The organism is Haloactinomyces albus, from assembly GCF_031458135.1.
Lineage (GTDB): Bacteria > Actinomycetota > Actinomycetes > Mycobacteriales > Pseudonocardiaceae > Haloactinomyces > Haloactinomyces albus.
Map to the genome: position 1 here is coordinate 4,178,309 of NZ_JAVDXW010000001.1, position 112,619 is coordinate 4,290,927.

General features: G+C 67.5%; 105 protein-coding genes and 5 pseudogenes (2 of these 110 running past the window's edge). 74 read left to right on the forward strand and 36 right to left on the reverse strand.

Features of this window, described 5'->3' with window-relative positions:
• The 4 genes from JOF55_RS19685 to JOF55_RS19700 form a co-directional block, all read left to right on the forward strand.
• Positions 1–51 carry the 3' end of a hypothetical protein gene (locus JOF55_RS19685; protein ID WP_310276417.1) on the forward strand. 294 nt of this gene lie to the left of the window's left edge, so the window shows 51 of its 345 coding nt (coding positions 295–345); its start codon lies beyond the left edge, outside the window; its stop codon occupies positions 49–51.
• Positions 44–910 (forward strand): class III extradiol dioxygenase subunit beta, encoded by an 867-nt coding sequence (locus JOF55_RS19690; protein WP_310276420.1) that lies wholly within the window; start codon positions 44–46, stop codon positions 908–910. The genes JOF55_RS19685 and JOF55_RS19690 overlap by 8 nt, the downstream gene beginning before the upstream one ends.
• A complete protein-coding gene (locus JOF55_RS19695) occupies positions 907–1,614 on the forward strand; it encodes an alpha/beta fold hydrolase (RefSeq protein ID WP_310276422.1) in 708 nt (235 codons plus the stop codon). The genes JOF55_RS19690 and JOF55_RS19695 overlap by 4 nt, the downstream gene beginning before the upstream one ends.
• Positions 1,615–1,706: 92 nt before the next feature.
• Positions 1,707–1,982 carry a muconolactone Delta-isomerase family protein gene (locus JOF55_RS19700; RefSeq protein ID WP_310276425.1) on the forward strand — a complete coding sequence of 92 codons (276 nt, stop codon included), beginning with the start codon at positions 1,707–1,709 and terminating at the stop codon, positions 1,980–1,982.
• A 72-nt stretch (positions 1,983–2,054) separates the two neighbouring features.
• Here the strand turns inward: JOF55_RS19700 and JOF55_RS19705 are convergent, their stop codons facing one another.
• Positions 2,055–3,521, reverse strand: a complete 1,467-nt coding sequence (locus JOF55_RS19705) for an aldehyde dehydrogenase family protein (protein WP_374727319.1) — start codon at positions 3,519–3,521, stop codon at positions 2,055–2,057.
• Between the two features lie 468 nt (positions 3,522–3,989).
• On the opposite strand from JOF55_RS19705, the gene JOF55_RS19710 reads away from it, so the two are divergent.
• The 3 genes from JOF55_RS19710 to JOF55_RS19720 all read left to right on the forward strand — a co-directional run bounded on the left by JOF55_RS19710 (position 3,990) and on the right by JOF55_RS19720 (position 7,675).
• A complete protein-coding gene (locus JOF55_RS19710; protein WP_310276430.1) occupies positions 3,990–5,261 on the forward strand; it encodes an MFS transporter in 1,272 nt (423 codons plus the stop codon).
• Positions 5,262–5,427: 166 nt separating this feature from the next.
• Complete coding sequence (locus JOF55_RS19715) at positions 5,428–7,005, forward strand: PAS domain-containing sensor histidine kinase (protein ID WP_310276432.1); 1,578 nt, start codon at positions 5,428–5,430, stop codon at positions 7,003–7,005.
• A complete protein-coding gene (locus JOF55_RS19720; RefSeq protein WP_310276435.1) occupies positions 6,995–7,675 on the forward strand; it encodes a response regulator in 681 nt (226 codons plus the stop codon). The genes JOF55_RS19715 and JOF55_RS19720 overlap by 11 nt, the downstream gene beginning before the upstream one ends.
• A 248-nt stretch (positions 7,676–7,923) precedes the next feature.
• Here JOF55_RS19720 and JOF55_RS19725 read toward each other — a convergent pair whose 3' ends face one another.
• Complete coding sequence (locus JOF55_RS19725) at positions 7,924–8,847, reverse strand: endo-1,4-beta-xylanase (protein ID WP_310278472.1); 924 nt, start codon at positions 8,845–8,847, stop codon at positions 7,924–7,926.
• Positions 8,848–8,879: 32 nt separating this feature from the next.
• Here JOF55_RS19725 and JOF55_RS19730 point away from each other — a divergent pair, with 32 nt between their 5' ends.
• The gene (locus JOF55_RS19730; RefSeq protein WP_310276437.1) at positions 8,880–9,695 is read left to right on the forward strand and encodes an ROK family protein; all 816 of its coding nucleotides are present in this window, start codon (positions 8,880–8,882) and stop codon (positions 9,693–9,695) included.
• 73 nt (positions 9,696–9,768) lie between these two features.
• Here JOF55_RS19730 and JOF55_RS19735 read toward each other — a convergent pair whose 3' ends face one another.
• Positions 9,769–10,668 carry a LysR family transcriptional regulator gene (locus tag JOF55_RS19735; RefSeq protein ID WP_310276439.1) on the reverse strand — a complete coding sequence of 300 codons (900 nt, stop codon included), beginning with the start codon at positions 10,666–10,668 and terminating at the stop codon, positions 9,769–9,771.
• Between the two features lie 97 nt (positions 10,669–10,765).
• On the opposite strand from JOF55_RS19735, the gene mdlC reads away from it, so the two are divergent.
• Positions 10,766–12,343 carry a benzoylformate decarboxylase gene (mdlC, locus tag JOF55_RS19740; RefSeq protein WP_310276441.1) on the forward strand — a complete coding sequence of 526 codons (1,578 nt, stop codon included), beginning with the start codon at positions 10,766–10,768 and terminating at the stop codon, positions 12,341–12,343.
• A gap of 55 nt (positions 12,344–12,398) precedes the next feature.
• Positions 12,399–13,652 carry an MFS transporter gene (locus tag JOF55_RS19745; RefSeq protein ID WP_310276445.1) on the forward strand — a complete coding sequence of 418 codons (1,254 nt, stop codon included), beginning with the start codon at positions 12,399–12,401 and terminating at the stop codon, positions 13,650–13,652.
• Positions 13,653–13,761: 109 nt separating this feature from the next.
• On the opposite strand, the pseudogene JOF55_RS24560 reads toward JOF55_RS19745, so the two are convergent.
• Both JOF55_RS24560 and JOF55_RS19750 read right to left on the reverse strand, forming a co-directional pair.
• Positions 13,762–13,985: pseudogene (locus tag JOF55_RS24560) on the reverse strand (hydroxyquinol 1,2-dioxygenase); the annotation flags it as partial.
• Positions 13,877–14,164 (reverse strand): hypothetical protein, encoded by a 288-nt coding sequence (locus JOF55_RS19750; protein WP_310276448.1) that lies wholly within the window; start codon positions 14,162–14,164, stop codon positions 13,877–13,879. The gene JOF55_RS19750 and the pseudogene JOF55_RS24560, both read right to left, overlap by 109 nt.
• Before the next feature lie 325 nt (positions 14,165–14,489).
• Between JOF55_RS19750 and nhaA the strand changes: the two genes are divergently transcribed.
• Positions 14,490–16,343 (forward strand): Na+/H+ antiporter NhaA, encoded by a 1,854-nt coding sequence (gene nhaA, locus JOF55_RS19755; protein ID WP_310276450.1) that lies wholly within the window; start codon positions 14,490–14,492, stop codon positions 16,341–16,343.
• Positions 16,344–16,402: 59 nt separating this feature from the next.
• Positions 16,403–16,664 (forward strand): annotated as a pseudogene (locus JOF55_RS24565) (radical SAM protein); the annotation flags it as partial.
• On the opposite strand, the gene JOF55_RS19760 reads toward JOF55_RS24565, so the two are convergent.
• Both JOF55_RS19760 and JOF55_RS19765 read right to left on the reverse strand, forming a co-directional pair.
• Complete coding sequence (locus JOF55_RS19760; RefSeq protein WP_310276453.1) at positions 16,628–17,257, reverse strand: helix-turn-helix domain-containing protein; 630 nt, start codon at positions 17,255–17,257, stop codon at positions 16,628–16,630. The pseudogene JOF55_RS24565 and the gene JOF55_RS19760 overlap by 37 nt on opposite strands.
• A gap of 328 nt (positions 17,258–17,585) precedes the next feature.
• Positions 17,586–18,314 (reverse strand): mycothiol-dependent nitroreductase Rv2466c family protein, encoded by a 729-nt coding sequence (locus tag JOF55_RS19765; RefSeq protein ID WP_310276458.1) that lies wholly within the window; start codon positions 18,312–18,314, stop codon positions 17,586–17,588.
• Between the two features lie 244 nt (positions 18,315–18,558).
• Between JOF55_RS19765 and JOF55_RS19770 the strand changes: the two genes are divergently transcribed.
• The 4 genes from JOF55_RS19770 (at position 18,559) to JOF55_RS19785 (ending at position 21,078) form a co-directional block, all read left to right on the forward strand.
• Positions 18,559–19,383 carry an SAM-dependent methyltransferase gene (locus JOF55_RS19770; protein ID WP_310276460.1) on the forward strand — a complete coding sequence of 275 codons (825 nt, stop codon included), beginning with the start codon at positions 18,559–18,561 and terminating at the stop codon, positions 19,381–19,383.
• On the forward strand, positions 19,383–19,625 hold the full coding sequence (locus JOF55_RS19775; RefSeq protein ID WP_310276463.1) for a hypothetical protein: 243 nt from the start codon (positions 19,383–19,385) through the stop codon (positions 19,623–19,625). Before JOF55_RS19770 ends, JOF55_RS19775 begins: the two co-directional genes overlap by 1 nt.
• A gap of 585 nt (positions 19,626–20,210) precedes the next feature.
• Complete coding sequence (locus JOF55_RS19780) at positions 20,211–20,597, forward strand: hypothetical protein (protein ID WP_310276466.1); 387 nt, start codon at positions 20,211–20,213, stop codon at positions 20,595–20,597.
• Between the two features lie 271 nt (positions 20,598–20,868).
• Positions 20,869–21,078 (forward strand): ATP-binding cassette domain-containing protein, encoded by a 210-nt coding sequence (locus JOF55_RS19785; protein ID WP_310276469.1) that lies wholly within the window; start codon positions 20,869–20,871, stop codon positions 21,076–21,078.
• 43 nt (positions 21,079–21,121) lie between these two features.
• Here JOF55_RS19785 and JOF55_RS19790 read toward each other — a convergent pair whose 3' ends face one another.
• A complete protein-coding gene (locus JOF55_RS19790) occupies positions 21,122–21,826 on the reverse strand; it encodes a sensor histidine kinase (RefSeq protein ID WP_310276472.1) in 705 nt (234 codons plus the stop codon).
• A 1-nt stretch (position 21,827) separates the two neighbouring features.
• Here JOF55_RS19790 and JOF55_RS19795 point away from each other — a divergent pair, with 1 nt between their 5' ends.
• Positions 21,828–22,157 carry an MBL fold metallo-hydrolase gene (locus tag JOF55_RS19795; RefSeq protein ID WP_310276476.1) on the forward strand — a complete coding sequence of 110 codons (330 nt, stop codon included), beginning with the start codon at positions 21,828–21,830 and terminating at the stop codon, positions 22,155–22,157.
• Positions 22,158–22,327: 170 nt separating this feature from the next.
• On the opposite strand, the gene JOF55_RS19800 is transcribed toward JOF55_RS19795, so the two are convergent.
• From JOF55_RS19800 to JOF55_RS19815, 4 genes are all read right to left on the reverse strand, one after another.
• Positions 22,328–23,767, reverse strand: a complete 1,440-nt coding sequence (locus tag JOF55_RS19800; protein WP_310276478.1) for an alpha-amylase — start codon at positions 23,765–23,767, stop codon at positions 22,328–22,330.
• A gap of 113 nt (positions 23,768–23,880) precedes the next feature.
• On the reverse strand, positions 23,881–24,786 hold the full coding sequence (locus tag JOF55_RS19805) for a sugar ABC transporter permease (protein ID WP_310276481.1): 906 nt from the start codon (positions 24,784–24,786) through the stop codon (positions 23,881–23,883).
• A 2-nt stretch (positions 24,787–24,788) separates the two neighbouring features.
• Positions 24,789–25,763, reverse strand: coding sequence for a carbohydrate ABC transporter permease (locus JOF55_RS19810; RefSeq protein ID WP_310276484.1), 975 nt, complete (start codon positions 25,761–25,763; stop codon positions 24,789–24,791).
• 20 nt (positions 25,764–25,783) lie between these two features.
• On the reverse strand, positions 25,784–27,037 hold the full coding sequence (locus tag JOF55_RS19815; protein WP_310276487.1) for an extracellular solute-binding protein: 1,254 nt from the start codon (positions 27,035–27,037) through the stop codon (positions 25,784–25,786).
• A 214-nt stretch (positions 27,038–27,251) separates the two neighbouring features.
• Here JOF55_RS19815 and JOF55_RS19820 point away from each other — a divergent pair, with 214 nt between their 5' ends.
• Positions 27,252–28,289 (forward strand): LacI family DNA-binding transcriptional regulator, encoded by a 1,038-nt coding sequence (locus JOF55_RS19820; RefSeq protein ID WP_310276490.1) that lies wholly within the window; start codon positions 27,252–27,254, stop codon positions 28,287–28,289.
• 94 nt (positions 28,290–28,383) lie between these two features.
• Positions 28,384–29,976, forward strand: a complete 1,593-nt coding sequence (locus tag JOF55_RS19825; RefSeq protein ID WP_310276494.1) for a glycoside hydrolase family 13 protein — start codon at positions 28,384–28,386, stop codon at positions 29,974–29,976.
• A 54-nt stretch (positions 29,977–30,030) separates the two neighbouring features.
• On the opposite strand, the gene JOF55_RS19830 is transcribed toward JOF55_RS19825, so the two are convergent.
• Together JOF55_RS19830 and JOF55_RS19835 are read right to left on the reverse strand one after the other, a co-directional pair.
• On the reverse strand, positions 30,031–31,125 hold the full coding sequence (locus tag JOF55_RS19830; protein WP_310276498.1) for an ABC transporter ATP-binding protein: 1,095 nt from the start codon (positions 31,123–31,125) through the stop codon (positions 30,031–30,033).
• Between the two features lie 404 nt (positions 31,126–31,529).
• A complete protein-coding gene (locus tag JOF55_RS19835) occupies positions 31,530–32,276 on the reverse strand; it encodes a lipoate--protein ligase family protein (RefSeq protein ID WP_310276501.1) in 747 nt (248 codons plus the stop codon).
• A 224-nt stretch (positions 32,277–32,500) separates the two neighbouring features.
• On the opposite strand from JOF55_RS19835, the gene JOF55_RS19840 reads away from it, so the two are divergent.
• Both JOF55_RS19840 and JOF55_RS19845 read left to right on the forward strand, forming a co-directional pair.
• On the forward strand, positions 32,501–33,694 hold the full coding sequence (locus tag JOF55_RS19840) for a TetR/AcrR family transcriptional regulator (RefSeq protein ID WP_310278475.1): 1,194 nt from the start codon (positions 32,501–32,503) through the stop codon (positions 33,692–33,694).
• Positions 33,695–34,434: 740 nt separating this feature from the next.
• The gene (locus tag JOF55_RS19845; RefSeq protein WP_310276505.1) at positions 34,435–36,243 is read left to right on the forward strand and encodes an acetyl/propionyl/methylcrotonyl-CoA carboxylase subunit alpha; all 1,809 of its coding nucleotides are present in this window, start codon (positions 34,435–34,437) and stop codon (positions 36,241–36,243) included.
• Between the two features lie 132 nt (positions 36,244–36,375).
• Here the strand turns inward: JOF55_RS19845 and JOF55_RS19850 are convergent, their stop codons facing one another.
• From JOF55_RS19850 to JOF55_RS19870, 5 genes are read right to left on the reverse strand one after another with little or no spacing between them, the layout of a single operon-like run.
• Positions 36,376–37,500 carry an acyl-CoA dehydrogenase family protein gene (locus tag JOF55_RS19850; protein ID WP_310276509.1) on the reverse strand — a complete coding sequence of 375 codons (1,125 nt, stop codon included), beginning with the start codon at positions 37,498–37,500 and terminating at the stop codon, positions 36,376–36,378.
• Between the two features lies 1 nt (position 37,501).
• Entirely contained in the window at positions 37,502–38,494 is a 993-nt protein-coding gene (locus JOF55_RS19855) for an acyl-CoA dehydrogenase family protein (RefSeq protein ID WP_310276512.1), read from the reverse strand.
• A complete protein-coding gene (locus JOF55_RS19860; protein ID WP_310276514.1) occupies positions 38,491–39,678 on the reverse strand; it encodes an acyl-CoA dehydrogenase family protein in 1,188 nt (395 codons plus the stop codon). Before JOF55_RS19860 ends, JOF55_RS19855 begins: the two co-directional genes overlap by 4 nt.
• The gene (locus JOF55_RS19865; RefSeq protein WP_310276517.1) at positions 39,678–40,571 is read right to left on the reverse strand and encodes an enoyl-CoA hydratase; all 894 of its coding nucleotides are present in this window, start codon (positions 40,569–40,571) and stop codon (positions 39,678–39,680) included. Before JOF55_RS19865 ends, JOF55_RS19860 begins: the two co-directional genes overlap by 1 nt.
• Positions 40,571–42,151 carry a FadD3 family acyl-CoA ligase gene (locus JOF55_RS19870; RefSeq protein WP_310276520.1) on the reverse strand — a complete coding sequence of 527 codons (1,581 nt, stop codon included), beginning with the start codon at positions 42,149–42,151 and terminating at the stop codon, positions 40,571–40,573. The genes JOF55_RS19865 and JOF55_RS19870 overlap by 1 nt, the downstream gene beginning before the upstream one ends.
• 78 nt (positions 42,152–42,229) lie before the next feature.
• Here JOF55_RS19870 and JOF55_RS19875 point away from each other — a divergent pair, with 78 nt between their 5' ends.
• Genes JOF55_RS19875 through JOF55_RS19890 form a run of 4 tightly spaced genes read left to right on the forward strand, consistent with a single transcriptional unit; the run spans position 42,230 to position 46,040 of the window.
• Positions 42,230–43,414, forward strand: a complete 1,185-nt coding sequence (locus tag JOF55_RS19875; protein ID WP_310276523.1) for an acyl-CoA dehydrogenase family protein — start codon at positions 42,230–42,232, stop codon at positions 43,412–43,414.
• Complete coding sequence (locus JOF55_RS19880; RefSeq protein ID WP_310276526.1) at positions 43,411–44,214, forward strand: SDR family oxidoreductase; 804 nt, start codon at positions 43,411–43,413, stop codon at positions 44,212–44,214. Before JOF55_RS19875 ends, JOF55_RS19880 begins: the two co-directional genes overlap by 4 nt.
• 30 nt (positions 44,215–44,244) lie before the next feature.
• Complete coding sequence (locus JOF55_RS19885) at positions 44,245–44,868, forward strand: TetR/AcrR family transcriptional regulator (protein WP_310276529.1); 624 nt, start codon at positions 44,245–44,247, stop codon at positions 44,866–44,868.
• A gap of 20 nt (positions 44,869–44,888) precedes the next feature.
• Complete coding sequence (locus JOF55_RS19890; RefSeq protein ID WP_310276532.1) at positions 44,889–46,040, forward strand: acetyl-CoA C-acetyltransferase; 1,152 nt, start codon at positions 44,889–44,891, stop codon at positions 46,038–46,040.
• Between the two features lie 101 nt (positions 46,041–46,141).
• Here JOF55_RS19890 and JOF55_RS19895 read toward each other — a convergent pair whose 3' ends face one another.
• From JOF55_RS19895 to JOF55_RS19910, 4 genes are read right to left on the reverse strand one after another with little or no spacing between them, the layout of a single operon-like run.
• Positions 46,142–47,239 (reverse strand): NAD(P)H-dependent flavin oxidoreductase, encoded by a 1,098-nt coding sequence (locus tag JOF55_RS19895; protein WP_310276535.1) that lies wholly within the window; start codon positions 47,237–47,239, stop codon positions 46,142–46,144.
• Positions 47,236–47,994 carry a CoA-transferase subunit beta gene (locus tag JOF55_RS19900; protein WP_310276537.1) on the reverse strand — a complete coding sequence of 253 codons (759 nt, stop codon included), beginning with the start codon at positions 47,992–47,994 and terminating at the stop codon, positions 47,236–47,238. Before JOF55_RS19900 ends, JOF55_RS19895 begins: the two co-directional genes overlap by 4 nt.
• Positions 47,995–48,882, reverse strand: coding sequence for a CoA transferase subunit A (locus JOF55_RS19905; RefSeq protein WP_310276542.1), 888 nt, complete (start codon positions 48,880–48,882; stop codon positions 47,995–47,997). It abuts the gene before it with no gap.
• Complete coding sequence (locus tag JOF55_RS19910) at positions 48,882–49,676, reverse strand: enoyl-CoA hydratase family protein (protein ID WP_310276544.1); 795 nt, start codon at positions 49,674–49,676, stop codon at positions 48,882–48,884. The genes JOF55_RS19905 and JOF55_RS19910 overlap by 1 nt, the downstream gene beginning before the upstream one ends.
• A 74-nt stretch (positions 49,677–49,750) precedes the next feature.
• Between JOF55_RS19910 and JOF55_RS19915 the strand changes: the two genes are divergently transcribed.
• Both JOF55_RS19915 and JOF55_RS19920 read left to right on the forward strand, forming a co-directional pair.
• Positions 49,751–50,743 carry an SDR family oxidoreductase gene (locus tag JOF55_RS19915; RefSeq protein ID WP_310276547.1) on the forward strand — a complete coding sequence of 331 codons (993 nt, stop codon included), beginning with the start codon at positions 49,751–49,753 and terminating at the stop codon, positions 50,741–50,743.
• Positions 50,744–50,762: 19 nt separating this feature from the next.
• Positions 50,763–51,563 (forward strand): MaoC/PaaZ C-terminal domain-containing protein, encoded by an 801-nt coding sequence (locus tag JOF55_RS19920; RefSeq protein WP_310276549.1) that lies wholly within the window; start codon positions 50,763–50,765, stop codon positions 51,561–51,563.
• An 86-nt stretch (positions 51,564–51,649) separates the two neighbouring features.
• Here the strand turns inward: JOF55_RS19920 and JOF55_RS19925 are convergent, their stop codons facing one another.
• Positions 51,650–52,432, reverse strand: a complete 783-nt coding sequence (locus JOF55_RS19925) for an SDR family oxidoreductase (protein ID WP_310276553.1) — start codon at positions 52,430–52,432, stop codon at positions 51,650–51,652.
• Between the two features lie 197 nt (positions 52,433–52,629).
• Between JOF55_RS19925 and JOF55_RS19930 the strand changes: the two genes are divergently transcribed.
• From JOF55_RS19930 to JOF55_RS19970, 9 genes are all read left to right on the forward strand, one after another.
• The gene (locus JOF55_RS19930) at positions 52,630–53,376 is read left to right on the forward strand and encodes an SDR family NAD(P)-dependent oxidoreductase (RefSeq protein ID WP_310276554.1); all 747 of its coding nucleotides are present in this window, start codon (positions 52,630–52,632) and stop codon (positions 53,374–53,376) included.
• A 59-nt stretch (positions 53,377–53,435) separates the two neighbouring features.
• Entirely contained in the window at positions 53,436–55,049 is a 1,614-nt protein-coding gene (locus tag JOF55_RS19935; protein ID WP_310276556.1) for an ABC transporter substrate-binding protein, read from the forward strand.
• Complete coding sequence (locus JOF55_RS19940; RefSeq protein ID WP_310276560.1) at positions 55,034–55,456, forward strand: nuclear transport factor 2 family protein; 423 nt, start codon at positions 55,034–55,036, stop codon at positions 55,454–55,456. The genes JOF55_RS19935 and JOF55_RS19940 overlap by 16 nt, the downstream gene beginning before the upstream one ends.
• Before the next feature lie 190 nt (positions 55,457–55,646).
• On the forward strand, positions 55,647–56,966 hold the full coding sequence (locus JOF55_RS19945; protein WP_310276563.1) for an alkyl sulfatase dimerization domain-containing protein: 1,320 nt from the start codon (positions 55,647–55,649) through the stop codon (positions 56,964–56,966).
• Positions 56,967–57,141: 175 nt separating this feature from the next.
• On the forward strand, positions 57,142–58,752 hold the full coding sequence (locus tag JOF55_RS19950; RefSeq protein ID WP_310276566.1) for an ABC transporter substrate-binding protein: 1,611 nt from the start codon (positions 57,142–57,144) through the stop codon (positions 58,750–58,752).
• The gene (locus JOF55_RS19955) at positions 58,737–59,702 is read left to right on the forward strand and encodes an ABC transporter permease (protein WP_310276569.1); all 966 of its coding nucleotides are present in this window, start codon (positions 58,737–58,739) and stop codon (positions 59,700–59,702) included. Before JOF55_RS19950 ends, JOF55_RS19955 begins: the two co-directional genes overlap by 16 nt.
• A complete protein-coding gene (locus JOF55_RS19960) occupies positions 59,689–60,759 on the forward strand; it encodes an ABC transporter permease (RefSeq protein ID WP_310276572.1) in 1,071 nt (356 codons plus the stop codon). The genes JOF55_RS19955 and JOF55_RS19960 overlap by 14 nt, the downstream gene beginning before the upstream one ends.
• Positions 60,756–61,805 carry an ABC transporter ATP-binding protein gene (locus JOF55_RS19965; protein ID WP_310276575.1) on the forward strand — a complete coding sequence of 350 codons (1,050 nt, stop codon included), beginning with the start codon at positions 60,756–60,758 and terminating at the stop codon, positions 61,803–61,805. Before JOF55_RS19960 ends, JOF55_RS19965 begins: the two co-directional genes overlap by 4 nt.
• Before the next feature lie 2 nt (positions 61,806–61,807).
• Positions 61,808–62,791: an oligopeptide/dipeptide ABC transporter ATP-binding protein gene (locus tag JOF55_RS19970; protein ID WP_310276577.1), complete on the forward strand. Its 984-nt coding sequence runs from the start codon at positions 61,808–61,810 to the stop codon at positions 62,789–62,791.
• Positions 62,792–62,958: 167 nt separating this feature from the next.
• On the opposite strand, the gene JOF55_RS19975 is transcribed toward JOF55_RS19970, so the two are convergent.
• Complete coding sequence (locus tag JOF55_RS19975) at positions 62,959–64,173, reverse strand: aminopeptidase P family protein (RefSeq protein WP_310276580.1); 1,215 nt, start codon at positions 64,171–64,173, stop codon at positions 62,959–62,961.
• 491 nt (positions 64,174–64,664) lie between these two features.
• Between JOF55_RS19975 and JOF55_RS19980 the strand changes: the two genes are divergently transcribed.
• The 8 genes and pseudogenes from JOF55_RS19980 to JOF55_RS20020 all read left to right on the forward strand — a co-directional run bounded on the left by JOF55_RS19980 (position 64,665) and on the right by JOF55_RS20020 (position 72,892).
• Entirely contained in the window at positions 64,665–64,835 is a 171-nt protein-coding gene (locus JOF55_RS19980; protein ID WP_310276583.1) for a hypothetical protein, read from the forward strand.
• Positions 64,835–66,067 carry a sarcosine oxidase subunit beta family protein gene (locus JOF55_RS19985; RefSeq protein WP_310276586.1) on the forward strand — a complete coding sequence of 411 codons (1,233 nt, stop codon included), beginning with the start codon at positions 64,835–64,837 and terminating at the stop codon, positions 66,065–66,067. The genes JOF55_RS19980 and JOF55_RS19985 overlap by 1 nt, the downstream gene beginning before the upstream one ends.
• 16 nt (positions 66,068–66,083) lie before the next feature.
• Entirely contained in the window at positions 66,084–66,362 is a 279-nt protein-coding gene (locus JOF55_RS19990) for a sarcosine oxidase subunit delta (RefSeq protein ID WP_310276589.1), read from the forward strand.
• Entirely contained in the window at positions 66,359–69,202 is a 2,844-nt protein-coding gene (locus JOF55_RS19995; protein ID WP_310276591.1) for a sarcosine oxidase subunit alpha family protein, read from the forward strand. Before JOF55_RS19990 ends, JOF55_RS19995 begins: the two co-directional genes overlap by 4 nt.
• Positions 69,195–69,797 (forward strand): sarcosine oxidase subunit gamma, encoded by a 603-nt coding sequence (locus JOF55_RS20000; protein WP_310276594.1) that lies wholly within the window; start codon positions 69,195–69,197, stop codon positions 69,795–69,797. The genes JOF55_RS19995 and JOF55_RS20000 overlap by 8 nt, the downstream gene beginning before the upstream one ends.
• A pseudogene (locus JOF55_RS24570) lies at positions 69,794–71,149 on the forward strand (L-serine ammonia-lyase). The gene JOF55_RS20000 and the pseudogene JOF55_RS24570 overlap by 4 nt, the downstream one beginning before the upstream one ends.
• 31 nt (positions 71,150–71,180) lie before the next feature.
• Positions 71,181–72,263, forward strand: a complete 1,083-nt coding sequence (locus JOF55_RS20015) for an S-(hydroxymethyl)mycothiol dehydrogenase (RefSeq protein ID WP_310276605.1) — start codon at positions 71,181–71,183, stop codon at positions 72,261–72,263.
• Positions 72,263–72,892, forward strand: coding sequence for an MBL fold metallo-hydrolase (locus tag JOF55_RS20020; protein WP_310276607.1), 630 nt, complete (start codon positions 72,263–72,265; stop codon positions 72,890–72,892). The genes JOF55_RS20015 and JOF55_RS20020 overlap by 1 nt, the downstream gene beginning before the upstream one ends.
• A gap of 70 nt (positions 72,893–72,962) precedes the next feature.
• On the opposite strand, the gene JOF55_RS20025 is transcribed toward JOF55_RS20020, so the two are convergent.
• On the reverse strand, positions 72,963–74,249 hold the full coding sequence (locus tag JOF55_RS20025; protein WP_310276610.1) for an alpha/beta hydrolase family protein: 1,287 nt from the start codon (positions 74,247–74,249) through the stop codon (positions 72,963–72,965).
• A gap of 331 nt (positions 74,250–74,580) precedes the next feature.
• On the opposite strand from JOF55_RS20025, the gene JOF55_RS20030 reads away from it, so the two are divergent.
• Entirely contained in the window at positions 74,581–76,068 is a 1,488-nt protein-coding gene (locus JOF55_RS20030) for an FAD-binding protein (protein WP_310276614.1), read from the forward strand.
• Positions 76,065–77,621: an FAD-binding protein gene (locus tag JOF55_RS20035; RefSeq protein ID WP_310276617.1), complete on the forward strand. Its 1,557-nt coding sequence runs from the start codon at positions 76,065–76,067 to the stop codon at positions 77,619–77,621. Before JOF55_RS20030 ends, JOF55_RS20035 begins: the two co-directional genes overlap by 4 nt.
• A gap of 53 nt (positions 77,622–77,674) precedes the next feature.
• On the opposite strand, the gene JOF55_RS20040 is transcribed toward JOF55_RS20035, so the two are convergent.
• The gene (locus JOF55_RS20040) at positions 77,675–77,944 is read right to left on the reverse strand and encodes a ferredoxin (RefSeq protein ID WP_310276620.1); all 270 of its coding nucleotides are present in this window, start codon (positions 77,942–77,944) and stop codon (positions 77,675–77,677) included.
• Entirely contained in the window at positions 77,944–79,098 is a 1,155-nt protein-coding gene (locus JOF55_RS20045; RefSeq protein ID WP_310276623.1) for a 3-ketosteroid-9-alpha-monooxygenase, oxygenase component, read from the reverse strand. The genes JOF55_RS20040 and JOF55_RS20045 overlap by 1 nt, the downstream gene beginning before the upstream one ends.
• A 173-nt stretch (positions 79,099–79,271) precedes the next feature.
• On the opposite strand from JOF55_RS20045, the gene JOF55_RS20050 reads away from it, so the two are divergent.
• The 4 genes from JOF55_RS20050 to JOF55_RS20065 all read left to right on the forward strand — a co-directional run bounded on the left by JOF55_RS20050 (position 79,272) and on the right by JOF55_RS20065 (position 83,388).
• Positions 79,272–80,084, forward strand: a complete 813-nt coding sequence (locus JOF55_RS20050) for an SDR family oxidoreductase (RefSeq protein ID WP_310276626.1) — start codon at positions 79,272–79,274, stop codon at positions 80,082–80,084.
• Positions 80,085–80,300: 216 nt separating this feature from the next.
• Positions 80,301–80,774 (forward strand): hypothetical protein, encoded by a 474-nt coding sequence (locus JOF55_RS20055; RefSeq protein WP_310276629.1) that lies wholly within the window; start codon positions 80,301–80,303, stop codon positions 80,772–80,774.
• Positions 80,771–82,294 (forward strand): competence protein CoiA family protein, encoded by a 1,524-nt coding sequence (locus JOF55_RS20060; RefSeq protein WP_310276632.1) that lies wholly within the window; start codon positions 80,771–80,773, stop codon positions 82,292–82,294. The genes JOF55_RS20055 and JOF55_RS20060 overlap by 4 nt, the downstream gene beginning before the upstream one ends.
• A gap of 620 nt (positions 82,295–82,914) precedes the next feature.
• Positions 82,915–83,388, forward strand: a complete 474-nt coding sequence (locus tag JOF55_RS20065) for a 3'-5' exonuclease (RefSeq protein ID WP_310276634.1) — start codon at positions 82,915–82,917, stop codon at positions 83,386–83,388.
• Between the two features lie 57 nt (positions 83,389–83,445).
• On the opposite strand, the gene JOF55_RS20070 is transcribed toward JOF55_RS20065, so the two are convergent.
• The 3 genes from JOF55_RS20070 to JOF55_RS20080 all read right to left on the reverse strand — a co-directional run bounded on the left by JOF55_RS20070 (position 83,446) and on the right by JOF55_RS20080 (position 85,204).
• Entirely contained in the window at positions 83,446–83,757 is a 312-nt protein-coding gene (locus JOF55_RS20070) for a helix-turn-helix domain-containing protein (RefSeq protein WP_310276637.1), read from the reverse strand.
• 383 nt (positions 83,758–84,140) lie between these two features.
• Positions 84,141–84,344: a DUF397 domain-containing protein gene (locus tag JOF55_RS20075; protein ID WP_310276640.1), complete on the reverse strand. Its 204-nt coding sequence runs from the start codon at positions 84,342–84,344 to the stop codon at positions 84,141–84,143.
• On the reverse strand, positions 84,341–85,204 hold the full coding sequence (locus JOF55_RS20080; protein ID WP_310276644.1) for a helix-turn-helix domain-containing protein: 864 nt from the start codon (positions 85,202–85,204) through the stop codon (positions 84,341–84,343). Before JOF55_RS20080 ends, JOF55_RS20075 begins: the two co-directional genes overlap by 4 nt.
• Positions 85,205–85,495: 291 nt before the next feature.
• On the opposite strand from JOF55_RS20080, the gene JOF55_RS20085 reads away from it, so the two are divergent.
• From JOF55_RS20085 to JOF55_RS20150, 14 genes and pseudogenes are all read left to right on the forward strand, one after another.
• Positions 85,496–85,915 carry a hypothetical protein gene (locus tag JOF55_RS20085; RefSeq protein ID WP_310276647.1) on the forward strand — a complete coding sequence of 140 codons (420 nt, stop codon included), beginning with the start codon at positions 85,496–85,498 and terminating at the stop codon, positions 85,913–85,915.
• Positions 85,912–86,241 (forward strand): hypothetical protein, encoded by a 330-nt coding sequence (locus JOF55_RS20090; RefSeq protein WP_310276650.1) that lies wholly within the window; start codon positions 85,912–85,914, stop codon positions 86,239–86,241. The genes JOF55_RS20085 and JOF55_RS20090 overlap by 4 nt, the downstream gene beginning before the upstream one ends.
• Positions 86,242–86,272: 31 nt before the next feature.
• Entirely contained in the window at positions 86,273–86,617 is a 345-nt protein-coding gene (locus JOF55_RS20095) for a hypothetical protein (protein ID WP_310276653.1), read from the forward strand.
• The gene (locus JOF55_RS20100; protein WP_310276656.1) at positions 86,614–86,964 is read left to right on the forward strand and encodes a hypothetical protein; all 351 of its coding nucleotides are present in this window, start codon (positions 86,614–86,616) and stop codon (positions 86,962–86,964) included. Before JOF55_RS20095 ends, JOF55_RS20100 begins: the two co-directional genes overlap by 4 nt.
• 300 nt (positions 86,965–87,264) lie before the next feature.
• Positions 87,265–88,245 (forward strand): NAD-dependent epimerase/dehydratase family protein, encoded by a 981-nt coding sequence (locus tag JOF55_RS20105; RefSeq protein ID WP_310276659.1) that lies wholly within the window; start codon positions 87,265–87,267, stop codon positions 88,243–88,245.
• 122 nt (positions 88,246–88,367) lie between these two features.
• Positions 88,368–88,898, forward strand: a pseudogene (locus JOF55_RS20110) (thymidylate synthase); the annotation flags it as partial.
• A gap of 358 nt (positions 88,899–89,256) precedes the next feature.
• Positions 89,257–90,978 (forward strand): carbamoyltransferase family protein, encoded by a 1,722-nt coding sequence (locus JOF55_RS20115; RefSeq protein WP_310276663.1) that lies wholly within the window; start codon positions 89,257–89,259, stop codon positions 90,976–90,978.
• Positions 90,975–92,000: a glycosyltransferase family protein gene (locus JOF55_RS20120; RefSeq protein ID WP_310276665.1), complete on the forward strand. Its 1,026-nt coding sequence runs from the start codon at positions 90,975–90,977 to the stop codon at positions 91,998–92,000. Before JOF55_RS20115 ends, JOF55_RS20120 begins: the two co-directional genes overlap by 4 nt.
• A 56-nt stretch (positions 92,001–92,056) precedes the next feature.
• Complete coding sequence (locus JOF55_RS20125) at positions 92,057–92,587, forward strand: P-loop NTPase family protein (RefSeq protein ID WP_374727565.1); 531 nt, start codon at positions 92,057–92,059, stop codon at positions 92,585–92,587.
• Positions 92,584–93,393 carry a class I SAM-dependent methyltransferase gene (locus JOF55_RS20130; RefSeq protein WP_310276672.1) on the forward strand — a complete coding sequence of 270 codons (810 nt, stop codon included), beginning with the start codon at positions 92,584–92,586 and terminating at the stop codon, positions 93,391–93,393. Before JOF55_RS20125 ends, JOF55_RS20130 begins: the two co-directional genes overlap by 4 nt.
• A complete protein-coding gene (locus JOF55_RS20135) occupies positions 93,390–94,175 on the forward strand; it encodes a phosphotransferase (protein WP_310276674.1) in 786 nt (261 codons plus the stop codon). The genes JOF55_RS20130 and JOF55_RS20135 overlap by 4 nt, the downstream gene beginning before the upstream one ends.
• Positions 94,175–94,828, forward strand: coding sequence for a histidine phosphatase family protein (locus JOF55_RS20140; RefSeq protein ID WP_310276677.1), 654 nt, complete (start codon positions 94,175–94,177; stop codon positions 94,826–94,828). Before JOF55_RS20135 ends, JOF55_RS20140 begins: the two co-directional genes overlap by 1 nt.
• Complete coding sequence (locus tag JOF55_RS20145; protein WP_310276680.1) at positions 94,825–95,673, forward strand: phosphotransferase family protein; 849 nt, start codon at positions 94,825–94,827, stop codon at positions 95,671–95,673. The genes JOF55_RS20140 and JOF55_RS20145 overlap by 4 nt, the downstream gene beginning before the upstream one ends.
• 52 nt (positions 95,674–95,725) lie before the next feature.
• The gene (locus JOF55_RS20150; protein ID WP_310276683.1) at positions 95,726–97,039 is read left to right on the forward strand and encodes a UDP-glucose dehydrogenase family protein; all 1,314 of its coding nucleotides are present in this window, start codon (positions 95,726–95,728) and stop codon (positions 97,037–97,039) included.
• A gap of 31 nt (positions 97,040–97,070) precedes the next feature.
• On the opposite strand, the pseudogene JOF55_RS24575 reads toward JOF55_RS20150, so the two are convergent.
• From JOF55_RS24575 to JOF55_RS20170, 3 genes and pseudogenes are all read right to left on the reverse strand, one after another.
• Positions 97,071–98,197 (reverse strand): annotated as a pseudogene (locus JOF55_RS24575) (IS630 family transposase).
• A 397-nt stretch (positions 98,198–98,594) separates the two neighbouring features.
• On the reverse strand, positions 98,595–99,089 hold the full coding sequence (locus JOF55_RS20165; RefSeq protein ID WP_310276691.1) for a nuclear transport factor 2 family protein: 495 nt from the start codon (positions 99,087–99,089) through the stop codon (positions 98,595–98,597).
• Positions 99,082–99,963, reverse strand: a complete 882-nt coding sequence (locus JOF55_RS20170; protein ID WP_310276694.1) for an LLM class F420-dependent oxidoreductase — start codon at positions 99,961–99,963, stop codon at positions 99,082–99,084. The genes JOF55_RS20165 and JOF55_RS20170 overlap by 8 nt, the downstream gene beginning before the upstream one ends.
• A gap of 227 nt (positions 99,964–100,190) precedes the next feature.
• On the opposite strand from JOF55_RS20170, the gene JOF55_RS20175 reads away from it, so the two are divergent.
• Positions 100,191–101,081, forward strand: a complete 891-nt coding sequence (locus JOF55_RS20175) for an IclR family transcriptional regulator (RefSeq protein ID WP_310276697.1) — start codon at positions 100,191–100,193, stop codon at positions 101,079–101,081.
• Between the two features lie 7 nt (positions 101,082–101,088).
• Here the strand turns inward: JOF55_RS20175 and JOF55_RS20180 are convergent, their stop codons facing one another.
• Positions 101,089–101,643 carry a flavin reductase family protein gene (locus tag JOF55_RS20180; protein ID WP_310276700.1) on the reverse strand — a complete coding sequence of 185 codons (555 nt, stop codon included), beginning with the start codon at positions 101,641–101,643 and terminating at the stop codon, positions 101,089–101,091.
• 269 nt (positions 101,644–101,912) lie between these two features.
• Here JOF55_RS20180 and JOF55_RS20185 point away from each other — a divergent pair, with 269 nt between their 5' ends.
• From JOF55_RS20185 to JOF55_RS20220, 8 genes are all read left to right on the forward strand, one after another.
• The gene (locus JOF55_RS20185) at positions 101,913–102,779 is read left to right on the forward strand and encodes an alpha/beta fold hydrolase (protein ID WP_310276702.1); all 867 of its coding nucleotides are present in this window, start codon (positions 101,913–101,915) and stop codon (positions 102,777–102,779) included.
• Positions 102,776–104,458: an FAD-binding protein gene (locus tag JOF55_RS20190; RefSeq protein ID WP_310276705.1), complete on the forward strand. Its 1,683-nt coding sequence runs from the start codon at positions 102,776–102,778 to the stop codon at positions 104,456–104,458. The genes JOF55_RS20185 and JOF55_RS20190 overlap by 4 nt, the downstream gene beginning before the upstream one ends.
• A gap of 45 nt (positions 104,459–104,503) precedes the next feature.
• Positions 104,504–105,535: a 2Fe-2S iron-sulfur cluster-binding protein gene (locus JOF55_RS20195; RefSeq protein WP_310276708.1), complete on the forward strand. Its 1,032-nt coding sequence runs from the start codon at positions 104,504–104,506 to the stop codon at positions 105,533–105,535.
• A gap of 136 nt (positions 105,536–105,671) precedes the next feature.
• Positions 105,672–106,457: a 2-keto-4-pentenoate hydratase gene (locus JOF55_RS20200; protein WP_310276710.1), complete on the forward strand. Its 786-nt coding sequence runs from the start codon at positions 105,672–105,674 to the stop codon at positions 106,455–106,457.
• Positions 106,458–106,468: 11 nt separating this feature from the next.
• Positions 106,469–107,383 carry an acetaldehyde dehydrogenase (acetylating) gene (locus JOF55_RS20205; RefSeq protein WP_310276713.1) on the forward strand — a complete coding sequence of 305 codons (915 nt, stop codon included), beginning with the start codon at positions 106,469–106,471 and terminating at the stop codon, positions 107,381–107,383.
• 12 nt (positions 107,384–107,395) lie between these two features.
• The gene (dmpG, locus tag JOF55_RS20210; RefSeq protein ID WP_310276716.1) at positions 107,396–108,415 is read left to right on the forward strand and encodes a 4-hydroxy-2-oxovalerate aldolase; all 1,020 of its coding nucleotides are present in this window, start codon (positions 107,396–107,398) and stop codon (positions 108,413–108,415) included.
• An 8-nt stretch (positions 108,416–108,423) separates the two neighbouring features.
• A complete protein-coding gene (locus JOF55_RS20215) occupies positions 108,424–109,608 on the forward strand; it encodes an acyl-CoA dehydrogenase family protein (RefSeq protein ID WP_310276718.1) in 1,185 nt (394 codons plus the stop codon).
• A 44-nt stretch (positions 109,609–109,652) separates the two neighbouring features.
• On the forward strand, positions 109,653–110,573 hold the full coding sequence (locus JOF55_RS20220; protein WP_310276721.1) for a VOC family protein: 921 nt from the start codon (positions 109,653–109,655) through the stop codon (positions 110,571–110,573).
• A gap of 62 nt (positions 110,574–110,635) precedes the next feature.
• On the opposite strand, the gene JOF55_RS20225 is transcribed toward JOF55_RS20220, so the two are convergent.
• Positions 110,636–111,427, reverse strand: coding sequence for an SDR family NAD(P)-dependent oxidoreductase (locus JOF55_RS20225; protein ID WP_310276724.1), 792 nt, complete (start codon positions 111,425–111,427; stop codon positions 110,636–110,638).
• A 203-nt stretch (positions 111,428–111,630) separates the two neighbouring features.
• On the opposite strand from JOF55_RS20225, the gene hsaA reads away from it, so the two are divergent.
• Positions 111,631–112,619, forward strand: the 5' portion of a protein-coding gene (hsaA, locus tag JOF55_RS20230) for a 3-hydroxy-9,10-secoandrosta-1,3,5(10)-triene-9,17-dione monooxygenase oxygenase subunit (RefSeq protein ID WP_310276726.1). It continues 175 nt past the right edge of the window; the window shows 989 of its 1,164 coding nt (coding positions 1–989); the start codon lies at positions 111,631–111,633; its stop codon lies off the right edge, out of view.

Sequence of the window (112,619 nt, forward strand, 5' to 3'; positions counted from 1 at the left end):
GCCGAGGAATTCGCTTCGACCATGCGCTCGGGAGGGCGGAAATTTGGCTAGGATCACCTGGGGTCTTGCTACCTCGCACGTGCCGTCCATCGGCGCGGCGATGGACAACCACAAGACCGAGGACCCCTACTGGAAACCCCTGTTCGACGGCTACGAGACGGCTCGGAAGTGGATGGCCGAGCACCAGCCGGACGTGGCGGTGATCGTGTACAACGACCACGCCAACGCCATCGACATGGACCTGGTGCCGTCGTTTGCGATCGGCACGGCCGACTCCTACGACGTCGCCGATGAGGGATGGGGTCCTCGCCCGGTGCCGCCGGTGATCGGCGCACCGCAACTGAGCGAGCACATGGTGCGCGAGCTCGTCGACGACTCCTTCGACATCACCACGTGCAACCGGCTCGACGTCGATCACGGGCTCACCGTGCCATTGTCGGTGTATTGTCCCGATCCGGGCGATGCCTGGCCGTGCGCCGTGATTCCGGTGCTGGTCAACGTGATCCAGTACCCGCAACCCACAGCCGCCCGCTGCTATGCGCTGGGGCAGGCGATCGGGCGGGCGATCCGGTCGTTTCCCCAGGACCTGAAGGTCGCGGTGTTCGGCACGGGAGGCATGTCGCACCAGCTGGCCGGAGCCCGCGCCGGATTGATCAACGAGCGCTTCGACCGCATGTTCCTGGACGCGATCGAGCACCGTCCCGAGACGCTCACGGCGCTGTCCCGCGAGGACTACATCGCCGAAGCCGGTTCGGAGGGAATCGAGCTGATCATGTGGTTGGTGATGCGCGGGGCGATGAGCGACAGCATCGCTCGCGTCCACGACACCTACCACGTGCCCGCGTCCAACACCGCGGCGGCGTTGGCGCTGTTCGAGGACCTGGGCGACCGGGAAGGGGCGATGGCATGAGTACCTTCGTCCTCCTCCACGGGGCTTGGCACGGTGGATGGGCGTGGCAGCGGGTGGTTCCGTTGCTGCGCGAAGCAGGACACGAGGTATACGCCCCGACCTTGACCGGGGTCAGCGACCGCGCACACCTGCTCACCCCGTCGGTCGGGCTGAGCACGCACGTCCAGGACGTCGTGGCGCTCGTCGAGGCGTATGACCTCCACGATGTCGTGCTGGTCGGACACAGCTATGCGGGGCAGGTCGTCACCGGTGTTGCCGACCGGATTCCCGAGCGAGTCAGCAAGCGCGTCCACCTCGATGCGTTCGTCGGCGACGACGGAGATGCCGCGATCGATCTGCTGCCCTCCACGGTCGCCGGGCATTACCGGGACTCGGTGTCCGGGCCCGGGTTCGGTTGGCTCATTCCCGTGCGCTCTTTGACCAAGCTCGGCGTGTCCGAGCAAGCCGACCTGGAATGGCTCACCCCGCGCCTGACCCCGCACCCGTGGCTGACCTACACCGAACCCCTGCGGCTTGCCGGAAACCTCGGGGCTGTCCCGGCGGCCTTCGTCGAGTGCACCGACTGGATGCGGGTGTTCCAGCCGCACGCCGAGAAGGCCGCAGCCCGCGGTTGGCCGGTCCAGCACATCCCGACCGGACACGAAGCCATGGTCACCGCACCCAAGGAGCTGGCGGACGTGCTGTTGGAGGTACAGGCATCGTGAGCGCGGTGACCGGACCGCCCCGCGGGCCGGTCACCGTCGTGCCCACACTGTGATCACCACCGCGCCGAACCGGCCGAGAACTCGGAGAAACGATGGAATTCCTGGTACGCACCGAAAACCTGCTGCCGCCCGACGTGCCGGACGAGACCCGCGAACAGCTCCGCAGCGGTGAACGAGAACGCGCCCGGCAACTGCGCGAGGCCGGAATGCTCAAGCGGCTGTGGCGGGTTCCCGGGCGTAACGCCACCGTCGGGCTTTACGAGGCCGAGGACCCGGCCGCGCTGCACGAGGCCCTGGCGTCGCTGCCCATGTGGAAGTGGATGGACGTCTCCGTCGAGGTGCTCGCCACGCACCCGCAGGAGAAGTAAAGGCGGAGAAGTCGGTGGGTTGTGGCTCCGGAAGGGATACACAACCCACCGACTTCGGTGGTGCGAAGCGGGTCAGGCCGGGAACCCGACCGCTTGGGTGTCCATGAACTCGCGGACACCCTCGATGCCCATCTCGCGGCCCATGCCGCTGTGGTCGAAGCCACCGAACGGGGCGCGCTCGTCGAGGTGAGCGGCGCCGTGGGCGTTGACGAAGGTGTAGCCGGTCCGCAGCCGTGCGCCCAGCAGGGCAGCCCGGTCGAGGTCCGGGGTCCAGACCGAGGAGCACAGTCCCGACCAGGTGTCGTTGGCGCGGGCAACGGCGTCGTCCTCGTCCTCGAAGGGCAGGATCGGCAGGCTCGGGCCGAACTGCTCCTCGACCACGACGCGGGCATCATCGGCCGGGTCGAGCACCAGGGACGGCAGGAGAAAATTGCCGCGCGCGGCTTCGGCGCTTTCGGCGGCCTGTCCGAACTCGCGGACCTCGGCACCGGACTCGCGCGCCTGCGCGGTGAGCTCCCGCACGTACTCCAGCTGCTGCCGACTGTGCAGCGGCCCCATGGTCACGTTCTCGTCCAGCCCGTGGCCCAGCCGGGTGGCGGCCAGGTGCTCGGAGAGTCCCTCGACCACCTCGTCGTAGCGTGACCGGTGCACGTAGAGCCGCTTGATCGCCATGCAGATCTGGCCGGTGGAGTCGAAGGTTCCGGCGAACAGGCGCTGCATCGCCTCGGGGCCGAGGTCGGCATCGGCCGACACGATCGCCGGATCGTTGCCGCCCAGCTCCAGGGCCACGCGGGTCAGCGACTCGGCGGCCATCGACATGATCCGTTTGCCACCGTTGGTGCTGCCGGTGAAGCAGACCTTCTTGACCCGGTCGTCCTGGATCAACGCAGCACCGATCTCCGCGTCGGTGCCGGTGACGACGTTGAGCACGCCGGGAGGCAGGGATCGAGCCACGAGCTGCACCGTACGCACGGTGGCCAGCGGGGCGGTGGGCGGCGGCTTCACCACGACGGTGTTGCCTGCCAGCAGCGCTTGCGGCAGCGAGGCGGCCAGAATCGCCAATGGCCAGTTGAACGGCACGATGATCGTCACGACTCCCAGTGACCGGTAGGAGACCTCGGTCCGGTAGGGCGGTGCCGGTAGGGACGTCACGTGCTCGAGCTCATCGGCCAGACCTGCGGCCAGGTCGAAGCGGTGCGCGAACACCATGGAGTCGACGTGGGATTCCTGCAGGATCTTGCCGTTCTCGCGGGTGAGTACCTCCGCCGTGGCCGGGCGGTCGGCCTCCAGCGCGGCCAGGGACTCGGTCAGCAGTGCGGCTCGTTCCCGCGGGGTGCGGGTGGCCCACGCCGGGAACGCCCGATGGGCCGCGGCAACCGCGGATTCGGCTTGCTCGGCGTTCGCGGCTGCGGCGTAGCCGACGGTCGATACCCCGTCGGCCGGGTCGAGCACCCGTAGCGCGTCATCGGCGTTGCGGGTGTCGCCGTCGATGAAGAGCTCGGTCCTGATCTCGGGCAGCTGGTCGGAAGACACCGTCATTTGTTTCCTCGGGGATCGCAGGGGCCGCGCAACGGCTGCGTACTGTGCGCCGGATCACGATAGGTCGGAGAGCGTGCGGGATACCCGGTACGCCCGGCCCGATGTGTCCGGTCCGGTGCGGCAGGCCGGACCGAGACTTTTGACGTAGGTGCGTCCCGTTGGCTGCCGACGGTGCCGCCCGCCCGCCCGCTCGAGGCGCCGATCACGACGAAAGAGCCGTTCGCAGGGGTGGGTCGACACGGCCGCGACGCTCGCCGATGAGACACATGACGTAGCTCGGGCGCCGCAGAAGACCGATGAATTCAGCACGTCGACCGACTTGCATTCCCTACAACCACAACCGTGAGACCATCGTCACTCGCGTGGTCCCACGGACATCCGCCGTCTTCGCTTCCAGAGGAGTACGCACCCGTGGCCTCACAGAGACCCTCTACCGGGCCTTCGAAGAAAAGCCTCTTCGCGGCCAGCTTGATCGGTACATCGATCGAGTGGTACGACTACTACATCTTCGGTACCGCCGCTGCGCTGGTGTTCGGGAGCCTCTTCTACCCCGATTTCTCCCCTGTGGCCGGCACCATCGCGGCCTTCGGAACTTTCGCCGTGGGATTCATCGCTCGTCCGCTGGGTGCCGCGATCATCGGTCACTTCGGTGACCGGATCGGCCGCAAGTCGATGCTCGTTCTCACTCTCCTGCTGACGGGTGGATCCACGTTCCTCATCGGCGTGCTGCCCACCTATGCCGCCATCGGCATCGCAGCGCCGTTGCTGCTGCTCGTGCTCCGCCTCGTTCAAGGCTTCGGTGTGGGTGGTGAGTGGGGTGGTGCCATCCTGATCGCCACCGAGCATGCGTCCCCGCGGCGTCGTGCGATCTACGGCAGTTTCGCCCAGTTCGGCGTGCCGATCGGTGTACTGGCCTCCAACCTGGCATTTCTCGCGGTCTCGGGAATGTCCGACGAGAACTTCATTGCCTACGGTTGGCGCATCCCCTTCCTGATCAGCCTGCTGCTGGTGATCGTCGGTTTCCTTGTCCGCAGCCGGCTGGCCGATGCGCCGGAGTTCCAAAAGGCCAAGCAGGGAAATACGGTCAGCAAAGTTCCGGCCGCGGAGCTGTTCCGCCGCCGGCCCCGCACTCTCGTGCTGGCCAGTCTGGCCGCCATCGCGCCGCCCGCGGTCGGCTACACGGTGATCGTGTACATGCTCACCTACGGGACCACGGTGGTGGGCTTCGAACGGAGCATCCTGCTCACGCTGATACTCGTCTCGACAGCGGTGTGGATGGGCACGATCGTCGTCTCGGCGGTGGCCTCCGACCGCTTCGGTTCCAAGAAGGTCTACGCGCTGGGCACGTTGACCGCCGTGCTGTGGCCGATCCCGATGTTCGGTCTGGTGAACACCGGCGCCACCGGCTTGGCGCTGTTCGCCTTCATCGTTGCCGCGATCGTGCAGGGCATCATGGCCGGAGCCCAGGGCGGCCTGTTCACCGAGATCTTCGACGTCAGCTTCCGCTACAGCGGAATCTCCATCGCCTACCAGTTGGGCGGCATGATCGGCGGTGCCGTGACTCCCATCGTCGCGACAGCACTTTTCGGTGCGTACGGCTCGTCTCTGCCGATCGCCTGCTACGTGATGGGGCTGTCGCTGGTCAGCCTGCTGGCCGTCCTCGGACTCCGTCAGAACGGTGCGGCCGTACGAGCCGAACAGGCGAACGCGCCCACCACGGAGACCGAACCGGCGGCGTAAGCTCATGTGCAGTCCGCCACACGCTGCTCCGGCTGAATCCTCCCGGGACCTCGGCCGGAGCAGCACTGGTGTGCGAAGCGATACACGGCTTCTCGAGTACCGTCCCCGACAAAGGTCGGCTCGGCACAGGCGCCGGGCCGGTGACGAGGTAGAGGTGCACAGCGACGTGGGACCAACTGCCGAATCCGCCTGGTCGCCGGGCACGATCGACGATTCCGTCCTCCAGGCCCTGATGGAGGTGTCCGCCGACGGTCTGGCCGTGCTGGACAGATACGGGCGCTTCGTCATGCTCAATACCGCAGCCACCGAACTTCTCGGTCTCCCGCCCGACGAGATCGTCGGGCGCACGGCCCCTTTCGAGATCGGTGACGTGTCGCCGCACGGCTCCCGGCAAGACCGCCACCACACGGCATGGTCGGCCCCGGACGGGCGTCGACGCGATCTCGAGTACTGCCTCGCGCCCGTGGCAGGAGGGGCACATGCGGTCTGGTTCAGCGACGTGACAGACGCCCTGCGCCAGCAGGAACGGCTGACAGCCATCGCCAGGGCGGCATCCAGCGTCGCCGACGCGTGCTCGCTGCGCGCGACCCTCGACGCGGTGGCACGGGAGATCGCGATGACGGCGAACATCGCAGCCGTTCAGATCCTGGCCATGGACGACCCCCGCGACGAACTGCGGGTCCTGGGCATGGCCGGCTTCGACGACGCCGCGGACTTCACCGAACGGCTGAGCGCCTGTCGGCGACGGGGCGCCAGAGTCAGCTTCATGGACGCGTTCCAGAACGGTGAGCCGGTCGTGGTCCCGCACCGGAAGGCCGCGATCCTGTCCGACCCGGCCTGGGCCCCGCTCCACGGCATCATGAGCTACCCCGACTGGGACAGTTTCGTGTCCATGCCCTTGATCGTGCGCGGCAGGGTCCTCGGTGTGATCAACGCCTACTACGTCCCCGACGAGGACCCCGGTCCGCACTCACTGGCCTTCCTCGAGGCGATGGCCGACCACGCCGCCGTGGCCATCGACACCGCCTCGCTCTTGACCCAGACGCGGTCGCAGGCACAGCTGGACGAGCGCCGTAGGCTGGCCAGGGACCTGCATGATTCGGTGGTGCAGCAGTTGCTCTCGATGCGCATGCAGGCCAAGGCACTGCATGCGCAACTCGACCGCGTGGACGCCGATCCGGGCAGGATCCGCAGTGGCGCCGAAGAGCTCGCGGAACTCTCCCGGAGTGCTCTGGCCGATCTCCGTGGACTCGTCTTCGAACTGCGCCCCCTGGACCTGGCCGAGCGCGGCCTCGTCGAGGCCGTTCGAGCACATGCCGCGAGTCAGCAGGCGCGGAACGGTCTCGCCATCGACGTCCGGGCATCCCCCGACCTGGAACCGGACTCCGGCATCGACGTCCAGGAGGACCTCTACCGCATTATCCAGGAGGCACTGCACAATGTGGTCAAGCATGCCCATGCCACGGCGGTGAAGATCCGGTTCGCCCGTTCCGAGGACGGTGACTTGGTTGTCGAGGTCATCGACAACGGATGTGGCCCCGACCGCACGTCCGGCACCTCCACTGCGGGCGAGGCGGAGCACGAGACGCTCGGGCTGGTGTCGATGCGAGAAAGGACCCAGCGCTGGGGCGGTCGGCTTGACGTAGGTGCCTGCCCGGCAGGTGGCTGGATGGTTCGAGTGGTACTGCCAGGCCCGGGCGCATCGATTGTCGGAACCGGGGAGGGAGGGACCGATGGCCGGTGACGAGACCTCCACCGAGATCATCCGGGTCATGGTCGTGGACGACCATGCGATCGTCCGTCGTGGTCTGCTGGCCTACATCGACACCGTGCCCACTCTGCACGTGCTCGGAGAGGCAACCGACGGGCAGCAGGCGGTCACCCTGATGCGGCAGTGGCAGACCCTCGGCGAGCCCGTGCCCGACGTGGTGCTGATGGACCTGCAAATGCCGCGCTTGGGCGGTGTGGAGGCGACCGAAGCCATTGTCAAGAACCACCCCCAGGTGCGGGTCGTGGTGCTGTCCAGCTTCGGTGAGGTGGAACGGGTCCATGCTGCGCTCGCGGCGGGCGCGGCCGGTTACGTGCTCAAGGATGCCGATCCCGACGAGGTCGCCACCGCGATTCGGGCCGCCGTAGCGGGAGAGGTGCACCTGGACGCGGCCGTGGCCCGTCAGCTCACCAAGCGGATGGCCGCGCCGCATGTCGGGCTGACGTCCTTGACAGAGCGGGAGCGGGAGATCCTCACCCTCGTCGCGCAAGGGCATTCCAACCGAAGCGTTGCCGACCGTCTCGTGATCAGTGAACGCACGGCGCGGACACATGTCAGCAACGTGCTGGCCAAGCTTCAGCTCTCCTCGCGCACCCAGGCCGCGCTACTCGCCATCCGCGAAGGGCTCATCTCCTCACCCGACTGATCCGCCGTGGGCACTTGCGCAGAGGTGTCCGGGCGGCGCCGGTAGCGTGCCCCACATGCAACATGTGGCCTTGCACAGTGTCGAACTCGCGACCCTGCGCAGACGTTGCCGAAGAGAGGACGACATCCGCGAGCTCCTCGCATAGCACCCTGTCCGTCAAAGTGAGAACGGTTCACACAGCCCGGAAGCGCCTCTCCGGATGAGGGGCGTACGGCGTCGGCACGACGTACGCCCCCCATGAGCGTCGATCAGACGGTGGAGTTGAGCCAGTAGTAGGCGGGTTTCGGGTTCAGCGAGTCGTCGTACAGACAGGCTGCGCCCTCACCGGGGAAGGTGTCCGGCACCCAGGAGTGGCGGTCGGTGAAGCCCCAGGTGGTGAACTCCACGCAGCGGGACACCGCATGGCATGCGTCCCAGGCCTGCCTGAAGTAGCGCGCCTGGGTCTCGAGCTTCGCTTCGGTGGGCGGTGTCGCCATCCGCGCATCGATTTCGGTGATTGCGACGTCCACGTCGAGGTCGGCGAACCGTTGCAGGTTCTGGTGGAAGCAGCCGGGGAACTCGTACTGGATCGACAGATGTGTCCGGAACCCGACGCCCTCGATCGGCACCCCTTGCTGCCGCAATGACTTCACCAGGTTGTACAGCGCGTTGCTCTTCGCGTTACGCCACTCGGTGTTGTAGTCGTTGATGTACAGCTTGGCCGAGGGATCGGCCTGGTGCGCCCAGCGGAAAGCGTCGGCGATCCAGCCGTCACCGAGCTTCTGCTGGAAGATCGAGTTCCGGCGGGTGCCGTCCTCGGTGAACACCTCGTTCACCACGTCCCACGCCCGGATCTTGCCCTGGTAGCGGCTCACCACCGTGGTGATGTGCTTTTTCAGCACCGAGCGCAGCTCGGTCGCGGACAGGTTGTTCAGCCAGTCCGGATGCTGTTTGTGCCAGACCAGCGTGTGCCCGCGCACGGTTTTCCCGTTCTGCTGGGCGTAATCCACGATGGCGTCCGCGCCCGACCAGTTGTACTGGCCGCGGTTCGGTTCGAGGACCGACCACTTCATCGCGTTCTCCGGCGTCATGCTGTCGAACTCGCGGGTCAGCACGGAGCGGTAGTCATCCTCGCTCGTCAGCGCGGATGCGGCCACCGCGCTGCCGACGTATCTGCTGGTGGTGTCCTTCAGCGGTTGCGCTGCTGGAGCTCGACGGTGGGGCGGTGGCGGATCTGGGGCTGGAGATCAACGCGAACTACCTCGCCGTGCGCGGAGTCGACCTCGCCGAGAGGGTGTTGATCGATCGCCGAATCGGGTTCGACTCGGTTCAGGCGGGTGCGTCCCGCGCGGTGGGCGAGCTGACACGACTCGCGGGTGAAGCGATCACCGAGCTGGAGCGGGCGGGCACGCGGCTGGCCGGTATCGGCGTGGCCGTACCGGGGATCGTGGACGTGCCGAGTGGCACCGTGCGCTACGCACCGAACCTGCTTTGGCAGGACGTGCCGATCGCCGAGGGGCGACTGCTGCGCGGTTCGGACGGTTTCAGTGGGGAAATCGGGCACATCCCGGTCGATCCCTACGGGCAAACGTGCGGTTGCGGGCGGAGTGGATGTCTGGAGACCAAGATCGGTTTGGCTACGGCGGTCCGAGCGGCCGCACCGGATATGGCCGGAACGTCCCGCGATCCCGAGGAGCAGGCGCGGGTACTACTGCAGCGCGTGGAGGCCGGCCACCCACAGGCCCTGGCCGGCCTCGACGAGATCGGTCGCTGGCTCGGCATCGGGATCTCGATCGCGGTCAACATGCTCAACCCGGGCACCACCGTGCTCGGTGGGTACTTCGCCACGGTCGCTCCCTACGTGGTCCCGACCGCGATGCGGGAACTACGGAGCCGAGCCATCGCGGGAGAGGCGGCGATATGCCCCATCACCGCTTCGGCCTTCGGTTTCACCGCCGACCTCCTCGAAGCAGCCGCCCAACGCAGCACGCACTACGAACACCTCGACCAACTCGCACTCGAACACCTCCTGGGAATCTGAGACATACCACCGGTGGACCGACTCGCTTTCGCATGGTTTTCGAAATCCGCACCGGACTCCGGCGGCGGCCGTTTCACTTTTCGGCGAGGGTTCGGTGCAGGAAGTCGACCAGCCAGCGCTGGGCGGGGCTGCGGGAGCGTTCGGGCAGCGCGTACAGGGCGATCTCCAGCGGTTCCAGGCTGATCGGCAGCTGCAGCAGGCGCACCGGGTGGCTGGCCGCGTAGGCACGGCCGGCGTAGGCGGGCACGATGGCCACCATCTCGGAGCGCTGCACCAGATAGGGCAGCACGGAGAACTTGGCGACCTGCAGCGCGACGTGGTCGAGCAGTTCCAGGGTCTCCAGAGCGAGCTTGGGACCGACGTGACCCGAGGGACCATCGACGAGGATGTGTCGTTCGGCGCGCAGCTGCGCGGCGCTCACCGACTCGCCACGCAGACGGGGATGGTTGCTCGCGACCATGGCGAAGTAGCCCTCGGAGAACAGGGGGATCCGGCGACTCTGCGGTGAGGACAGGATCGGTGTCGCGATGAACGCATCCACCTCACCTCGGCTCAACTGGCGAGGGGAGTCGCTCGTGTCCAATGGGCGCACCATCAGTGAGACTCCGGGTGCCTGTTCCTGCAACGGACCGAGCAGTCGAGGCAGCAGGGACGCCTCGCCCAGGTCGGACAGACCGATCGTGAAGCGCGCATGCGAGGTGACGGGGTCGAAGGCACGGGTGGGGGCGATCGCGTGCTGGATTCCGGCGAGTGATTGCTGCAACGGCTCGTACAGCCGATCCGCCACCGCGGTGGGGACAAGCCCATGCCGGCTGCGGCGGAACAGCTCGTCGCCGAAGTGCCGACGCAGTTTGCCGAGGCTGTAGCTCACGGTCGGCTGACTCACGTGCACGGCCTCGGCGGTCGCGGTGACGTTGCGGGTTTCGTAGAGCAGCACGAAGATCCGGACCAGGTTGAGATCGAAATCAGTCATATCGAACGCATCTATATTTCACGAGAGAACTATCTATTGGATTAGTAGTACTCCTGCTCCATACGGTGGGGCAAGCCACAGACGCCAGGAGGTTGCAATGCTGGTTCGCGACGTCGCGTACGAGATCATGCGTCGGCACGGGATCACGACGATCTTCGGCAACCCCGGTTCCAACGAACTGCCCTTCCTCACCGGTATGCCCGATTCCTTCCGCTACGTCCTCGGGCTGCATGAGGGCGCCGTCGTGGGGATGGCCGACGGGTACGCCCAAGCGACGGGGCAACCCGTGATGGTCAACCTGCACGCCGCATCGGGATCGGGCAATGCCATGGGAGCCCTGACCAACGCGGTCTACTCCCGCACACCACTGGTCATCACCGCAGGACAGCAGGTGCGCCCCGCGATCGGACCGGAAGCGATGCTGGCCAACGTGGATGCCACCCAGCTCGCCAAGCCCCTGGTCGGCTGGGCGAGTGAACCCAGTTGCGCCGGCGATGTGCCGCGCTCCTTGGCACAGGCGATCGTCGAGGCGCAGCTGCGCAGGCGACCGACCTATCTGTCCGTCCCCTACGACGACTGGGATGTCGAGGCGGAACCCAACGCACGAGCGGTGCTCGACCGCTCCGTCGAACGAGCGGCACACCCCGGCCCGTCGCAGATCGCGCGGCTCGTCGGCGAGGTGCAGGCGGCGAAGCGGCCGGCGTTGGTCCTCGGCGGGGACATCGACACCGACGGACTCTTCGACCAGGCAACCGCGCTCGCCGAGCGGCTGGGCGCTGCGACCTGGGCGGCGCCGTCACTGTTCCGGCTGCCCTTCCCGAACCGGCACCCGCTGTTCCAGGGGGTGCTGCCCGCCGGGATTGCTCCGCTCGCGGAGGCGCTGGCCGGCCACGACCTGGTGCTGGTGCTGGGGGCGCCGGTATTTCGGTACCACGAGCACCTGCCCGGTGAGTACCTGCGGGAAGGCACGCGGCTGCTCCAGATCACCGATGACGCCGAGGCCGCGGCGCGGGCACCGTTCGGTGCGGCCGTCGTGACCGAACCGGGGGCGGTGATCGGTGAACTGCTCAAGGCACTGCCGGACAATCCCGCCGAGCCGTCCGCCTACACCGTGCCTGCCGCACCGGCCGAGGGTACGGACACCGCGTTGCATCCCGAGCAGGTCTTCGCGGCACTGCGCGACACGCAGCCGGCCGAGACCAGCTACGTCGTCGAGTCGACGTCGACCAACGGGTCGTGGTGGCGCCAGGTGGATCTGCGCCGAGGGGGCTCCTACTTCTTCCCCGCCTCCGGCGGTTTGGGTTTCGGTATTCCCGCTGCCGTGGGGGTGGCCCTGGGGCGGCCGGACCGACCCGTCGTGGGCGTGATCGGAGACGGCTCCGCCAACTACGGCATCACCGGGCTGTGGACCGCTGCGCAGTTGGGAGTGCCGGTGACCTACGTGCTGCTGCGCAACGGCAGCTATGGTGCGCTGGAGTGGTTCGCCGACTTGCTCGACGCCTCCGATGCTCCCGGGACGACGATCCCAGGCCTGGACTTCACCCGTATCGCCGAGGGGTACGGAGTCTCCGCGATCCACGCCCGGAGCCTGGATCAGTTGCGGGCCGTGCTGGCCGAGTCTCCCACGGGGCCGCGCCTGATCCAGGTCGACACCGTGACCACCACCCCCGCCTGACCGGGCGAGCCTGTAATCCCTGCTGATCTCCTTCGTCGATTTTTCGGGAGACCCCATGACATCCAAGTCACGCCTTTCCTGGCCGGCTGCCCTGTGCTGGCTGACCGTCATGCTGGAAGGCTTCGATCTGGTCGCGCTCGGCGCGGTCGGCCTGGCACTCCAGGACGCCGTGGGTCTGGAGTTCACTCCGACGGAGTTCACGATGGTCGCCACGGTCTCGCTCGTCGGGGTGATGGTCGGTGCGGCCTTCGTGACCCCGCTGGCGGACGTGATCGGGCGTCGCAAGGTACTGATCGCCTCCGTGGCGAGCTTCTCGCTGTTCACCCTGCTGATTCCGCTGTCGCCGAACGTCGAGGTCTTCGCGGCACTTCGGCTGCTGGCCGGAATCGGACTCGGCGCCTGCATGCCGACCGCGCTGGCCGTGATGTCCGAGTACCTGCCGCCCGAGCGCCGCGCGCGGGCGAACACCACCACCATGACCGGCTACCACTGCGGGGCCGTGGCAGCGTCCTTGATGGCCTTGGCGGTGCGCGACACCTGGCAGGTGCTGTTTGTCGCAGGCGGTGCGGCCGGGCTGATTCTCGCGGGGATCATGTGGTCGAAGTTGCCGGAGACCGCCTCCGTGCAGGCACCGGCCGAGAAGGCCGAGAAAGCCGAGAAGGTCACCGTGCTGGACCTGCTGCGTCCGCGGTTCCTGCGGACCACCTTGTCGGTGTGGGTGGCCACGTTCATGGGTCTGCTGCTGGTCTACGGGCTCAACACCTGGCTGCCCAGCCTGATGGAGACGGCCGGCTACGACGTGTCGACCTCGATCACACTGCTGTTCGTGCTCAACGCCGGCGGTGTCCTCGGGATGTTCCTGGCCGGTCACGTGGGCGACACGCGGGGGATCTCGCGTACCATTCTGATCTGGTTCGGCCTCGGCGCGGTTCTGCTGGCGGCATTGAGCATTCGCATTCAGGTGAGCCTGCTGCTCAACGCGGTCATCTTCCTGGCCGGTGTTTTCGTCTTCTCCGCCCAGGTACTGGTCTACGCCTACATCGCCCAGTCCTACCCGGAGCGGATCCGCGGCTCGGCGCTGGGAATCACCTCCGCTGTCGGGCGGTTCGGCGCCATCGGTGGTCCCCTCATCACCGGGGTGCTGGTCAGCACCGGTGTGGCCTACCCGTGGGGCTTCTACTTCTTCGCGGCTGCAGCACTGCTCGGGCTGCTGGCCATGGCCGCGGCACCCTGGGTGTCGCGGAACGTGGGAGCGGGCGGTGCTGCGTCCGAGAGCGTCACTCGGACTCCGGCACCCGACCGGGTATGACGGAGCGCTGGGCTCTCGGGTCGGCTCACCCGGGAGCCCGGACGCGGTCCGGCATGCACTTACGGGGAATGGCGATGGATATCCGCAGTCGACCAGCGCGTGATCGGCATCAGGAATCGGCTGGGGCGAGGACGATGTCGAAGCGGGCCCGGGCCCAGAACCGGTCGCCGAGATCCCGCCCATCGGGGGTGGGGTGCCTGCCTCCTGCTGCACGAACTGCTTGATCAGCGAGTCCTTGGCCCCGAATACGCTGTCGCCGATCTCGGTCTGCGGGTCACCGTCCCCGAAGATGTGCGTGACGAGCGTGCGCAGACCTTCCGCGGTGACCAGCCTTCCGCGGTGACCAGGAAGTGCAGGTGCCGGGGCAGGGACTGCATCACCTGTTTCCTGCGCGGGTCGGGTGTGTTGTCGAACGAGGTGAGGACCTCCTCGACGAGGCGGTCCTCGACGGCGGCTTGTTTGGCGGGGACCTGTTCCGCGGAGTTCGGGGCGTGCTCGGTGGAGTCGGTCATGGCGGTGTTTCCCTTCACCGGGTGCTGCCCGCGTGGGCGGCGCGCAGGAGTTCTTCCAGATCGGCGCTGCCGAGTGCTCGGGGATTGGTTTCGGGGACGACGGGCAGGATCAACTCCGCGGCCATTCCGCAGTCCTTCAATGCTCGGGGTGCGCCCAGTGTGGCTCGCAGCGCGTTGAGGCCCTCGCCGGCGACCGTGTGCGATCAGCGTGCGGCATGCGCAAGATATCCCTCCAGCCCCGTCTTACGGGCAGCCAACACTCGATCCGGCTGCCTTGCCCGGACGAGGACGGTCCCGCTGCGCGCCACCTGGAGGTCTGCACGCGATGAGGTTGCCCTCGCCCACATCCACCCGATCCTTGCCGCGGGCGGTGCAGGCGTTCCTGTCCACCGAGGCGAGCGGCACGCTGCTGCTGCTGGCAGCGACCGTGGTCGCGCTCGTGTGGGCCAACTCCCCGCTCGCCGCGAGTTACGAAGCTCTCTGGCACACCCCACTGGCGGTTCGCCTCGGCGGACTGGAACTGCAGCTGGACCTGCGGCACTGGATCAACGACGGGCTCATGGCCCTGTTCTTCTTCGTCATCGGCATGGAGGTCTCCCGCGAGTTCACCCTCGGCGAGATGCGCAACCGCCGTATGGTGGCGGTTCCGTTGCTGGCCGCGCTGGGCGGGCTGTCGATTCCCGCGGTGCTGTACCTGGTGATCAACGCCGGAGGTCCGGGAGCGATCGGGTGGGGGATCCCGATGGCCACCGACACCGCGTTCGTACTGGGTGTGCTGGCGTTGGTCGGGCCGCGATGCCCGGATCCGCTGCGGGTGTTCCTGTTGACCTTGGCCGTCGTGGACGACGTGGGGGCGATCGGTGTCATCGCGATCGTCTACACAACCGAGATCAGGATCTCCGCGCTGGTGACCGCTGTCGCGTTGTTCGTGCTCGTGCTGGTGTTGCGGCGGATCGGTATCCGGTGGGCTCCGCTGTTCACCGTGCTCGCGTTGTCGATCTGGGTGTTCACCGTCGAGTCGGGAGTGCATCCCACCGTCGTCGGGCTGGCACTGGGCGTCCTCGTTCGCGTCTACACCCCGCCGGATGTGCGGGTGCTGCGGGTCGGCGAGCTGGCCCAGGCCTTCACGCGCAATCCCACGCCGGAGCGTGGGCTTGCCGCACGACGCGAGCTGCAGGCAGCGGTGCCTCCGAACGAACGGCTCCAGCTTCGCCTGCACCCGTGGACCAGCTATGCCGTGATCCCGTTGTTCGCGCTGGCCAATGCCGGGATCCCGCTCGGGGTGGACACGTTGTCGCGGGCAGCGACATCGCGGGTGACGCTGGGCATCGTGGTCGGCTTGGTGGTCGGCAAGTTCACCGGAGTGGTCCTGGGCAGCTGGTTCGGCCTGCGGTTCGGGCTCGGGGCGCTTCCCGGCCAGTTGGTGTGGGGCCAGCTGCTCGGTGGCGCGGCCCTGGCCGGAATCGGGTTCACGGTGTCGCTGTTCATCACCGAGCTGGCCTTCGCCGAGGAAGCACTGCGCAGCGAGGCGAAGGTCGGCATCCTGGTCGGTTCGCTACTGGCCGCGGCCATCGGACGAGTGATTTTCTGGTTGGCATGGAATCGGGGCGCGGTATGTGCTCCGCCCGGAGAGGACGAAAGCGCGGAGCAGTTGCCGGACACGCTGGCCGAGCCGGTTTCCGAGGGCGACCACGTTCTCGGTCCGCCGACAGCCCCGGTCACACTCGTGGAATACGCGGACTACGAGTGTCCCCACTGCGGCGGCATGCACCCAGTGGTGCGGGACCTCCGAGCACGCTACGGGGACCGACTGCGCTTCGTGTTCCGGCACTACCCGGTCGACTCGCTGCACCCGCACGCGCGCAGAGCCGCACTCGCCGCGGAGGAAGCCGGGAGTCGAGGCCGATTCTGGGACATGCACGAACAGCTGTTCACCCACCAGCGACAGCTGGACACCGATGGTCTGGCCGCTCAAGCCGAACGGATCGGCCTCTCTGCCGAGGCGGTCACCAGCCGGAATGTGCGCAGGCACACCGACAGGGTGGATGCCGACATCGCCTCGGGTCGCGCCAGCGGTGTCCGCGGCACCCCCACCTTCTTCGTCAACGGCAGGCGCTACACCGGTGCCAACGACGCGAAGTCGCTCACGGCCGCGATCGAGGCCGCCATGCACGAGTGAACGGCGGGCTCAGTGCCGCGTTGGCGGAGCTCGGTGGCCCGGGCGAAGGCCGTTCCCGCATGCAGCGGGATCGTGATGAGGTGTTCGTGGAATACACCAAGAACGTGTGTCCGGTGTGCAAGGTCGTCGTCGGCGCCCAGGTCAACATCCGCGACAACAAGGTGTACCTGCGCAAACGCTGCCGCGAGCACGGGGGGGGGGTTCGAGGCTCTGGTCTACGGCGGTGCGCAGGCCTACCTCGATTCGGCGAGGTTCAACAAGCCGGGCACGATTCCGTTGGCGTTTCAGACCGAGGTCGCCGAGGGCTGTCCGTCGGATTGTCCGGGGGAACGTGTCGTCTTGGGGCGGGCGCGCAGGTGTGCGCGTTCGCCCTGCTTGCCGAAGAGGCTGAGGAACTCGACGGGCTCGGCATCGGCGGCGCCGAACCAGTGCGGTACGCGGGTGTCGAACTCGGCCGCTTCGCCGGGTGAGAGCACCAGATCCTGTTCGTCGAGGACGAGCCGGAGCCGTCCGTTGAGGACGTAGAGCCATTCGTAGCCCTCGTGGGTCTGTGGATCGGGTTCTCTTCGGTGGCCACCGTCCGGGATCACGAGCTTGTATGCCTGGATACCGCCGGCTCGGCGGGTCAGGGGCAGGATGGTCATGCCGTGGCAGGTAACCGGGCGCAGGTGGATGCGCGGGTCTCCGGTGGGTGGCGCGCCGACGAGTTCGTCGAGCGTGACGCCGTGGGCTCTGGCCAGCGGGAGCAGTAGTTCGAGAGTCGGCCTGCGAGCACCGGACTCCAGCCGGGACAGGGTGCTCACCGAGATGCCGGTCGCTGCCGACAGATCGGCCAGCGTGGTCTCGCGCCGCCTGCGCAGCGCGCGTAGCCGGGGTCCGGCTGCGGCGATCGCTTGGTCGAGGTCGTTGTCCATGCCGTCATTTTGCCGAATCAGCAACAAAGATTGCGATTACTGTACCCACCGGCTGGGCCGATGTCATCCGGAGCCGCTCGTGCGGCTGTCCCGGTCCCGGTGATGATGCCGGCCCGAGGTGCCTGCGTGCCGGCGCACCGCTCTGAGAGCCAACAGCACTTCCAAGGTGGTTCCGAGGCGCAGCAGTATCGGTCGCCGATGGTCGAGCATCCGCCCCAGCAGGCGTATCGCGCGGTCCAGCGCCGTCGTGGCAGGCGGGAGAAGGTCATAGCGTCATCATGTCATCGCGCTGACACTCTCTTTCCTGTCGCGCGCGAGTGATGTCGTGTCAGCGTTTTTGGCGGCGGCTGCCACCGTGCCAGTCCTCCTGTTTGCCCACTTCGCTTTCGCCGACTCCGAGTGCACGCAGTTGCGGGAGCTCACGCAGACTGCGTTTCATCTCGGCGAAACCGGGGAAGCGGGCCAGCCCGACGACGTGGTCCCAGAGCTCGAGGGCCTGCTCGTCGCTGGGAAGGCGACTGATCACCGGACCGAAGAACGCGACGCCGGTGGGAGGCTCGAAGTGCAGGATCGGCGTGCCCACATCCTTGCCGGTCAGCGCCAGCGCTTCGTCGGTTTCTGCGCGGATCTCCTCGTCCCGGCCGGCCTCGTCCAGCGCGTCGGCGAGCTCGCTCGGCAGGCCTGCCTCGGCCAGGATCGGCTCCACGAACTCGCGGGTGCCGCGGTGCCCGTGGGCTGTGGCGGTGTCGGGTACCGGTTCTCGGTCGAAGATGTGGGTTCCGAACGCGGTGTACAGGGAGGCGACGGCGTCGCGTCCGTGCTCGGCGCGGGTGCGGGCTGCCACCCGCAGCAGCCGAAGTCCTGCGGTGTGGCCCGCCTCGTACTCGGGTGGGAACTGCGCGTCGTAGTCGACCGTGGCGTTGACCAGCCGCAGCGAGATGAACCGCCAGTCCACGGTGTAGTCGCGCTGCGCCTGCACCGTGCGCACCCACTTGCTGGTCATCCAGCAGAACGGGCACACCGGGTCGAAGTAGAAATGGATGTCTGCATCGGCCATCCGCAAAGGATAACCCGGACATACCGTACGGCGGTCGGAGCTGCACCATTCAGCAGCACCCGTCCGACCACCTTGGCGTCGGGTGTGGACGGGACGAAGTACCGGAGTCGACTTCCGTCGGCGGTCTCGTGGACGGCCGATGTGCGAGGTCGACCGGTTCGTTACGGCTTGCCCACTTGACGCCGCAACCCGATAACGGTCTGATAGTGCGGCTGACTGGTGGGACCACAGCGAGGAGAATTCGATGTCCGAGCAATCCGTCCCGAGATCGTTCGCTGCGGTATCCGATATCGACCTCACGCAACCGAATCCGGCCAGGATGTATGACTACGGGCTCGGCGGTGACCACAACTTCGAGGTCGATCGCAGACAGATCCGCTTGATGCACGAGCTCAATCCGGACGGGCCGCTCGTGCCGCGCGAAAACCGGGCGTTTTTGCATCGTGCGGTGTGCTATGCCCTGGGGCGGGGCATCGACCAGTTCCTCGATCTCGGCTCGGGCATTCCCACGGTCGGCAATGTCCACGAGATCGCCCAGCGGCACAACCCGGCCGCGCGGGTGGTCTACGTCGACAACGAACAGATGACCGTGGCGCATACCCGCCACCTGTTGCGCAACAATACTCGGGCGGCCGTGGTGCAGGCTGACCTGCGTGATCCGGAGGCGGTCCTGACCGCTCCGGAGACTGCCGCGCTGCTGGACTTCGACCGGCCCGTGGCGGTGATCATGGTCGCCGCGTTGCACTACGTAAGTCCCGGCGACGACATCACCACGCTCATGCAGCGCTACCGTGCCGCCTTGACATCGGGCAGTGTCGTGGCGATCAGCCACATGACCGCCGACGACCGACCCGAGTTGATGCACCGTTTGCAGACCGAGGTCTTCGCCGACAGTTCCAGCCCGTTGACGGTGCGCACCCATGCCGACGTCACGGCCCTGTTCACGGGGTTCGATCTGATTTCTCCCGGCGTGGTCTACACCTCGCAATGGCGACCCGACCCGGCATCCGAACCGGATTCGCAGCCGGAGCGGGCGTTGACCTGGTGCGGTGTTGCGATCAAACCCTGATGCCACCAGACCTCGGTGACCTCGCGGAGGCGCCGCACGAGCGGGGCGCAGATCACGGCGATGATCCCCAGGCAGCCGCCGAGGATGAACGCGCCCTGCGTACCGAGGGTCTGGGCCTGGGCCTCGGCCGCACCGCCTGCGGCTGCCGCAGTGCCGATGGACATGGCGGCGATGAGCAGGGCGGTCCCGCCGCGCCGACCAGCTGCTGCAGGGTGTTCATGATCGCGCTGCCGTGCGCGTAGAGGTCGATTGCTGCGATCTCACGTCAACTTGGTGACACACCCCGATTGCCTTGCCCGACTGATGACCGAGAAGTGCCGCGTTGACGGTCAGGATCCCAGAAGTCGGGCGATGAATCGTCCGATCCGGCTCACCCTGCGGACCTGGACGTGCCCGGCAACGCCGTGGATCTCCCACTGCTGGTCGCATTCGGGGCACCGCCACAGTCCCATGCGGGAGGTGTCGGGTACGCACGGGTGCCCGCGCCGTCCACGTCTCATGTGCACCTTCCGGTGTAGATCGGCTTTTCACGATGTCGATTGCCGCCGAAGACTCAAGGTCGATTCGTCCGGGGAGGGTGCCTGTTGCGGAAGTTCTTCGGAGCTCGGGACCGAGTAGCGGCAACCTCGGGGTTGGTATACGCGGATTCTCGTAGGCAAGTGTCGATCGCGCGCTGACGACTGCGTATGTGCCGACTTCCGATGATGGCGGGTGAGACGGAACCGGTTTGCTCGTCGAGTCGCCGGTGTTCCCCGTGACCTGTCCGGGCGCGAAACCCTGTATCGCCGAGAGGTCATGTGAGCCTTGAGAGTACAAGGAGAACAGCAATGAGTGCACAGCAAGCGCGATCTGTGCCACGAGTGGCGACAGTTGTCGGTCTCCTGGCAGGCGCTACCGGGATCGGCATCTTGTGGAGCTCCGGAGTCGAGTTCCCGTTCACCGCCATCCTCCCACCGGACATATGGATCCTGCTGGCGATGACCGCCGTTGTCGCGTTCGCGCCGTGGCGCTGGGCGCCGGGGATAGGAGCGTTCGGCGTGCTGTTCGTCATCGTCGGATTCGTGATCAGTGGTTCGGTGCCCAATCTGTTCGGTGCGGACGGGACGAGTGTGCTTATCGGCAGTTGGGTGCAGTTGCTGGGTGTGCTCACCGCGTTCGTCGCCGGAGTGATCGCCATCCGAGTCAACTACCGCAAATCGCCTGCTCGAGCCTGAGGTGGCCGTGTCGCAGACCCGCGCACGAGCGACCGCCGTGGCAGGCACGATCGATCCGCACCGACGGGGTGACGGGCCGCTCGGACGTGGTCAGCCGAGAAAGGCCGTCAGCGTCCGCGTGAGACCACGCGGGACCGGTGCTCACGTTTCGGCGGGGAAGGTGTCCCGGAGGATGAGAAGCTTGCGACCCGGTGTCGGAGTCCCTGCGCAGAATTGCGCACCGTCGAAGCCGCGCACGCACTGACGACCGCGCGGCTGTCGTGGAAGGACGATGGGCGATGTGAGTGAGCTACTGGTCGAAGCGACTGGCCTGACGAAGCGCTGCGGGCGGCGTCATGCGATCGACAACGTCGCGCTGCAGGTGCGCCGAGGTGAGGTCTACGGTTTTCTGGGCCCCAACGGGGCGGGCAAGACCACCACGCTGCGCATCCTGCTCGGCCTGATCCGGCCGACCTCGGGATGGCCGACATGCGGATGCTGATCCGGCGGTTGGGCACCGGTGGGCAGACCGTGCTGCTGTCCAGTCACTTGCTCGGTGAGGTCCAGCAGGTCTGCGATCGTCTTGGTGTGATCTCCGAGGGCACGTTGTTGCGCCAGGGCACCGTGAGTGAACTTCGCGGCCTCGGCGTTCTGCGTGTCGCGGCGGAACCGTTGGAGCGGGCGCGCGTACAGGTGGAGGAGCTGCTGGGAGCGGACAAGGTCACGGTGCGGGACGGCACGTTGTATCTGAACGTGGATCCCGACCGGGCCTCCCGGATCAATCGGCATTTGGTGCTGGTCGTTTGGATCGCATCCAGAGATTTTCTGGCCTGGTCGGGCTGCTCGTCGAACACCAGCAGCGCGACCCCGGCCTGCATCGCGACCGCCGAGAAACCGTGCCCGGCGATGTCGTGTACCTCTTTGGCGATTCGCATCCGCTCTTCCAGGGCAGCTCGGGCGGCGAGATCCCGGTGCATGCGCTGCATCGCCGCGGCCCGTACATGCGCCAGAGCTCCCAGAGACCAGGGAATGATCAGCCAGCTCGCCCAGAGGACAAGCATCAGACCGGCCATGCCGACCTGGTTGAGCAGCCGAGAGATCACGGCCGCGCTGATCACCGCGGTGGCCACGTCGCAGGCCATCAGCGATCTGGCCAATGTGTGGAGCCTGGCTACCTCGAACATGGCCACGACCATGCACAGTTGGATCGGGCCGTACGGATAGCCCGCCAGCAGGTACGGAGCGATCATCGTGACCGCACCACCGAGCGCGAACAGCGGCGCGGTCACCTTCTCCGGCGACACCGCCTACACCGACAACATCCCCTGGCTCGCCCACGGCGGCGACGCCCTGCTGCACGAGGCGTTCAACCTCGGGGGAAGCAACTATCCGGCGGCGGTCCGCGATCACATGCTCGAATCTCATGTGGAGGCGCAGAAGGTCGGTCCCATCGCCCAACGCAGCCAGGACCGAAGACTGGTGCTTACCCACATCGGCGATCTCGGGCACACGCCGCTGGACACTGCCCTGTGGGCGAAATGGGCGAAAAAACGGCTACGACGGCGAGGTGACCGTCGGTGAGGACCTGCAGCGGATAGTGCTTGCGTGATCACGATTTCGCACTCCGCCCACCCGCTGTGGAGTAGGGGTAGGTGGCGAGCGCAGTGGCAAGTCCGCCCGCCACATCCACCCCGGCCTGACCCGCACCAGCGCCAGGACGCACCGGTGCGGGCTCGTCGGCTGGTGAGTCCTCAGCTCACCTTCGCGCCGATGTGTAGTGCCACGCCGTCCTGGGCGGCGATATCGGCGCGGAACCAGCCGTTGTCGTCGACGGTGTAGGTCGGGCCCGTGCACCCCGTGCCGGTGACCTCGCCGTGGAAGACGTCGCAGTAGGTTCCCGCAGGCAGGGAGGTGTGGAACGAGCGGCCGGTCAACGCCGAGTTCTCGCCGTTGAGGACGAGGTACCCGCGATCGCCGCGGCCGAACGCGATGGCGTCGTTGCCGTTGTCCCACCACCGGTTCACCGAGGTGCCCTGAACGACGTTGTGGAACTCGACCATGTTGGCGATCCGTGGCTGCCGGTGCTCGCACTGCCAGGCCGCCGAGGAGCAGTCGGTGTCCTCGGTGATGCCGGAGCTGTCGGCGGGCGGGCCCGCGTCGGGATCGGAGAAGGTGTAGCTGCTCATCACCCGTGGTGTGCCGTAGGTCCAGGCCAGCATGAAGGCGTTCGCCAGCTCGTGGGTTCGACCGTCCTGATGGGTCAGCACGTCGCTGTGCCGCTGGGTGTCGTGGTTGTCGGTGAACACCACGGCCTGTTCCGAGGGCAGCACCGAGGCGAAGGTCCGCAGGTAGGCGAGCTTCTCGTGGTCGAAGATCTTGGCCAGGTCGCGGCCGTAGCGGAATTCGGTGACGTCGCCGTTGCCGGTGTACTCCTCGGGTGTGATCGGTTCGCCCGCGCCGTGGATCACCTCCTGGTAGAGGTAGGCCGGTTCGGTGAGCTCGGCCTTGATCGCGGCGATGTCCGCCGCAGGCATGTGCTTGGCGGCGTCGATGCGGAAACCGTCCACGCCCAGTGCGAGCAGGTCGTCGAGGTAGCCTGCGATCCGCTCCTGCACCCGGGTGCTGCCGGTCGCCAGGTCGGCGAGGTTGACCAGCTCGCAGTTCTGCACCTCGTAGCGGTCCTGGTAGTTCTCGATGTCGTCGTCGCCGTTGCGTCCGCAGTGGTGGAAGTCGTCGTAACCGTAGAGCCCCGGGTACTCGTAGTGCGAGTACTGCGACCCCGCACTCCCGGTGCCCGAGCTGTTCTGTCCGGTCATGTGGTTGATGACGGCATCGGCGTAGACCTTCACCCCGGCGGCGTGGCAGGTGTCCACCATGGACTCGAATGCCTGCCGGTCACCCCGGCGGGTGCCGAGCCGGTAGCTGACCGGCTGGTAGTCCTGCCACCACGGGTGTCCTGCCGCAGGCAGCACCACGTGTTCCTGCGGCGGGGACACCTGCACCGCGCCGTAGCCCTTCGGGCCGAGCACGTCGGTGCACTCGCGGGCCACCGAGTCCCAGTTCCACTGGAAGAGCTGAACGATGACGTCCTTACCGTCCGGTGCGGCTGGTTGTGCCCCGGCCACGGCGGCCGGGGCGGTGACGGTTGCGAGAGTGGCGGCCGCGGCGACCGCCAGCGCTCGTAATCGCATGGTTGATCCTCCGTTCGTTCCGGGTCGACAAACCGCGGCGCAGTGCGACCGCGGGCGGAGTGGGGCGGCCGGGACCGACCGCACGGGCGGGCCTCAACGGGCAGGGACGGACCTCACCCCTTGACACTGCCTGCGGAGAGACCGGACACCAGGAACCGCTGCACGACGTAGAAGACGACCACCGCGGGGATCGCCACCAGTATCGAGGCCGCCGAGAGGTGCCCCCACTCGGCACGGTTCTGCTGCACGAACAGTTGCAGTCCGACCGCGAGGGTCTTCGACTCGTCGGAGGCCGACAGGAACGCCGAGGCGAAGGCGACCTCACTCCAGGCGATGATGAATGCGTAGAACCCGGTGACGGCCAGCCCCGGCTTGGCCAAGGGCAGCACGAGCCGCCAGAACACGCCGAACGGGTTCAGCCCGTCGACCCGCCCGGCCTCGTCGATGTCGGCCGGGATCGAATCGAAGTAGCCCTTGAGCATGTAGGTGCAGAACGGGATCGCGGTGCTGCAGTACACCAGCACAAGGCCGAACCAACTGCCCTGCAGGCCGAGCTTGAGCAGCAGGTTGTACAGCGGCACGATCAGGACCGCGAACGGGAACATCTGGATGATCAGAAACGACAGCATCAGCTTGCCCCGGCCCGGGAACCGGAACCGGCTTGCGGCGTAGGCGGTGCTGGCGGCCAGCAACACCGCGAGCACGGTGGTCGCCGCGGCGATGAGCACCGAATTGCCGAACCAGGTCAAAAACGGACCTCGTTGACCGGTGAGGATGTCGCGGTAGTTCTGCAGGCCGGACTCGTTGAACAGGCTGGGTGTCGCCTCGATCGCCTTGGAATCGGGTTTGAACGAGGTCACCGCCACCCAGAACACCGGGAACACCGCGATCACCGAGGAGGTGATCAGTGCTGCGTGCAGGCCGATGGCGGCGAGCGGGGAACGGTGGCCCCTGCCCCGGCCGCGCACGGGTTGTGTGGCCGGGGCGGAGGATCGCAGGGAAGTCGCGTCGAGAGTCACTTCTACAGCTCCTCACCCTGGGCGCGCAGCACGCGCCGGTAGACGGTGGCGAACACCAGCAGGACCGACAGGATCAGCACGCCGTAGGTCGAGGCGATCGCGTAGTCGCGGGTGGCCCCGGAGAAGAACCGTTCGAAGGCGTAGGTGATCAGGATCCGGGTGTGCGGATTTTGCCCCGTGATCAGGTAGATCACCGGGAACATGTTGAACGTCCAGATCACGCCGAGCAGCACCACGGTCGCCGACACCGGACGCAGCCCGGGCAGGGTCACGTGGCGGAATCGTTGCCAGGCACTGGCCCCGTCCATCTCGGCCGCCTCGTAGAGGTCGGAGGGGATGGACTGCAGACCACCGAGCAGGGCCACCATCATGAACGGCACGCCCAACCAGACGTTGACCACGATCACCGAGGCCAGGGCCAGCCAGGACTGGCCCAGCCACACCTGCGGAGGCAACCCCACCAGTTCGAGCAGCCAGTTGATCAGGCCGTACTGCGAGTTGAACAGAAATCGCCAGGCGAAGGCGCTGATGAACATCGGCACCGCCCACGGCAGGATCAGCATCACCCGGTACAGGCCACGAAACCGCACCTGGCGGTTGAGCAGCATCGCCAGTACCAGACCGACCGTGTAGTGCAGGAAAACGCACACGAAGGTCCACACGAGAGTTCGTGCCAGGGTGGCCCAGAACGCGCCGTAGGAGGCGTCGCCGGAGAGCACGTTGAGGTAGTTGCGCAGCCCGACGAACTCGTAGGAGGCCTCGCGGTCCAGGACGGGATTGCCGATGTTGTTCGCGTTGATGTCGGTGAAGGTGAAGTACAGCCCCTGCAGCAGCGGGAACAACACCAGCAGTCCCACCACCACGACGACCGGCAGAGCCATCGCGTAGGCGTACCAGTGCTTGGTGAGCACGGCGCGCAGGCGGCGGCTCCGGGCAGGAGCCGTCGCGGTGCGCCCGCGTTCGGCGGTGACAGTCATATCGCTGCCCTCCAGCCCGGTCATTTCTTCGTGTAGTCGGGGACGACGACGTCGCTGTAGGTCTTGGCGACCTGGTCCATGGCCTCTTGTGCTGTCTTTTGACCGGCGAGCAGCTGGGCGTAGCCGGTGTTCAGCGGGTCGAACAGGGCGTCACCGGCAGGAATCCAGGCGCGTTCGTGGGCGGTTTCGAGGATCGGTGCGAAGGCCGAGACGATGGGGTTGGCAGCGACCTCGGGGCTGTCGTAGACCGATTCGCGGGTGGGCAGCAAGCCCAGTTCGGCGGCGATGGTGGCCTGCGACTGTGCGCTGCTCATGCACTCGATGAACTTGGTCGATGCCTCGTCGGCGTCGGTTCCTTGCCGAATGACGTAGTTGTGCCCGCCGACGGGGCTGTTGCCCTCGGCGGTGGTGGGGCCGGGTACGGGGGCGATCCCGAGGTTGTTCGGATCGCTGAAGGCCTCCGATTCCAGGAAGCCGGCAGCGGCCCAGGGGCCGTCGATGACCATCGCGACCCGGCCGGAGGTGAAAGCGGTCTTCATGTTGTTGTAGGAGTTCTTGCGGTCGAGCGCTGTTTGCGCGGCGCCGGCATCGAGCAGGTCCTTGGCGATGCGCACCCCCTGCACGCTTTGCCGTGAGTTCACCGTGATCGTCTTCGACTCGGCGTCGACGAGGCTGCCGCCGGTGCTGTAGACGAAGGGCAGCGCGTAATAGCCGTCGTTGTTGAGGAAAAAGGCGTTGCGACCGCCGAGCTTCGGTGCGATCTCCTTGAGTTCCTCCCAGGTCTCGGGGGGCTGCACACCTGCCTCGGCGAGTTTCCGCTTGTTGTAGTAGAGCGCGAGCGTATCGGTGACCTGCGGGACGGCGTAGGTCTTGCCCTCGAACTTGGTCGAGGCGAGTGCCACGTCGAGGAAGTCGGAGGTGTTCTTGGCCAGCCGGGTTTCCGAGAGGTCCTTGATCAGCCCGTTGTTGGCGAGCTGGGCGACCCAGGCGACTTCGGCGCGCAGCACGTCCGGCCCCTGACCGCCCTGGGCGGCGGTCTTGAAGTTGTTCAGCGCCTGGTCGAAGGCCACGGTCTCGACCTCGACCTGGTATCCGCCCTGACGCGCGCAGTCCCGGGCCAGTTTCTCGAACACGGGGTGTTCGCTGGGACCGCTGGTGTCCCAGAAGACGACCTTGTTCGAGTTGCCCACGCCGCCTGCTCCGCCGCACGCGGTGAGTGTGAGCGCGCCGACCACTCCGAGCGCTGCGGCTCTCAGGATCTTCGCTCGTTTCATGCTGCCGTCCCTTCCGTGCTCTCGACCCGTCCTGCAAGTCGTTGCAAGTTTTTGCTATTGATTGCCGCGAAGTTCATACCTGATGCCGGGGAGGAGTCAAGACTTTCGGTGAAAATCGGGTGAAATACCGCTGAGTGGCGGAGTAAGCGTTGCAAAAATTTTCGATCTCGTGCAGGATCATCACGACAGCAATGAGCAGGGGAGGGGCCGATCGATGGCGGGCCTGTCCGAGATCGCGCGGGTGTCCGGAGTGAGCGTCTCGACGGTGAGCAGAGTGCTCAATCGCCGGGCCGGGGTCAACGAGGAGACCCGGCAACGAGTGCTGGCCGCGCTCACCGAGATGCCGCACACCGCCCGCGGTATGGGGGCGCTGCGGCGTACCGGCGTGATCGGGCTGCTGGTGCCGGAACTGTCCAACCCGGTCTTTCCGGCTTTCGCCGAAGCGCTGGAAACTCGTGCGTCCCGCTCCGGCTACGCCTCGCTGCTGTGCAACACCACCGCGGCGATGACCGAGGAGGAGTACGTGCGGATGCTTCTCGCTCGAGGGGTCGAGGGCATGGTGTTCGTCTCGCCCGAGGTCGCCAATGTCGAACCCGCCGGGGAGCATCCGCCCCCGGCGAGCGGATACTACGACAGGCTGCTGGCAGATGGCGTGCAGATGGTCTTCGTCAACGGCGGTGCTCCCTCTCTGGAGGTGCCGGACGTGGCCGTCGACGAACAGCTCGCCGGCTACACCGCGACTCGGCATCTGCTCGAGTTGGGGCACCGGCGGATCGGTTTCGTCTGCGGCCCGGCACACTCGCTGCCCTCACGCCTGAAGAAGGCGGGATGGGCGGCGGCCCTGGAGGAGTTCGGATGTGCCCCGGCAGCGTCACTGGTCGCGCATGCGCCGTTCGGCCCGGCCGGTGGGACGGAGGCCATGGGGCGTCTGCTCGATACCGCAGGGCCGACTGCGGTCATCTGCTCCTCCGATCACATGGCACTGGGTGCGATGCGGGAGGTGCACAGCCGTGGCCTGTCGGTGCCCTCGGACATCTCGGTCGTGGGTTTCGACGACATTCCGCTCGCCTCGTACTGTTCCCCGGCGTTGACGACGCTGGCACAGCCGATCGAGGAGATGGCACGCGCCGCGATCGACGAGCTCCTGCAGCGTCTGGCCCCCGATCAACCCGACCGTGCATCGGAGACCTACAGCCGGGTCTTCCGTCCGAGCCTCGTCGTCCGGGAGTCCACGGCAGCACCCCGCAGCTGACGCCGGTACACCGGGCATTCAGCAGGGCTCCGGATGATTCCCCGGAACGCCGACACGTTCCCGCCGACTAGGCATCAAGCAGAGGAGGAGTGGCATGACCAGCAGCGTGACCGACGAGTGGTGGCGCGAGGCCGTGATCTACCAGGTCTACGTGCGCAGTTTCGCCGATACCGACGGCGATGGGGTCGGCGACCTCGCCGGTGTTCGTTCCCGGTTGTCGCACCTGGTGGAGCTCGGCGTGGACGCGGTGTGGCTGACGCCGTTCTACCCGTCACCGATGGCCGACGGGGGCTACGACGTGGCCGACTACCAAGGCGTGGATCCCTTGTTCGGCACCGTGCGGGATTTCGACGCGCTGCTCGACGAGGCGCACCGGTCGGGGGTGCGTGTACTCGTCGACATCGTGCCCAACCATACTTCGGAGCAGCACGCATGGTTTCGAGCGGCGCTGGGGGCACCGCCCGGCGATCCCGCGCGGGACTGGTACATGTTCCGGGACGGGCGCGGGGAGAACGGTGAGCTGCCCCCGAACGACTGGGAGTCGATCTTCGGTGGTCCCGCTTGGACTCGGGTCGACGACGGCCAGTGGTACCTGCACCTGTTCAGCCCCGAGCAGCCCGACCTCAACTGGCGCAACCCCGAGGTGCGTTCCGCATTCGCCGACATCCTGCGGTTCTGGCTGGACCGCGGTGTCGACGGGTTCCGCATCGACGTCGCGCACGGCATGATCAAGCATCCCGAACTGCCCGATACCGGCATGGAGCACCAGATCGGGCTGCTCGGACACGGCGATTTGCCGTACTTCGACCAGGATGAGGTGCACGAGATCTACCGGGAGTGGCGCAAGCTGCTCGACTCCTACCCGGGCGCGCGGATCGGTGTCGCCGAGGCGTGGGCGTCCACCAGTGAGCGGCTGGCCCGCTATGTTCGCCCGGACGAGCTGCACCAGGCGTTCAATTTCGCCCTGCTGGAATCGGAGTGGTCGGCGAAGCTCTTCCGCGGCGTGGTGGACGCTTCGATGCAGGCCACCGGTGCTGTGGGCGCGACGACGACCTGGGTTCTGGGCAACCACGACGTGCAGCGTCCGGTGACTCGTTACGGCGACGGCGAGCAGGGGCTGCGGCGGGCGCGCGCTGCAGCGCTGTTGACCCTGGCACTGCCCGGCTCGGTCTACATCTACCAGGGCGAGGAGCTGGGACTTTCCGAGGTGGTGGATCTGCCGGACGAGGTGCGCCAGGATCCGATCTGGACGCGATCGGGGGGCACCGACCCCGGTCGGGACGGCTGCCGTATCCCGATTCCGTGGGAGGGCGCGCAGGCACCTTTCGGGTTCGGACCCGCGGATTCGGTCGCCAGCTGGCTGCCTGTGCCGGAGAGCTGGGAATCGATGTCGGTCGCCGTGCAACGCGACACCGACGGCTCGACGCTGCGCCTGTACCAGCACGCGCTGGCCCTCCGCCGAGAACACGCCGCGCTCGGTGACGGCACGATGCGGTGGCTCAGCACTCCCGACGATGTCCTCGCTTTCACCCGTGATCCCGGTTTTGCTCTCGCCATGAACTTCGGCGCGGATCCGGTGGAGCTGGAAGTGCCGGGGCGAGTGCTGTGCGCGAGTGGCCCGGTCGAGGCCGCCGATGGGCGGGTGGTACTGCCCGGCGAGACCGCTGTCTGGCTCGACCGGTCGTAATCGATGTAGTGAGTGGCTCCGGGGGCGGGAAGATGCCCCCGGAGCCACGTCATTTCAGGCTCCCAGTCGGGCGCCGGTGTCGGGGTGGAACAGGCGGATCTCGTCGAGGTCGCGCACAGCCAGGGTCACGCTCTGACCGATCGCGGGTGGCTTGCGCCCGTCGACACGGACCACGAAGCGTCGCGGGCTGCCCTCGACGTCGACGGAACCGTGCACGAGCGCGTCGGCACCGAGTTCCTCGACGAGGTCGACGGTCATCTGCAGACCGTCCTCGGCATCCGAGACGAGGTGCAGAGCCTCCGGGCGCACACCGAAGGTGACCGTGTCGAGCCCCGCGGCGGCGTCGAGGTTATGGCGGGCCAGCGGAACGGTGTGCCCGCCCAGAACCGCACCTTCGGCGGTCAGCGGCACGGTTTCCAGGTTCATCGCGGGGGTGCCGATGAATCCGGCGACGAACGCGTTGGCGGGGTTGTCGTAGAGCTCGCGCGGTGTTGCGACCTGCTGGAGTGCCCCGTCGGCCAGTACCGCCACCCGGTCGCCCATCGTCATCGCCTCGACCTGGTCGTGAGTGACGTAGACGGTGGTCGTACCCAGCTTCTTCTGCAGTGCTGCGATATTGGCCCGTGTTTCCACCCGGAGCTTGGCATCCAGGTTGGACAGTGGCTCGTCCATGAGAAACACGCTCGGGTCGCGCACGATCGCCCGACCCATCGCCACCCGCTGGCGCTGGCCACCGGAGAGGGCTTTGGGTTTGCGATCGAGGTAATCCTGTAGGTCCAGCAGATCCGCGGCCTCGGTGACCTTGCGCCGAATTACCTCCTTGGGCGTCTTGCGTAACTTGAGCGCGAATCCCATGTTCTCGGCAACCGTCATGTGCGGGTACAGCGCATAGGACTGGAAAACCATCGCGATATCACGCCCTTTGGGCGGCTTCTGCGTCACGTCGGAAGGCCCGATGTGGATGGATCCTTCGTCGACGTCCTCCAAACCGGCGAGCATCCGCAGCGCCGTGGATTTGCCCGATCCAGAAGGTCCTACCAGGACGAGGAATTCACCGTCGTCGACGTCCAGGTTCAAGGAACCCACCGCCCGGACCGGTGGGGTGCCCGGATAGACCCGTGAGGCGTCGACGTAGCTGACTTCGGCCATGCTTTTCTTCCGTTCTGCTCGGCCCCTGTCCAGGGGGTTTCGGGTTTCCAGAGGTGAACGGCCGCTTCGTCGCGACTACCGCCGAAGATGTTGCGGTATCGTTCAAGATTGTACGTGGGAATGCGCCGTCGAGTCACGAAATTATTCGGTGCGGATTTCCCCGCGCGGATTCCTGGTACGGGGTGCTTGTGCGGGGTTCGGGGGTATAGGTGTTTTGCCGTGTAGTACGCTGCGCCGTCTCGGCCGAACTCACCGAACGGTGGCGATTCGCCACGATCGATCGCACGGATCGTCGGTCTGCCGATAAGGGCGAACACCAGTTATCCGTACGTCGGATGTGACGTTTGGATCGCTGAGGCAGCCGCATCGTCGCAGCGAGTCACCAGCCTTCGGCCGCGGGATCTCTAGAGCCGATGGTTGTCGGCCAGTTCCCGTGCGGTGGTGAGGACGTTTTCGTCGAGGGCGACCGGGGTCAAACCGAAGCGGTGATCGTAGGCGTCGAGGACGGCTCCTTCGAGGGAGTCCAGGGTCAGTGCTGGTGCTTCGGTGCGTATCGAGCCGACCGAGTCACCGTCGAACGGCAGCCCGAGCGCGTCGTAGACCTCGGCGAGCAGCGGCCGCAGCACGTCGGCACCATCGACGATGGCCACTGCGCTGAACAACCACGCACGGCGGAGAATCCGTTGTGCGGTGCCGACGAGCTTCACATGCCCTCGTGCGTTGACGCTGTAGGCGCCGGGGCAGTACTCACCCGGTACGGCTCCGGTGCGCGCGTCCACGCCGTGTGCGCGCAGCACCTCGGTCCACAGGTCCGCGTAGCCGCTGAACCGGTCGTCCATTCCGGACAGTGCCTCGGGATCGGTGTCGATGTGGTCGACGATGAGGGAGTCTTCGGTGTAGGCGACGGCGCGGCCACCCGGAGCGCGCAGGACCGGCGTGAATCCGGCCTTGTTGACGACCTCGACCGCTGCGTCGAACCCGGGCCGCCGGGTGTCGCGCCGACCGAAGGCCACCACCGGGGCCGTGGGGCGATACACCCGAAGAACCGGGCCCGACTCGCTCTGTCCTGCCCGGCGCACGAGCGCGTGTGCCACGGCCACCTCGAGTGCTTGGTCCGTGTTCGTCTCGAGTGCGCCGCGATGCAGGTCCACGGGCCCGGCCTCCTCAGGGTGGTTTCGGCTTCGCTGCCGTTGAACCCGTCGACGTCGATGTGCGTGTGTGAAGTGTCTGCCCAACCGGAAACACCTCACGGTGAATACCCTCGACCGTACAGGGCGGTGGTGGTCACTGGTGCGTGGCGAGTGCGCCGCGTGCGGACCGAGCAGAGGACGAGGTAGTGGCGAGGACGAGCAGCGGGAGCGATTCCGGTCGGGCCGTGCGGCCGCGCAATCGTCGGGACCTCATCACGGCGGCAGCGTCGGAGTTGTTTCATCGGCAGGGCTATACCCAGGTCGGTATGAGTGACATCGCCGAGGAAGTCGGCGTCCGGCCGTCGGCGCTGTACCGCCATGTCGACGGTAAGCAACAACTGCTGGTGCGTGCGGTGCTCGGTGAGCTGCGCCCGTTTGTTGAGCTGCTGGATGGTGTGCACGCCGAGAATGCCGACCGTGTGGTGGTGCGCTTGGCCACGATGGCTCTCGAGCATCGTCGACTCGGTGTGCTTTGGCAGCGGGAAGCGCGCAACGTCACCGGGCAGGCTCGGGAGGAACTCAAGGAAGCACTGCGCCGTGTCGCTTCGGGGCTAGGCGATCTTACGCGTGCCTGTCATGCCGGGCTCGGCGCGGAGGACGCCCGTTTTCGGGGGTGGTGCCTGTTCAGTACGGTGACCAGCCCGTCGTATCACCGCCTGGATCTGCCGAGAGCCGATTTCGAGGTGCTGCTGACCGAGATGGTTCGGGCGATCATCGAGCGGCCCGTGCTCGCGTCCCGTTCCACTGCGAACGAGGCAGGTGCGGTCTCGGAGAACGTGGCCCGGCATCGCGTGGCCCGGCGCGGACTGCTGCTGTCGGCGGCGACGCGGTTGTTCGCCGAGCGTGGGTACGCGGCAGTGACCATCGAGGACATCGGTGCTGCGGTCGGTATTACCGGTCCCAGCGTGTACAGCCACTTTGCCAGCAAGCAGGACCTCCTCGCGAGCGTGATCACGCGGGGAGAGGCGTGGTTGGAGGTCGAGCTCGAACGGACGTTGGCCGGCGCGCACGATGCTGTCGATGCGCTCGGTGCACTGATGCGGTCGTATGCCGGGTTCGTTTCCGAGGACAGCGGGTTTATCGACATTCTGGTTGGTGAAGTCGACCATCTGCCTGGCTCGGAGCGTCACCGGGCGCGTCAGATCCAGCGTGAGTACGTGACCGAGTGGGTGGCCCTACTGCGCGAGGCTCGTCCGGAACTCGACGAGTCGGCCGCGGGCATCCTTGTGCACGCAGCACTGACCGTCGCCAACGACATGGCGCGGACCGGGTCCTTGCGCGACATCGATGCGGTCGTCGGGGTCGGTCGGTCGTTGCTGTTCGACGTGCCTGCCCGGCCATGCCCTGACGGCCCCGAGTCGTCCGGTGCCACCTCGTGACCGCTCCGGCCACGTTGACTCCATTGCGGCGATACGGGCCTATTCGCTATTCACCTAATGAGTAAATTCCCAGGTAATAGTGGGTGTATGCAGTGATTGATCCTAGTGTCGAGTCACTTGCATATTGACGGGCACGGTTGCTGCGGCTACTGTTCGGCAGTGAGCTTCGCGGCGGTGGCTGAGGCGATTCCTCGGGCGTTCAGCACCGATGTGCGGGTCCCGGCGGCGCATTGTGTGGTTGCGTAACCAGTTGCGTAACCAACGGTGTGGCCCACCCTGCGGCCATAGGCACACGGCACGAAGAGTCGACGAGGATCCGGAGGAGATCGCTCCGCCTCGACCGGGTCGTTCGTGCACGGCGAGTGAAGCCGGAAGGAGAGGTGTGATGAACTCACTGTGTAGCTGCTTGTGCAATCAGGCAGGACATGTAGGCCGGTGTCAGGAGATTGCCGAATCCGGGCTGTACTTGCCGGACGGTCAACCGCGCATCCGCCCGATCGGCGTTGTGTGCCGCCCGTGCTATCAGGCCGCGCTTGGTCGCCCTCGGGATGCCCGCGAGGCGATACCGGCCGGTTCCCACGCCGGTGTCAGCCGCTGGCTTCGGTCCACGCACGAGGAGAGCAGAAGACGCGGCTAGGTCGGTGCCGTTTCCGGAAAGGTCACGTCCGCACCGTATCCGAGGATCGGCCACCAGCGCGTGGCCGCAACAGCGAGTGAGAGAGCGAGGAACCTTGGTCGAGATGACCGGTGACCAGAACGCCACGAGTACCGCGGATGGTTCGGCTGCGCGGTTGCGCAAGGTGTTGGTGGCGAATCGTGGTGAGATTGCGGTGCGGGTGGTGCGTGCGTGTGCGGATGCGGGCATGGCCAGTGTGGCGGTGTATGCCGAGCCGGATGCGGGGGCGCCGTTCGTGCGGTTGGCTGATGAGGCGTTTGCGTTGGGTGGGGCCACGGCGGCGGAGAGTTATCTGGATATCGGCAAGATTGTGGAGGTGGCTTGCCGGTCGGGGGCGGATGCGGTGCATCCGGGGTATGGGTTTTTGTCGGAGAATGCCGAGTTCGCCGAGGCGGTGTTGGCGGCGGGGTTGGTGTGGATCGGTCCGTCGCCGCAGGCGATTCGGGATCTGGGGGACAAGGTCACCGCGCGGCATATTGCCACTGCTGCGGGGGCGCCGTTGGTGCCGGGCACGCGGGAGCCGGTGGCCGGGTCGGCGGAGGTGGTGGCCTTTGCCGAGCAGTACGGGTTGCCGGTGGCGATCAAGGCGGCCTTTGGTGGGGGTGGCCGGGGGTTGAAGGTGGCTCGGAGTGTGGCCGAGATTCCGGAGTTGTTCGATTCGGCGGTGCGGGAGGCCGAGGGGGCCTTCGGCCGGGGTGAGTGTTTCGTGGAGCGGTATCTGGACCGGCCGCGGCATGTGGAGGCCCAGGTGTTGGCCGATGTGCATGGCCGGGTGGTGGTGGTCGGTACGCGGGATTGTTCGTTGCAGCGGCGGCATCAGAAGTTGGTCGAGGAGGCTCCGGCGCCGTTTTTGACCGAGCAGCAGCGTGGCACCATTCATGAGGCCGCGCGGGCGATTTGTGTCGAGGCCGGTTATCACGGGGCCGGTACGGTGGAGTTTTTGGTCGGCGCTGATGGCACGATCTCGTTTTTGGAGGTCAATACCCGGTTGCAGGTCGAGCATCCGGTCAGTGAGGAAACCACCGGGCTGGATCTGGTTCGTGAGCAGTTCGCCATCGCCGAGGGGCGCCCGCTGGCGGTGACGGCCGATCCGCCCGCCCGGGGGCATGCCATCGAGTTCCGCATCAACGGTGAGGACGCCGGGCGTAACTTCCTGCCCACGCCGGGGGCGGTGACCCGGTTGGACTGGCCGGCCGGGCCGGGGGTGCGCATCGATGCCGGGGTGGAGACCGGCAGCGTTATCGGCGGCCAGTTCGACTCGCTGCTGGCCAAGGTCATCGTCACCGGCGACAGCCGGGCCCAGGCGCTGCAGCGGTCGGCGCGGGTGCTGGCGGAGATGACCGTGGAGGGGCTGGCCACCGTGCTGCCGTTTCACCGTGCCATCGTGGCGGACCCGGCCTTTGCCGCCGAGCACGGCGCCGAGAGTTTCACCGTGCACACCCGCTGGATCGAAACCGAGTTCGCCAACACCATCGCCCCGCACCCCGGCGCGGCCGAGCCGGCCGAGACCGAGCCCCGCAGGCAGGTCACCGTCGAAGTCGACGGGCGGCGCCTGCAGGTGTCCCTGCCCGCCGACCTGGCCGCCCCGGCCGGTGGTGGCTCCGCGGCCCCGGCCAAACCCCGCAGGCGCAGCAGCGGCGGCGCGGCAGCGGCCTCCGGCGACGCGGTCACCGCCCCCATGCAGGGCACCGTCATCACTCTGACCGTCGACGACGGCGACCACGTCGACACCGGCGACCAAATCCTGGTACTGGAAGCCATGAAAATGGAAAACCCCGTCACCGCCCACAAAACCGGCACCATCACCGGCCTGAAAACCCAACCCGGCGACTCCGTCAGCCAAGGCACCACCCTCTGCGACATCAAAGACTGACCCGGGCGGAACAACTCAAGGGTGCAGCGTTTCCGAAGCCCGCGCCATGGCCCGGGATCTGGCGGCGACCATGCTCGATGTCCCGGTCACCGACGTCGAAGTTTCCGTCGCGTTCGAGTTCGGTGGATCTCCTCAGGTTGAGGTGGGGAGCAGGCCGTAGAGGTCCTGGAGGCGAGCCCGGTGCTCGTGCGGCCGACCGAAGAGCTGGGCGGTGGCGTGGGCGCGCTTGAAGTACAGGTGCGCGTCGTGCTCCCAGGTGATCGCGATCCCGCCGTGCAACTGGATGGTCTCGGCGGCAACCGTGTTGAACGCTTCCGAGCACCACGCCTTCGCGAGTGCGGCGCGGGCCGGCAGGTCCTCGTCCCGCTGCGCGGCCGACTGCGCCGCCGCCCATGCTGCCGACCGGGCGGTCTCCACCTCGACGAGCATGTCCGCCATCCGGTGCTTGAGTGCCTGGAATGAGCCGATCGGGCGGCCGAATTGCCGCCGCTCCTTCGTATACGCCACTGTCATGTCCAGGCACCGCTGCGCCGCGCCGACCTGCATCGCTGCTTCCGCGCTGCAGGCGATGTCCCGCAGCGTCGGCAGGAAGACGTCGGCATCCGCCGACACGAGCGTGGCCTCGGCCCCGTCGAGGTCGATCACCGTCAGCCGCAAGGTCTGGTCCATCGTCGGCGAGGGAGCACGGTGCACGCCGTGCTGTGCCGGGTCGACACGGAACAGTGCGGGCCTTGAATCGATCGATGCCAGGACGAGCAGGACGTCGGCGTGGTCACCATCGAGGACGAACGCCCCGGTGCCGTCCAGCACCCAGCCGCCGTCCTGCTGTTTCGCGGTGACCGGCAGCGACCCGGTCGACCAGCTCCCGTCGGGACCGGCCCAGACGAGCGCCGCCACCGACTTGCCCGAGGCGATTCCCGGCAGCAGCTCGGCACAGGTGGTCTCGTCACCGGAGAGCAGGACGGCCTGCGCCGCGAGTACGGCTGATCCGAGCAGGGGAGAGGGGGTGAGCGCAGCACCGAGCTCCTCGAGCACCACGTGGGTTTCGGAGAGCGTGAACCCGGCCCCGCCGTACTTCTCGGGGATCGCGAGCGCAGCCACGCCGACCTGCTCGCACAGCACCGACCACAGGGACTCGTCGTACCCCTTGGGTTGTGCGACCGCAGTGCGGACCGCAGCGGAGTCCGACCGCTTGCGCAACAGGTCGCGCACCATCGTGGCGAGTTCCGCCTGCTCCGCACTCGGCGTGAACATCATGTCAGACCTCCACCGGTCGGCGGGTGATCGCCTCGTGCACACGCGCGCGGTGCAGCGCCGGGGTGCCCCACGCCGTCACGAGAGCGCGGACCTTGGTGATCCAGAGGCCCAGGTCGTACTCCTCGGTGTATCCGATGGCTCCGTGCACCTGGAGCGCGGTGCGAGCCGCGGTGTAGGCGGCGTCACCGGCAGCGACCTTGGCCGCGGATACGTCGCGGCGCGCATCCGAGGAGCCTTCGCGCAGGGCGAGAGCGGCGACGTGGACCAAGGGGCGGGCGAAGTCGAGTGCCACGCGGATGTCGGCCAGGGCATGCTTGAGCGCCTGGTACTCGCCGATCGCTCGTCCGAACTGCTTGCGGGACCTGGCGTGGTCCACCGCTGCGCGCAGCAGGTGCTCACCCGCGCCCAGCAGCTGTGCCGAGCAGGCGAGCACTGCGGTATCGACCGCCCGCACGGTCGTCGCTTCGGCAAGGTCGACGACCTCGGCCCCGGCCTCGACGGGGCACAGCCTGCGCGCCGGATCCACCGAGCGGTGAACCGCACCGGCAACACCGCCGTACAAGGTGGTGCCGTGCAGCACGAAGCGGTGCGTGGCGACGTCGGCGTCGAGCGCGTGGCTGCCCATGTCGGTGACCAGGGCGGTGGCGAGGTTCCCGCCCGAGGCGATGCCTGCGAGGAACTCGTCCTGGTCGGTGCCGCGCAGCAGTGCAGGCAGCAGCGCCGCCGATTCCACCCAGGGCCCGGGGACGGCGTGCCTGCCGAGCGCCTCGAAGGCCACGGTGAGGTCGACTGCGTCGGCGTCCAGGCCGCCCTGCTCCTCGGGTGCCAGCAGCCCGCTGACGCCGAGCTCGGTGAGCCGCTGCCACAGCTTCAGGCCGGCGTCGTGGTCACCGTGGGCCCAGCTCCGCACCACCTGTGGTGTGTTCGAGGCGGCGAGCAGATCGTCGAGGACTTCCGCGAAGCCCCGCTGCTCCTCGGTGAGGGCGAATCTCATCGGCGCGCCTCCTTCGGCAGGCCGAGAACGCGCTCGGCGACGATGTTGCGCTGGATCTCGTTGGTGCCTGCATAGATGGGGCCTGCGAGCGAGAACAGGTATCCGTCGGCCCACCGTCCGCCGTCGGGAGCATTGTCGCCGCGGAGTTCGGATTCCGGCCCGAGCAGGTCGAGCGCGGTCTCGTGGAGGGCGATGTCGAGCTCGGACCAGAAGATCTTGTTGACGCTGCCTGCGGCGCCCATCTCCTCTCCGGCGGCGAGCCGGGTGACCGTGCCCCAGGTGTAGGCGCGGTAGGCCTGCGCGGCGATCCACGTGTCGACGACCCGGTCCGCTGCCGCGCCCTCCGCCCTACCGCGGGCGTGCTTGCTTTCTGCCTGACGGGTCCACAGCTCGGCCAGCCGATCCGCCGCGGCACAGAACCGGCCGGGTGAGCGCAGCGAGAGACCACGTTCGTTGCCTGCGGTGCTCATCGCCACTCGCCACCCGTCGTCGGGGGCACCGAGCACGTCGCTGTCCGGTACGAACACGTCGTCGAGGAAGATTTCCGCGAATCCGGGTTCGCCGCCCAGCTGTGCGATCGGCCGTACGGTGATACCGGGAGCGTCGAGGGGGAACAGGAAGTAGGTCAGGCCGCGATGCCGCTGTGCGGAGGGGTTGGAGCGGAACAGCCCGAAGCTCCAGTCCGCGAACACCGCCCGCGATGACCAGGTCTTCTGGCCGTTGAGTACCCACCCGCCGCGGGTGTCGTCACGGACGGCGGTCGATCGGATCGATGCCAGGTCGCTGCCTGCCTCCGCTTCCGACCATGCCTGGGCCCACACCTCTTCCCCGGTCGCCATCGAGGGCAGGAACCGGTCCTGCTGCTCCTTGGTGCCGTGCTCGAACAGGATCGGGGCGAGCAGGAAGAGCCCGTTCTGGCTCACCCTTCCGGGTGCGCCGCTGCGGTAGTACTCCTCCTCGAAGATCACCCACTGCAGCAAGGATGCCGCCCTGCCGTGGTACTCCCTCGGCCACGAGACGACCGACCAGCGATGCTCGGCCAGCAGCGCCTCCCACTCCTTGTGCGCGGCGAACCCCTCGGCGGTGTCCATCGACGGCAGCGGTGTGCTGGGGACGTTCTCCGCGAGCCAAGCGCGTGCTTGTGCCCGGAAGGCCAGGTCGATCTCGTCGAAGTCGAGGTTCATCACTGTCTCCCCTCGGCGGACTGTGCGGAGTCCCGCATCGACCGGGCGTCCATGCCCGCCAGTGAGTCCTTGCCCGCCTCGGCGTTGTGGGCGTGCGCGAAGTGGTGCAGCCCGAACACCGAGTCCATGCCGGTGCGCATGCCTTGCAGGTCCTCGGCCTGGTTCACCGCCTTCTTGGTCAGCGCCAGCCCGAAGCGCGGCATCGCGCTGATCCGCTCCGCCATCGCCAGCGTGCTCGTCTCCAGCTCCGCACCCGGTACGACGTGGTTGACCATGCCGAGTTCGTGGGCCCGCTGCGCGGTAAACCGGTCGCCGGTGAACAGGAACTCCTTGGCCGCACGCGGATTCATCACCCAGGGATGGGCGAAGTACTCCACACCGGGGATGCCCATCTTCAGCACGGGGTCGGAGAAGAACGCGTCGTCGGAGGCGACGATGAAGTCACACGACCAGGCCAGCATCAGGCCACCGGCGATGCACGCGCCGTGCACCATCGCGATCATCGGCTTGGGGATCTCCCGCCACCGCCTGCACATCCCGAGGTAGACCTCGGACTCGCGGGCGAAGCGAAAGTCGCCGCCTTCCTTGTCGGTGTGGTCCCACCAGATCACGGACTTGCGGTCGAAGGTCCGGTCCACATCGCGATCGGGCGTGGCGATGTCGTGGCCTGCGCAGAAGTGCTTGCCGTTGCCCGACAGCACGATCGCCTTCACCTCGTCGTCGTCGACTGCACGGGTGAATGCGGCGTCGAGGGCGTAGGTCATCGCGGAGTTCTGCGCGTTGCGGTACTCCGGACGGTTCAACGTCACCACCGCAACCGGGCCGCGACGTTCGTAGGTGACGACCTCCTGCTCGGAGCCGGTCCCGTCCATGGACTGTGTGCTCTCGGTCATCAGCTGCTCCTCAGCTCACGTTTGAGTACCTTGCCCGAGGGGTTGCGGGGCAGGTCGTCGACGAAGGTGACGCCGCGCGGCACCTTGAAGTTCGCCAGGCGTTCCCGGGCGTGGGCGAGGACGGCGTCCTCGTCGAGGTCCGCCCCCACCCGTCGTACGACGAAGGCATGGCCGACCTCTCCGAGCCGGTGGTCGGGGACACCCACGACAGCCGACTCGAGCACGCCGTCGAGGCGGGCGAGAGCCTGTTCCACCTCGGCCGGATAGACGTTGAAGCCGCCGACGATGAACACGTCCTTGAGTCGGTCGGTGATCCTGAGGTATCCGTCCTGGTCGAGTCGACCGACGTCGCCGGTGTGCAGCCAGCCGTCCTCGTCGATCGCCTCGGCGGTGGCCTCGGGATCGTCGAGGTAGTCGAGCATCACGTTCTCGCCGCGAAGCAGGATTTCACCCTCCTCGTCCGCAGGCGGTGGTTCATTGCCGCCGGGCTTTGCGATGCGCACTTCCAGCCCCGCGGCGGCACGGCCACAGGTGTTCGCCACCCGGGTGTCCTCGTCGCCCGGGCGGCACATGGTCGCGACCACGGCCTCGGTGAGCCCGTAGGCGGTGAGTACCGTGTCGAAGCCCATCTCGGACTGCATGCGCTCCACGAGCGCGACCGGCACGGTTGCCGCGCCGGTGACGGCCAGCCGCAGGGAGGACAGGTCGTGCTTCTTCCGCTCGGGTGACTCGAGCATCGCCTGGTGGATCGCCGGGGCGCCCGGCAGGACGCTGATCCGTTCCTTCTCGACCAGTCGGAAGGTCTCGGTGACATCGAAGACCGCTTGCGGTGCCACGGTCGCTCCGGCCAGCAGGCCCACGACGATGCCGCATTTGTAGCCGAAGCTGTGGAAGAACGGATTGACCACGAGGTAACGATCCGCTGCCGTGACCTGGCCGCACTCGCGCCATGCGGCTGCCACGGAGACGACCTGCCGGTGCGCGGAGCGGGCACCCTTGCTACGGCCGGAAGTGCCCGAGGTGAACAGGATGTCGGCCACGTCGTCGGGCGTGACCTCGTCGGCCCGGCGCTCCACTGTGGCCTCGTCCACCGCTGCGGCCGACCAGTCCAGGCCCTCCCAGGGTACGATGCCTTCGCCGCCGGCCGTGCTCGCATCGTAGGGCAGCAGCAGTACGTTCGGCAGCTCGTGGTCCTCGGCCTCGGCTGCGGCAGCGAGCTCGTCGTACTGTCTGCGGCCGAGGAAGCCGTCCGCGACGGCGACGACCTTGGCGCGGGTGCGGGCGACCATGTCGACCGCCTCGGGCCCGGTGTAGCGGGTGTTGACCGGGACCAGCGTCCCACCGGCGTAGGTCACCGCGAGTGCGAGCACCTCCCAGCGCCAGGAGTTCGGTGCCCAGAGGCACACCCGGTCGTCCTTCCCCAGTCCCAGGCCGATCAGCGCTGCGGCCGTGCGGCGCACCTGCTCGTGGAGCTCGCCGTAGGTGAGGCTGAGGTCGCCGTCGACGATGGCCTCACGGGTGGCGTACTCCTTCGCCGCCGCACGCAGCACACCCGGAAGAGTCTGCCGCTCTGCCTGCATTTCGCCTCCTGCACCCTATCAACCAAGTGCTTGCTAGGTTAGTATACGCATGTCGATTCCACCAGACCCGGAGCTCTCATGGACCTGACCCACTCCGCCGAGGACGAGGCCGTTCGCAACGAGATTCGGACTTGGCTCGAGGAGAACCTCTCCGGTGACTTCGCCGGCCTGCGCGGACGCGGCGGACCCGGCCGTGAGCACGAGGCCTTCGACGAGCGCGTCGCCTGGGACCGTCACCTGGCCGCCGCTGGCTGGACCTGCCTGGGCTGGCCCGAGGGACACGGTGGACGCGGACTCGGCCTCATCCAGAAGGTGATCTTTCACGAGGAGTACGCCAAGGCGAACGCGCCCGCCCGAGTCGGCCACATCGGCGAGGAGCTGCTCGGGCCGACGCTGATCGCTTACGGCACCGAGGAGCAGAAGCAGCGGTTCCTGCCGGGTATCCGCAACGTCACCGAGCTCTGGTGCCAGGGCTACTCCGAGCCGGGCGCCGGATCGGACCTGGCGTCGGTGTCGACCCGGGCTCGCCTCGAGGGGGACAGCTGGATACTCGACGGTCAGAAAGTGTGGACCTCGCTCGCCCATGTCGCCGACTGGTGCTTCGTCGTCGCGCGCACCGAGCCGGATTCGAAACGGCATGCGGGCCTGTCCTACCTGCTCGTGCCCATGGACCAGCCGGGTGTCGAGGTGCGCCCGATCGACCAGCTGACCGGCACCTCCGAGTTCAACGAAATCTTCTTCGACGGCGCCCGCACCGATGCCTCCCTGGTTGTGGGGGAGCCCGGCGAGGGCTGGAAGGTCGCGATGGCCACGCTCGGATTCGAGCGGGGCGTCTCGACGATCGGCCAGCAGGTCGGTTTCCGCCGCGAGCTCGACGGCGTGGTGGCGATGGCGCACGAAAACGGCGCGATCGAGGACCCCGTGATCCGCGACGGACTCGTGCGCGCCCGGATGGGCCTCGAGGTCATGCGCCTCAACGCGCTGCGCACGTTGGCCGGGTCTTCGACCGGGGCCGACGAGGGACCTGCGGCGTCGATCGCCAAGCTCGTGTGGGCCACCTGGCACCGCTCCCTCGGCGAGCTCGCGATGGAGGTCGCGGGGGCACCGTCCCTGGTGGCCGACGCGCCGCCGTACGACCTCGACCCCTGGCAACGACTCTTTTTGTTCGCTCGAGCCGATACCATCTACGGCGGCTCGAACGAGATTCAGCGCAACATCATCTCCGAGCGCGTGCTCGGCCTACCCCGGGAGCCACGACCGTGACCACCACTCGCACCGAGCAGCCCACTCCCGACTACGTCCCCGGCCATGGGTTACTGCGCGGCAGGACCGTCGTGGTCACCGCCGCCGCCGGAGCCGGCATCGGCGCGTCCATGGTTCGCCGCTGCCTCGAGGAGGATGCCCATGCCGTCGTGCTCGGTGACACGCACGAGCGTCGGCTCGCAGAGTCGCACGAGCTGCTCGCCGAGGAGTTCGGCGAGGACCGGGTCGCCGCGGTGACCTGTGACGTGACCACCGAGGAACAGGTCACCGCGCTGCTCGACACCGCGGAGCAGTTCGGCGGGGTGGACGTGATGGTCAACAACGCCGGGCTCGGCGGCACCGCGCCGATCACCGAGATGACCGACGAGCAGTGGTCCCGCGTACTCGACATTACGCTGACCGGCACCTTCCGTTGTGTCCGTGGCGCGAGCAACCGGATGATCGCGGCAGGGAAGAAGGGCGTGATCCTCAACAACGCGTCCGTGATCGGATGGCGGGCGCAAGAGGGCCAGGCGCACTACGCCGCAGCCAAGGCCGGGGTGATGGCGCTGACGCGGAGCGCGGCACTCGACCTCGCACCGCACGGACTCCGCGTCAATGCGGTCGCCCCGAGCCTCGCCATGCATCCGTTCCTGGCCAAGGTCACCTCCGGCGAGCTGCTTGCGGACCTCAAGCAGCGCGAGGCTTTTGGGCGTGCCGCGGAGCCGTGGGAGGTGGCGAACGTGATGGTGTTCCTGGCCGGCGACTACTCGTCGTACATGACCGGCGAGGTGGTCTCGGTCAGCAGCCAGCACGCGTGACCGGGCGGTGTGACAGGACAGGGAGCACAGATGAGCACACAGCAGCAGGCCGTGAAGACCTCTCGACGGGAGGAACTGCTCGCGATCGCCGCCGAGCTGTTCGCGCAACGGGGGTTCAGGAACACCACGGTGCGCGACATCGCCGACGCCGCGGGCATCCTGTCCGGGAGCCTCTATCACCACTTCGACTCGAAGGAGTCGATGGTCGACGAGATCCTCGACTCCTTTCAGACCGAGCTGTTCCGCAAGTACGAGGAGGTGGTGTCCTCGGACCTCGGTGTCCGGGCGAAGTTCGAGGCGATCATCCGGATCTCCTTCGAGGCGATTCACGACAACCACTCCGAGGTCGCCATCTACCAGAACGATGCCGCCTACCTCGTGGAGTTCGACCGGTTCGGCTACTTGAACGAGCGCAACCTGCGGATGCGGCGGATCTGGGTCGGTCTGCTCGAGGAGGGTGTCCGTTCGGGCACTTTCCGCCCCGACCTCGACGCCGAGGTCGTCTACCGCTTCATCCGCGACACGGTTTGGGTCGCCGTGCGCTGGTACCGCCCTGACGGTGACCTGTCCGCCCACGACGTCGCCGAGCAGTATCTCTCGATCCTCCTCGACGGCATCGCAGCACGGCGCCGTCCGATCAAGAAGAGCGGCTGAGCCGAGAAAGGGAGGCCATCGTGCCCGAGGCCTACATCGTCGACGCCGTCCGGACCCCCGTGGGTCGCCGGGGCGGAGCGCTGGCGCAGACACACTCGGCCGACCTGGGCGCCCACGCCCTGGCGGCCCTGATGAACCGCTCGGGTGCCGATCCGGCGGCCGTGGACGACGTGATCCTGGGTTGCTGCGACACCATCGGATCCCAGGCCGGTGACATCGCGCGCACCGCGTGGCTGGTGGCGGGGCTTGCCGACCACGTGCCCGGGGTGACCATCGACCGGCAGTGCGGCTCCAGCCAGCAGGCGGTCCACTTCGCGGCGCAGGGCGTGCTGTCCGGGACCCAGGACCTCGTCGTCGCAGGTGGTGTGCAGAACATGTCGGCGATCCCGATCTCATCGGCGATGGAGGTGGGCAGCCGGTTCGGATTCTCCACGCCGTTCGCCGAGTCGCCGGGCTGGCTGAAGCGGTACGGCGACCAGGAGATTTCGCAGTTCCGCTCGGCCGAGATGATCGCCGAGAAGTGGGACGTCCCGCGCGAGGAGATGGAGCAGTTCGCCTACACCAGCCACCAGCGCGCGATCGTGGCGATCGACGAGGGCCGCTTCGCCGCCGAGATCGAGCCGCTCGGTGACTTCGGCACCGACGAGGGCCCGCGCCGTGACACCTCCCCGGAGAAGATGGCCGGTCTGAACCCGCTCGCCGAGGACGGCCGGATCACCGCCGCGGTCGCCTCGCAGATCAGTGACGCCGCCTCGGCGATGCTGATCGCCTCGGAGCGGGCGGTGCAGGAACACGGGTTCACCCCCCGCGCCCGGATCCACCACCTGTCGGTTCGTGGCGACGATCCGGTCTGGATGCTCACCGGCCCGATTCCGGCGACCCGCCATGCCCTGGAGCGCACCGGCCTGTCGATCGACGACATCGACCTGTTCGAGGTCAACGAGGCGTTTGCCTCCGTCGTGCTCGCGTGGGCGCAGGAGACCGGCGCGGATCTGGAGCGGGTGAACGTCAACGGCGGCGGCATCGCGCTCGGGCACCCGATCGGTGCGACCGGAACCCGGCTGATGACCACGATGCTCAACGAGCTCGAGCGTCGCGGTGGCCGGTACGGCCTGCAGACGATGTGCGAGGGCGGCGGCCAGGCCAACGTCACGATCATCGAACGGCTCTGACGACGACTCGGCTCGTGGCCGTCGGCCGCGGAAAGCACCCACCTCGCCTGTTGCGAGGTGGGTGTGCACATTGGATGGTGCGGGACGCGGTAGCCGAAAGCTCACGTTCGCCGAGCAGGTGGCGCATCCGGTCGGACGAGTAGGTCCCCCACCCGTCGCAGCTGCTCAGCCGCCTCGGTGGCGATCCGGCCGACGAGCTCCTCGCAGGTGGGGAGATCGTCGAGCACGCCGACCACCTGTCCGGAGGCGAGCACACCGGCGTCGGTGCGGCCCTCGACGAGCCCGGCTTTGAGCATCATCGGGGTGTTCGCTGCGAGCACCATCTGCGACCAGCTCCGGTCGCTACCGTGCTTCATGGCGCGGCCGTCTGCGATAAGCCGACGCCAGGAGAGGCCGTTCATCTTCTTGAACTCCAGCGTGCGGCGTATCGTCGGGACGAGCCGCCTGAGCGGGCCGGCCTCCTCGAGCTCGGCGACGAGGTCGGTGCGCAGCATGCGGTGGGGCATACCGTCGACCTTGGTGGTGACGACGGTGCCGTTGAGGTCGTGCTGGAGGTATTGCCGCTGCACGGTGTCGGGCACGGTGCTGTCCTTGGTGAGCAGGAACCTGGTGCCCATGCCGATGCCTGCGGCGCCGTAGGACAGCGCCGCCGCGAGGCCACGGCCGTCGAAGAAGCCACCGGCGGCGATCACGGGGATGTCGACGGCCTCGAGCACGGTCGGGAGCAGGAGCGTGGTGGGGACGTTGCCGGTGTGGCCGCCGCCCTCGCCACCCTGGATGACCACGGCGTCGGCACCCCAGGAGGCGACCTTCTCCGCGTGGCGAGCCGCGCCGACCGAGGGAATGACGATGATGCCCGCCTCCTTGAGTTCGGCGATCATCTCCCGCTTCGGCGCGAGCGCGAAGGACGCGACTGTGACGCCCTCGTCGATGAGCAGCTTCACCCGCTCGTCGGCGTCGCCGGCGTCGGCGCGGAGGTTGACTCCGAAGGGGGCGTCGGTGCGTTGCTTGACCTCGCGGATCGCGGCGGCGAGCTCGTCGTGGGTCATCGTGGCCGAGGCCAGGATGCCCAGGCCACCTGCGTTGGCGGTGGCGGAGACCAGCCGGGGACCGGCGACCCAGCCCATGCCCGTCTGTACGACGGGGTGACGTATGCCGACCAGCTCGGTCAGCGGGGTCCGGATCAACTGTTCGATCATGCCGCGGGCACCTCGCGGTCGCGCAGGGACTCGGGGTCGAGCACCTCGCGGATCAGGGTCAACTCCGCCGCCGAGGGCAGCCTGGTCTCGGGGACGTCTCCCTCGGTGTGGATGTCGCAGCCGCTGGCCGCACGGACCTCGTCGGCGGTGACGCCGGGGTGCACGGAGGCCAGCCGGAGGGTGTGGTCGGGGCCGTGGAAGTCGAGTACCCCGAGATTGCTCACGACGCGGTGCACGTTGTGGAAGCGTGTCGCCGCGGCCCCGGCCTGCTCGGCGCGCTTGCGGCCGATGCCGGAGACCATGTCGACCTGCTCGACGAAGACCCGGGTGCTGTGCTTGGGCACCCAGTAGCTGGTCTTGTTGTTCACGGTGTTGCCCGGTGCGCCGCGCACGCCCAGGAGCTGGCGTTGGGGCTGGGCGAAGTCGCCGATGCAGGAGATGTTCTGGTTGCCGTGCCGGTCGACCTGGGTCGCGCCCATGATGACGTGGCGCTTGCCGCAGGGCACGACGACGTCGAGCACTGCACGGAACGGGACCCAGCCCTCGACGGCGTCGGCGCTGTTGCCCAGTGGAGGAACACCGCCGAGGACCGCCGCCTCGCCGTCGGTGAGCAACAGGTCGGGGGAATGGGTCAGCGTGGCCAGCCGTGCCCCGAGTGTGGGCAGCAACCCCATCGGGCTGGCCATGATCTCGCCGTCGCCCTCGAAGAGGTCGGCGAGCGCTGCTGCGCACACCTCTGCTCTCGTCGCATCCATTCAGTCGTCTCCGCTCTGCTCGGCGTGGAAGGCGGCGACGGCGTCCTGGTAGGCCCGCTCGTCACCGGAGAGGAACCGCTGCTCGAACTCCGCCCAGCTCGCCGGATCCGCCGCGGCGGTGGCGTAGGCCTTCTGGAACTTCTCGTCGCGGTCGTAGCCGGGCACGCAGGTGGTGAAGTGCGCCCCGTTGAGTGTCTCCACGACCCCGTCGACCATCAGCCGGTTCAGCAGCAGCGTCTGCACGGGTGCGTCGGCGGTGAGCTCGGCGGTGTCCACGATCTGCTCGGTGGAGACGAATCGCTGCGATGCTGCGAGGCAGAACAGGTCGTCGAAGTACGGGTCGGGTCCGAGATACTGCGCGTTGCCGTGCTTGTCGGCGCGGTTCATGTGCACCAGAGCCACGTCGAGGTCGAGTGCCGGTACGGCGACGAGTTCCTCCTCGTCGTCGTACGGCGAGGTGACCGTCCGCAGTCGAGGGTTGTGGATCATCACGTCCGACCCGAGGCCTGCGCGCATGGGCAGAAACGGCAGGCGCTGTGCCGCGGCACGCAGGCCGGTCTGGAACATTCCCTCGTCCCATTCCTCGACCTCGACGGTCGCGTTCTCCCGTGCCGCGCGGAACTGCGGCTCGAGCGGGATGGAGTCCAGCGACACGAACGCGTAGATCAGCTTTGTGACCTTGCCCGCTGCGCACAGCAGGCCGACGTCCGGCCCACCGTAGGAGACGATGGTCAGGTCTTTCAGGTCGGAGCGCAGGATCGCCCGGACCAGCGCCATCGGTTTGCGGCGTGCGCCCCAGCCGCCGATGCCGATCGTCATGCCGTCCTCGATCCTGCCGACGACATCGTCGACCGACACCACCTTGTTTCTCCTGCGTGCCTCGGTCATCAGCGGGATCTCGCCTTCTCGTTCGGGGCCGCCTTCTCGGTCTCGGCCACCTTGCTCGTGCCTGCGAACTCGTCGCGGTACTCGTCGGCGACACCGGCCAGGTTGAGCTCCATCGTGAAGCCCTGCTCGAAGCGGTAGCTGCGGTTGACGTCGACCGGGTCGATCCCGTTGATCGCTTCCTTCGCAGCACGGATCACGCGGGTGTCCTTGTCGGCGATCTCTCCGGCGACCTGCATCGCCGCGTCGTCGAGTTCCGCGCGCGGGACCACCTCGAGCACCGACCCGTGGTGGTGCAGCTGCTGGACGGTGATGGTGCGACCGGTGAAGTACAGCGTCCGCATCAGGTGCGGCGGCACCATCCGGGCCAGGTGTGTTGCCGCGCCCAGCGCACCGCGGTCCACCTCCGGCACCCCGAAGAACGCATCGTCGCTCGCCACGATCGTGTCCGCGTTACCCACGAGGCCCATTCCGCCGCCGAGGCAGAACCCGTGCACTGTCGCCACCACCGGCGTCGCGCACTCGTAGACCGCTTTGAAGGCCGCGTAGCAGCCGCGGTTCGCTCCGATCAGCGCATCGAAGCCGCTGGTGGTCTGCATCTCCTTGATGTCCACACCCGCGTTGAACCCACGGCCTTCGGCACGCAGTACCACCACGTGGGTGTCCATGTCCTTCGACGCCTCGTTCAAAGCTTCCGCGACGTCGAACCACCCGGACATCGGCAGCGCGTTGACCGGGGGGAATTCCATCGTCACGACGCGGATGCCCCCGTCGTGCAGGGTCGAGCTGATGCCCATGTCGCCTTCCTGGTCTAGCATTTGCTTGGTACCCTAGCAGGTGCTTGGTTCGCGTGGAAGGTGATGGAGAGCGTGTGGCCATCGAACTCGGCATGGCTTTCCTCTTCGACCGCAATCTCCGCCCAAGTTCCGACTTCAGCACCGAGAAACCAGGAGTGCACGTGCGCAGGATCTGCACAGGACGCGTCGCGATCGTCACCGGAGCGGGACGTGGCATCGGCCGCGAGCACGCGCTCGAGCTGGCGCGGCAGGGGGCCAAAGTGGTGGTCAACGACCTCGGGGCCGCGGCGGACGGCGTGGGCGCCTCGTCCGACCCGGCGAACGAGGTCGTCGCCTTGATCGAGGAGATCGGTGGCCAGGCGGTCGCCAACGGCGACGACGTGGCGGACTTCGACGGTGCCCAGCGCATGGTGCAGCAGGCGATCGACACGTTCGGCGGACTCGACATCCTGGTCAACAACGCCGGGTTCCTCCGGGATCGGATGCTGGTCAGCACCGGCGAGGACGAGTGGGACGCGGTGATCCGGGTCCACCTCAAGGGCCACTTCGCGCTGCTGAAGCATGCGGCGGCCTACTGGCGTTCCGAAGCCAAGGAAGGGCGGACCAGGGCGGCGCGAGTGATCAACACCAGCTCCGGTGCCGGCCTGCAGGGCAGCGTCGGGCAGGGGACGTACACCGCCGCGAAGGCGGGCATCGCGGGGCTGACCCTCGTCGCCGCCCAGGAGCTCGGCCGCTACGGCGTGGCCGTCAACGCGATCGCTCCGGCCGCCCGGACGCGGATGACCGAGGATGTGTTCGCCGAGACCATGGCCAAGCCGGATTCGGGGTTCGACACGGTGGACCCGGCGAATGTCTCACCGGTCGTCGCGTGGCTGGCGAGCGAGGACGCGGCCGACGTGACCGGCCGCGTGATCGAGGTCGAGGGCGGGAAGATCTGCGTCGAGGAAGGCTGGCGACACGGTCCTGCCGTGGACATCGGCCGACGCTGGGAGCCCGCCGCGGTGGGTTCCACCCTGCGGGACCTGCTCGCGAAGGCCGAATCGCCCGAGCCCGTCTATGGCGCCTGAGCCTGGAGGACCTCGCCTCATGACCGGAAACGCAGATGAGTGGATCGGGCACGAGCTCGGTAAGCACACGATCTCCTACGACGAGCGGGACGCGATCCTCTACGCCCTGGCTGTCGGCGCAGGCGCCGACGACCTCGACCTGGTCTTCGAGGACCGGCTGCGGGTGCTGCCCACATTCGCGCTCACGCTGGCGCAGTGGGCGCCCGACACGCTGGGATCGGCCGGTGCCTTCGACACCTCCACCGCGGTCCACGGCTCCCAGCGGCTGCAGGTTCTGGCGCCACTGCCCAGGTCGGGTTCGTTCGACACCGTGGCCTCGGTGCCCCACGTCTGGGACAAGGGCAGGGCGGCGATCTTCGAGGTGGCCGTGGAAAGCGACTACTTCGTGGCCACGTGGTCGATCTTCGCGCCGGGCTGCGGCGGTTTCGGAGGCGACCGCGGTCCGTCCACACCGGAGCGTGGCGAGGAGGTCGCCGACCGTTCGCTGCAGGTGCCGACCTTCCCCACCCAGGCGGCGTTGTACCGGCTGCTGGGGGACCGGCACCACATGCACATCGACCCCGATGCGGCGCAGGCAGCCGGCCAGCCCGGGCCGTTCCTGCACGGGTTGTGCTCGTTGGCGTCGGTGACCCTGCCGCTGGCCGCGGAGCTGGGTGCCCACCCCGCGGACCTGACCACTCTGGAGGGACGCTTCGCTGCTCCGGTCTTTCCCGGCGATGTTCTCGACGTCTCCGTGCAGCCCCGCGATTCCTCGGCGCGGTTCGAGGTGACGGCAGACGGTCGTCCGGCCATCACCGGTGGATCCGCCGCCTTCGGCTGATCACCCTGCCCGGATCACGATGTCGTCGCGACCCGTCCCGACCGCCTCGGCATCGTCCGGTGGCCGCATCCGCTGTACTGGCGCGATCAGCGGGGAGACGCGTCCCTGGTGACGACGTACCGGGCAGGTACCTCGCCGCCGCCGTGCACCGGGAGGTCGGCGCCGGTGACGTAGGAAGCCAGGTCGCCGGCCAGGTACAGGCACGCGCGGGCGACGTCGGCGGGGTCGGCCATCCGCTGCATCGGGATGAGCCGGCTCACCCCCGCACCGCCGTCCTCGCCGTAACCCGCAGCCGCTGCCTCGGTGAGAATCAGCCCGGTGGTGATGTGGTTGACCCGTACCTTGGGCGCCCACTCGAGCGCCAGCGCCTTGGTCAGCATCAGCAGGCCGGACTTGGCCGCGGAGTACGCCGCGGTGCCCGGTTGCGGGTCGTGCGCGGAAACGCTGCCGATGTTGACGATCGCCCCACCGGTGTCCTGGTCCTGCATCACCCGGTTGGCGGCCTGCGCGACGTAGAACGGTGCGAGCAGGTTCAGCGCCACGATCTTGTCGACGAACCGGGTGGACACGGTCGCGGCGTCGGCATCGGGAGACCCGCCTGCGTTGTTCACGCACACGTCGATCCGGCCGAACCGTTCCACGGCCTGCTCCACCAGCGCCTTGCACTGGTCGGCATCGCGCACGTCGGTGTCCACGAAATGCGCGGTGCGGCCCTCGGCAGTCGGGAGCTGTTCGGGCCGGTTGCGTCCGCACACCACCACATCGGCGCCTGCGGTCAGGAACGTCTGCGCGATGGTGTGACCGATGCCCTTGGTACCGCCGGTGACCAGGGCGGTCCTGCCGGTGAAGTCGAACGAGGCCTCCGCCACGTCGTCGCCCCTCTCTGTCGTGGTATCGCGCCCGAGGCTAGGGGTGTCGGATCCGGGCCGCGGGGCGAGTACCGGTCACCGGGACGCGGACCCGTGCCGTTCGCCGAATCCCGGTGAGCAGGATTGCCACCGTTGCACCGATCGGTCGGGGCTAGCGTCGCAGTCGCTCGTTCGTCGATGGCAGGGAGGCTGTGCTGGTGAACCGGTTCGACGGAGTGTCCGTACTGCTCACAGGGGCGGCTTCGGGTATCGGAAGGGCGACCGTGCACAGGCTTGTGGCCGAGGGAGCCGCGGTTTTCGCGGTGGATCGCGCAGCGGACGGACTGGCCGCTATGGCCGAGTCGGCGACCGGCGCGGGGCGGTGCGTGCCGCATGTCGCCGACATCTCCGACGAGGCCATGGTGATCGAGGCCGTGCAGGCCGCCGTCACCGAGCTCGCCGGGATAGAGGTCGTGATCAATGTCGCGGGTATCCACCGGACAACACCGATCGACACGCTCACCGTCGAGGACCTGAATCGGCTGTTCTCGGTCAACCTCGTCGGTACGGCGCTGGTTTGCCGCGAGGCCTCGGCACACCTGCCCGACCGGACGGGCGTCATCGTCAATGTCGCGTCGGCTGCGGCCACGCAGGGAAACCCGTATATGACAGCGTATGCGGCCTCCAAGGGTGCGGTGCTGGCGTTTTCGCTCAGTCTCGCTGCCGAGGTGGCCGGACGAGGGATCCGGGTGGTCCCCGTCTCGCCCGGGACCGTGGACACGCCGTTGACGAGCAGCTCCGTACTTCCTGCCGGTCGGGATGTGAGTTACTTCGCCCGGATCCGTTCCTTGCTGGGCAGCGCCACCCCGGAGCAGGTTGCGTCGACGATCGCCTTCGCCGCATCGGCCGACGGTGGCTATGTGACCGGTGCGGAGATCCGGGTGGACGGTGGTTCCGGTGCGTGACATCGCTTCGGGAATGTCCACTCGACCACGCGAGCGATTCGACGGCTGGAGGACACACCGTGCGTACTGGCCGGCGTAGGCGCCCGTCCGGGCAGGCCGCCGGGCTGCTCGCTGCCATGGCACTGACCGCCTCGTGCACGGCGGGAACCGGTGTCACCGGCGGGTCCGAACAGGGCAGCGGGAAGGCCATCAGCTACGAGGTCGGGATGATCAGCCCGCGACCGGGCGGAAATCCGGTCGACGGCGGTACCCTCACCTTCGGCGCGTACTCCGAGCCGACCGTGCTCGACCCTGCCCGCACGATCGTTGCGGGCTCCACCGGTGGTGTGTCGATGGCCGCGATCTACGACGTGCTGATGCGCTACGACACCTCATCCGGCGAGGTGGTTCCCCAGTTGGCCAAGGCGCTCGAGCACAACGCCGATCATACGAAGTGGACACTCACGTTGCGCGACGGAGTGACCTTCAGCGATGGAACACCGCTGAATGCCGCCGCCGTGAAGTGGAGCATCGAACGGTATGTCGAGCTCGGCGCGACCGACGCCGCGCTGTGGAGCGCGAATGTCACCGGGATCGCCACGCCGGACGAGCACGCGGTGGTGTTCCGGCTGAAACGCACCTGGCCGAGCTTCGCGTTCATGCTCGCGGGTGGCCCCGGCATGATCGTCGCACGTTCCGCGGAGGAGGAGGGATTCACTCCGGTTGGTGCGGGTCCGTTCGTCTTCGATCACCACGCCCCCGGTGAGGAGATCGTGCTGCGCTCCCGCGAGGACCACTGGGACGGTGCCGCGCACCTCGATCAGCTTCGGGTGATCTTCCTCGACTCGGCCGAGACCAGATTGGACAGCCTGCGCCAGGGCGGGATACAGGCCGGGTTCTTCCGGGATCCGCCCGCGATCGAGCAGGCGGTCGGGGATGGTTACGCCGGTTTCATGAACCTGGTCTCACTCGGCAACGTCGCGGTGATCAACGCCGCGCCCGGTCGTCCTGGTGCCGACCCCCGGATTCGCAAGGCGATGCATCAGGCGATCGATCCCCAGGTGATCCACGAGCGTGCCTATGCGGGTGCCGACCTCGGCAGCAAGGCCGTGTTCCCGGAGTTCTCCCGCTGGCACACCGACACCGAGCCGCTACCGTACGATCCGAAGGCCGCACGAGCACTGGTGCACCAAGCCAAGGCCGACGGGTTCGACGGCGTCATCCGCTACACCGACGCGCAGGACCCGGCGTCCCGGGCGACGGCGTTGGCCGTGAAGTCGATGCTGGAGCGGGTCGGGTTCACGGTCGAGCTCGACCTGGTCCGGTCGGTGCCCGACCAGATCAGCACGGTCGCGGTCGAGGGCGACTACGACGTGGCGGGCTGGGGAATCAGCTGGCGCGAAGCAGGACCGTACGCGCGGATGTTCGCCACCCTGCACAGCGCGGGAAACCTCAGCGTCGGCATGCACACCGGTCCGGAGATGGACACGCTGATCGAACGGTTCCAACAAGCCTCCACAGCGGAGGAACAGCGTGCGGCCATGAGGGGGATCCAGCAGCTGTGGAACAAAACGGTGCCCGCCCTCGTCTACGGCCCCACGCCGGAACTGCTCACCTGGTCGACGTCGCTGCGCGGGGTCGAGGGGACGCTGAACAGCATGGTGCTGCTCGATGAGGCATGGCTCGCGCGATGAACGACCGGGAGCGGATCGTCGACGCCCTTGCCCGGCTTGCCCGTGCCACCGATGCGCGCGACTGGCACACGATCCGAACGACGTTCACCGAGGATGCCACCGGCTACGGCTGCACCGGCGTGGACCGGATCGTCGAGGTCATGCAGGCACATCTCGGTGGCTGTGGCCCCACGCAGCACCTGCTCGGAAACCACCGCGTCACCGTCGACGGCGACAACGCGAGGTCGCTGACGTACGGCCGCGTGCACCACCGAGGAGCCGCCGACAAGGCAGGCTCGTTCTTCGAGTGCATGGGCGAGTACGACGACCGCTGGGTGCGGACCTCACTCGGGTGGCGGCTTGCCCACCGGAACTTCGACATGCACATCGCTCTCGGTGATTTCACGGTCCTGCAGCCGGCCGCGTAGCCGGGCGGCAGGCGAGCAAGCGCATCGAGGAGCGTAAGCGGCCCCTGGACCCCTTCGCCGGACTGACTGCGCACGGCTCCCGATGACCGGGATCGCGCCGCTGCGCCGGTGCGTCACCTGACACCGTGGGCTCGCCGGTGGCCCGGTCAGCGGGTGCACCGCTCGCCGACACCGCAAGAGGTGGATCTCGATGACGCAGTCACCCGCATTTCCGCGCAACCAGCAGCGCACCGCCCGGGCCGCATTCGGGCAGTTCGATCCCGGCCAGGCCCGGCGCATCTTCGCCAGAGAGCACGATTCCGGTCACGAGCCGATCGTGCTCGAGGTCGCACCGCGCACGTACTTCCTGCAGCCGGGCATGGTCAACGTCGCCCTGTTCGAGACCGACGAGGGACTGGTGCTCGTCGACTGCGGCTGCGCGGGCGACGGTCCCGCGTTGCTGCGAGCTGTCCGCTCGATCAGTGCGAAACCACTGCACACGGTCGTCTTCACGCACGGGCACATCGATCACGCCTTCGGCCTGTGGTCCTTCCTCGACGCCGGCGAGCGTCCGGAGATCATCGCTCACGAGAACGTCCCCGCACACTTCGACCGCTACCGCAGGACCGCCGGCCTGAACGCGCGGATCAACGGCCAGCTACCCGGCCGGAACGGCAAGGCCTGGCCTGTCGACGAGTCCGACTTCGACTGGCCGACCAGGGTGTTCCGGGACAGCCTCACCCTCACGGTGGGCGGGGAGCGGTTCGAGCTGCGGCACGGCAAGGGCGAAACCGACGACGCGACCTGGGTCTGGGCGCCCGAGCGCGGGACGATCGCGGCGGGTGACCTCGTGACCGGCTACCTGCCCAATGCGGGCAACCCGAAGAAGGTGCAGCGCTACGCCGAGGAGTGGGCCGAAGCCGCGGACGAGATGGCCGCGCTGGCCCCCGAAGTGATCATTCCCGGGCACGGGGATCCGGTCAGCGGAGTCGAGCAGATTTCCGACGAGCTGCACGCGATGGCCCGGTATCTGCGCCACATCGTCGACCACGCGCTGGCCGGACTCAACGCCGGCCAAGCGCATGACGAGATCGTGGACAGCCTGCGTATCCCCGCCGAGCTCGCCGAGCATCCCCGCCTGCAAGCCCGGTACGACAAGCCGGAGTTCCTCTGCCGCAACGTCATTCGCCGCTACAGCGGTTGGTGGGACGGCAGACCCGCCAACCTGTTGCCCGCACCTGCGAGTGATCGCGCCGCCGAGATCGCGAGTCTCGCCGGTGGCGCGGATGTACTGATCGAGCGGGCCTACCAATTGGCAGGCACGGACCTGCGCCTTGCCTGCCACCTCGCCGAGTGGGCCTTCCTCGCCGAGCCCGGCGACGCGCGCGCTCAGCAGTGCTACACCGAGGTTCTCGAACAGCGCGCGCAGGCCGAGCCCGCGCTGATGGCCCAGGTCAACTTCCGGGTCAGCCGGGCATGGGCGCGCCGAGCACGGGAGGCGCACGGCACGGCGGAAGGGGAGCCGCGGTGATCGGATCCGGACCTGCGGGAAGTCGAGTTCCCGTTCAGTGGGACATGTCACTTCCCGGTGCTGAAGCGACCGTAGCGTGCACTGCGGAACGACCCCCACATCCACGAATCCCGCGCGGTCGTATCCGCGCGGATCGGCTGTCTCTTCGGCGTGAACGCCTTCGATTGGAGCTCACATGAGGCTTCCCCGTTCTGGACGCTGGCGTGCGGCACTCGCCCTCGCGGCGAGTGCCATGGTGGTGTCGGCGTGCGCGACTCCCGGTGCGGAGCCGGAGCAGGACGCCGGGCAGGATCCGCAGTACCAGGTCGGCATCATCGGAGCCGACCAGCAGCAGGGGCAGCCGGTCGACGGTGGCACGCTGACGATCGCGGCCTACTCGGAAGCCCGCAGTCTCGATCCGGCGAAGACCATCCCCACCGGGTCCTCCGGCGGTACCGCACTCGCCGCCGTCTATGACGTGCTGATGCGCTACGACCCGGAAAGCGGCACCTACGAGCCGTGGCTGGCCGAGTCGCTCGAGTCGAACGCGGACGACACGACCTGGACGTTGACGCTGCGCGAGGGCGTGCGCTTCAGCGACGGCACGCCACTGGACGCCAAGGCGGTGGTCGGCAGCATCCAGCGGTACATGCAGAAAAACGGCTTCGGTACCAAGTTGCTCGACGCGAGCCTGGAGCGCATGCGCACGCCCGACCCGCGAACCGTGCTCTTCGAGCTGACCCGGCCATGGGCGAAATTCCCGAACGTGCTGGGCGCAGGGGCCGGCATGATCGTAGCGCCCGCGGCCTACGCCGGTGAGCAGTTCACACCGATCGGCGCGGGACCGTTCCAGCTGGAGCGCTACGCGCCGGGGGAGGAACTCGTCCTCGCCGCACGCGCCGGCTACTGGCAGGACACGGTGCACCTGGATCGGCTGCGCTTCGTCTGGTACCAGGGACCCGACGCCAAGCTGGGCGCGCTGCGTTCCGGATCGGTGGACATGGCGTACCTGCGCGACCCGAAAGCCGTCGACGATGCGCGCGCCGAGGGCTACGGCGGCTATATGGCGGTGAACAGCCTCGGTAACCAGATCACCATCAACAACCGGGAAGGTACGCCAGGGGCCGATCCCCGAGTCCGCAAGGCGATCGCGCTTGCCCTGCGGCCCGAGCTGAACTATCGCAGGGCCTACGACGGTGCCGGCCTCCCCGGCAAGGACATCTTCCAGCCGGCGTCCCGTTGGCACGTGTCCGGTGTGACACCCCCGCCGACCGATACCGCTCGTGCCCGGAAACTGCTCGAGCAGGCCAAGGCGGACGGCTATGACGGCACGATCAGCTACCTGGACTCCAATGATCCGGCATCCCGGGCGGAGGCGCTCGCGGCGAAGGCGGCACTGGAGAAGGTCGGGTTCACTGTCCGGCTCGACTTCGCGCGCTCCATCGCCGAGCAGATCAAGCGGATCTATGTGGACCACGACTACGAGCTCGCCAAGAACGCCACCAGCGTGCCCGAGGCCGACCCGCTGTCCAGGTTGTACAGCTTCCTGCACAGCGAGTCCAACACGAATCCCAGCGGTTACGCCAATCCGAGGATGGACGAGCTGCTGGTGCAGTTGCAGGCTGCTGATTCGGTCGAGAAACGCAAGGCGGTCCTCGCCGATATCGAACGGCTCTGGTGGCAGGACGTACCCAGCGTTCCGCTCGGTGCTGCGGCCCAGTTCATGGCATGGCAGGACACGGTGCGCGGCGTTGTGCCGACGCAGTACGCCATGCTGCTGTTCGGCAAGGCATGGGTCGGCAAATGATCCGGCAACTCGGAGTCAAACTGGCCGAACTGGTCGGTGTCCTGCTGATCGTGAGCTTCGGCGTGTTCCTGCTCGTTGCCTTTCTGCCGGGTGATCCGGCCGTCGCGATTCTCGGTAAGGGCCATCCGCCGGAGGCCTACGCCGAGGTGCGCGCACAGCTCGGGCTGAACCAGCCGGTGCTCGAGCGCTACCTGAACTGGCTGGGTGGGGTGTTGACCGGCGACCTCGGCCAGTCCCTGGTGCCGCCGCAGAGCGAGGTGATCGACCGGGTGCTCGCCGCGTTGCCGGTGAGCGTGGAACTGGCCGTCCTCGGTCTGCTGATCGCGGTGGTCGTGTCGGTTCCGCTGGCCATGTGGTCGGCCTACCACGAGGGTGGCCGGGTGGACCGGCTGATCAGCGCAGGCATGTTCGGAGTCCTGTCGGTGCCCAGCTTCCTGGCCGGACTCCTCCTGATCATGGTGGCGGTCAACGGCCTCGGCTGGTTCCCGCGTGCGGAGTGGGTCCGGCTCAGCGAGGGGCTCTTCGCCAACCTGCACCACGCGATCCTGCCCGCCATCACGATCAGCTTGGTGGAGATGGCGATGTTCACCCGGGTACTGCGCAACGATCTCATCGTCACGCTGCGGGAGGACTACATCCTGGCCTCGCACGCCAAGGGCATGCCACCGCTGCGCATCCTGCTGTCCGACGCACTGCGACCTTCCTCGTTCTCGCTGGTGACGCTGCTCGGGCTGAGCCTGGGCAGGCTTATCGGGAGCACGGTGATCGTGGAGTACCTGTTCGCGCTGCCCGGTATGGGATCGCTGGTGGTGAACGCGGCCAGCCAGGGTGATTACCCGATGGTGCAAGGAGTGGTACTCGCTATCGCCGTCATTTACGTACTGACCAACGCGGTTATCGACCTGTCCTATGGCTACCTTGACCCGAGGATCCGTCGTGCTCACGTCTGACACCACATCCACGCAGCACAGCCTGCACAGTCCACTCGCGCAGGCCCGTCCTCGGCCGTGGCGCACGAAGGGCATCCCCGCCGGCCTGCTCGTCGCCGGGTTGGCGCTGGTGCTCTTCGCCGGCGTGACGGGAGCGATCATCGTGCCTGTCCGGGCGATGCTCTTCGTCGTCGGGCTGGCCGCGGTCGCCATCGGTGGCTCCCGGCTCGGCAAGGCCGTGTTCGGCAGCGCCTTCGATCTCACCTACTGGTTCAGCGTCGGCTGGCTCGTCCTGCTCGGGCTGCTGGCCGCCGCGGCGCCATGGCTTCCGCTGGCCGAGCATGTCGATGTGGCAGGCACGCTCGACGAGCCCAGCTACGCCCGGCCGGAGCTGCTGTCCGAGCATCCACTGGGCACCAACAACTTCGGGCTCGACCTGCTCGCACGCTCGATCCACGGGGCGCGAACCTCGCTGATCATTGCCCTGTCGGCAATCGCGATCGGAACCATCGTGGGCGGTGCGATCGGCATCCTCGCGGGCTATTTCCGGCGGGGAGTCGACAGGATGGTGGTGGTCGGCACCAACGCGTTGCTGGCTGTTCCCCCGCTCATCCTGCTGATCGCGTTGGCATCGGTGCTCGAACCGAACCTGCGCAATGTCGCGATCGCCCTGTCCTTGCTGACGATTCCGAACATGGTCCGGTTGGCGAGGGCGAACACGATGGCGTTCACGCAGCGGGAGTTCGTGCTCGCCGCTCAGGCCATGGGTGCCTCGCGGCTACGGGTGATGACCCGGGAACTGCTGCCCAACGTGCTCCTGCCGGTGCTGTCCATGGCGATGGTGATGATCTCCGTGCTCGTGGTGGCCGAGGCATCGTTGAGCTTCCTGGGTCTCGGCGTCAAACCACCCGAACCGACCTGGGGAAACATGATCGCCGAAGGGCGGGGAACGGTCTTTCGGGAGCACCCGCACGTGGTGCTCGTTCCCGGCGTCTTCCTTTTCCTGACCGTGTTCGCCTTCAACCTCGTCGGGGAACGGGCGCGAAAGCGATGGGACCCGCGGAGCGCGAAGCTATGAGCACACCACTACTCGAAGTGCGGGACCTGCACACCGTTTTTCACACGGCACGCGGCGACGTGCACGCCGTCAACGAGGTGTCGCTGAGCCTCGCCCCGGGCGAGACGCTGGGCATCGTCGGTGAGTCCGGCTCCGGCAAGTCGGTACTCGGTCGCACGATCATGGGGCTGATCTCGGGCAGCAGGGAGGTCTCGATCACCGGTGATGTCACGGTGAAGGGGCACCACGTGCACGACATGCCCGTCACCCGGCGCAGGCACCTGTGGGGCACCGATATTGCCATGGTCTTCCAGGACCCGATGACCTCGTTGAACCCGGTCAAGAAGGTGGGTAAGCACCTGACCGAGGCGCTGCGGCTGCACCTGCGGATGGACAGGGCCCAAGCGGCACAGCGGGCTGTGGAACTGCTGCGGCAGGTCGGCATTCCCGAACCCGAGCGGCGGCTGGCGCAGTATCCACACGAGCTCTCCGGTGGAATGCGCCAGCGGGTGGTCATCGCGATGGCGCTGGCCTGTGGTCCGGATCTGCTCATCGCCGACGAACCCACCACCGCACTGGACGTCACGGTGCAGAAACAGATCCTGGACCTGCTCGAGTCGCTGAGCACGCAGCTGGACATGGCGACCATCCTGATCAGTCACGACCTGGGCGTGGTGGCCGGGCGCACGGATCGGGTGGCGGTGATGTACGCCGGAGAAGTGATCGAGTCCGCGGATACCAAGCGGATCTTCGACGCGCCGCGGCACCCCTACACCGAGGCGCTGGCCGAGTCCATCCCACGGCTGGACAATCCGCCGCACACCATGTTGCGGACGATCAGCGGCCAGCCGGCGAACCTGCTCGAGGAGCCGCGAGGGTGCCGGTTCGCGCCGCGCTGCCGGTACGCACAGGACGTCTGCACCGAGAACGAGCCGGCGCTGACCGGGATCGAGGCCGGCGGTGCCGAATCGGGGCAGGGCAGTGTCGCCTGCCATTTCCCCCTTGATCGGGCCGCCGAGAGTACCGGCGGCCCGCCCCGTGAGACCGCTGACAGTATGGAGAGTTGAGCATGGCAGGTAGCGGCACGGCGCACATGCGCTCGGTGGATTCGAGGGCGCTCACCGTCAGCGATCTGGTCGTTCGGTTCCCGGCGGGCCGGAAGCAGAAGGTGCATGCCGTCTCGGGACTGAACCTGGATCTCGTGCCCGGTGAGACGGTGGGCATCCTCGGCGAGTCCGGCTGCGGCAAGTCCAGCGCGGGCCGCGCGATGATGCAGCTGCCCGCGCCGACCTCGGGCTCGGTGCGACTCGGCGATGTCGAGCTGACCGAACTGAGCCCCAGGGCCCTGCGGCAGGCACGGGCGAAAATACAGATGATCATGCAGGACCCCGTTTCGTCACTGAACCCGCGCCGCAAGGTCGCCGATCTCGTCGGCGAGGGACTGGCGATCTGGGGTTACCAGGGCACGGATCGCAAGGCCGAGATCGAGCGGACCTTGCACGCGGTCGGGCTCGATCCGGCCGTGGTCTGGGATCGCAGGCCGCACGAGATGTCCGGCGGGCAGTGCCAGCGGGTGTGCATCGCGCGGGCGCTGATGCTCGATCCCGATGTGCTCATCTGTGACGAACCTGTGTCCAGTTTGGACGTGTCCGTGCAGGCGCAGATCCTCAACCTGCTGGAGCGCACCAAGCAGCGCTACGGCTTGAGCTTGCTGTTCATCGCGCACGACGTCGCCGCCGTGAAGAACATCAGTGATCGCGCGATGGTGCTCTACCTCGGCAAGACCTGTGAGGTGCTGCCCTCGGCGAACATGCACGTGCGCTCGGTGCACCCGTACACCCGGCTGCTGCTGAGCTCCATCCCCGATGCCGTACGAGAAGCGGCGGATCAGGGGACCCGGTCGGTGTCGAACGAGCTGCCGTCACCGCTTGCGCCGCCGTCCGGCTGTCGGTTCCGCACCCGCTGCCCGTTGGCGACCGAGCAGTGCGCCGAAGCCGAGCCCACCCTGCGCGAGGTCGGTGACGGGCACTACGTGGCCTGCCACAACGTATAGCGGCTGCGCGCGTACACACCCGTTTCTTCTTGCGCACGGTGTGGTGCGGCGAATATCGGCGATGGTGCCGTTCTTCCCGGACGAGTCGTGCCGGTCGACCACGGCCAGTACCCGGCCCCTCGGTGCGCATGGTGGTGGGGCTGTGCGCACCGGGGGTTGGGGTGGTTTTAGGGTGTGATGATGTTGTGGTCGGGGCCGTAGGGGTAGCCGGTGATGTTCTCGGCGCCGTTGTCGGTGACGACGAGAATGTCATGTTCGCGGTAGCCGCCTGCTCCGGGTTGGCCTTCGGGGATGGTGATCATGGGTTCCATGGAGACGACCATGCCGGGTTGCAGGGTGGTGTCGATGTCTTCGCGGAGTTCGAGGCCGGCTTCGCGGCCGTAGTAGTGGGACAGGACGCCGAAGGAGTGTCCGTAGCCGAAGGTGCGTTTGTCCAGGAGTCCTTCGGCGTTGAAGTGTTCGTTGAGTTCGGCGGCGATGTCCTTGCAGACTGCGCCGGGTTTGATCAGTTCCTGGCCGTGTTCGTGTACGGCGGTGTTGATCGTCCAGTACCGTAGCTGGGCTGGGGTGGGTTGGCCGTGGATGAGGGTGCGTTCCAGGGCGGTGTAGTAGCCGGCGATCATGGGAAAGCAGTTCAGGCTCAGCAGGTCGCCGCGCTGGATGTGTCGGGTGGTGGGCCAGTTGTGGGCGCCGTCGGTGTTGAGGCCGGATTGGAACCACACCCAGGTGTCGCGGAGTTCGGCGTGGGGGAAGGTGGCTGCGATCTCGCGGGTCATGGCTTGGGTGCCTGCCAGGGCGATTTCGTATTCCGGTACGCCTTCGCCGATCGCGGCGGTCACGGCGGCGCCGCCGATGTCGGCGATGCGGGCGCCTTCTTTGATGAGGGCGATCTCCTCGTCGGATTTGATCATGCGCTGGGCCGTGGTGGCTGCCGAGATGTCGGTGAGTTCGAAGCCCGGGAGGGTCTCGGCGAGTTGGGCGCGCAGCATGGGGGGGATGTGGTCGTCTTCGACGCCGAGGCGGCCGCGGGTGAGGCCGGCTTCGGCGAGCACGGTGGCGATGGCGTGTTGGTAGTTGTCGCGGTGCCAGTCGGTGTAGACGAGGTTGTCGCCGAAGCTGCGGCGCCAGGGTTGGCCTGCGTCGATGTTGGCCGAGACGGTGACGTGGCTGTTGTGGGTGACCACCAGTGCGTAGTGGCGGCCGAAGGCGGTGTAGAGGAAATCGCTGTAGTAGTTGATGTTGTGGTAGCTGGTGAACACCACCGCGTCCACACCGGCCTCGGCCATCACAGCCCGCAGCCCGGAAACCCGCCGGGACATCTCCGCGTCCGAAAACGTCGGCACAACCCGCTCACCGTTGTGGATGGTCTTGAGTCGCTCCATGCTCCTGTCCTTTCTGTGGCCATCGCGAGGTTGCCTCGCGCAGCGAAGTGCAATGGGTTTGGAGGCCGTTTCGGCCGCCGCTGTCGGCCACGGCCTCGCGTGGGGAATCGGAGGCCCGGAAGCCGCACATCGCCGTGATGCTGTTTTCGCAACAGAGTTGCGTAAAATGAAACGTATGCCGGGGGTGTGCGCCTGTCAAGGGCCGACGAGGCTCGCACGGTGCACGGTGGCCCGTTGGCGACGGAAATCCGGATTCGACGGCTTCGCTGCTCGATGCTTCGGTTTCGGGATGCTGCGGGCGGGATGAGACCTCCGTGGTCTTATCCAGCAACATGGTTGCACTGAACGGGCCAATTTCTGCCGCGAAGGGTTGACGCGGGTCGCCGGGAGTTCTAGCTTATCGGCAACTGACATATCAGTGTTTCGAACACAGGTGTTCTAGTCCCGTCTCTCCCGTTTTCGTGCTGGCCTTCCGACCGGAGGAGTGTGTCGTGTCCATGGGTGTGCTGAACGAGTTTGATCGCGGCCTTGCCGAGGTGGCTCCGGAGGTGGCTGATGCGATCGAGCATGCCCACGTGGTCACCACCACCCGCCTGCGCTCCCGCGTGGAAACCCCGGCCACCAAACACCCCCGCTACCCCAACCTGAACGGAGGGTTCTGATGCCACCGCGTACTCCCGGCGCCGAATTGCCCGAACACCCGGACTGGCTGTGGCACTCGCCGGAACCGAAATCGTCGTATGATGCGGTGATCGTCGGTGGTGGTGGGCACGGTTTGGCGACGGCGTATTACCTCGCCAAGAATCACGGCATCACCAACATCGCCGTCCTGGAACGCGGTTGGCTTGCGGGTGGCAACATGGCCCGCAACACCACGATCATCCGCTCCAACTACCTCTGGGACGAGAGCGCGGGGCTCTACGAGCACGCGCTGAAGCTCTGGGAAGGGCTCGCCGACGAGCTCGACTACCCGTTGTTGTTCAGCCAGCGAGGAGTGCTCAACCTGGCGCACTCGCTGCAGGAGGTGCGCGACAGCGTGCGCCGCGTCAACGCCAACCGGCTCAACGGCGTGGACGCGGAATGGCTCGACCCGGACCAGGTCGCCGAAATCTGCCCGATCCTGAATACGTCCCCGGACCTGCGCTACCCGGTGCTGGGGGCGACGTGGCAACCACGGGCGGGCATCGCCAAGCACGATCACGTCGCCTGGGGTTTTGCTCGGGCGCTGGATCGGATGGGCGTCGATCTCATCCAGGGCTGCGAGGTCACCGGGTTCGAACGGGTCGGGGACCGGGTGGTGGGCGTGGAGACCACGCGTGGCCCGATCCGGACGGGGAAGGTGGCGCTGGCCGCAGCAGGCCACACCTCGGTGCTGGCCGACACGCTCGGGTTGCGGCTGCCGATTCAGAGTCATCCGTTGCAGGCGCTGGTCTCCGAGCTGTTGGAGCCGGTGCATCCGACGGTGGTGATGTCGAATTCGGTGCACGTCTACGTCAGCCAGGCCCACAAGGGAGAGCTCGTGCTGGGGGCGGGCATCGATGCGCACAACTCCTATTCCCAGCGGGGGGCGTTTCACACGATCGAGCGGGAGATGACCGCGGCGGTGGAGCTGTTCCCGATGTTCGCCCGCGCCCATGTGTTGCGCACCTGGGGCGGTGTCGTCGATGTGACCCCGGACGCCTCGGCGATCATGGGGCTCACCCCGTTCGAGGGGCTCTACGTCAACTGCGGTTGGGGCACCGGCGGGTTCAAGTCCACCCCGGGGGTGGGCTGGTGCTACGCGCACACCATCGCCCACGACGAGCCGCATCCGCTCAACGCTGCCTTTTCCCTGGAACGCTTCACCACCGGCGCTCTGGTCGACGAGCACGGTGCCGCCGGCGTCGCTCACTGAAGGAGGAGATCACGCCATGATGCTCATTCCGTGCCCGTGGTGCGGGCCGCGCAACGAGATCGAGTTTCACTACGGCGGCCAGGCCGAGGTGCGCTATCCGGTCGATCCGCAGGCCGTGTCCGATGAGGACTGGGCGCGGTTCTTGTTCTTCCGGGACAACCCCAAGGGCATGTTCACCGAGCGGTGGTCGCATGCGGCCGGGTGCCGGCGCTGGTTCACCGTGCGCCGGGACACCGTCACCAACGAGATTCACCCCGACGATGGCGCGAGCAATGCAAGGACGGTGACGAGGTGAGTAACGAGTTCAGGCTTGCCGACCGCGGCCGGATCGACCGTGACCGCCCGGTTCGGTTCCGTTTCGACGGCTGCGAGTACGCGGGATACCAGGGGGACACGCTCGCTTCGGCGCTGCTGGCCAATGGTGTTCATCAGGTGGGCACCAGCATCAAGTACGGCCGCCCGCGCGGCATCATGGCCGCAGGCGCGGAAGACCCCAACGCACTGGTGCAGATCGAGAAACCGTTCCCCGAGCCGATGCTGACCGCGACCACGGTCGAACTGCGCGACGGACTGCAGGCCTGCGGACTTCCCGGTCGGGGGCAACTGGCCACTGAGGACGACCCCGCCCGCTACGACACCATGCACGCGCACTGCGACGTGCTGGTCGTCGGTGCCGGTCCCACCGGTTTGGCTGCCGCGCTGAGTGCGGCGCGCAGCGGTGCCCGGGTGATCGTCGCCGATGCCGACACCGAGTTCGGCGGCAGCCTGCTGGGCAGTGGTGAGAGCTTGGACCGGGCTCCGGGTACCGAGTGGGTGCGGCGGGCCGCCGCAGAACTCGCCTCCTACTCCGAGGTGCGGCTGCTGCCGCGCACCACGGTGTTCGGCTACTACGACGACAATTATCTCGTCGCGCTCGAGCACCGGGGCGAGGCGGCACACAGTCGTCAGCGGGTCTGGCGGATGCGGTCCCGCGAGGTGGTGCTGGCGACCGGTGCGCACGAGCGTCCGCTGGTGTTCGCAGGCAACGATCGTCCCGGCACGATGCTGGCCGGATCGGCCCGGACCTATCTCAACCGCTACGCGGTTCGGCCCGGCAACCGGGCGGTCGTGTTCACCACCAATGACAGTGCCTACGCCGCGGCGATCGATCTGCACGATGCCGGAGTGGAGATCGCCGCCATCGTCGATGCGCGGGAGGTCGCCTCGACCTACTGGGCCTCGCTGTGCACCGAGCGTGGCATCACCATCCATGCCGACACCGCTGTGGTCAGCACCTCGGGTACCGATCGGGTCTCCAGTGCGCACCTGTCGAGCCTGCAATCCGACGGCAACCGCACCCCGAGCGTGCGGCAAGTGGTCGGCTGCGATCTGTTGCTCGTCTCGGGTGGGTGGAACCCGGCGGTGCATCTGCACAGCCAGGCTCGGGGGTCGTTGCGGTACTCCGAGGACCTCGGTGCGTTCGTACCGGACGGGGCCGATCAGGCGATGCGGTCGGCCGGTGCTGCGGCGGGACTGTTCACCACGTCGGAGTGTCTGCGCAGCGGCGCCGAGGCAGGCAGGGACGCGGCCCGTGCTGCCGGCTTCGACGCCGAACCGGGGCGGTTGCCTCGCGCGGAGAAGGCTCCGGTCCTGGCAGGCAGGAACGTGTGGCTGCTGCCGAGCCCTGCGGACTCCGATGGTTCCACTCGGTTCGTCGATCTTGCCCGGGATGCCACGGTCGCCGATATCCGCAAGGCTGTCGGGGCGGGGATGGACTCGGTGGAGCACGTCAAGCGCTACACCACGATCGGCACGGCTCATGACCAGGGAAAAACCTCGGGGACGCTGACGACGGGAATCATCGCCGAGGTGCTGGGGCGGGACATCGCCGAGCTCGGCACGACGACGTTCCGCGCGCCGTACACCCCGGTCACCTTTGCCGCGTTGGCCGGCCGTGATCGCGGGGATCTCTACGATCCGGTGCGAGTCACGGCGATGCACGACTGGCACGTCGAGCACGGTGCGCCGTTCGAGAACGTCGGCCAGTGGAAGCGCCCGTGGTACTACCCCCGGCCGGGTGAAGACATGGAGACCGCGGTGCTGCGCGAGTGCCACGCGGCCCGGGAATCCGTGGGGATCCAGGACGTCTCCACCCTCGGCAAGATCGATGTGCAGGGACCGGACGCGGCCGCGTTCCTGGATCTGATCTACACGAACATGATGAGCACGCTCAAGGTCGGCCGGATCCGCTACGGGGTGATGTGCACCGCCGACGGGATGGTCTTCGACGACGGCACCGTCACGCGCACCGACGAGCAGCGCTACCTGATCAGCACCACCTCCGGCAACGCCGCCGGTGTGCTGGAGCACCTGGAGGACTGGCTGCAGACCGAGTGGCCGCATCTGCGGGTGTATCTGACCTCGGTGACCGAGCAGTGGGCCACCATCGCCCTGGTCGGGCCGGATTCACGGCAGGTGTTGTCCCGCGTGGCAAGCGGGATCGAGGTGGACAACGACAGCTTCCCGTTCATGTCCTTCCGCGACGGGCTCGTGGCCGGCCGCCGGGCGCGGGTGTGCCGGATCAGCTTCTCCGGCGAACTCGCCTTCGAGATCAACGTGCCCTGGTGGCACGGCCGGGAGGTGTGGGAGGCGCTGTACGAGGCGGGCGCCGAGTTCGGCATCACCCCGTACGGCACCGAAACCATGCACGTGCTGCGTGCCGAGAAGGGCTTCCCCATCGTCGGCCAGGACACCGACGGCACCATCACTCCCCATGACCTCGGTATGAGCTGGGCGGTGTCGAAGAAGAAGACCGACTTCCTCGGCAAGCGCTCCTTTTCCCGGGAAGACACCGCCCGCGAGGATCGCAAGCAGCTCGTCGGACTGCTGCCCGCCGACGAGAACCTGGTGCTGCCGGAGGGATCCCAACTGGTCGAGACCACCGACCTGCCGGAGCCGCCCGTGCCGATGCTCGGTCACGTCACGTCCAGCTACCGCAGCGCAGCCCTGAAGCGCGGATTCGCGCTGGCCGTGGTCAAGGCCGGCCGCGAGCGCATCGGCGAGACGATCTACAGCCCCGTCGGCGACCGGCTCGCTGCGGTCACCGTCACCGAACCCGTCTTCTACGACAAGGAAGGAGCCCGCCGTGATGGCTGAGCCCTACGCCGAATCCCCGCTGGCCGCCTACACCGATGTGCTCGCCCGCAGCTCGACGCCGGGGCAGGTCCACATCACCGAGATGCCCTTCACCACCCAGGTCGACCTGCGGGTGGATCCCAAGAGCCCGGCCGCGGAACGCATCGGCACCGCGCTCGGGGCCATGCTGCCCAACCAGCCCGGCGAGGTCGCGGTCGCCGGTGAGCTGTCCGTGCTGTGGTTGGGTCCGGACGAATGGCTGCTCCTGGGCCCCGAGGGCAGCCAGGAGGCCATCCGGAACACGGTGAGCACTGCCCTGGACGGTGACCACGCAGCGGTGGTCGACGTCTCGGCCAACCGCACGATCCTCAGCGTGGCCGGGCCGAAGGCGCGCGAGCTGTTGAACAAGGGATGCGCGCTGGATCTGCATCCCCGCAGTTTCACCGTCGACCGATGCGCGCAGACCCTGCTGGCCCGCGCCGGGGTGACCCTGGTGTGCCGGGACACGCAGCTACCGAGCTTCTGGGTGATCGTGCGTTCGTCGTTCGCCCGATACCTCGCCGACTGGCTGGTCGACGCCGCCGCCGAGTACGGCGAGTCGGGTGGTGAACCATGACCGTCAGCGTCTTCGACCTGTTTTCGGTCGGCATCGGCCCCTCCAGCTCGCACACCGTGGGGCCGATGCGGGCGGCCACGCTGTTCACCGAGAGACTGCGCCGTGCCGACCTGCTCGACCAGGTCGCGCGGGTGCGGGCGGAGCTGTTCGGCTCGCTGGGTGCGACCGGGCACGGCCACGGCAGCCCGAAGGCCGTCCTTCTCGGGCTGGAAGGGCACCAACCGGAGACGGTGGATCCGGTGGCGGTGGCCGACCGAGTGGACGAGATCCGCGAGTCCGGTCGGCTGCTGCTTGACGGCACCCGCGAGATCGCTTTCTCGGTCGATCGAGACCTGGTGCTGCATCGGCGGAAGTCGTTGCCGGTGCATCCCAACGGGATGCGGTTCTCGGCCAGTGACGGCGCAGGCGGTGAGCTGCTGGCGGCGGTGTACTACTCGGTCGGCGGTGGGTTCGTCGTCGACGACGACGCGTCCGGGGCCGATCGGATCAAGCCCGATGCCACCTAGGTGGCGTATCCGTTCACCACCGGTGCGCAGCTGCTGGTGCGGGCAGGCGAGTCGGGCTTGCCGATCAGTGGTGTGATGCTGGCCAACGAGTACGCGTGGCGCGATGACCATGCGGTGCGCCGGGAATTGCTGCACATCTGGCACGTCATGGCCGAGTGCGTGGACAACGGGTGCACCAACACCGGCCAGTTGCCGGGCGGGTTGCAGGTGGGCCGCCGGGCGGCCGATCTGCGGGCCAAGCTCTCCGAGACCGATGATCCGATGGAGTGGGTCACTGTCTACGCGATGGCGGTCAACGAGGAGAACGCCGCAGGTGGGCGGGTGGTCACGGCGCCGACCAACGGGGCGGCGGGCATCATCCCGGCGGTGCTGCACTACTACTGGCACTTCGTTCCCGACGCGAGCGAGGACGGGGTGGTGCGGTTCCTGCTGGCCGCCGGGGCGATCGGGGTGTTGTTCAAGGAGAACGCCTCGATCTCCGGTGCCGAGGTCGGGTGCCAGGGCGAGGTCGGTTCGGCGTGTGCGATGGCCGCGGCCGGGCTGGCCGAGGTCCTCGGCGGCGGTCCGCAGCAGGTGGAAAACGCCGCCGAGATCGGCATGGAACACAACCTCGGGCTGACCTGCGACCCCATCGGCGGGCTGGTGCAGATTCCCTGCATCGAGCGCAATGCGGTCGCCTCGGTCAAGGCGATCACCGCCGCCCGGATGGCACTACGTGGTACCGGGCGCCACTTCGTGTCGCTGGACAAGGTCATCACCACCATGCGCGCCACCGGCAAGGACATGAAGGACAAGTACAAGGAGACCGCCCGCGGCGGGCTCGCCGTCAACGTCATCGAATGCTGACGTACTGACAAACCAGGAGAGGAGGACAGGAGTGGACAAGTCGCGTGCCGTTGTCGCGATCGGCAAGGGCAAGCCGGTCGAGGTCGTGACGATCAATGTCCCGGACCCGGGGCCGGGAGAAGCCGTGGTGCGGGTGCAGGCCTGCGGTGTGTGCCATACGGACTTGCATTACCGCGAGGGCGGGATCAGCGATGACTACCCGTTCCTGCTCGGCCATGAGGCCGCGGGCGTCGTCGCGTCCGTGGGCGAGGGTGTGCGGGATCTGGAACCGGGTGACTTCGTCGTACTGAACTGGCGGGCCGTGTGCGGGCAGTGCCGTGCCTGCAAGCGCGGTCGGCCGCAGTACTGCTTCGACACGCACAATGCGGCGCAGGCCATGACGCTGGACGACGGTACCCCGTTGTCGCCTGCGCTGGGGATCGGTGCGTTCACGGAGCGGACGCTCGTTGCAGCAGGCCAGTGCACGAAGGTGGATCCGTCCGCGCGTGCTGCGGTGGCCGGGTTGCTGGGGTGCGGTGTGATGGCCGGTATCGGTGCTGCGATCAACACCGGAAACGCAGGCCCGGGTGATTCGGTGGCGGTGATCGGCTGTGGCGGGGTCGGTGACGGCGCGGTGGCCGGGGCCGACCTGGCCGGTGCGCGGCGGATCGTCGCCGTGGACACCGACCCGGTGAAGCTGGAGTGGGCACGGCAGTTCGGTGCCACGCACACGGTCAACGCTGCCGAGGCCGACGCGGTGGAGGCGATTCGCGCACTCACCGACGGCCACGGAGCCGATGTGGTCGTGGACGCGGTCGGGGTTCCGGAGACCTACACGCAAGCGTTCTACGCGCGGGACCTCGCGGGCACGGTGGTGCTCGTCGGTGTCCCGTCCCCGGAGATGCGGCTGGAGCTGCCGCTGCTGGACGTTTTCGCCCGCGGTGGTGCGCTGAAGTCGAGCTGGTACGGCGATTGCCTGCCCGGTCGGGACTTCCCGATGCTGGTCGAACTTTTCCAGCAGGGACGCTTGCCGCTGGAGGAGTTCGTGACCGAGGAAATTGCCCTCGACGAGGTGGAGACGGCGTTCGACAAGATGCACCGTGGTGAGGTCCTGCGCTCGGTGGTGACATTCTGATGCGCGCTCGTATCGACCACACGACGACGTCGGGGACGTTCTCCCTCGACGGTGAAACCCACGCGGTGGAGAACAACGTCTGGGTCCTCGGCAACGACCGGGAATGCGTGGTCATCGACGCGCCGCATGACGTTGCCGCGATCCGACGACTGATCGGCGGGCGCCGGGTGCGGGCGATCCTGGCCACGCACGCCCACGACGATCACGTGCAGGTGGCTCCGAAACTGGCCGAGGTCGTGGGCGCACCGGTGTTCCTGCACTCCGACGATCTCCCGCTGTGGCACCTGACGCACCCGAGTCACCGGCCCGATCACGAACTGACCGATCGACAGATGCTCACTGTGGGCCGGGTCGATCTGCAGGTACTGCACACGCCGGGGCACACTCCCGGTGCGGTGTGCCTGTACTGCCCTGATCGGGGTGTCGTCTTCACCGGAGACACCCTGTTCGCCGGCGGCCCGGGAGCCACCGGGCGGTCCTATTCGGACTTCGGCGTGATCACGCAGTCCATCCGGGACCGGCTGCTGGCCCTCCCCGAGCGGACCGCCGTACATCCCGGACACGGTCCCAGCGCCACGATCGGCGAGGTCAAGCCGCACCTCGACGAATGGATCGCACGCGGATTCTAGTTCGAGGAGATCACCACCGTCCGCACGCGGACGGTGGTGATCCACCTTTTGCTCGCACGAGCTTACGCGGTCAGCAGTCGCCGGGAGGTTGTTGCTCATCGCGGATCGAGGCGATGTAGTCCTGCGCATCGGAGAGCGAGTCGGCGATGGTCTCCCGGTGGTCGCTGCCGTCGTAGACCTCGTGGTTGATCAGCGGATACCGGTTGCACAGGCTGTGCACCAGGTGGTCGGTGCTCGGCTTGGGCACGAGCGCGTCGTCGGTGCCCTGCACCACCATGGTCGGGACCGTCGGCGTGACCGACTCCGGCTCCTGCGATGCCAGGTACCTGGTGATCGGCTCCAGATCCGCGTCCGGCCGGAACAGCCTGTCCGGCGGGACCGCAGGCGCGACTTCTCCGATCGCGTTCATGCATCCGCTTCGTGCCGCGTCGAGCAGTGGCTGCGCCTCGTCGGTGAGCAGCCGGTCGGGGTTGATGGACGGTTCGGCCGCCGCCGCTCCGATGAGCAGTATCGGTAGGAATGGCAGGGCGGCCCTGATCGCGTCGCGGTCCGGGTTGTCCCGGTAGAAGGAGAGCGTCCGGCTCACCCCGATTCCGCCCGGGGCGATCGACACGGCCGCGCGCAGTCGCACGTCGCGTCGATGCCAGTCCTGCGCGGCGGCGAACAGGGCGGCGTGCCCGCCCTGGCTGTGTCCCATCGCGAACCAGTCGCGGCCGACCCGGTGGTCGAGGGTGCGCGCGGCGCGCACGATGTCGACCATCGTGTTCGCGGCGCTCTCCCCGTTCAGGTAAGGGTGGTTGCCGAGGGTGCCCAGGCCTTCGTAATCGGTCTGCACGACCACGTAGCCGTCTGCCACCCACTTGTCGAGCGTCTCGTCGACCAGCCCGAGGTAGCCGTGTGCGGGACCGTCGGCGGTGTCGGCCGAGGGCGCGCAGACGTCGGCCACTCCGGTGGTGCCGTGTGCCCAACTGAGCACCGGCCAGCCTCCCGGTGGCTTGTTCGTGGCAGGCAGGGATACGGTTCCGGAGACCGTGATCGGGCGCCCTGCGCGGTCCACCGAGACGTACGTGACGAGCCAGTTGCTCGCCGCGCTCGGCAGCGCGGCCGTGGTGGTCAGCGGGCGCGCGGTCAGCAATGTGCCGCGCCGTCCGATGACGTTCGACGGTGCCTCGGTGGCGTGGCGGGCTGCTGTGCTGTGCTCGCTCTCCTGCCTGCTGTTCGCGGCCGCGACCGGTGAGCCGGCCGCGGTGACGAGCACGGTGAGCGCAAGGATCGCGACCGTACGGCGTGCGGTGCTCGACCGTGAGCATGGTGCCATGTTTTCCTCCACAGTGGATTGCCAACGTCGGTTGGTCATGCCCTGTACGGTGTGGTGGGCGAAAGCCGGATGGCCGCCGACGTTAGTCCGGCCGCAGGGCACGAACGGGTGCTGTCTCGATGAGCGAGAACGCGGGCGCCGTCGCTCGAGGCCGCCCGCGGAGATCGCTGCCGGTATCCGGAAGGCGGGGCGGTGACCGTATTTCGTCATTTCGTCAATCGGCCGGATGGAAGGCATCGCAACCGGTCACAGTGAATTCGCTCCTGCCGAAATCCCGCGAGGTACTCCCGCTGATCGGGATGAGCCATCCGGTGCGGTCGACACCGTGTCACCGTCGTTCGCGAATGGTGGCGACAGCGCGGGAGCGGCGATGACGGCAGAGATCCCCGAGATTCTCCGGTCCGACGAGGTGGATGGTGCCTCGGACGAGGTCGACGTGCTGGTGGTCGGGTTCGGAATGGCCGGGGCATGCGCGGCCGTCGAGGCTGCCGAGGCCGGTGCGCGGGTGCTGGTGATCGATCGTGGTGGCGCCGGCGGGAGTACCTCGGCCATGGCAGGCGGGCACTTCTACCTGGGCGGTGGAACCGCGGTTCAGGTGGCAACCGGCCACGCCGACACCGCGGAGCAGATGTACAAGTATCTCGAGGCGGCATCGCCGGACCCGGATCCGGAGAAGCTGCGGCTCTACTGCGACGGCAGCGTCGAGCACTTCGAATGGCTGGAACGCCAAGGAGTGCGGTTCGAGCGAAGCTACTACCCGGGCAAGGCGGTGATCCAGCCGGGTACCGAAGGGCTGATGTACACCGGCAACGAGAAAGTCTGGCCGTTTCGGGACGTCGCGGAGCCGGCGCCGCGTGGCCACAAGGTCCCAGTACCGGGCGACAAGGGCGGCGCCAGGATGGTCATCGAACTGCTGGAGAAGCGTTTCCGGTCGCTGGGTGGCGAGATCCGTTACGAGACGGGGGCCACGGGGCTGGTCACCGACCGGCGGGGCGGGGTTGTCGGAGCACGCTGGCGGCACTTCACCGAATCCGGCGTGATCCGGGCGGCAGCGGTCGTCCTCACCGCCGGCGGGTATGCCTGCAATCCGGACATGGTGGCGGCCTACACGTCCCGGCTCGCCCACGGGGTGACGCCGCTCGGCAGTACCTACGACGACGGGCTCGGGATCCGCATGGGCATCTCGGCAGGAGGTGCCACCCGGCACATGGACCGGGCCTTCGTGAGCGCACCGTTCTACCCGCCCCCGGAGTTGCTCAACGGCATCGTGGTGAACAAGCTCGGCAACCGGTTCGTGGCCGAGGACGCCTACCACGGCCGTACCGCCGCGTACGTCTTCCAGCAGCCCGATGCGGTCGCCTATCTGATCGTCGACTCCGAGTCGGTGGGCACGCCGCGCTACGGAACGGTTCCGTTCATCGACGGCTGGGAGAGCGTGCCGGAGATGGAACAGGAGCTGGACCTGCCCGAGGGGAGCCTGCGGGGCACTCTGGAGGAGTACAACCACGATGCGGCACGCGGTGCGGACCCGCGCTTCCACAAGCATCCGGACTGGCTGCGCCCCCTCGACGTGGGGCCGTGGGCGGCCTATGACCTCACTCCGGGCAAGGCCACTTACGTCGGATTCACCCTCGGCGGACTGCGGACCGATGTGGACGGTGCGGTACTGACCGAGACGGGGAATCCGATCGCGGGACTCCACGCGGCTGGTGCGTGCGCATCGAACATCGCTCAGGACTCCGACGGCTACTCGAGCGGCACGCGCCTCGGCGAGGGGTCCTTCTTCGGCAGGCGCGCGGGGCGGCACGCCGCCGGAGCAGCGCGCACCACGACAGCCCGCGGAGGGAGCCGGCGATGACCCGGTGGGACGAGCAGTGTGACGTGCTGGTGGTCGGCTCCGGCGGCGGCGCGTTGACGGGAGCCTACGTGGCGGGCCGGGAAGGCCTGTCGGTCGCCGTCATCGAGGCCACCGACCGGTTCGGCGGCACCACGGCATATTCCGGCGGTGGCATGTGGTTTCCCTGCAACGCGGTACTGCGGCGTGCGGGTGACGACGACACGATGGAGGCGGCACGCACCTACTTCCGATCCGTCGTGGGGAAGCGGACTCCGCGCGAACTGCAGGACTCCTTCCTCGACAACGGCGCGCCGCTGATCGACTACCTCGAGGCCGATCCGAACTTCGAGTTCCGGGTATTTCCGTGGCCGGACTACTTCGGATCCGCCCCGCAGGCGCGTGCAGGTGGTCGGCACATCATCCCCGAGTCGCTTTCCGCCGACCGGATCGGGACGCTGCGCGACGCACTGCGCCCACCGCTGGCCACCGATCGGCTCGGGCACGAGCTTCCGGCGGAGCTCGGCGGTGGCCAGGCATTGATCGGGCGGTTGCTGCTCGCGCTGTCGGGGCAGCCGCATACCGCCATGCATCGGGAGACGACCTGCGAGGAGTTGATCGTCGAGGACGGTGCCGTGGTCGGCGTGCTGGCCTCCCGGGGTGGGAAATCGGTCGCGATCAGGACACGCCGTGGTGTGCTGCTTGCCGCGGGCGGATTCGAGCGCAACGCGCAGCTGCGGGAGCAGTGGGGTGTGCCGGGTAGCGTCGCGGGTTCGATGGGTGCACCCGGGAACACCGGGCGCGCTCTGCAGGCGGCGCTGCGGGCGGAAGCCGACACCGACCTGCTGGAGGAGGCGTGGTGGGCGCCGGGAATGATCCACCCGGACGGCACGTCGACGTTCTCGCTGTGGCTCACCGGAGGGATCTTCGTCAACGGTGACGGTGCGCGGTTCACCAACGAGTCCTGGCCGTACGACCGGATCGGGCGAGACATCATCGACGGGCTCGACAAGGGCTCGCTGGAACTGCCGTTCTGGATGGTCTACGACGACCGCGCCGGCGATGTGCCGCCGGTGCGCTCCACGAGCGTGCCGATGGCCTCCTCGGAGGAGTATGCCCGCGCGGGCCTGCGGCACAGCGCATCCAGTCTCGGAGAGCTCGCCGAGTGCATCGGTGTGCCGGCCGATGCACTCGGGGCCACCGTCGAACGCTTCAACCGGATGGTTGCACGAGGTGTCGACGAGGACTTCCATCGGGGCGCGGAGCCCTACGACAACGCCTTCGCCGGTGCGGGCGGCTCCCCGCTGGTGCCGATCGAGCAGCCGCCGTATCACGCCACGGCTTTCGGGCTGTCCGATCTCGGCACCAAGGGTGGGCTGCGCACGGACAACGCCGCGCGGGTTCTCGACAGGGCGGGCCTGCCGATCTCCGGGTTGTACGCCGCCGGTAATTCGATGGCGGCGGTGAGCGGCACGAGCTATCCCGCCGGTGGAAACCCGATCGCAGCGAGCATGGTGTTCAGCTACCTCGCGGCGCTGGACATGGCCGGCACCGCGGATCGGAATCCGCCCGGCTGAGTTGGTTGCTCGACAGCTACGAGCGCCCGTGCTCGTAGCTGTCGAGTCGATGGTCAGTACTGGTCGTCGGGCACGTGGATACCGCCCTCGGCCGCTGCACTGCGGATCGAGTCCCACAGTGCAGCGCACGTCTCGAGGCGGCACCGACCGGGAGTGGAGGCCTCGGCCCGCCGCTCCGCACACGTCGCCGCCGCTTCCTCGTCCCACTGAATGCTCGTCTGCTGCCAGCTGCTCTTGCGCACCTGGAGGCGGGCATCGCAGCGCAGGCACTGCACCGGCTCCATCGGTGCGTCGAGTAGCCGATCGTCGGTCTGTACCGTCATCAGGCGGACTGCTCCGTTGCTGTCTTGCGGGCGAGGTTCTCCTCGACCTCCTTGTGCCACGCCTCGTTGGGCCTGGTGGTGTCGAGTTCGTACTCGAACCGGTCCGTCATCTCCGGGGTGATGTCGGCGACGTCGGTGTAGAACTGCTCGTACCAGCGCCGAAGCTGGTATACCGGTCCGTCCTCTTCGCACAGCAGCGGATTGTCGATACGGGACTTGTTCTTCCAGATCGCGACATCCTGCTCGAAACCGATCTTGATGAAGTCGATCATCTTCGCGGCCAGGTCCTCCGCCGAGGTGTCCCCGTCGTCGGAACGCTCGACGATGACGCCGTACTGCAGCACGAAGTGGTTCGGGCTGACGGGGTAGTGGCAGTTGATCAGCACCGAGTTCACGTCCCGGTCCTCGTAGTGGTAAGTCAGCTCGTCGATCATGAACGACGGTCCGTAGTAGGAAGCGACCGACGTGTTGCCGAGGACCTTCGGTGTCCCACTGTCGCTCTCCTGGGGGCGTGCATCGTCCCGTCCGGTACCGCGTTGGTACTGGGTGGCGATGTGTCCCTCCAGGACGTTCTTGAAGTAGGTCGGGAACGAGTAGTGGACGTAGAAGAAGTGCGCCATGTCCACGGTGTTGTCGATGACCTCACGGCAGTTCGTGTACACGTCGGTGCTGTACCAGACCCAGTCGGTCCAGTCCTTGCTGGTGGCTCCTTCGATCCGCGGGATGGCCTGCTCGGGAATCGGCGGGTTCTTCTCGGGGTCGTTCCACACGAACAGCAGACCGTCCTGCTCCAGGGTGGGCCAGGCCGCGGTGCGTGCGCGCAGCGGCACGCGGCGGCTGTAGGGGATCCGTTTGCACCGTCCGTCGCCACCCCACCGCCAGTCGTGGAACGGACAGGCGACTTCGTCGCCCTTGATCGTGCCTTGAGACAGGTCGCCGCCCATGTGGCGGCAGTAAGCGTCCAACACGTTCACGGCCCCGTCACCGCTCGCGAAAACGACCAGCTTCCGGCCGAAAGCATTGATGGCGTGCGGTGCGCCGTCGCGGAACGTCTCGGACAGTCCGAGGCAGTGCCACCCGCGTGCGAAGCGCGTGGGTGACGACTCGGCCTCGATCGTGCGGACCTCGTCGGAATCGGTGTTCACAGCGGTCATGCTCATCCATCCCTTCCGGCCCTTGCGGTGCCTGATAGCCGGGACCGAACATAGGGCGATGGCAGGGCGCTATGGCGCCGTGGTCTCACTGACCGGAAGCGGTGCGCGCGGCGATCCGGTTGGCTGTGCATCATCGACCGGACAGTGCCGACACACCCGTGGAAGGACGCCTGATGGGTATCTCCTCCCTGTTCGATCTCGACGGACGCGTCGCGCTGATTGCCGGAGCGGGCCGCGGCATCGGCGCAGCCAGTGCGCTCGCGCTCGCCGAGGCCGGCGCCGATATCGCCGTGCTGTCCCGCAGCCCGGAACAGATCGAGGAGGTGGCGGGCAAGGCGAGAGAGCTGGGGCGCCGTGCGATCGCGATCCCGGCGGATGCCGCGGACGGTGCGGCATCGGCGCAGGCGGTCGCACGCGTCATCGAGGAGTTCGGCAAACTCGACATCGTGGTGTGCGTGACCGGCGGCTCCGTGCCGCGGCCGTTCTTGCAGACCCATGACGATGCGCTGCGTGAGTCCTTCGAGCGCAACGTGGTGCACGGGTTGCGGCTGGTGCGGGAGGCCGTGCCGCATCTGGTCGAGTCCGATGCCGCCAGCGTGGTGATGACGTCCAGCGCGATCGGTCATGTGGTCGGGCGTGGCTACCTCGCCTACGGCTCCGGCAAGGCCGCGTTGGAACATGCCGTGCGGCTGGCCGCGACCGAGCTGAATCCCCGCATCCGTATCAACGCCGTGGCACCGGGAGCGGTCCGCACCGATTCGCTGGAGACCGTCGCAGCCGACCCGGCAATCAAGAAGTCCTTGGAGGACGCCACTCCGTTGCAGCGCCTCGGTGACGCGGAGGACATCGCCGCCGCGGTGCTGTATCTGGCCTCGAGGGCATCCTCCTACGTCACCGGCCAAGTGCTCGCGGTGGACGGCGGCATGGCGGTGACCAACATGCCGATGCCCTATCCGGACCTGGAACCGGCGGCAGCCGAGGACTGATCCGCATTCGACGGGCGGGAGATTGGTAACCGGTGGTATTCGGCTGTGTGGGATTCGCTGGCAGCGGGCTATCAGCGCTGTTGATCATCACTGATGGTGCGGGAGTGGCGCATCGCCCAAACAGGGGGTACTCCGCCCGTGTGGACGTTCCCGGGAAGCGCAGTGTCGTGGCATCCTGCCGTCACGGTGATCATTTCACGGTCTCGGGAGAGATGGATGTCCAAGCGGTCGCTGTGGCAGCGTTACCAGCGTTTTCGGCGGCTCTGGCGGGCCACGCTGACCGGTGCCGAGCTCGGCTATACCGGACCGGCGGCGCTGGCTGAGTTCAACCCACCGGCGAACCGGCACTGGATTCGGACCCGGCTGGTCAACGCGGTCGATCAGGAGGATCGGCGGAAAGCAGCCCACGGGTATCTGATGCAAACTCTGCGGCTGGCCGAGCAGCAGGCCGCCGAGACCGAGGATACGGCCCTGCAGGAGGAGGTCGACCGCGCGCGGTTGTGGGTGGCCGAGTGCGATCTGGTGGCGGTCTCGGTGTTGGAGCAGGCTCAGCGTGCCGGGGGGCATGCCGTGCCCGAGGGTCGGGTCGATGATCCGGCCCGGTTTCAGCGGCAGTCGCAGCCTGAATCGGCACTCGAGCCCGAACCGGTGGACTTGGACGAATTCAAGGGTGACCGGAGGCAGCCGTGAATACGCGGGTGCACGCCACGGTCGAGCTCGCAGCCTGGCAGGACGGCGAGACCCGCCAGGTCTATGCACGCTACAAGAGTGAGCCCACTCAGCTGTTTTTCCTGGAAGACGGTGATGTCGAGCCGTATCGGCAGTGGTTGAAAGACCACGTCGAATGCTTCATGCCCGAGTGCGCCAACCGCGCGCTCATCCCGCGGCACGGCAACCATGGTCGTCGAGACCACTTCGGACACCACAGTGGAGCCGGCGGCCATGGAGACGAGTCACTGGCCCACGAGCAGGGCAAGCACGTGCTGCAACGCTGGCTGGAGCGCCAGGAAGCGGTACTGGAAACCCAGCTCGAGCGGTCGCTGGGTCGGCACGCGGTCATCGATGTCTACGCCTCGGACGGAGACTTCGAACTCGCCGTCGAGATGCAGTATTCGGCGCTGACGCCGAGCAAGTGGCGCCATCGCCACGAGGTGTATGGTCGGCATGGCATCATCGACGTGTGGGTGTGGGGCCACCGCGGTCCGCAGCTGCAGCTCGACCGCACGAGCACGGGCAAGCTGCGCCTGACCGGGGCACAGCGTGAGGTCGCCGCGACCGGTTACCCCCTGGTCTGGCTCAAGCCCGAGCGCGGTGAAGTCCTCACTGGCTGGGTGTACAAACACCTCGATGCGTATTCGCAGACGTATCAGCGTCGCCAGGACTGGCACGATGGCTACGACAACCACAAGGGTTTTCAAGTCCCACCCGGGGCCGAGGATGAGACCTGCTGGGTCACCCTCGATGCCCTGGATGACTGCGACCTCGACGAGTGGGGTCTGCTGACTCCGACTCGCCGGCTGCTGCAGCAGCAGCACACCGAGTGGCAGCAGGTCACCGACGCCCGCCGTCAGCAGGACTGCTGGTGGGCCGAACGGGATCAGCAAGCTCGAGAGGCCATGGCCACCCCCGAGCTGCGTGAGCACGCTTGGCAGCGCGACCCGCGGCGCCAGTGGTTGCTCGACGAGTTCGGTCAGGTCCCGGCCGTGCTCGACGGCGACAACAGCACCACGGCGGGCGTGTGGGCCCATCCCCGACAGTGGCGAGCGATCTTGTATGTCGAGCACGTCCACCAGGTGCGTCCGGGCTACCGCTTCGGAGTCCCAGAGTGCTACCGCACTCTCCGAGCTCACCACATCGTGCTGGACAACCCCGGCCCAGTGATCACCGAGTTTCTCGAGACGCTGGAGCAGGCCGGGCTGATTCGCGTGGTGCGCCAGCGCGGAAAGATCCTGGAGTGCTGGGTGCGGGGCCCGATTTCGGCAACCGCATCCCCGGAGCCTCGCGCCGAGGAGCCGACCGAGTCCACCGACGAGGCAGACTCACCGAGCGAGACACCCGACGAGAACGCCGAAGTCACCCAACCCCTTCCCAAGACCGCACCTCAGCGCGAGCCAGCTCCCGTGCCGACTTCACCATCCTCACCGGCCACCTCCCAACCAGCTCAGCCTCGGCGTCAACCGTGGTGGAAGCGTTTCTTCTGGCGTCGGTAGCTCATTTTCGTGATCAAAAGTGAAACGAGTCCCACCCGAGCGCAGCGATTTTGTCGGCAGCGTTTCGGCGGCCTTGCTGCGCCGAGGGTGCATGAGCTGGAGCGAGATGGCGGAGAGAGCCGAATTCGGTGGGGGGCTCGTAGGCTCTCGCGCCGGTGGTTGTCCGATAGGGACAGCGGAGGAGCACATGGGCGCCATGACGGCGGTATTGCGCTGGGATGGGCAGGGCCGTGCGGTGTATCGAGCCAGCCATGCTCCTGAAAGGTTGGCAACGCGCGGGCAGCTACGGTCCGAGGGATTGAGCACCGCCGGTCTGGAGCCAGCGGCGTGGCTGCATTACTCGCCGATGCACGGGATTTGCCCGTTGTACGAGCGGTCCGCGGCACGATCGGTTCGGCCGTTGACCGAGCGTCAGCGCGTCGCCTTGGCAGAAGGCCGACGCTGGGCACACTCTACGAACTGCGGCGACTGTGGCGTACTGATGGAGTGGCACCCGACGTGGGGACGCGGGATCAGGCAGTGTGCGAGGACTGCGCAGGCAAACGGCTACAGGCGCGCCTGGTTGCTGAGGCGGCCGAGCATCAGCGGATACTCGCCGCGGATCGCGCGGAGGCGTCGACGTGGGCCCGGGGCGTGTGGCCGATCCCGAGATGGTGATCCTCGATAGCGAGACGACCGGCCTCGATGGGTACGCGGTCCAGATCGCCGTGCTGTCGGCCGCTGGAGGCGTGCTGCTGGACACGCTGCTGCATCCCCAAGAGTCGATCCCGGTCGAGGCCACGGTGATCCACGGCATCACTGACGCCGACGTGGCCGACGCTCCGGTGTTCACCGCGATCGTGGATCGGCTCGCGACCGTTCTGCGTAACAAACGAGTCGTGGTCTACAACGCCGCGTTCGACGCGGCGGTCCTGCGACGCGAATTGGAGCGCTATGCCGAGTGGTGGGGAGACTGGCACCCGTACTGGGGTAAAACTACACCTGGCAACCCCTCAACGGCGGGCACAACGCTCTCAGCGGCTGCCGGGCTATGCTGCAGCGCCTGCACGAGATGGCAGACTCGGGCACGGGTTCCCAGGAGCGCGAGAAGGTGATGTCGTCGAACGCCGGCGATGAGGGGCCTTGACCGCACCTGCCTTCCGGTGTGGAGATCAGTGGGCACGTGTTGTGGTGGGGTAGTGCCAGGTGTTGCCGGTGCCTTGGTACTGCTCGACGGGGATGGGGTGACGTCCGGATGGGAGGTGGTCGCGGCACAGGGTCCCGTGCAGGTGGTCGATCTCGTGGGCGAAGTCGGCCGAGCCGGGCTCGTCGCCGCTTTCCACTTTGGACACATATGAGCGGCTGTAGCGCATCAGCATTGCCAGCGCGGTGCGAGAGAGACCGCGGACTTCGCGCCAGCGCCGGAACTCGGCGACGAACGCGCCGCCTTCGGTGGGGTCGTCGGTGTCGCTGTGCTCGCTCATCGTCGCCTTGTCCACCGTGCGTGTGCGTGAGTACGCCGTGCATTGTCGCTCACTCTATCTGCACACCCGGGCGGCACGATCTGCTTGGCGTTGTTGATGACCACTATACCCAGGAGTCGTTCATGTCTACCGTCGTACCCCGTTTTCCGGCCTGCCACGTGCTGCAGAAAACTGGAACCACATCCCGCCTTGGTAGAGCCATGGCGGTCTCGTCGGGACCATACGGAGGTCGTGGTCCAGGGTTGCCGGTGTGCTTTGGCGCACGCATCTCGTGTTCGGGCATGATGGGCCGTGAGCACCGCGCGGCGCTCGACCATAACGATGCCGCCCGGCCACGTGGTCTGGCCGGGCGGCATCGTCGTTGGTGCGGTATCACGTCAGCGTCAGCTGAACCGTCCTTGCTTGACCGCCTGGACGAACGCGCGACCGTGGCTGGCTGACACGGCCAGTACTGGCGAGTCGGTCAGTTTGGAGTCGCGCAGGCCGACGGCGTCGTGTGTCTGTGCGATCTCCACGCAGGAGCCTTGGTGGTCGCTGTAGCTGGACTTGCAAAACGTTGCTTCCCGCAACTGGTCGTGCCTGTTCACGGGTTCATCTCCTTTGCTGCTGTGGACAGGTGTGTCTGTGAGTCTTTCGTGTCCTGGGCGAGGTCTTGCAGCTGGGTCATGGCTCGTTTGTAGGCTTCGACCTCGGCAGGGTCTTCGTAGTAGTGCCCGCCGACGAGCTGGTCCACGGCCACGATGCCGGGATCGCCCATCTCGGGTGGGAACTTCATGATGTTGAAGGACCCGGTTTGCCCGAGGTGTGCTCCTGCTTCGAAGGGCAGGACCTGAATGTTGATGCGAGGGTGCTGGGCCATCTCGTGCAGGTGCCAGAGCTGAGCGGCCATCACCGCACGGCTGCCTCGGACACGGTGCAGCACGCCTTCGTCGAGCACGGCCCAGATCCGCACGGGGTCGTCATCGCGGTGCAGGATCTGTTGACGTCCGATGCGCAGTTCGACGCGTTGGCGCACCTCCTCTTCGGACAGTTCCGGATCGGCGCGGATGGTGGCTTCAGCGTAGTCCGAGGTTTGCAACAGGCCGGGAACGAGCAACGCGTCGAAGGAGGTCAGCTCGGCCGCACCAGCTTCCAGCCCGAGGTAGAGATCGAACCACTTCGGGACGGCTTTGCTCAGGGCTTTCCACCAGTTGTCCTTCTTGCGGGCGCCGGCCAGTAGTTGGCGGAAGAAGTCGATGCGTTCGGGGACACCGTAGAGGGTCAGCAGCAGCTCCAGGTCGGAAGCGCTGGGCAGGTTCGCTGCTTTCTCGATGTTGACAATCGCCTGTTGGCTGCGACCGATCCGGTTGGCCGCGTCCTGCTGGCGGCAACCAGCCTCAGTGCGAAGCCGTTTGAGGTGCAGGGCGATCCACCGCTTCAACACGGCGGGGCTCGAGGATGCGACCACAGGTCTCCTCCCATTGTTGATGGTGCTACTCGGGGCTGCCACCCACAGTCTCACTCGAATGGAGCACTCACTCCGGGTTGATTTTCTTGTATCAATCTACTTGTATCAAGGTATGGCTGCGTTCACAGTGTTGATCACGAATGTAGCTGCCAGACAGCAGAGGCCCTGGCGTGCCCCGACCGCCTACGGAAGCTCACTGTCTGGTTTTCAGTCCCCTGGCGGGCCGGGGCAGACCCCCGACCTGGCCCGGCCCGCCGGGTACCACGTAGCAACCATGGATCGAGAAGTCTGATGAGCACGGACAGCCTGACCGCCGCGCGCCCGTTCGTGGTCGCGCTCTGGGTTGGGGGAGCCGAGGTCACGCGTGTGGAGGTCAGTGATCTCCACACTGCTTACAGCACGCTGGCCGAGCTGCTCGAGCAGTCCCCGGGCGAGGCTTCGGGAGCCTGGGCAGTGGCTTCTGGATGGCCGGAGGCGATTTCCCTGGTGGTTCGCTTCCGGCCCGGCGTGGTGGGTGAACGCCAGCGGGTTGCTCACATCATCACTCTGGCTCCGGGGCAGTGGCACACCTGGGCTTTGACGACCTTGTGCGGAAGGTCGCTGCTCGTGGGCGAGGTGGAGTTCCTTCAGCCCGGTCAGGGGATGCCGTGCATGCCGTGTTTCCTGCGGTCGCGCCCCTTCGACGAGCAGTTAGGAGTGGCACGAGCATGAGCGAGCCACGCGAAAACTACCCCATCGGTGCGCTCGGCGAACGACGCCAGCCGGGTGCCCACATGTATTCAGGGTTGTCGTGGACGGGTGATCTGAACTCGGCGTCGGTGACCGCTGCCGAAGACTGGGACCAGTCCAGTGATTGGCTCCAGCGTCCGGAGCCACCTGACGTCCGGGCTCGACCAAGCCGCAAAGCGGGAGCAACCGAGGGCTTCACGATCCAGGCCCGTCAGGACTTGACGGTGCTGCACGAGCTACAAAAGCGCCTGGCGGCGCAGATCAGCCCATCCGACGAGCACAGCTCTGGTGACCACCGGGCGCAGTGAGCTTGTCATCGCGAAGGGACGTGAGAGTGAAATGGCTGCCCCCGTTTCCGAGGCCGAGGCGCCGTTGTTGGCGTTGACCTATAGTCAGCGCCCGGAACGCCCCGCGCAGCTACCACCTGTCGAGGACCATGCCTTCCTGCTGCTGGTCAAGGAAGCCCATCCCGACTTGGAACACGCCAGTCAGCAACACCGCAAGCGTGGCGAGGTGGTGCACGTCTTCCGCGATCGTGTCAGCAGCGAGTTCACCGTGTTGTATCAGCGCGCCAACGGCCGCCACACCGTCAAAGAGAGCGGTTATCCCTGGTTGGATCGACTCAACCAGCTCGCGGGCATGTGGCAGGCCACCCAGGTACCGCAGCGGGGTGGTGCACGATGATCCCGACCTTGGACTTCGCCGCGCTGGATACCGTGCCACTGCGCTCGGCGGTGACAGTGCCAGGCTTGGAACATCCGTCATTGCTGGCCGTACTGACTGCCGCGATGCCAGGTGTACAACACTCCCGGAAATCACTGCGCACCGAAGTGGATGAGCACACGCTGATCGACCTGCTGACGGGTTCCGCGGTGCGGGTGCTCATCTCCTGGGACCGGCAGCTGGGTCGCACCCGCACCAGCATCGCCGAGATCGGCCCCCGCCCCCTGTGGGACGAAGTGGTCGCCTACCTCGGCGAGTGGGAGCGGCACAGCCGCACCATTCCCGAGCACTGGGGCGAGCAAGGATGACGGTGGCGCAGGTCGCCGGACTCGTCGGTCTCGCGAGTATGACCAGCATGTTGATCGGGGTCTGCTGTGGGGCCGCCAACGGGACACACGTCGCCAGCCGTACTTCGCAGCAGTGGTCGAGACCCGCGCGCAGCGCCGGTGGCGCAAGACCTACGAAAGCGACCGCGACCCGGAGACCACTGAGGTCATCCGGGCGCAGTGAGCAAACCATCTCCCGAACCCCAGCCTCGATCCGAGCTTCCCTGCCCTCCAGGAATGCCCGGACCGGGGAGTCTCGCCGTGCAAGGAGGAGGAAGTCACGTGTCAAAGCTGCGTCGTGCGGTGGTTACCGGTGCCGCAGGGTTCATCGGTGGGCATCTCGTTAAGCGGCTGGTGGATGCCGGTGTGCTCGTGATCGGTGTCGATCGGCGCGATCCCAAGCACGACACGCTGGCCGCCGCCAACCTGACGGAGGCGTTGCAGTCTCCCAACTTCGTTTTCGTGCCCGCCGATCTCGTCGACTGCTCGGTGGAGTCGTTGCTGCTCGACGCCGACGTGGTGTTCCACCTTGCTGGTATTCCCGGGGTTCGCCCCTCGTGGGGTGAGCGGTTCAGTGAGTACGCCGAGTGCAACATCGTGGTCACCCAGCGGATCATGGAGGCAGCCGTGCGCTTGGGCGTTCCGCGAGTGGTGGTTGCTTCCTCGTCGAGCGTCTACGGCCGCACTGGGGGAGCTCCGTCGGCTGAGACCGCGGCCACAGCGCCCATGTCTCCGTATGGGGTGAGCAAGCTGGCTGCCGAGTCGCTGTGCTTGGCTCACGCCGACCGGGCTGATTCGCGGACGAGCGTGGCCGCACTGCGCTATTTCACCGTGTACGGGCCGCGGCAGCGCGCTGACATGCTCATCGGCCGAGTGCTGGAGGCCGCCTTGGGTGGCCCGCCGGTGCGGGTGTACGGAGCGGGTGGTCAACGCCGCGACTTCACCTTCATCACCGACGCGGTCGAGGCCACGATCGCCGCGGCCACGGCCACCGACGACACCGGTGTGTTCAACATCGGAGCTGGTCAGGCGAGCAGTGTCACCGATGTCGTCCGGATCGCCGAGGAACTGACCGGCACCCGTATTCCCACCAGCCCTGTCGCGGCGCGCGACGGTGATGTGCCCGCCACGCTCGCTGATCACAGTCGGGCCCGCGAGGTCTTGGGGTGGGGTCCCCAAGTCGATCTGGCGGGCGGCATGAGGCGGCACTGGCAGTGGCTGACCGCCGACAAGTCGCCCGTGTCGGAAGCGTCGGCTTCCTGAACGCCGCTACGACGAAAGGACTTGCGTCGATGTATTCGATTTCGGCTGACTCGGCCACCGAGCTGTTCACACAAGGATGCCGCTCCCTCGCCGCCTACGGCGTGCCTGTTGCGCCACGGAGGATGGCCACGAGGGAGCTGCTAGGAGCGCACCTGCGACTGTCCCGCCCACGGCATCGCTTCGTCGACGTGGCGCCCACCCGTGTACTCAATCCGGCGTTCGCGGCCGCGGAAGCCTTGTGGATCCTGTCCGGCTCCGATGACCCGTGGATCTTCATCTACAACGAGCGGCTGCGCCGTTTCAGCGATCACGGCCGTTTGCAGGGTGCATACGGGCCCCGGTTGCGCCGTTGGCACGGCCACTGCGATCAGCTCGACGCGGTCCGGCGCGTGCTCGAACACGATGGGGACTCCCGCCAGGCCGTGATCCAGTTGTTCGACCCGGCACGCGACTTCTCCGGCTATCGGGACGTGCCGTGCACCCTCGGGTATCGCTTCTACGTGCGCGACGGTGCACTGGTCATGTTCACCACCATGCGCAGTCAGGACGTGTGGCTGGGGCTGCCCTATGATCTGTTCACCACCACGATCCTGCACGAGCTGCTGGCCGGATGGCTCGGCGTCGAGGTCGGCGACTACCACCACCTCATCGACTCGCTGCACCTGTACGACTGTCACGCCGCGCTGGCCGAGGATCTGCAGCACCGCCCGCGGCCCAGTAAGGGTGCACTGGCGCCGCTGGCGGTGCCGTGGGAGGACTTCGACGATCTACTGGCACAGGTCATCGCCGGGGAAGCGGTCGGTGATCCGGGCTGGGACGACTTCGCCGCGGTGATGTCGAGCTACCGGCTGTGGAAGCAGGGCGACTACGATAACGCCCGCGCCCTGCTCACGGGCTCGCACCAGCCACTGACCACCGCGATGGATCGCTGGTATGCGCTGCTGGCCACCGAATCAGACGCGGGCACATCCACTCCCGCCATCCCACACCGGTACCAGAGAGGGCTACGGCATGAGCGCCTCCTTTCCGCGTGTGGTGTTGGGCTTGTGCGCGTTCACCCACGACTCAGCGGCGGCGTTGATCGTCGATGGCCACCTGGTGGGCTTTGTCGAGGAGGAGCGGCTCAGCGGCCTCAAACACGACCGCGGCTTTCCGGAGCACGCGGTGGGATGGCTGCTGGATTCCCAGGGGCTGACCGCCGACGACGTCGACGAGGTTGCCTACAATTTCGTGCCCCACCGATACCTGCCCGCGGCGTTGGCCTCGATCAAGCACTTCGCCGGTGGGCCCAGTGTGGCGCGCGTCCTGCCGCGGGCGCGGTCCTTCGTCAAGGTCGCTACCCGTACCCGCAGGCGATTGGGCCAGCTGCGCCGCCGGTTTCCTCGAGCACGGGTGCGGGCCGTGCCGCACCACCTCGCACACGGCCTGTACGCCTTCGCCGCATCCGGACAAGACGAGGCAGGTGTGCTGGTCGTCGACAGCCTCGGCGAAACCGACACCACCACGCTGGCTGCAGCGCAGCGCAGCGAGGGGCGGGTGCGCTACCAGCAGCTGGCCGCGCTGGCGGATCCGACCTCGCTGGGCTATGTCTACGGTGCGATCACTGAACACCTGGGGTGGCGCCGCGGAGATGAGGAAGGCACCGTCATGGCGCTGGCCGCCCTGGGGGACCCCGCGCGGTTTCGCGCGGTGCTCACCGAAGCGGTGCCGTTGACCGAGCAGGGATTCACCGTTGACCCGCGGCTGATCGCGCTACGGGTGCTCTCCGGTCGGGCGCGGCGGCTCACCGACCGCTTCGTGCAGCGCACCTGCCCACCGCGCTGCGGCGACGAGCCGGTTACTGCCGTGCACACCGATCTGGCCGCCGCGCTTCAGGAGCGCACCGAACAAGTGATGCTGCACCTGGCGCGGCGCGCACAGCAACACGCCGGCGCGCCCGCGCTGTGCTTGGGAGGTGGCGTGGCGATGAACTGCGTCAGTGTGGGGCGTATCGCCGAGGCCGGTCTCGCCGAGGAGGTGACGGTGCCGCCGGCACCGGGGGATTCCGGCACAGCCATCGGCGCCGCCCTGGCCGCCTGGAAGGACCACACCGGTCGGCTGGCCACCGGCGTAGCCGGCGCCTGCTACCTCGGTCCGGACTTCGGTGACGTGGCCCTGACGGCGACTCACCGACCCGGAATGCGGGCCCACCGTCTGGACAACCGTGCCCGATATGTCGCCGAGCAGCTGGCCGCCGGGGCCATTGTCGGCGTGTTCACCGGAGCGCTCGAGGCAGGCCCCCGAGCGCTGGGGCATCGCTCCATCCTGGCCTCGCCGCTGGATGCCGCGGTGATCGACCGGCTCAACCGCACGGTCAAGTACCGCGAGCCGTTCCGTCCGTTCGCCCCGGTCGTCCTGGAGGACAAGGCCGCCGACTTCTTTGACCTGTGGCAAGCCTCGCCGTTCATGTCGATGGCGGTCGGGGTCACTGAGCAGGCGCGCGAACGCATCCCCAGCATCGTGCACGCCAACGGCACCGCCCGCGTGCAAACCGTCCATGCCGACCAGAACCCGTTTCTGGCTGCCGTGCTCGCCGAGTTCGCCGCGCTCACCGGCATCCCCGTATTGATCAACACCTCGCTGAACATCAAGGGCAAACCCATCTGCGGAACCCCGGACATGGCACTGGACTGCCTGGCCGAATCCGGCATCGACGCCCTGCTGCTGGAAAACTGGTGGGTGGTGCGCCAGTGAGGATCGGCTACAGCTTCTGGGGCTTCCTCGGCTCCGGAATCACCAACACCCCCGACGGCGGACGCAGCCACCGCCGCACCCTCATCGACGGGCTCATCGCGGCCGGCCACGAGATCGTGTTCCTCCAAGCCAACCGGGATTTCACCGAAGCCGACACCGACCTGCGCTCGACCTACTTCTGGGACGAGACCGGACTCCCCGACATCGACCTGCTGTTTTGCGAGTGGCGCTGGCCCATCCCCGGCCGCAACACGAGCCCGTGCGGACACCCGAACCACACCTGCGACCGGCACCGGCAACAGCAGCTGCTCGAGCACTACACCCACCACGGGCTGCCCACCCTCATCTGGGACAAAGACCAGCAGCTGCCCCGGCAGGACCCCTGGCGCACGCATCCGGCGGTGACCGTGTGCGAACCGGCGCTGTACCCGACACCGGGCGCGCACAGCCTGCTGTTCCCGATCGCCGACACCGTGCTCGACCAGGTCGACCCCGCCCAGCTGGTGGGCGGGGCCCGCACCTGGCCCCTGGTGTACGTGGGCAACCAGTACGACCGCGACGCCGCCTTCGACGCCTTCTTCGCACCCGCCGCGGCCCAGCATGCCCACCAGGTCGCCGGGAAGTGGACCGACACCCAGCGATGGCCGCACGTGCGATTTACCGGCCGGGTCCCGTTCGCCGAGGTCGAGGAGCTGTACCGCGACGCGGTGGCCACGGTGCTGCTGCTGCCGGACCGCTACGCCGCCAGCGGACAGATGACCCAACGACTGTTCGAGGCCGTCCTGGCCGGGTGCTTACCCCTGGCTCCGACCACGATCCGCGGCATCGAGCACTACGTGCCCGCGCGACTGCACATCAGCAGTGGAGACGAGGCGACCAAACGAGTCGGGCAGTTACGTCGGGCTTCGCTCGCAGCGCGCGCCGAAATACTGGCCGCGTGCCTACGACGGCTGGATCTGTTCCGGCTGAGCCGCCAAGTCACCGTGCTCGGCACGCTGATGACTGCGACATCGAGATCGTGACCAGGAATGACACCGTGAACAGGGACAACGACACGGCACCGAAGGAGGACACCAGCGTGCACAAGATCATGATCTGCGGCTGCGGAGGCTCGGGCAAGTCCGCACTCGCACGCCGGCTCGGCGATCGGCTGGGCCTGCCCGTCACGCACCTGGACATGGTGTTCTACGACGAAGACTGGAACCCGCTGGATCAGGAAGCATTCGCCGAGCAGCAACGCCGGCTGGTTGCCCAGCCGACGTGGGTCCTCGACGGGAACTACGCCAGCACCATGCCCATCCGGCTGGCCGCCGCGGACACGGTGATCTTTCTGGACCTGCCCGCGCTCACGTGCCTGTGGGGCATCCTCCAGCGCCGTCGCCAACACCGGGGCAGCGACGCCCTGTCCCGGCACCTCCGCGGACGGCTGACGTGGGGATTCGTCACCTACATCCTCGGATACCGCCGCACGATGCGTCCGAAGGTGCAACGGCTGATCGCCCAACACACCACCAGCAGAGCGATCACACTGACCAGCCGCCGCGCCATGCGTCGGTTTCTGCGGTCACTGCCCACAGACGCTCCCCAGAACCCCTCGGGGCCGGCATGACCACCGACGCCAACCCGTTCCTCGACCGCGAGCGCACCCGCGGGGAGTTGTACGGGTCCAGCGGGCGACTCGTGCAGCGCACCGGCGCGCTGCACTCCGCCAAGAGCCGTGGGCAGCCGGTGGCCGAGGTCATCACCGAACTCGTGATCGGGGTGGGAGGCGACACCGTGCTCGACGTGGGCTGCGGCCGCGGCAGCACCACCGCCCAGCTCGCCCAGCGGTGGGCACCCCGTTGCCTGATCGGCTTCGACCAGTCAGCCGCGCTACTGGCCCAGGCACGTTGCCGACTGCCTGCTGATGCGCGGGCACGGTTCCTGCGCGCGGATTTCCACGCACTGCCGGTTTGCGAGGCCAGTGTGGACATCGTCGTCGCGGCGTTCTGCCTCTACCACGCGCCTCAGCCCGACCAGGTCGTCGCCGAGTTCGCCCGATGTCTGCGCCCGGGAGGACTGGCGATACTGGTCACCAAATCCGCGGACAGCTACCGCGAGCTCGATGAGCTCGTTGCCGTAGCCGGCCTGGATCGTCATGCGACCACTCGCCCCAGCCTGTACCAGACCTTCCACAGCACCAACGCCGAGCACGTGACCGCGCGGCACCTCATGGTGCGCCGGGTCGTCCACCACAAGCATGAGTTCCACTTCGCCGACGCCGAGCACGTGGCCCGCTACATCACCACCACCCCCAAATACGCGCTGGCCGAAGGCGACCCGCACGCAGTCGCCGACCGGCTCCGCCCCGTACTCGGCGAGACCGGTGTGAGCACGTCCTCCACCGTCTCCTACCTCGTGGCGGCCCACCCATGAGCCCGGCTCGCTTCATCAAGCGCTACCGCAGCCCGGCCGAGGTCGACACCGCACTCGCGCACTACCGGTGGCTGCTCAGTCTCGGCGCCGACGTGGGACTCCCCCGCCTGCTCGAGCACACCCCGTGGACTCTGGAATTCGAGCACGTCAGCGGCCGTGCCGCCGAGCTCGGCGACCTGCCGGCCGTAGCCAGTGCGCTGGGGCGCTTGCACCACACCGCCCGCCAGCGCGGCCTGGCCCAGGCCATGGCCAATTCCCGCTACATCACCAGCGACGTAATCCTCGACGCGTTCGCCGGGCCTCGTCGCCGGCGCCTGCACGAGCTGTGCGCGGTACAGGGAGCCGGCGCACCGCTGTCGCACGAGGCCATCGGTGCATGGCTGGATCACGCCGCGATGTTGCCGGTCGCGCTGTATAAGGACGCCAACCCCCGCAACGTCCTCGTCGCAGACTACCGAGAGCCGGTCCTGGTGGACTTCGACTCCCTGACGCTGGCACCGGTGGGCTACGACCTGGCCAAGCTCCTGGTCACTACCGCCATGACCGGCGGAGACCTGCCACCCCGTGTCGTCGAGGAGACCATCACCGCCTATGCCCAGGAACTCCCCGACACTCTCGATCACAGCCGACGGACCGAGCTCACGGTGTGGGCTGAGTTTCACCACCTGCTGACCCTGCCCTACCTCGGCCACCACGGCTACCGATACCCCTGGCCTGCCGTGCGTCCCTGGCCCGCCGGCGAGGTGCACGACGCTGCCGGCACAGCAGAAAGGAACCTGTGATGCCCATCAGTACCGAGTTGATCCTGGCCCGCCACGGTGAAGCCGACTGCAACGTCGCCGGCCTCGTCGGTGGCAAGCACACCTGCACCGGGCTCACCGACCGCGGCCACGACCAAGTCACGCGGCTGGCCGAGCGGCTACGCACCGAGGCTCCCGTCCACGCCCTCTACACCAGCCCCCGTCGTCGCACCCAGCAGACCGCAGCAGCACTCGGCAAAGCACTGGGCCTTCGACCACACATCGACCACCAGCTGCGGGGCCTGGAGCACGGCAACGCCGACGGAAGCGACTGGGCCACCATCAAGACCCACTTCGGCGGCCGCCCGCAGTGGCGGCCGCATGTGCCGATCGCCGCCGGCGCGGAATCCTGGAACGCCTACCTCGCCCGGACCCGCGCCGCGCTGGAGCACATTCTCACCCATCACGAGGGACGGCGAATCCTTGTGGCCGCCCACGGGGAAACCATCGAGACCAGCTTCGTCCTGTTCCACGACCTCCCACTTTCCGAAACCGAGCGCCCAGGAGTCGTCACCGGCCACGCGTCCCTGACCCGATGGCAACGCCACCTCAACCGGTTCGGCCACGCCGTGTGGATGCTGATCAGCCACAATGACACCCAGCACCTGACCGCAGCGACAAACCCGGCGGCATGAGCGAGCAGCACATCGCGCGCCTGTGCGAGCTGGCCCGCAGAACCTGCGATGCACCAGTGGAGCTCGCCGCGCCGCCACTGGCCCACGCCACCGGAACCCTCGTGGGGCTGCGCTGCGTCCAGACCATTCTCATCGGCAAGATCCACCGCTCGCGCTCACTGCACGAGCGTGAAGTGCACGCCTACCGGGAGTGGACCCCGCAGCTGGGCCTCGCCGTACCGCGCCTGCTCGCTGCCGATTCGGACCTGCCCGGCATCGTAGTCACCACGGTGCCCGGCACACCCCTGGACGAACTGGCTCTGGACCCGATCACCGAGCGGGCCGCGCATCACCAGGCCGGTGTCCTCCTCCGGCAACTGCACCGGATACCCGTGACCGCCTCCGCCACCGAGCTCACCGTCTACCTGGCCGACCGCGCCGAGCACTGGATCATCCAGACCGCCGACCACCTCAGCCCCCGAGGCAAGCGGCTCCTCCGCGAACACATGCACCGTCTCGCCGCCCTGCCCGCACCCCGCGTCGCCGCATGCCACCTGGATTTCCAACCCCGCAACCTGCTCTGGCACACCGATGGACGCATCCGGCTCATCGACTTCGAACACAGCCGCATCGACCTGGCCGCCCGGGACCTGACCAGGCTAGCCACGCGGTACTGGTCTCACCGGCCGGACCTGAAGACAGCCTTCCTCACCGGATACGGCCCCTTGAGCAGCAACGACCAAGCCGTGCTCAACCACGCCACCGCTCTCGAAGCCGTCACCAGCATCGCCCACGGTCTGCGCAACAACGGCGAGGAATTCATCCGGCACGGCCGTGCCCTCCTGGACGGCCTGCCTTGGCCATGAGACGCGCTCACCGAATCCGCAGACTAACGACACCACGGGAGGACAAGCCACTGTGGACAAGATAGTAGCCGTTGTCGGAGCTGGCTACGTCGGACTCACCACCGCCGCGGGAATGGCCCACCTCGGCCACCGTGTCGTGTGCGTCGACATCGACGAGCAGAAAATCGACCGACTCCGCCACAACCACGTCGACCTCGCCGAGCCCAACCTGCCGGAACTCGTGGCCCGCTACCTGCGGCACGGGCGTCTGTCGTTTCACACACGTCTGGAACACGCTGTGCCCGCCGCAGCAACGGTGTTTCTGTGCCTTCCCACCCCCGCCTCGCCCGAAGACGCCGTCGACATGCACGCCATCGACACGGTCACCCACCGTCTGGCCACCCTGGCACGTCCGGACAGCACAATCGTTGTGAAGTCCACCGTCCCACCGGGAACGAACCGGCGCCTGACCGACCTGCTGCAACGGGACGACGTCACCCTGGTCAGCAACCCGGAATTCCTGCGAGAAGGAAGTTCTCTCCACGACTTCTTGAACCCGCAACGGATCGTGATCGGCGCCCACTGCTCAGCAGCAGCTCACCACGTGGCGCAGCTGTATGCCACGGACGCTCCTGTGCTGACCACAGATCCCATCAGCGCTGAAATGATCAAGTACGCGACCAACAGCTACCTCGCCATGAAACTCGCCTACAGCAATACGCTCGCCGAGCTCTGCGAACACACCGGCGCCAACATCACCGACGTACTCACCGGCATCGGCCACGACTCCCGCATCGGAGCCTCCTACCTCCGCCCCGGCCCCGGCTGGGGCGGACCGTGCCTGCCCAAGGACACTCGAGCGCTGCTCGCGATCGGCAACGCCACTGGTTGCGACATCCCACTCTTGCGTGCCGCCCTCGAAGCCAACGCCCATCACCAGCGCCGCGTCGTCAAAATTGTGGAACACGCACTCCACCGCCAACTGGCCGGCTGTCACATTGGCGTCCTGGGCATGACCTTCAAGCCGGGGACGAACGACCTCCGTGACTCGCCAGCGTTGCCGATCACGACGATGCTGGCGGCACGGCATGCACATGTCCACGCCTACGACCCCGGCCTCTCAACACCGGTCGCCGGGCTGACTGACCATCTCACCCTCACTACAAGCGCTGCGGAGGCACTGGCGGGGTGTGACCTCGCACTACTGCTCACCGACTGGCCTGAATTCGCCTCACTGCCCTGGAACAGCCTGGCAGCACGCATGCGAGGAAACATCGTCGTCGACACCCGCAACCAACTCGACCCCACCTACCTCGCCGAAGCAGGCTTGCACGTACGCGCCTTGGGCAGCCCCCTTCCAGACCTGCCAGCGGTACGAACTGCCTAGTGCTGTGACCGTGATTGTTTGGGGTGTTTGGTCATGCTGCTCGGGGTCTGCCCCAGCGGTGGCCTTTTTCGCTGCGGATGCGGGCGCGTTCGCGGCGTTTCGCGGCCAGTACGTCGGGGTGGCGGGCGTGGGCGTTGCGCCAGCGCAGGTACCGGTGTAGCTCGCGGGTCTGGACCACGTGGTTGGGGTGGTTGGAGTTGGCCAGGGTGAACTGCCGCAACGGCCCGAAGTGCGCCTCGATCGGGTTGGCCCACGAGGCATAAGTGGGGGTGAAGCACAACTCGACGTTGTTGCGCGCGGCCCAGCGGCGGATCGTGGCACCGGTGTGGGCGGAGAGGTTGTCCAAGATGACGGAGATCGGCTGCCCATCGGGCCGGGCAGCCCGAATGCTTGTGAGGGCGGTGAGGGTGTTGCCAGTGCCCTTCTTGCGGTGGTTGATGCCCCACAGGGTGTCATCGCCGATCGAGTAGCAGCCGTGGAAATAGGTCACTGAAATGGGGGCGGCGATACGTCGCCGGCACTCGATCCGGTCTCCCGCTGGTGGTCCAGCAGGCACCGCCGACCGGGCGGATACCCAGCGGGGGCGAACTCATCGAAGGCGAAAGTCCGATCCGGGTAGTGGTCCAGGACGTGTTCGATCCGGTCGAGTTTGGCGTCGAAGTCCGGGTCGGTGGACTCTTTCCAGGTCTTGGTGCGCTGGAACGTGATTCCTCGCCGGTTGAGCAGCGTGCGCAGTGCTTCCCGGCCGATCCGGATCGGCCGGGAGGGGTGCTCGGCCAGGTAGTCAGCCAACTTGCGGATCGACCAGCGCGTAAACGGACGCCCCAGCTTGCGGGGGCGAGTGGCGGCCGTCGCGGCGACGAAGTCTTCGTCGCCGGTACTGAGCAGGCGGGGACGGCCTCCCGCCCAGTTAGGGTCCAGGCAGGCCAGCCCGGTCTCGTTGAACCGGTGAATCACCTCCCGCACCGTGTCCTCATCGGCAGCGACCAGCTTGGCGATCACCGGCACCGGGTTCCCACCGGCCGAGGCCAGAATCATCGTCGCCCGCCGCCACCGGATGACACTCCTGGCCTGCTTCGGCTCACCACGCCGCACGATCCGCTGCAGCCGCTGGCCCTCTTCCGGCGTCAACCGACGCACCCGCACACGTTCCGCCATCCCAGCAGACTGCCACGTGATCAAACCCGGCCAACCTTCACGGTCACAGCACTAGCCAAGCACCTCCGCGACGTCGGTCAAGCCAGCACCTATGACCGCGAGATCGCTGCTGCCGATCACATCGTGCGGGCTCAGCAGTTGCTCAATCAGGATGCCGATCGTGACACGTTCACGGAGCTACTCAGCGCCTGATCGACCGCACGCAATCGGGCACGTCCCCGCTCCCGGGGGCGGCCCCGATTGGTATTTGCGCCGGTCACAGCGCCTCAAAAGCGGTGTGATTTTGTAAATCTGGCGTGCGGTTACGTGTCGCGGTCGGTGATGTGGGTTTCGGAGTACTCGATACGTACCTCGATATCGGCAGTGAGATCTTCTCTTTGCCCGGTGGGGAGCACGGTCACGGGGTGTCGCCGTGCCCGATGCCCGCGGCGAGCAGTTCCGACGACTCGGGCCTGCCGTCGAGCACCCGGTTGGTGCGGGTGGTGATCCGCCAGCCGCCGGTGTCCTTGCGCAGTCGCCAGTGGTTGGCGGTGGCGCGGCGAATCCGGAAGCGACCACCGGTGTGGATGACCATCAGCGAGTGGCAGACGGCAACCGCCTCGTTCCCGGTCACGGTGACATGGGGAGGTCCGACGAGATGGGCGCAGCCACTGTCGATCCACCGCCGGTGGTTGGCCGAGCGCACCATCGCCGCGATCTCCTCGTGCCCGGTCATCAACAGCTCGTCGACGTCGTAGCTGCCGTCCTGCCGCCACAATCCGGCCACCGCTTCGGCGCTGCCGCTGTCGACGAGCGGCCCGTAGGAGGCCACCAGCCGGGCTACGGCTCGTTCGTCCTCCAGCTCCTCGACACGACGTTCGAGAGCGGCCAGCCGCTGCTCGACATCACTCATCACAGCACTCCCAAGGTCCATCGATCTTCTCGGCGAGCTGCCGAAGCGCCGCCAGTTGCTCGCAGTAGTGGTCGGTGGAGGTGGCGGTGATGCCGGTGCCGACGAGGGTGGCGCCTGCGTCCCGGGCCCGGCGCAGTACCCGTTCACCGGCCTCGGGCGAGCCGATCGGGTCGAGGGTGCTCCCGGCGGGGAGCACGATCTCGAAACCTGCGGGCGGGTTCGCGGCGGTCACCATCTCCGCCAGCCTGTCCGTCGGGATCCCGAAGGGCACCCAGCCGTCGCCGTAGCTCAGCGCCCGCCGCAGTGATCGTGGTGTCCGCCCGCCGATCCAGAGCGGGACACGTGGCTGTACGGCATGGGGGTCGACGAGGAAGCCGGAGAAGTCGTAGTGCTCGCCGTGGTATTCCGGCTCCGGCTGCGACAGCGCGGCGCGCAGCGCGGCGATCGCATCGTCGGCGCGCGCACCTCGGCCGTCGAACTGCGCCCCGAGCAGCTCGAACTCCTCCCGCAGGCTGCCGATACCGAGCCCCAGCGTGAGCCTGCCGCCGGACACCTGATCGAGCGTGCCGTAGCGTTTGGCGATCTCGAGCGGGTGGTGGTAGCCGACGACCAGCACCCGAGTGGCCAGCCGGATTCGCGTGGTGCGCGCGGCCAGATACCCGAAGGTGGCCAGCGGATCCCAGTAGGTGCCGCCACGTTGCTCGGCGATGTCGGTGGGGACGGCGACATGCTCGCTGCAGGTCAGATGGTGGAATCCCAGGCTGTCCGCGACTTCGGCGATTCGCCCCAGCTCCTCGATGCCCGCGGAGCGTTCCCACGTCGAGTGCACCCCCGGCACCTTGGTCACCACCGGGCTGACGATCCCGATCCGCATTCTCGCCGCCTTCTGCTCGACTGCTGCTGGTGGCTCGTTCTTAGCCGAGTCGGGGTGGCTTCGCGTGGGTGCGTCCCGCTGACCGGGAGCCGCGCGGCGATGAGGCTGCATCGCCCCACCGGGAAACGGACGGCAGTGGCCGCACACGAGTACTTCCCTGTGACGTGGGTCGCTGCTAGATTGAGAAACAATAATTCATTTCAGTTTTCTCGGCTTGGGAGGGTGTCATGACCGTGCTCAGTGCAGCGCCGGAGGCCGGGCGGGACCAGCGTCGCGGGTTGCCCCCATCGATGGTCGAGCGAATGACCCTGATCCTGGATTCCTTCGAGGGGCGATCGGTGCGGTTGAGCCTGGATGATGTCACACAGCGCACGCAGCTTCCCCGTTCAACCGCTCATCGGATCCTCGATCAGCTGGTGCGGCTGCGCTGGCTGGAACGCACCTCGTCCGGCTACAGCCTCGGTCAGCGCGTGCTCGGCATCGGCGGTCGCGATGGCAGCTGTGCCGAGGTTCGTTCCGTCGCCGCGCCGCTGCTGCACGAACTCCAGATGAAAACTGGAATGGTCGTTCACTTGGCGGTGCTCGACGGTGCCGAGGTGTACTACCTCGACAAGGTCGGCGGGCGCTTCGCCACGAGCGTGCCCTCACGGGTCGGGGGGCGCGTCCCGGCACACTGCACCGCGCTGGGCAAGGCCATGCTGACGTGGCTGCAACCGGAGCAGGTCGAGGACCGGATCGGTGACGCCATCGTGCGATTGACCAACCGCACGATCGGTGATCTGAGCACGCTGCACCAGGAGCTCAACCGCATCCGGCGGCGACAAGGGCTGGCCTTCGAGCGCGGCGAGTGCTTTCCCGAGATCAGTTGCGTGGCGGCGGCCATTCGTGGTTCGGAGGAACTCCCGGCGAGCATTTCGCTCGTCGGCGACCAGCGTGCGCCGCTGGAGAAGGTCGCCCCGCTGGTGGTCGATGCGGCGCGGCAGATATCGAGGGAATTGTTCCCGCACCTGCACGAGAACCGACGGTCGCCCCGGATCGCCGAGGCGCCGGAGGCAACCTGGTCCTCCGAGACCATGGACCGCTTTCTGGCCACCGGCCAGTACGGCGACTGGCTCTGAAGCGGGCTCATCCCCAGCGGTCCGTCCCACACCATGGCGCGGGCGGGGACTGCTCGGCGTGCTCCGGTTCGATCCCGAACCGGCCCCGGAAGAAAATCATCGGGCGTTCCTCGTTCACCGTCTCCAGTTGCAACACGTGCCCGATCACCACGTCGTGGTCACCCGCTACGTGGACATCGTGGATTTCTGCATGTACACGCAGCAGCACGTCACGCAGCGCGGGCGTGTTCCAGTGGGACAGCTCCCAGTCCAACCCGTCGTACTTGCGCCCCCGGTGCGATCCGAAGCGGTCACAGAGGTCGGTTTGCTGCTCGGAGAGCACATTGACGCAGAACCGTCCGGCGTTGCGGATCCGCGGCCAGGCGCGACCGGAATGGTCGGCGCAGAACAGCACCAGAGGTGGCTCCAGCGATACCGAGGCGAACGACTGGCAGGCGAAGCCCACCGCCTCGTCGCCGTCGATACCGGTCACCACGGTGACGCCGCTGGCGAAGGCACCCATCGCCGTGCGCATTTCCGCGGGAGTCGGTGCCGTCCCGGCGGGTGCTTCTGTGGAAGTCATGGCACCGCACGTTAGGTGTCGCGACGATGGTGCCGCGCCGGCGTCCCGATCAACGGAAGCTGTGCTCGCACCCCCGTTTTTCCCAGCGCACCGGCCAAACGGGCGCGGTCCCGCTGATCGGGACGATCGCGCCGGGCTCGCCCGAAACCGGATAGCTTCACCGTAGCGGTTACGCGGACAGAGCCATTCCGCGCGAGGAGCCGGAATCGTTGCGCACACACGTTCGCGTGGAGCTTGCACCGTCCCACGATGAGCTTGAGGTCTGCAGAATGCCGGAACCGACCTATGAGTCCACATTGCGTGAACTTCGGACCGATCAGGGGGTGTTGCGCTACCACGAAGCAGGCGATGGTCCACCGCTGCTGATGCTGCACGGCTCGGGTCCCGGCGTCAGCGGCTGGCAGAACTTCAGCGGCAACCTGCCGGTGTTCGCCGAGCACTTCCGTTGCCTGGTGTTGGAGTTCCCCGGCTTCGGGGCCAGCGATTCCACCGGCGAACACCCGATGGCAGCCGCCGCGCCTGCTGTGCCGCGTTTCCTCGACGGCCTCGGGTTGTCGCAGGTCGACGTGATCGGCAACTCGATGGGGGGCATCATCGCCGCACAAACCGCCATCGGCCATCCGGACCGGATACGCAGACTGGTCACGGTCGGCGGTATGGGGCGCAACCTGTTCAGCCCGGGCCCCGGCGAGGGGATCAACCTGCTGATGGAGTTCGCCGAGGATCCCACCCGCGAGCGGTTGGTGCAGTGGTTGAACTCGATGGTCCACGACCGTTCGATGGTCACCGAGGAGCTGATCGAACAGCGGTGGCGGCTGGCCACCGACCCGGAGTCGTTGGCCAGTGCCCGCAGGATGTACGGCAGGGGTGCGCTCGAGGCGCGGGCCGCTGCGGCCGAGAACTCCGATGCGCCGCCCACCTGGGCGATGCTGCACAAGATCAAGGCCAGGACGATGATCACCTGGGGGCGTGATGACCGGGTGAGCCCGCTGGACATGGCGATCGTGCCGATGCGCACGATTCCCGATGTCGAGCTGCACGTGTTCCCCGACTGCGGGCACTGGGCGATGATCGAACAGAAGCAGGCCTGGGAGAGCGCCGTACTGGCCTTCCTGCTCCGAAAGGACAACTCGTGAGCCGCTGGGACACCGAACACGACTTCGTCATCGTCGGCTCGGGCGGCGGTGGGATGGCCGCGGCGCTCACCGCGGCCGATGAGGGACTCGACACGCTGGTGGTCGAGAAAGGATCGATGTACGGCGGTTCCACCGGAATCTCCGGCGGTGGCATCTGGATCCCCAACAATCCCACCCTGCGCGCGGCGGGCCACGAGGACAGCCGCGAGTCGATCCGCCGCTACCTCGACCTGCTGACCGAGGGACGGGTGCCCGCGGCGCGGCTGGACGCCTACGTCGATCACGGACCCGTCGCCATGGAACTGCTCGGCCGAAGCAAGTGGCTGCGGTTCTTCTGGGTCAAGGGATACTCCGACTACCACCCCGAGTTCGAGGGCGGTCGCCCGAGGGGGCGCTCGATCGAGGCGAAACCCTTCGACACCCGCAAGCTCGGCGAGGACGAGAAGTACCAGCGCCCCAACAACATGAAGGGACCGCTGGGACTGTGGATCACCGCCAAGGACTACCGCGACATGGCGATGGTCAAGCGCACCTGGCGCGGTCGCTGGGCCTCGGTGATCGCGGCATGGCGGGTGTCCTCGAACGTGATCCGCCGCCGCCACATGGCCACCGGTGGTCGCGCGCTGGTGGCGCGGCTGCGGATGGCGCTCAAGGACGCCGGTGTCCCGCTGTGGCTGGACACGCCGATGACCGAGCTGGTGATCGGGGACGACGGCGCGGTGTCCGGCATCGTCGTGCGGCGCGAAGGCCGCACGCTGCGGATCCGCGCCCGCCACGGGGTGTTGCTGGCCACCGGTGGGTTCGAGCACAGCAAGCAACTGCGGGAACAACACCTGCCCGCCGGGGCGCGGGAGAACTACAGCGCCGGCGCGAAGGAGAACATCGGTGACGGCATCCTGGTGGGGCAACAGGTCGGCGCGGACGTCGACCTGATGGACGACGCGTGGTGGATGCCCTCGGTGCGGCACCCCGCAGGTGCGGTCATTCCGCTGGTGTCGGAGCGTTCCATTCCGCCGTCGGTGATCGTGTCCTCGGCAGGCACGCGGTTCACCAACGAGTCCGCGCCCTACGTCAACTTCGTGCACGACCAGATCGCAGGCGGGCACGTGCCCGCGTGGTTCGTGATGGACGCCAAGGCACGCGCGCGCTACCCGTTCGCGCAGATACTCCCCGGAATGTCGATCCCGAAGGAGTTCCACGAGGCCGGTATCGTCCACCAGGCAGGCACCATCGCCGAGCTGGCGAAGCGAATCGGGGTTCCCGCGGATGCGCTGAGCGACACCGTCGAGCGGTTCAACGGCTTCGCGCGCAGCGGTGTGGACTCCGACTTCCGTCGCGGCGAGAGCGCCTACGACCGGTATTACGGCGATCCGACACTGCCGAACCCGACGCTCGACGAGATCGCCAAGCCGCCGTTCTACGCGGTGCGGATCGAGGTCGGCGACCTCGGCACCAAGGGTGGTCTGGTGTGCGACGAGCACGGCCGCGTGCTGCGCGCCGAGGGCGGTGCGGTCGACGGGCTCTATGCCGCGGGAAACACCACGGCCGCGGTGATGGGGAACGAATACGCCGGACCGGGCGCCACGATCGGCCCTTCGATCGTGTTCGGTTATCTCGCGGCCCGACATGCCGCCACGCGCTCCCGGTCCGGACGCGACCCGCTCACCCGGTCGGCATGAGCGTGCCTCGCGAGTACCGAGGCGTACCGAGAACGGGAGGTAGGCATGGCGCAACCCGCCACGCTGCGCGTGCGTGTCGTGCAGGTGATCCGCGAGACGCCGGACGCGCATTCGCTGGTGCTGGAACCGGTGGACGCCCCCGAGGGGATCGACTACCGGCCAGGGCAGTTCGTGACCGTCCGGGTCCCGTCCAGCCGGGACGGTGGTGCGGCGCGCTGCTATTCGCTGTGCAGTTCGCCGCATCGGGCGGAGAAGCCCAGAATCACCGTGAAGCGCACCGCGGGTGGATACGGTTCGAACTGGATCTGCGACAACGTCGTCGAGGGCGCCACACTGGAGATGCTGCGGCCCTCGGGGACGTTCACGCCGGGGTCACTGGACGAGGACGTGCTGCTGCTCGCGGGCGGCAGTGGGATCACCCCGGTCATGTCGATCCTGAAATCGTGCCTGTCCGCGGGAACCGGCTCGGTCACGCTGATCTATGCCAACTGCGACGAGCAGTCGGTGATCTTCCGCGACGAGCTGATGACGCTGGCCGAGGAATACCCCGAGCGGCTCACCATCGTGCACTGGCTGGAGTCGGTGCAAGGGCTGCCCACGGAGCCCGGTATCCGCGCGCTGGTGGCGCCGTACACCGACCGGCGGATCTTTCTCTGCGGCCCGGGGCCGTTCATGGAACTTGCCACCGCTGTGCTGACCACGCTGCAAGTTCCCGCGGAACGGATCAATGTGGAGCGGTTCTCCTCGCTGCGCGGTGATCCCTTCGCCGACGACGAGGTCGAGATCGATACCTCGGGTCCGTCGAGCACGGTCGAGGTCGAGCTCGACGGACAGACCCGGACCGTTTCCTGGCCACGTGGCAACAAGCTGCTCGACGCACTGCTGGAAGCAGGCGTCGACGCCCCGTTCTCCTGCCGGGAAGGGGCGTGCAGCGCCTGCGCGTGCGTGCTCCTCGACGGCGAGGTGACGTTGGACAACAACGAGGTGCTCGATCAGCAGGACCTCGACGACGGCCTGATCCTGGCTTGCCAGGCAAGACCGGTCACCGGTCGGCTGAAGGTCACCTACGACGAGTGATCTCCGAGTGCTCACCGCAGTGGCTCCCGGTCACCGGGACGATCGTCCTGCGAGGACGGCACCCGTGCCACCGTGCAGTTACGCAACGCCGACCGCCCTCGTTGTGGCGCGGTCGACGATCACGAGAGGCCAGGAAATGCTCAGTGTCGAAGACCGCCGTGCCGCGGCCGATCGGCTGTGGGCCGCGGAGTGCGACCGGACCCCGATCGACCCGTTGACGGCATCGTTGCCCGATATCGACGTCGCCGACGCCTACGACATCCAGCTGATCAACATTCGGCGCCGCCGCGAGGCCGGTGCGCGGGTGTACGGCCACAAGGTGGGACTTTCCTCGCCGGTGATGCAGCAGATGATGGGAGTCGACGAGCCGGACTACGGCCACCTGGTGGACGGCATGGTGTGCCGGGAAGGTGTGCCGATTCCGGCAGCTCGCTACTGCCACCCGCGCATCGAGGTCGAGGTGGGGTATGTGCTCGGGGCGGACCTGCCCGGCCGGGGCTGCACCGAAGCGGACGTGCTGGCCGCGACCGAGTACCTGGTTCCCGCGATCGAACTGATCGACAGCCGGATCCGGGACTGGCGTATCGCGCTGGCCGACACGATCGCCGACAACGCGTCCTCGGCAGGCGTGGTGCTCGGCGCGGGCCGGGTCAAGCCCGGCGAGATCGAACCGGCCGATATCGATGCCGTGCTCTACCGCGACGGCACCGAGGTCGTCCGTGGCAACACCAGTGCAGTGCTGGACAACCCGACGACCGCCGTGGCGTGGCTGGCGCGCAAGGTGGCGAGCTTCGGGGTGAAGCTGCAAGCGGGTCACGTCATCCTGCCCGGCTCCTGTACCCGCGCCGTGGACGTCCGTCCCGGCGCGATATTCCGCGCCGAGTTCGCAGAACTCGGTCACGTGACCGCACGATTCGAGTGAGGGATGGCGCAGTGACGAAGGCGACCGCCGCGATCGTCGGTTCCGGCAACATCGGCACCGACCTGATGTACAAGCTGCTGCGCTCGAAAATGATCGAGCCGCGCTGGATGATCGGTATCGACCCGGACAGCCCGGGACTCAAGCGTGCGGACGAGCAGGGCGTGGTCGCTTCCGTCGAGGGCGTGGACCGGTTGCTGGAACAGGAGGAACCGCCGGACCTCGTGTTCGAGGCGACCTCGGCGCACGTGCACAAGCAGCATGCCCCCAAGTACGAGCAGCGGGGAATTCAGTCCGTCGACCTGACACCCGCCGCGCTGGGCCCGGCCGTGGTGCCCGCGGTGAATCTCGGTGAGCACGTCGAGACGGCGAACGTCAACCTGATCACGTGCGGCGGGCAGGCCACGATTCCCATCGTGCACGCGGTGTCGCGAGTGACCGAGGTGGCCTACGCGGAGATCGTCGCCAGCGTCGCCTCTCCCTCGGCGGGGCCGGGCACGCGCGCCAACATCGACGAGTTCACGATCACCACCAGTCGCGGCATCGAGACCATCGGCGGTGCACGGCGGGGGAAGGCGATCATCGTCCTCAATCCCGCGGAACCACCGATGATCATGCAGGACACGGTGTTCTGCGCGATCGGTGAGGACGCGGACCGGACGGCGATCGCGGAGTCGATCCACCGGATGGTGGCCGATGTCGCGGCCTACGTGCCGGGCTACCGGCTGCGCAACGAGCCACAGTTCGACGATCCGACACCGGAGAGCGGGGGAATGGCGCGCGTGGCGGTGTTCCTGGAGGTCGAGGGCGCGGGCGATTTCCTGCCGCCGTACTCCGGGAATCTCGACATCATGACCGCCGCCGCCACCAAGGTCGGTGAGGGATTCGCGCAGCGCGTTCTGTCCACTCGCGAAACCACGATCGGCTGAGAGGGGAGTTCCATGCCATACAGCGACGATCTCGACATCCGGATCACGGATTCCTCGCTGCGCGACGGTTCGCACGCCAAGCGGCACCGGTTCACGGCCGACCACGTGCGCACGGTCGTGGCCGCGCTCGACGGGGCGGGGGTACCGGTCATCGAGGTGACCCACGGCGACGGACTCGGCGGCTCGTCGTTCAACTACGGCTTCAGCCACACGCCGGAGCAGGAGCTGATCAAGGCTGCTGTCGAGACCGCCACCCAGGCGAAGATCGCGTTCCTGATGCTGCCGGGACTCGGCGTGCAGGACGATATCCGGCAGGCCGCCGACAACGGTGCGCGCATCTGTCGGATCGCGACGCACTGCACCGAGGCAGACATCGCCGTGCAGCATTTCGGGCTCGCCCGCGACCTCGGTCTGGAGACGGTCGGCTTCCTGATGATGTCGCACAGTCGTCCGCCGGAGGAGCTCGCCAAGCAGGCCCGCATCATGGCGGACGCAGGTTGCCAGTGCGTGTACGTGGTGGACTCGGCCGGTGCGCTGGTGATGGAAGAGACCGGCGACCGCATCGCCGCGCTGGTCACCGAGCTCGGCTCCGACGCGCAGGTGGGCTTCCACGGCCACGAGAATCTCGGGCTCGGGGTGGCCAACTCGGTGCTCGCCGTCCGCGCAGGCGCACAGCAGATCGACGGATCGGCCCGCCGATTCGGCGCCGGTGCCGGTAACACCCCGGTCGAGGCGTTCGTCGCGGTGGCCGAGCGGCTGGGCATCCGTACCGGCGTCGACACCGCCAAGATCATCGACGCCGCAGAGGACGCGGTGCGACCGGTCATGGACGACGAGTGCCTGCTGGACCGGATGTCGCTGACCATGGGCTATGCCGGTGTCTACTCCAGCTTTCTCAAACATGCCGACCGGCAAGCCCGGCGGTACGGCGTTTCCGGAGCCGAGATCCTCGTCGAGGCCGGGCGCCGGAATCTCGTCGGCGGACAGGAAGACCAACTCATCGATATCGCAGTCGCCCTCGCGGAAAAGTGAGACACAGCATGCCGAACCCAGTACTCGACGCGGTCGAGGCGACCGCAGAAGAGATCAGCGCCCAGGGCAGTGCCAACGAGTCCCGCGGCAAGCTCAGCGACGCGGCGGCCAAGCTGCTGCGCGACACCGGAGCGATCCGGATGCTGCAACCCAAGACCCACGGCGGTCTGGAAGCACATCCGCGGGAGTTCGCCGAGACGGTGATGCGGATCGCCGGCCTGGACGGTTCCACCGGATGGGTCGCCGGCATCGTCGGCGTGCACCCCTGGGAGATGGCGATGGCCGACCCGAAGGTGCAGCAGGAGATCTGGGGAGAGGACAACGACACCTGGATCGCCTCGCCGTACGCCCCGATGGGGCAGTTGCGGCCGGTGGATGGTGGCTACATCTTCAACGGCCGGTGGCAGTTCTCCTCGGGAACCGACCACTGCGACTGGATTTTCCTCGGCGGTTTCCTGACGGATGCCGAAGGTGAGCAGCTGCAGCCGCCGCAGTCGGTACACGTGATCCTGCCGCGCGCGGACTACGAGATCGTGGAGGACTCCTGGGATGTCGTCGGCCTGTGCGGAACCGGCAGCAAGGACATCGTGGTCGCCGACGCGTTCGTGCCCGACTACCGGGTGATCCCGTTCTCGAAGGTGATCGACGGACAGGCGCCCGAGGAGGCGGGCCTGGAGAACCCGACCTACCACGTGCCGTTCTCCTGCGTCTTCCCGCTCGGCATCACCTCGGCGGTGATCGGTATCGCCGAGGGGGCACTGGCGCACCACATGGCCTACCAGAAGAGCCGGGTGCAGATCACCGGTACCAAGGTGCGCGACGACCCGTACGTGCTCTCGGCGATCAGCGAGGCCGCCGCCGAGATCCACGCCGCGCGCTCGGCGCTGCTGGAGAACGCCTGCCGCAACTACGACACGGTCGCTGCCGGTCGTGCGGTGAGCTTTGCCGAACGTGCGGTGGGCCGCCGCACCCAGGTGCATGCCGCGTGGCGCGCGGTCAGCGCCGTCGACGAGATCGTCGCCCGGTCCGGTGGCAACGCGATGCGCATGGACAATCCGCTACAGCGATTCTGGCGGGACGCCCACATGGGACTCGCACACGCCATCCACGTCCCCGGATCGGTGTTCCACGCTTCCGCACTGACCGAGCTGGGGATCGATCCGCCTCCCGGCCCCATGCGCTCGATGATCTAGTCCGATCCCACTGTGCAGGCACGCAACATGAGGAAGGAAGAACCATGACCGAAATCCGTGGCCTTGGCTACCTGAAGGTCCAGACCCGCGACGTCGCGCGGTGGCGGGAGCTCACCGTCGACGCGCTCGGTTTCCAGGTCGGTTCCGGTCCGCATCCCGACGGGCTGTACCTGCGGATGGACGAGCGCCGGGCCAGGCTGGCCGTGCTGCCCGGTGACACCGACCGGGTACTGGCCGTCGGTTGGGAGGTGCGCGACGGGTCTGCGCTCGACGCGGTGGCGCGTGCCGTCGAGACCTCCGGAACGGCGGTGAAGAGGCTCTCGCAGGACGAGGCCGACGAGCGCGGTGTCGAACAGGGGATCGCCTTCGACGACCCGGCCGGTACGCCCACCGAGGTGTTCTTCGCCCCGATTCTCGACCACAGCCCGGTGATCACCGGATTCGGCCATCGGTTCGTCACCGGCGAGCAGGGCATGGGGCACGTGGTACTGCCGACCACCTGTATGGAGGAGACGGTCGCTTTCTACACCGAGGTGCTCGGTTTCCTGCCACGCGGCGCGATTCGGCTCGGCGGTGGCGCTTCGGACGCCCCGCCGCGCCGCGTGCGGTTCATGGGAGTCAACCAGCGCCATCACAGTCTGGCGGTCTGCCCGGCCCCACACGGTGCGGACCCCGGCCTGGTGCACCTGATGGTGGAGGCCGACAGCCTCGACGCGGTCGGGCGGGCGCTGGACAACGTTCGGCGGCTCGGCTTCTCGCTGTCCTCCACTCTGGGCAGGCACACCAACGACAAGATGGTTTCGTTCTACGTGCGCGCTCCCGGTGGCTGGGACATCGAATACGGCACCGAGGGGATGTTGGTCGACGAGCGCCACTACACCGCCGAGGAGATCACCGCCGACAGCTACTGGGGGCACGACTGGTCGGATTCCGAACCATTGGCGGCATTCGACATGAAATCATAAGACGGCCTGCGTAGCAGTGGGGTAGGAGGCTCGCGGTTTTACCGGAAACCGCGAGCTCCGCCTCACTCCGTGGGCAGCAGCCGCCGGGAGGCCTCGAGAGCGCCGAGCGCAAGCTCGGCGCGCGGAAACCCGCTGCGCTTCTCGGCAGCTGCCTGGTTGCCGCCCGCCACCCATACCGGCCCATCGGCCAGGTGCGCCAAGCCTTCCCGCGCCACGTCCGCCGGCTCGGCGACATCGAGGCCGGGGGTGTCGAAGTTCAGTCCGGCACGCTCCATCGCGGGCGTTCGAGTGACGCCCAGCACCAGCTCGAGCACGTCGACCCCGCGTTCACGCAACTCCAGCCACAGCCCCTCGGCGAACACGCGGCTGAACGCCTTCACGGCCGAGTAGACGCTGATTTCCGGCTGGCCCAGGTAGCCCGCCAACGAGCCGACAAGCATGATCCCGCCGTGGCCGCGCTCGGCCAGCAACGCGCCGAAGTGGTGGGTGAGCGCGAGCTGCGCGGTGATGTTGAGGTCGATGACGCCTTGCACCCGGCCCAGCTCGCCGGTGACGAAATCATGGCCGTAGCTGTTGGCACCGGCGTTGAAGATCAGCAGGCCGACGTCGAGGTCGTCGGTGTCGGCACGCACGGTGTCGATCGCGGTCGGATCGAGCAGGTCGAGTTCGATGGTGCGTACCTGCACCCCTTTCGCCCGCATCGCCGCTGCGGTCTCGGCGAGCGGCTCCGGCTTGCGGGCGATCAGCACCAGGTTGATGCCCGCATCGGCAAGCTGCTCGGCGAACGAGGCTCCCACACCTTCGGAGCCGCCCGCGATGACTGCCCACGGACCGTACTTGCGTGTGTCGATCATGCGGTTTCCTTTCCGGATTGCAGGCGGAGTTGACCGGTGGCCGCCGTCTCGTTCTCCGGTGCCCGATACCCCGGGGGAAAGGTAAGCCCGTGGCGCGACACAGGGGTGGCACGATCCCACTGACCGGAAGCACGGCACATGACGCCGTCGGCTCGAAGCACCATCGTCGATGACCCGTCCGACGCATGCGGTAGAGGAGCACGATGACCGGCGATGTCCTGGCTGCTGTCCACCCACTGTTGCCGAGCATCGCGGAGCGAGCCGAGTCCGCGGACGAGAACCGGCTGATCTCCGAGCAGACCATGCGGGAGCTGGTCGACGCGGGCGTGTTCCGGATGCTGCAGCCGAAGCGCTGCGGCGGCTCCGAGGGGGATCCGGTGCAGTTCTACGAGGTGATTCGGGCGATCGCGGGTGCCTGCGGTTCGACCGGCTGGGTCACCGCCGTCGTCGGGGTGCACCCCTGGCAGCTCGGCCTGTTCAGCGAGCGGGCGCAGGACGATGTCTGGGGAACCGATCCGGACACTCTCCTCTGCTCGTCCTACGCCCCGGTGGGGCGGCTGACTCCGGTGGACGGCGGCTACCGGCTCAGCGGGCACTGGAGCTTCTCCTCCGGTTGTGATCACGCGGCGTGGGCACTGCTCGGAGCCGTCGTGGTCGGTGAGAGCGGCAGGCCGGTGGACTTCCTGACGGTGCTGGTGCCGCGCGCCGACTACGAGATCATCGATGTGTGGGACGTGATGGGACTTCGCGGCACCGGCAGCAACGACATCACCGTCGACCAGGCGTTCGTGCCGGAGCACCGGGTCATGCGCAATTACGATCACTCGCAGCTGCGCGGGCCGGGGCAGCAGGTGAACTCCGGTCCGCTCTATCGAATGCCGTTCGGTGCGATCTTCACCTCCGCGATCGCAGCGCCGGTGATCGGCGCGGTCGCGGGGGGATACCAGCATTATCTCTCTGCGATGCGAGACCGGGCGCGGCTCAGTCTCGGTGGTGGACGATTCGTCGAGGACCAATTCGCCCAGGTCGCGGTGGCGCGCGCCGCATCCGAGATCGACGCGGCGGTACTACAGATGGATCGCAATATCGCCGAGCTCTACCGCAGCGCCGAAGCCGATGAGATCTCGATGGAACTGCGCCTGCGTGCCCGCAGAGACCAGGCACGCGGCACCGAGCGAGCGCTGGAGGCGAT

What these genes read in the sequence shown, in the direction of transcription:
- JOF55_RS19695 (WP_310276422.1), top strand. Translation starts at nt 907, where the DNA reads ATGAGTACCTTCGTCCTCCTCCACGGGGCTTGGCACGGTGGATGGGCG.
- JOF55_RS19700 (WP_310276425.1), top strand. Translation starts at nt 1,707, where the DNA reads ATGGAATTCCTGGTACGCACCGAAAACCTGCTGCCGCCCGACGTGCCG.
- JOF55_RS19705 (WP_374727319.1), bottom strand. Translation starts at nt 3,521, where the DNA reads ATGACGGTGTCTTCCGACCAGCTGCCCGAGATCAGGACCGAGCTCTTC.
- JOF55_RS19720 (WP_310276435.1), top strand. Translation starts at nt 6,995, where the DNA reads ATGGCCGGTGACGAGACCTCCACCGAGATCATCCGGGTCATGGTCGTG.
- JOF55_RS19735 (WP_310276439.1), bottom strand. Translation starts at nt 10,668, where the DNA reads ATGACTGATTTCGATCTCAACCTGGTCCGGATCTTCGTGCTGCTCTAC.
- mdlC (WP_310276441.1), top strand. Translation starts at nt 10,766, where the DNA reads ATGCTGGTTCGCGACGTCGCGTACGAGATCATGCGTCGGCACGGGATC.
- JOF55_RS19745 (WP_310276445.1), top strand. Translation starts at nt 12,399, where the DNA reads ATGACATCCAAGTCACGCCTTTCCTGGCCGGCTGCCCTGTGCTGGCTG.
- JOF55_RS19750 (WP_310276448.1), bottom strand. Translation starts at nt 14,164, where the DNA reads ATGACCGACTCCACCGAGCACGCCCCGAACTCCGCGGAACAGGTCCCC.
- nhaA (WP_310276450.1), top strand. Translation starts at nt 14,490, where the DNA reads ATGAGGTTGCCCTCGCCCACATCCACCCGATCCTTGCCGCGGGCGGTG.
- JOF55_RS19760 (WP_310276453.1), bottom strand. Translation starts at nt 17,257, where the DNA reads ATGGACAACGACCTCGACCAAGCGATCGCCGCAGCCGGACCCCGGCTA.
- JOF55_RS19765 (WP_310276458.1), bottom strand. Translation starts at nt 18,314, where the DNA reads ATGGCCGATGCAGACATCCATTTCTACTTCGACCCGGTGTGCCCGTTC.
- JOF55_RS19770 (WP_310276460.1), top strand. Translation starts at nt 18,559, where the DNA reads ATGTCCGAGCAATCCGTCCCGAGATCGTTCGCTGCGGTATCCGATATC.
- JOF55_RS19775 (WP_310276463.1), top strand. Translation starts at nt 19,383, where the DNA reads ATGCCACCAGACCTCGGTGACCTCGCGGAGGCGCCGCACGAGCGGGGC.
- JOF55_RS19780 (WP_310276466.1), top strand. Translation starts at nt 20,211, where the DNA reads ATGAGTGCACAGCAAGCGCGATCTGTGCCACGAGTGGCGACAGTTGTC.
- JOF55_RS19785 (WP_310276469.1), top strand. Translation starts at nt 20,869, where the DNA reads ATGGGCGATGTGAGTGAGCTACTGGTCGAAGCGACTGGCCTGACGAAG.
- JOF55_RS19790 (WP_310276472.1), bottom strand. Translation starts at nt 21,826, where the DNA reads ATGATCGCTCCGTACCTGCTGGCGGGCTATCCGTACGGCCCGATCCAA.
- JOF55_RS19800 (WP_310276478.1), bottom strand. Translation starts at nt 23,767, where the DNA reads ATGCGATTACGAGCGCTGGCGGTCGCCGCGGCCGCCACTCTCGCAACC.
- JOF55_RS19810 (WP_310276484.1), bottom strand. Translation starts at nt 25,763, where the DNA reads ATGACTGTCACCGCCGAACGCGGGCGCACCGCGACGGCTCCTGCCCGG.
- JOF55_RS19815 (WP_310276487.1), bottom strand. Translation starts at nt 27,037, where the DNA reads ATGAAACGAGCGAAGATCCTGAGAGCCGCAGCGCTCGGAGTGGTCGGC.
- JOF55_RS19820 (WP_310276490.1), top strand. Translation starts at nt 27,252, where the DNA reads ATGGCGGGCCTGTCCGAGATCGCGCGGGTGTCCGGAGTGAGCGTCTCG.
- JOF55_RS19825 (WP_310276494.1), top strand. Translation starts at nt 28,384, where the DNA reads ATGACCAGCAGCGTGACCGACGAGTGGTGGCGCGAGGCCGTGATCTAC.
- JOF55_RS19830 (WP_310276498.1), bottom strand. Translation starts at nt 31,125, where the DNA reads ATGGCCGAAGTCAGCTACGTCGACGCCTCACGGGTCTATCCGGGCACC.
- JOF55_RS19845 (WP_310276505.1), top strand. Translation starts at nt 34,435, where the DNA reads ATGACCGGTGACCAGAACGCCACGAGTACCGCGGATGGTTCGGCTGCG.
- JOF55_RS19850 (WP_310276509.1), bottom strand. Translation starts at nt 37,500, where the DNA reads ATGATGTTCACGCCGAGTGCGGAGCAGGCGGAACTCGCCACGATGGTG.
- JOF55_RS19855 (WP_310276512.1), bottom strand. Translation starts at nt 38,494, where the DNA reads ATGAGATTCGCCCTCACCGAGGAGCAGCGGGGCTTCGCGGAAGTCCTC.
- JOF55_RS19860 (WP_310276514.1), bottom strand. Translation starts at nt 39,678, where the DNA reads ATGAACCTCGACTTCGACGAGATCGACCTGGCCTTCCGGGCACAAGCA.
- JOF55_RS19865 (WP_310276517.1), bottom strand. Translation starts at nt 40,571, where the DNA reads ATGACCGAGAGCACACAGTCCATGGACGGGACCGGCTCCGAGCAGGAG.
- JOF55_RS19870 (WP_310276520.1), bottom strand. Translation starts at nt 42,151, where the DNA reads ATGCAGGCAGAGCGGCAGACTCTTCCGGGTGTGCTGCGTGCGGCGGCG.
- JOF55_RS19875 (WP_310276523.1), top strand. Translation starts at nt 42,230, where the DNA reads ATGGACCTGACCCACTCCGCCGAGGACGAGGCCGTTCGCAACGAGATT.
- JOF55_RS19885 (WP_310276529.1), top strand. Translation starts at nt 44,245, where the DNA reads ATGAGCACACAGCAGCAGGCCGTGAAGACCTCTCGACGGGAGGAACTG.
- JOF55_RS19895 (WP_310276535.1), bottom strand. Translation starts at nt 47,239, where the DNA reads ATGATCGAACAGTTGATCCGGACCCCGCTGACCGAGCTGGTCGGCATA.
- JOF55_RS19900 (WP_310276537.1), bottom strand. Translation starts at nt 47,994, where the DNA reads ATGGATGCGACGAGAGCAGAGGTGTGCGCAGCAGCGCTCGCCGACCTC.
- JOF55_RS19905 (WP_310276542.1), bottom strand. Translation starts at nt 48,882, where the DNA reads ATGACCGAGGCACGCAGGAGAAACAAGGTGGTGTCGGTCGACGATGTC.
- JOF55_RS19910 (WP_310276544.1), bottom strand. Translation starts at nt 49,676, where the DNA reads ATGGGCATCAGCTCGACCCTGCACGACGGGGGCATCCGCGTCGTGACG.
- JOF55_RS19920 (WP_310276549.1), top strand. Translation starts at nt 50,763, where the DNA reads ATGACCGGAAACGCAGATGAGTGGATCGGGCACGAGCTCGGTAAGCAC.
- JOF55_RS19940 (WP_310276560.1), top strand. Translation starts at nt 55,034, where the DNA reads ATGGCTCGCGCGATGAACGACCGGGAGCGGATCGTCGACGCCCTTGCC.
- JOF55_RS19945 (WP_310276563.1), top strand. Translation starts at nt 55,647, where the DNA reads ATGACGCAGTCACCCGCATTTCCGCGCAACCAGCAGCGCACCGCCCGG.
- JOF55_RS19950 (WP_310276566.1), top strand. Translation starts at nt 57,142, where the DNA reads ATGAGGCTTCCCCGTTCTGGACGCTGGCGTGCGGCACTCGCCCTCGCG.
- JOF55_RS19955 (WP_310276569.1), top strand. Translation starts at nt 58,737, where the DNA reads ATGGGTCGGCAAATGATCCGGCAACTCGGAGTCAAACTGGCCGAACTG.
- JOF55_RS19965 (WP_310276575.1), top strand. Translation starts at nt 60,756, where the DNA reads ATGAGCACACCACTACTCGAAGTGCGGGACCTGCACACCGTTTTTCAC.
- JOF55_RS19970 (WP_310276577.1), top strand. Translation starts at nt 61,808, where the DNA reads ATGGCAGGTAGCGGCACGGCGCACATGCGCTCGGTGGATTCGAGGGCG.
- JOF55_RS19975 (WP_310276580.1), bottom strand. Translation starts at nt 64,173, where the DNA reads ATGGAGCGACTCAAGACCATCCACAACGGTGAGCGGGTTGTGCCGACG.
- JOF55_RS19985 (WP_310276586.1), top strand. Translation starts at nt 64,835, where the DNA reads ATGCCACCGCGTACTCCCGGCGCCGAATTGCCCGAACACCCGGACTGG.
- JOF55_RS19990 (WP_310276589.1), top strand. Translation starts at nt 66,084, where the DNA reads ATGATGCTCATTCCGTGCCCGTGGTGCGGGCCGCGCAACGAGATCGAG.
- JOF55_RS20000 (WP_310276594.1), top strand. Translation starts at nt 69,195, where the DNA reads ATGGCTGAGCCCTACGCCGAATCCCCGCTGGCCGCCTACACCGATGTG.
- JOF55_RS20020 (WP_310276607.1), top strand. Translation starts at nt 72,263, where the DNA reads ATGCGCGCTCGTATCGACCACACGACGACGTCGGGGACGTTCTCCCTC.
- JOF55_RS20025 (WP_310276610.1), bottom strand. Translation starts at nt 74,249, where the DNA reads ATGACCAACCGACGTTGGCAATCCACTGTGGAGGAAAACATGGCACCA.
- JOF55_RS20030 (WP_310276614.1), top strand. Translation starts at nt 74,581, where the DNA reads ATGACGGCAGAGATCCCCGAGATTCTCCGGTCCGACGAGGTGGATGGT.
- JOF55_RS20035 (WP_310276617.1), top strand. Translation starts at nt 76,065, where the DNA reads ATGACCCGGTGGGACGAGCAGTGTGACGTGCTGGTGGTCGGCTCCGGC.
- JOF55_RS20040 (WP_310276620.1), bottom strand. Translation starts at nt 77,944, where the DNA reads ATGACGGTACAGACCGACGATCGGCTACTCGACGCACCGATGGAGCCG.
- JOF55_RS20045 (WP_310276623.1), bottom strand. Translation starts at nt 79,098, where the DNA reads ATGACCGCTGTGAACACCGATTCCGACGAGGTCCGCACGATCGAGGCC.
- JOF55_RS20050 (WP_310276626.1), top strand. Translation starts at nt 79,272, where the DNA reads ATGGGTATCTCCTCCCTGTTCGATCTCGACGGACGCGTCGCGCTGATT.
- JOF55_RS20055 (WP_310276629.1), top strand. Translation starts at nt 80,301, where the DNA reads ATGTCCAAGCGGTCGCTGTGGCAGCGTTACCAGCGTTTTCGGCGGCTC.
- JOF55_RS20070 (WP_310276637.1), bottom strand. Translation starts at nt 83,757, where the DNA reads ATGAGCGAGCACAGCGACACCGACGACCCCACCGAAGGCGGCGCGTTC.
- JOF55_RS20085 (WP_310276647.1), top strand. Translation starts at nt 85,496, where the DNA reads ATGAGCACGGACAGCCTGACCGCCGCGCGCCCGTTCGTGGTCGCGCTC.
- JOF55_RS20090 (WP_310276650.1), top strand. Translation starts at nt 85,912, where the DNA reads ATGAGCGAGCCACGCGAAAACTACCCCATCGGTGCGCTCGGCGAACGA.
- JOF55_RS20095 (WP_310276653.1), top strand. Translation starts at nt 86,273, where the DNA reads ATGGCTGCCCCCGTTTCCGAGGCCGAGGCGCCGTTGTTGGCGTTGACC.
- JOF55_RS20100 (WP_310276656.1), top strand. Translation starts at nt 86,614, where the DNA reads ATGATCCCGACCTTGGACTTCGCCGCGCTGGATACCGTGCCACTGCGC.
- JOF55_RS20115 (WP_310276663.1), top strand. Translation starts at nt 89,257, where the DNA reads ATGAGCGCCTCCTTTCCGCGTGTGGTGTTGGGCTTGTGCGCGTTCACC.
- JOF55_RS20130 (WP_310276672.1), top strand. Translation starts at nt 92,584, where the DNA reads ATGACCACCGACGCCAACCCGTTCCTCGACCGCGAGCGCACCCGCGGG.
- JOF55_RS20135 (WP_310276674.1), top strand. Translation starts at nt 93,390, where the DNA reads ATGAGCCCGGCTCGCTTCATCAAGCGCTACCGCAGCCCGGCCGAGGTC.
- JOF55_RS20140 (WP_310276677.1), top strand. Translation starts at nt 94,175, where the DNA reads ATGCCCATCAGTACCGAGTTGATCCTGGCCCGCCACGGTGAAGCCGAC.
- JOF55_RS20145 (WP_310276680.1), top strand. Translation starts at nt 94,825, where the DNA reads ATGAGCGAGCAGCACATCGCGCGCCTGTGCGAGCTGGCCCGCAGAACC.
- JOF55_RS20165 (WP_310276691.1), bottom strand. Translation starts at nt 99,089, where the DNA reads ATGAGTGATGTCGAGCAGCGGCTGGCCGCTCTCGAACGTCGTGTCGAG.
- JOF55_RS20170 (WP_310276694.1), bottom strand. Translation starts at nt 99,963, where the DNA reads ATGCGGATCGGGATCGTCAGCCCGGTGGTGACCAAGGTGCCGGGGGTG.
- JOF55_RS20175 (WP_310276697.1), top strand. Translation starts at nt 100,191, where the DNA reads ATGACCGTGCTCAGTGCAGCGCCGGAGGCCGGGCGGGACCAGCGTCGC.
- JOF55_RS20180 (WP_310276700.1), bottom strand. Translation starts at nt 101,643, where the DNA reads ATGACTTCCACAGAAGCACCCGCCGGGACGGCACCGACTCCCGCGGAA.
- JOF55_RS20185 (WP_310276702.1), top strand. Translation starts at nt 101,913, where the DNA reads ATGCCGGAACCGACCTATGAGTCCACATTGCGTGAACTTCGGACCGAT.
- JOF55_RS20195 (WP_310276708.1), top strand. Translation starts at nt 104,504, where the DNA reads ATGGCGCAACCCGCCACGCTGCGCGTGCGTGTCGTGCAGGTGATCCGC.
- JOF55_RS20200 (WP_310276710.1), top strand. Translation starts at nt 105,672, where the DNA reads ATGCTCAGTGTCGAAGACCGCCGTGCCGCGGCCGATCGGCTGTGGGCC.
- dmpG (WP_310276716.1), top strand. Translation starts at nt 107,396, where the DNA reads ATGCCATACAGCGACGATCTCGACATCCGGATCACGGATTCCTCGCTG.
- JOF55_RS20215 (WP_310276718.1), top strand. Translation starts at nt 108,424, where the DNA reads ATGCCGAACCCAGTACTCGACGCGGTCGAGGCGACCGCAGAAGAGATC.
- JOF55_RS20220 (WP_310276721.1), top strand. Translation starts at nt 109,653, where the DNA reads ATGACCGAAATCCGTGGCCTTGGCTACCTGAAGGTCCAGACCCGCGAC.
- JOF55_RS20225 (WP_310276724.1), bottom strand. Translation starts at nt 111,427, where the DNA reads ATGATCGACACACGCAAGTACGGTCCGTGGGCAGTCATCGCGGGCGGC.